Below are 115343 nucleotides of genomic sequence, written 5' to 3'. Positions count from 1 at the left end.
CTGGTGCAGCTCAAACCGGGAGCCTACCAGCGCCAAAAACAGTTTGAAGATAATGGCGATGAGGAAAAACGAGCTGATGATTAAGTTAATGGAGATGGATACGTTTTTAAAGTTGAGGAACAGGCCGATGGCGGTAATGCCCCACAAGGCAAAAATGAAAACAAGCTGTGATGTGGTGAACGTTGTTGAGGCCGAGCTTTTAGGGTCGCGCTTAAGGAGCTCAAAAACGGATGCCTTAACATATTTTTGCCCGGTAAGCTTGTGGCTTAGCCAGGTGATCTCCAAATCGGATGCTACGATGACTTCGGGTTCCATGTCATACGTAAACCTTACAAAATCAAGGAAAAGTTCATTGCCGGGGTCGGCCATAACGGTAACCACTTTATTGTTTTCGATGCGGAGGGGGAGGCCCAGCTGATCGTTGGCAAATTTAAGGTCAACCTGGTCGAGGATTTTCTGGTCGAAGGCTTCCTGGCGGATCTCGGCAAAGTGGTAGCCTGCGTTGCCCAAGGCGCGTTCATAGTTTTTGCGGGAAACATAGCCGAAGTTAAGGGCTATTTTGAGGTATGACATACCCGATCTTTCCGAAAAAGCATGGATCTTTTCCTGGTCGGCCGGCGAAATAAATCCGTGGGCAACCAAAATTTCAGGAACAGAAATACTCAATGTATCCATATTAGGTGTTTTATAACCTCACCCCCGCCCTCTCCAAAGGAGAGGGAGCTCTTTTTTTTTAAGCCTTCTCCTTTGGAGAGGGCAGGCGGTTTGTCATTGTATTTATGATGATGCCTTAGCCTCACCTAAATCCTCTCCAAGGAGAGGACTTTAACTTCATTTTTCTTAAAACCCTCTCCTTTGGAGAGGGCAGGGTGAGGTACTAATCGTTAAACAGATCCTGCGATTTTTGAACTTTTGACCGCACATACAGGAACGAAAGCAGGATCAGGATCAGGATGCCCAGCAAAATGTACAGGTTATAGCTGTCCCAGAAACGGGTAAGGCCGCTCTTGGTATCGATGTATTCCAGGTTTTCGCTGGATTTGTTGATGTTGAACAGGTATTTGTTGGAGTTAACATCAGAGATACAAACGTTGCTTGACAGGGTTGAAAGCTGCTCGGTAATGGATTTGGATACCGCCAAAAAAGCTTCAGAAACATGCGTGCCGGTAGCGGTAAGCACCAGGGTAGCATTGTTGCTTACCCCGTAAAAAATTTGCGCCAGGCCGTTTGATACCGTATCCGAAAGCGCGTAAACCGGTTTATTATTATCGGTGTTGTACAGCCTGAAGTTCCTGTCGAACTGGATAGGGGCATCGCGAAACTCCTTAAGTATTTTATCATCTTTTGACAGCAGGGCTATGATATTGTATTGTTTGAAGTCAGTTGGTTTCAAATCTTTCGAGTAAACAAACTCGGGGAAGTTGTTGGCGTTGATGTTATTGTTAAGCTCATAAATGATCTCGCCCATAGCGCCGGCGGCATATTTGGCGTATTCCTCGCTTACTACAATTTTGGTTGTGCCGTTGTTAAAAGCCTCGGGATACTGGTAAAAGCTCAGGTCGCTGGTGATGAAAGGGTTTTTTGACTCGAGGTATGATTTGTCAACGTCAACCTCGGCAAAAAAGTTGGTAAAGCTGTTGCGGCAGTTGCCATTGGTAGGATAAAACCTGAATTCGGCCTCCAGCGTGTTGTATTTATGGTGCTGGTAACGGTTAATTGTGATAGAGCTGTTCAGCTTGCCCGATGCATCCAGCTTTTCGCTGCTGATAAGCAAACCGTTAAGGTATATGTTGAAGAAACCACGGTCGCCGGGGGCAAGGCCGCTGTAATTGGCAATAAAACGGATCTCCACTTCTTTAGGGGTGAAGCTGAAATCACTGTTTTTAAAGCTGTAAGCGCTCTTCAACGAGCCAATACCCGACAGGAAGTCGCTCACGCCGCCAATTTGCTTTAAAGATAGTTTTGAACGGTTTTCGTCGATAGTTTTAAAGAAAGTGTTCTCGGCCTTGTTGATCAGCAGGTAATCGCCATAGGTTGAGTTGAGGATGTTCATGTTACCCAGGGCGGTGATGGCCTTTTCATAGCCGGTATCATCGCCGCCGGTAACAAACAGCACCTCTTTAGGCGATTGCTCCTGCGTTACGGTTTTAACCGGCACAAACCGGCCTTTTACATCAACCATGTGCACAATGGTATCAGTGAGCAGGCTTACTGATTTATGCAGGTAGAATAAACCCTGCGCGTTTTGCGGGGTAACTTTTACCAATGCGCGCGCATCGGCAGGTAATTTATCAATGGCGCCTACCCTGATGTAGTTACGAACGCTGTCGGGCAGTTTGCTTTCTTCATAAACTGCAATTGAACGGGTTTGGGTCTTTTTTAACCTTGAATAGGCCCAGGCTACGGCCTTAAGGTCATGCAGGCTTGGGTTTGACGGGTAAACGATAGCTTTTTTAGAGTCGAAGCAGTTGCTGATATTTACGTTATCGAAAAAGTTTTTATTGCTTTTAACCAGCGACAGGTATGAGTAGTTTTTGATCCTTAACCACATCGCCGGGTTATCCAGGTCTTTACACTGGTCGTCGGTGATGGTGAGCAGGGTTTTGATCTGGATCTTGAGGAACTTATCGGGGCTCAGGTCGGCACGGCTCAGGTTAAGGGTGATCTTCTGGATAGAATCGGGGCCCAGGCGGCTGCTGTATGCCGGTTTGTTATTAATAACCAGGTTAATGTACGAATGCGATTTTATCAATGCCTGCGACGGTTCAAAAAATAAAACCAGTTTACTGCCATTCATTTCAATCAAAGGGGTGATCTTGAAGTAAAATGAAATAGCGCCGCTCATGCCGTATACCACATCATCGTCATGGCCGTAGGCTTTAAAGGATGCAATGCTGTTGCCCTGGGCCTGCGAAGCCGTGTTGAATAATAGGATAAAGGCTAATAAGGTAAAAAACTTATTCATTGATATAAATGTTAATTTATTACGTAAAATTCTACTCTGAAATAATTACCGTTGTCATCACTGCGGTAGCTGAGCTCCCCGCCCATTTCCTGGGTCATTAGCTTGGCAATTGATAAACCCAAACCCAGGCGGCTTTCGGTAACACCGTGAGTATCGTTAAGGGTTTTAAGCTTGTTGAACATCATGTCCAGCTCCTGCTGGCCTATGGCTATACCTTCGTCAATGATCTCGAAAACAAAACGCTGGCGCTGCAGGCTGGTTACTACCTTAATGCTGTTATTGGTTTGCGAAAATTTGATGGCGTTTGATAGCAGGTTTTGAAACACCTGGCCGGCAAATACCTTATCAAGCCTTACGTTGAGGGGCAGCTTCAGGATATTATCAATCAGGTGGATGTTTTTCATGAGGGCTGTTTCGTACAGGCCTTTAAAAACATGCATTACTTCAACGTTGATATCAAAGATCTCCATGTTGAATTTCATATCCGGCGATTCGATCTCCTTAACATCCATCAGCTTGTTAAGCATATACTGCATCTTATCAGCCGATTCGGCGATGTAGCCCACAAATTCTTTCTGGTCGCTGCTGAGCCTGAAATCTTCCTCCCTGATCATGTTGTTGCTCATTATAATAGAGCCGATGAGGTTTTTAAGATCGTGCCCGGCAATATTGATAAAGCTGTTCTTCTGGCTGTCGAGCTTGCGGAGCTGCTCATACTGATGATCGATGAGGTTATTTTTTTCGTTGATATCCTTGTTTTGCTGTTTAAGCTGCTCGTTTGATTTTTCGATCATGATCTGCGCGCGTACTTCACGCTGGATCACCTTATAACGCGCCCCGGGTATTAAGCAGGAGATGCCCGAGATGATAAAAAAGATCTGCCCGCCGTTACTTAAAACCAGGTCGAGGTTGTATTCGCTTAGCAGGTTAAAGAAAATGGCCAGTAACAATAGTGCCATTAAGGTTTGGATGATGGAGTTTAAAGGCTCCCAAAAAACCTGCAGGTTAAAAAATAGCAGGGTGGTAGCAAACAGCATAAAATAAATGGTCAGGAACTGAATGTTTACCAGGTTGCATAATATAGCTGCCGTTACCGAAAGCATAAAGAAACTGATGTGCAATAATATGCGGTAACTAAATTGTTTATGCTGAAAATAGCTGAACAGGCCGTATATAATAAGGATAGTTATAATGCGGATAATAAAAAACTGCAGCCAGTAGTTTGTCGCGTAAATAAAATCAACAATACTAAAAAGAGGGTACAGGAATATAATTGTCCAGATTATATTATTGGTTTGGTACCATGCTTTTTTGGAGGTCTCTCTAATTAATTCTTCGTTGGTAATTTGAACAAACATTATTTGTTATCTTGAATTGTAATTAAAAATTAAGGCCGCTGTTTAAATTAACTCCGTTTAATATTGATAGACAAAAATATTCGTTATACGATAATTTAAACAGGTTTGTTGTTACTGTTGCCAACAGTAATAATTGCCGTTGCAAAAAGCCGTCCAATTCCCCGGTAAGTTCGGAAGGTCGCTTTTAAACCGGGCCAAAGTTTAAGCAAGGGCATCAGTATTTTATGGCTTGCGCAAATCCGGAACGAAAGCTCGGCGGCCCAAACGCCATTAAAAAAATCCGATTTTCTGCTGTTCAAAAAGCTGGGCTTTAAAAGTATTAGGCTGCCCGTGGCTTTCACTTCTTTTGGCCCCAAAGCAATAGCGCGGCTATTTACCTATACAACTAAGGTTGCTAAGCGATGCAATACTTATGAATTGAAGCTGGTGACAGATTATCATTATGGCAGGTTAGGCGACAATAATTATCTCACAGAAACACCGCAAACAATTGATTTGTGGCTAAAATTAACTAAAAGGTATAAAAACGCAGATTATAGTAACCTGTTTTTTGAGAATTATAAGGAACTGCCCCATATTAACCCCAAACTGTGGAAAGTTGCCGCGTATAATATTGTTACGCTTATCCGTAGATTGATAAACAACAAACCCTGATCGTAAGTGCATTAAATTATATCAGCATCTATGAGCTAAGCAGGTTGGTAAAGGCTGGCCGATAACCATATCATCTGCAATTTTCACTTTTACGAGCCTTTCTTTTTTATTCACCGGGGCGCAAGCCGGATAGGTGACCAGGTTTCAACCATCGGGGTATCATTTCCATACAATGCGGAAAATTTTCCTGCACTTAATCCAAAAGCAAAAAAACACCCCCGGCGAAAGCAATTACCGGAGTTACCCGCGCGATGACAACAAACATTTATAAATGATAAACTGCAAATTGTAAAAACGGGCCCCGAAATATGATGTGCTCATCATTTGCGGTACGTAAGGCGTTTAAAACAAATATGCCGATGCAGATAGTCGCTGCCGTTATAATAAGTCTGTACGCAAGGGTTTAAAAGAGCTTGATATCACTGGCATGCTTTGGGATTTTAACGGTAGTTTTTCGCTGTTTAATGGCAAGCCGGCGATGGAAAATTTACCCTTGTGTAGGAAAGACGCAATTAGCGCTGTACAGTGAAATTTTAAAACATAATGTTACAATTTTAGTTACCTTTGCTGATTAATATACCTGTTTTATGGAATTTTTTGTAGAAAAGCGCAGAGAAGTAATGGTGCACATTGAAAAGTTCATGTTAGAAAAAATACATGAATATTTAAAGCCCATTGATACTATCTGGCAGCCATCTGATTTTTTGCCCGATTCTTCAAGAGAGTCGTTTTTTAGCGAGATTAAAGAACTACAGGAAAGTGCCGCAGGGTTATCTTATGACCTGATTGCCGTTTTAATTGGCGATACCATTACCGAAGAGGCTTTGCCAACTTATGAATCGTGGTTAACCATGGTGCAGGGTGTATCGGATGATGAAGAAGGAGGCTGGATGCGTTGGACACGCCATTGGACAGGCGAAGAAAACCGTCACGGCGATTTGCTTAACAAATACCTATACCTGTCGGGCCGCGTTAATATGCGCATGATGGAGATCTCCACCCAATACCTGATAGCCGATGGTTTTGACATCGGTACCGGTCATGATCCTTACCGTAACTTTATATATACCTCTTTCCAGGAGCTGGCAACCAATGTATCGCACCGTCGTGTAGCCTCACAGGCCAAGAAATACGGCGATCCGCTGCTTTCAAAAATGTGCGGTGTTATCGCATCTGATGAAGCCCGCCATGCTAAAGCTTATAAGTACTTTATCGAAAAAATATTTGAGGTAGATCCAAGTGAGGCTATGGTAGCTTTTGAGGATATGATGCGTAAAAAGATTGTAATGCCTGCCCACTTCCTGCGCGAGGTTGGTTTAAAGGTTGGTCAAACTTTTGGCCACTTTACCGATGCCGCACAGCGTTTGGGGATCTATACAGCTATCGACTATGTGGATATCCTGAAAGAGCTTTTGACCGACTGGCACATCGAAAGTATCACAGGTTTGGACGAAGCGGGCGAAAAGGCCCGCGATTACGTGGTAAACCTTCCGGCCCGCTTACTGCGTGTAGCCGAGCGCATGAAAAACCCAATGCTGGAGTATAAGTTTACCTGGATTAACGGGTAGTTTTTTAAGCTTAAAGCTAAAGGCCGAAGGCTTAAAGCTTTTCTTGCAACCGGGTTTTAGTTTAGTGCTTCTTTTTCAGAGCTTTGTGCTTTAAGCTTTTTGCTTTTAGCTCTTTCCTATAGCTTTCTGCTTTAAGCCTTCGGCTTTCAGCTTATTAATGGCTTTTAGCTTTAGCTATCCCGCTCTATTTTATACCCCGGTTTTTTATATCCATCGGCAACGTAGTTTTCGGGGATCTGGATGTGGCTTCCATCGCGTACAGCTGTAAAATGCGGCGACATGATCTCCATGCCGGCTTCGTTAAACTTATCCTGTATATTCTGATATAGCGCTGAGTAGATCACGGCCATTTTGCCGGGCTGATCGGTATAAGCGTTTATCTGGTAGCTTACATTAAAATCATTTAAAGCGGTTTGCAGTACAAACGGTTTTGGGTTGGCAAGAATGCCTTCTGTTGCTTCAGCCGCGCTGATGAGCAGGTTATGAATGGTTTCCCAGGGGGCATCGTAACCAATAGTAACACTGGTATTCAGTATCAAACCCAAAGTTTTTGACGATGAAGTATAGTTAACCGTAGCACCGCTTAAAATGGTAGCGTTGGGCACGGTTACATCTTCGTTTTTAATGGTGCGCACACGGGTAACCAGCAGGTTTTTCTCAATTACATCGCCCATAATTTCGCCAACTTTTATGCGGTCGCCAATTTTAAAGGGGCGCATATAGGTAAGCACAATGCCCGATACCATATTGGCAATAGCCGAGGAGGAACCTAACGAAAACAATACGCCTATAAACACGGTAACCCCCTGGAACACTTTAGACTGCGACCCCGGCAAATATGGAAATATCACCACAAACATAAACGCGTACATCAGTACCCGGATGATATTGTAAGTTGGGATGGCCCATTCAGGGTAAAAGCCTTTTAAAGCTATGGCCCCGTTTGCTATTTCGGTAGCTATAAATTTTACCAGTTTTACAATGTACCGGGTAACCAGGTAAATAACTGTTATGGTAAGCAGGTTGGGTATAAAACGGACAATGGCCAGCAGGATACTTTTCAACGGGTTAACCACAAAGCCGATCAGCTGTGTGGCGATAGGCTGCGAGGAAGGGAAAATATAAAACAATACCGGTAAGGCCAGGTAAACCAGCAACAGGATAATGAACAGGCGCGCAATATTTATCAGTCCACTGATAAACGGAAGTAGCCGCGAGGCATAGGCTATTGGAGCTCCTTTTTCTGCCAGCTTTTTAACACGGTTTTCCCATCCCCGTATAATTTTAAGTTTTATCCACCTAAAACCTTTATTAACAATCCAGATCAGCACAATAAGTAGTATAATAACCGCGACTGCCTCAAGTACGTTTGTAATTAGTTGTTTAGGGCTGTTGCTTTCAAAAACGTTGCCGAGCTTATTTTTTAATATAGACAGATAGCTTGCTGCCAGCTGCGGCCGGTTCAGTTCGGAGTAAGAGGCATCGGTATTATTAACCCCCATGATCATCTGGCCGTTGTAAGTTATTACCGATATGGACGTATCGTTTTTAAGCGTTAACGAATCCGGGTTAAAATCTATTCGGCTCATCAGGGCCTTAATGCGTTGGGTAACAATCCCGGCGCGCTCTTTAGGATCAAACAATCCCTGCGGGGCATAAAATTTAAACAGGGTATCCCGGTTAATGATTACCGGTTCGCCGTTTTTTTCAGGGAGTTTTTGTGCCCGTGTGGTAAATGCAGCAAACAGAAAAAGGATGAGCAGGCTATAAATTTTAGGCATAGGGATGTTTTTCTGTTAAAGCTAAAAATTATTTGGCTCATTTCAATTTGCTTAGCGTTATGCCCACTATCCTTCCTGCACCAGATCCGTACCCAAATTACCTGCAATATTGCTAAATAGGTCGTTCAATATCGATTCCACAGTGAGCGAATTTACATCATCAACATAATGTTCATTCCGGGTAATCCAAAGTTCGTTACCGTTAATCGCGATGCTGAACAGTGCGCCTTCGTAAACAGCAGGTAATGAAATTTCAATTGTTCCATCTTTTCGTTCTACTGTGAAGTTTAAATCGCTTTGTCGCTGCCGGTGAAACATGGGGTTAAGTTTTTCATGCAGTAACTGGTATAACTGGTTGATGTCGGTATTGGTATGGAGGGTGATGATTTTCATAATTTGGTATATTAGCGATGTATTAAATAGTACAAAGTTGAAGGAAGGATTGTTTGGAACCGACTTTCCTCTGATTATAAAAAACAATATGTCATTGCGAACGAAGCGTGGCAATCTCGTAGCTATGCTCAGCTGCTTTGCATATCGTAGAGGCATAACGACGAGATTGCCACGTCGCCCGGACGCTCTTTTGCCCGTGCTGCTCCTCGCAATGATATAACTTTTAATGGTTGGATTATGCATGTGCCAATCTACCATGTCATTGCGAGCGAAGCGCGGCAATCTCGTAGCTATGCTCAGCTGCTTTGCATATCGTAGAGGCATAACGACGAGATTGCCACGTCGCCCGGACGCTCTTTTGCCCGTGCTGCTCCTCGCAATGACATAACTTTTAATGGTTGGATTATGCATGTGCCAATCCGCCATGTCATCGCGAAGCGCGGCAATCTCGTAGCTATACTCAGCGACTTTGCATATCGTAGAGGCATAACGACGAGATTGCCACGTCGGCCGGACGCTCTTTTGCCCGTGCTGCTCCTCCGCAATGACATAACTTTTAATGGTTGGATTATGCATGTGCCAATCTGCCTCCCCGCAATGAGGTGGATGTTTAAAAATGGTGTAGTTTAATATTAATTCTTTTAGATTAGCGCCAAACCTTATCTAATGAAAATACACCAATACTTCGTTTATATTTTAACAAACAAAGCTAACACAGTGTTGTACGTAGGAGTATCGAGTGATTTACATAACAGGATATTAGAGCATAAGAAAAAGATCTATAAAGGTTATACGGCAAAATATGCGTGCGATAAATTGGTATACTTTGAACAATTTCAATGGATAGACGATGCCATAGCCAGAGAAAAACAATTGAAAGCAGGATCAAGACAAAAGAAAATTGATTTGATAGTGGCAACTAATCCATCGTGGGGAGATTTAAGTGTAGACTGGTATGATTGATCTGCATAGCCACAATGCATTGGTTACAAGATTGCCGCGCTTCGCCAATAACATATTTTAAAACGTTACACAAAACATCACCATATATGAACTACAAATTATTAGGCCGCTCGGGCCTTAAAGTTTCTGAATTATGCCTGGGCACTATGGGCTTCGGTACCGAAGGCGGGTGGGGCGCCGAAAAAGATGCCAGCTTTGCCATTATGGATGCCTTTGCCAATGCAGGCGGCAATTTTATTGATACCGCCAATGTTTATAAACTGGGTACCAGCGAGAAGATCATTGGCGAATACCTGGGTAATCATGACCGCGATTATTTTGTGCTGGCTACCAAGTACACCCTAAAAGATAATACTACCAATCCCAATGCATCGGGCAATAACCGCAAAAACATGATGCGGAGCGTGGAAGAAAGCCTTAAACGCCTCAAAACTGATTTTATTGACGTGCTGTACCTGCACATCTGGGATAATATTACACCTATTGATGAGGTGCTGCGCGGGTTAGACGACTTGATAAAACAGGGCAAAGTAACCTATGCCGCTATCAGTGATACGCCCGCATGGGTAGTATCAAAAGGGAATACCCTTGCCGGGCTGATGGGCTGGAGCCAGTTCATCGCTTTACAGGTGGAGTACAGCCTGCTGGCCCGGACTGCCGAGCGGGAGCTGATACCGATGGCAAAACATTACGGCATGACGGTTACCCCATGGGCCCCGTTGGCAGGTGGTGCTTTAACCGGTAAATACCTGCGCGGCGAACAGGGACGTGTAAAACCGGAAAGTAACCGCCGTAACGACAGGGCTAAAACTATTACTGAAGTGGTTGTTGGCATCGCCGCTGAATTAGGGGTATCCGAAAGTACTGTTGCCCTGCAATGGATGATGGACAGGGATTTTAGTTGCATCCCTATTGTGGGCGCTACCAAAATTGACCAGTTAAATGATAACCTCAAGGCCATCGATACCAAATTAACTCCCGAACATTTCAAAAAGCTCAATGAAGTTAGCGCTATTGAATTAGGTTTCCCCGGCGACTTTTTCAATGAGGATGCCGTGAAAATGAACAGTTTCGGTGGGTTTTATGACAGGGTTGAAAAAAGATAATTATCTCCTGCATTATATAAAAATTGTCATTTCGACTGAGCAAGGGCTGGTTTGAGCACTCGGGCAAAGGAGAAATCTCCTATGGTGTACAACGTTGCTACTTATCTACAGCATGGCGTAGGAGATTTCTCCTCACCAGCCCCGCGCTTTCCCCAACGGGTTCGTCGAAATGACAATTGGGTATTTATTATTCCTCCTAAAACCGCTTCAGATAATTTTTACTAATCAGCTCGCCATACATGATCCCGCTGTGCTGGTCCATAGCAAACCACGGTGAATCATATTTTAGCACCTGGATATTTTGGGCCGGCATAAAACTCTGCGCCAGTAAAAATTGCTTTTGATGAGCGGCATTTTCTACAACATCGAGCACAATAAAACAATGCCCGGGCGAGCCTCCACGGATGAACACATCACCTGGTTTTACATCATTGGGGTTAGCTACAGTTTTTAATTCTTTTTGCAGGGACAGGGTGCCCGCATAACTGAACACCAGGTTCATGTAATTTAAAAATGCCGGGTACGAATAATCGGGTTTGGCTTTCAATACCCAATGGTCGTTTTTGTAGCGATAGCCCTTGGCATAATGTGCATAGTCGCATTTAAAACCGCTGGTAAAGTTGAAGGAAATTTCGTTGTATTTTTTTTGCTGATAAAGGTATTCGGCACGGAGGCGCATCACCGCATCGGCACATTGCTGTAAGTCCTGGTTGCCTATGCTCATGTCAATAACCGCAGCGGTGTAAACATCGGTACGGGCAATATCGCCTCTATAAGTTTTGGTTGGTGTGCCCGCCGGCTTTAAAGGTAAAGCCTGCAGCCATGCCCCGAAACTGTCGGGCGACGCTGCTATACGCTGATAGCCTGCCGGTACCGCGAATCTTTTAATCACGTTATCCGGAGGAGCAATATTAATATTCAGAAATAGGAGCAGGCAGGTGATCAGGATTTTCATAACGTTTTGGCTTTTTTTAGCTGTTCATAAGGGTTATAAGGTACGGGGATGCCGTCTGCCAGTTTAAATGCCGAAAAATGCAGGTGGGTAGGCGAACGTTTTTTGTAGGCGTTATAGCCGCTGCGGCCTACTTCGGCTATTTTTTGGCCTTGCGTAACGTAGTCACCCGGTTTTACGAAAATCTGGTTATTGTGCGCATAGTACGTAAAAATATGAGTTGCCGGATAATAGATCCAGATAAATTTGCCTCCCCGCATATTGCTGTTCGGTTCCCATTGATTGGTACAGGCTATTACCCAGCCATCATCTACACTAACTACCTCAACAGGCTTACTGGTACGGTCATCGATACAATCCTGGTTTTTATCATTAATAAAAATATCGTGAGCAGGATGGGCGCCATGTTTATTGCCGTCAAGGTAACGGTAACCCTTATCAAAGTAACCATTACCATGGGTACCACCAATGGCGCTGCTTTTATAGCCCTTTAAGGGGAATACCCATTGCGTTTTTGGAATAATCCGCTCAGCACGGATCATTTCCAGTATGTTAATTCGTTTTAACAGGGTTTCAAATTGCTTTTGAGCTTCCGGTTTTTTGACACCACCGTTTAAAACCAGGTTATTAAAATCATTGAATTTGGTAAACGCAGAAGTGTCGGCCTGAGCTAAAGCCCCGATGCTTATCAACAGAAAAGAAAAAAACAGGACAAGTTTTTGCATAAGGTTTGTGGTCAGTAAGTAGTTTCAAGATTTCAAACGCGTCATTGCGAGGAACGAAGCAATCCCCGATTAGCAGATCCGCTCTGTATAGTTCACGATTATTAATATCTATAATTTGTTTTTTATAGGTATTAATGAGCTCCCTTCGCTCGGTTGTCTTCGTGTCTTATAATGACGTGATTGTAAGTTATTGATTATTAAGTATATTTTTTTTCGATCAGTTGTGTAACAAGGGCGTTGCCTGCGGCCCGGGCTTTCCGTTGCAAGTCCTCGCTTTTCCTGCCCGCAACTTCTCTACACGCTGCGGGCTTTACACTGCAATCCCTAACGCGGCCCACGCGCAACACCGCTAAAATATATTTTACATGTCATTAGGTTTTTTTCAGGGCTTCCCTGATGGTTACTCGCAATGACGATTCTTAATTTTATGCTTTTGATATTAACTAATAAGTCGCCAAAATATTATCCTATCCGGATATCATATTTGTTAAGCAATCCTGGTAAGCCATGAAGCGAGAACTTTGCTTTTTTGATGACGTTATCATCCGGGTCGATGATGAAGTTATAGGATGTGCTCAGGTCGGCGTTTTTAAGGATGGTACGACTGAAGAAAGCGTTTTTAAGGTTACAGTTAATGAATTTACAATCGCTCAGGTCGGCCTCGGTCAGGTCGGTTTCCATCATGGAACAATCGGTGTAGGTAGCCTTCTTGTTCTTCTTTTTATAAAACACGGCATTGTCTAAAATACAATCCTCAAAATGCACTTCGAATAAAAAATCATTGGCCCTACCAAAATTTACGCCGCTTGTTTTGCAGTGCTTAAAGCGGATATTTTGCAGAGCAGTATTGCCTAATTCGGCAAGGAGCAGGTTGCAGGTATCAAACAGGCAGTCGACAAAAGTAATGCCCGTGAGATGGGCATGGGCAAGGTCACAGTTGATGAATTTGCAGTTTTCGTAAGTGGTGCCGTTGAGCTGGCCGGCGGTTATTTTGGTAAAAGTTTGATCTTCGTGGAGTAGGGATTGCATGGGGGCAAATGTAAAAGGTTAAAGGGAATAGGATGGTTTCCGGTCTCTTTAAATTAAAGAAAGATGATCAACCGCCATGCTTACCGGATTTGCATGGCGTACAAGATTTCTGTTTCAACCTCACGCGCAACCTTGCTCCGCTCAATCGATAAATCATTATTTTGTTAATTACAACCCTTTATAATTTCCATTCCGCGGTGATATCGGGATCCTGTGCCAGGATAATATCGCACAGGGCTAACAGGCAGCTTCGGTTAGGTTCATCTTTGGTGAGGTGGAATTGATCGATTGGGGTGAGCTGCACAAATACAACAACCAATATTAACTGTAATGAAAAACTTATTCAAGCAAGTTATAATCTATCTTAACAGACACATAGATTTCCAAGAATTAGATTATGAAATTAAAAATCTAAACTGTCGTCTATTCGCCTTTCTTTCCCAACAGTCTTTTCACTATCTAATTCAGATACAATACCTTTTATCGTTTCTTCAACCTTATAAAAAGCGCGCTTTGCCAAAGTATGCAATTCTATTAAGAGCGTATAATCATCTTCATCACTACCATCAAAATATACCCTATCTACCGTATCGCCATATTCATTTAGAATAGTTATATCGACCAAATCCACCCCATTGCCATTATCCCAATTATCTACGGTGATTGCACCTTTTTGCAATTCTAACTTATATTCATTATCTCGACTTGTTTTTGACCATATAGCTTGCTTGGCAGATGTCTTTTTTATAAGTTTTTCTATTAACAATTTAAATTCATCAGTCATGTCTTTCAAATTTTAATTTGTTTTCAAATTCAGTTAATACCGTTGCGAGTTGTTCGAGATTCTGGTTAACCTTAGAAAAATTAACACCTGTCTTTTTCTTCAAAAGCGAATCATTGATGTTATTTATATCAATACTTATATCAGTTATATGCTGATTGTATGCCCCACTATTGGTATAATCTTGCAAATCACCATTGTATTTAACTTGAATCAGAATTTGTTTTAGGTCTTTCATTCTTAAAAGCGCCAATTCGCTTTTATCATGTAGTATTGATGTTTGAATTTCTTGAATAATCTTTAAGGAGCGAGCTATTTCCGATATCGATAATACCTGATTTATTCTCACCAGTGAACTATCTACAGCTAATCTCGTCTTTTCACTTGTTTCTTTTATGCTTTGAATTTGCAAATAGGCTAAACATAATCCATATAAAGATCCAAATGTACCGTACAAGGTAAAAAAGTTTACAATGTTTTTAAGTTCGTCTTTAAGATTATAATAAATAATATAAACTATAACTGATCCAATTATAAGAACTGAAGACGCTATAACTCTATTTTTACTAAAATTCATTCAGATATTTATGTTCTCTGGCTAATTAAGTTATCCCCTTATTTTCAATGAATAAAATAATACAACGATAAGAAATTTAATCTTCAAATGAGCAAACAATAAATACTAAATAATTCATGTAAATAAACCTCCCTTTGACATTCGCCTACCCAACCTTCCCCTGCAAAATTCCTATCTTTGCGGCAACATAAATTATCATCTATGCTTAAAGGATTTTTTAATGTTCCAGCACCGGTAAATGAGCCCGTTTTAAATTACGGTCCGCGGAGTTTGGAGCGTGTGGCGCTTAAGGCAGCTTTAGAAGCCGGTCGTGCCCAACAATTAGATATACCTATGTACATTGGCGGCAAGGAAGTACGTACCAACACCAAGTTGGAAATCCGTCCGCCGCATGATCATAAACATTTACTGGCAACCTTCAGCGAAGGTGATGCAAGCCATGTCACAGCCGCTATTGACGCTGCCCTTGCAGCCAAAGCCGACTGGGAAAACCTGGCCTGGGAACAACGTGCTGCCATATTCCTGAAAGCTGCCGAACTGATTGCCGGCCCATACCGTGCCGAAATCAACGCAGCCACCATGCTTGGTCAGTCAAAGAACGCTTACCAGGCCGAGATCGATTCGGCTTGTGAGTTGATCGACTTCCTGCGTTTCAACGTGGAGTACATGACCGAGATCTACAAACAACAGCCGCCGGTATCAGGCAAAGGTGTTTGGAACCGTGTAGAGCAACGCCCGCTTGAAGGATTTGTGTTCGCGCTTACGCCATTCAACTTTACGGCTATTGCCGGGAACCTGCCTGCATCTGCAGCCATGATGGGCAATGTAGTAGTTTGGAAACCTGCTTATACGCAAATCTACGCTGCTAACGTGATCATGAAGATCTTTAAAGAAGCCGGCGTACCTGATGGCGTTATCAACCTGATTTATGTGGATGGCCCTGTTGCAGGCGAAGTGATCTTTAACCACCCTGATTTCGCAGGGATCCACTTCACCGGTTCAACCAAAGTATTCCAGAACATCTGGCAAACCATTGGCACCAACATCCACAAATACAAAACATATCCGCGCATTGTAGGCGAAACCGGTGGTAAAGATTTTGTACTTGCCCACCCGAGTGCCAATGCCGATGTAGTAAGTACTGCCCTTGTTCGCGGCGCTTTTGAATACCAGGGACAAAAATGTTCGGCTGCTTCAAGGGCTTATATCCCGGCTTCATTGTGGCCTGCGGTAAAAGCAAACATGCAGCGCGACATTACTTCATTTAAAATTGGCCCGGTGGAGGATTTTGAAAACTTCATCAATGCCGTGATCACCGAAGTATCGTTTGATAAACTGGCCAAATATATCGACGCTGCCAAAACCGACGAGGGTGTTGAAATTGTTGCCGGTGGTAACTACGATAAAAGCAAAGGCTGGTTCATTGAGCCAACCGTATTAAAAGTTGAAGACCCATATTACGTAACCATGTGCGAGGAGCTTTTTGGCCCGGTACTAACCGTATATGTTTACGAAGATGATAAATTTGATGAGATCCTTGAGGTTGTAGATAAAACTTCCATCTACGCGCTTACAGGCTCAATCATCTCGCAGGACAGGTATGCTATTGAAAAAGCTACCACCCGTTTACGCAACGCGGCAGGTAACTTCTACATTAATGATAAACCTACAGGCGCGGTAGTTGGTCAGCAGCCATTTGGCGGCGCAAGAGGGTCGGGCACTAATGATAAAGCCGGTTCAATGATTAACTTGCTTCGCTGGGTATCGCCACGCACCATCAAAGAAACCTTTGATCCGCCAAAGGATTACAGGTATCCGTTTTTGGCTAAGGAAGTGTAGTTGAGAAGAGAGTCAAGAAACCAAGATTCAAGAGACAAGAAGAAGCTGGTTTAAGAATCTTTAGGTCATAGCTTAGAAATAAAAAGAGTCGAAGATCGGAAATGTTAAAACCCGATTTTTCGACTCTTTCTTGTTTTCTTATAAGTTGTTGAATCTTCTAATCTTGATTCCTGACTCTTGACCTCTTGCTTCTATTCTCACTTGAACTTAAACACAGCATCCATATTTTCATTGCTGGATGTGCTTACTTTCATATCGTTGATAAGCCCTGTGCTGAGGCTGTAAACCCAGCCGTGTACCGCGAGCTCCTGCCCATTTTTCCAGGCATTTTGTACTATGGATGTTTTACAAAGGTTGTTCACGTTTTCTATCACATTCAGTTCAACCAGGCGGTTACTGCGTTCCGTTTCGTTCTCAATGGCATCAAGCTCATCGGCATGTAACCGGTAAACATCTTTAATGTGGCGCAGCCAGTTATCAATCAGGCCGAATTGGTTGTTACTCATAGCGGCATTAACTCCACCACAACCGTAATGACCGGTCACTATTACGTGTTTTACTTTCAATACGTTCACGGCATAGTCAAGTACGCTCAGCATATTCATATCCGAGTGTATAACCATGTTGGCGATGTTGCGGTGCACAAAGATCTCGCCCGGGGCGGTATTGGTGATCTGGTTGGCAGGTACGCGGCTGTCCGCGCAGCCTATCCAAAGGATAGGGGGCTTTTGCCCGTTAGCCAGCTTATCAAAATATTGAGGGTCTTCGGCTAAAGCACCTTCAATAAATTTTTTGTTCCCTTCCAGTAAGCCTTCATAGGTGATATGACTGGTATCATGAATTTGAGCGCACATATATTTTTGAGATTGATGTTTTAAGATGCGGTTTGACGTTTTCTGCCCGATGCAAACATACGGCTAAGTTTATGCAAAGCAAGCGGCGAAACGTCATAATACATAATGGTGAGCAAAATAACAGGGATAAAATAAAAAATGGCAAATTCATACAGGTTAAAAAAGTATCCGCCTGCCAGTGCACCAAACAGGTAAAAGCCAAGCACTGTAAACCTGATCAATATTTTATTACCTGCCGTTTCGGTATTTTCTGTGCGGGGATGAAACCATTCGGCCACCTCACTGCCCAGATCAGTAAATAAACCGGTTAAATGACTCGATTTGATCAGGCCGCCCGAGATATTGGAAACCAGGCTATTCTGCAATCCCATCGAAAACAGAATAGCGCTGATCACAATTTCGCGCTCCATCTGTGTTTCCCGGTAAAAATTATGCCCGTAAATGGCAACTCCCAGTAAAATAATAGCTTCAATTACCATTGGGGTGGAGTTTGCCCGCCACCTGCTTTTATCATCAAATGAGCGTACAATGAAACTGGATACAAAAGCCCCGGCAAAGAACATCAGCAGCCAAACTAAAAAGATGATCATCTGGCGGTAGTTTTGTTCAATAATGTGTTTGGCAAGGTTAGCCACATGCCCGGTAATATTTGAGGTAAAAGCCAAAAAAGCCAGCATGCCCGCCACATTGGTAACGCCTGCTACAAATGCGGTTGATGAGGCCAGCATCAGGTTTTCTTTAAGGGTGCGTTGTTCTTTTATTGCTTTGAGCATAGATATTTCACGGCAGGGGTTCAGTTACAATTTACAAAACCTTAACCAAGTTTACATAAGCTTGTTTGATGGAAGGGGTAATATTTTAATAAGCCCCCTCTAAATCTCCCCCGGAAGGGGAGACTTTTAATTTTAAACCCTCCCTTCCGGGGAGTGTTTGGGTGGGGTGCACAAAAAAATCCCGGCCACTTCCTAAGAGCCGGGATCAACTTAACAATCAAACCTCCCTACGCCCCTTACAGCGTCGGAAGCACTGATCAAATTATATTTTAGTGTGCAGCTACAGCTTCAACATCAAGCTCGTATACGTAGCCTAAATTATGCGGGCTGCTGCTGCTTACTTTCAGATCTTTAACCAGGCCGCTGCCCAGGTCAATTACCCAACCGTGTACTTCAAGGTCATGACGTTCTTTCCACGCGTTTTGGATAATGGTGGTTTTACACAGGTTATATACCTGTTCGGTAACGTTAAGCTCAACCAGGCGGTTAACTTTGGTGGTCTCGTCGGTTATACGGTCAAGTTCATGACTATGTAAACGGTACACATCCTTAATATGGCGCAGCCAGTTATCAATTAAGCCAAATTGTTTGCTGCTCATAGCGGCGGCAACACCGCCGCAACCATAGTGCCCGGCAACAATAACATGTTTTACTTTTAGTACGTTAACGGCATAGTCAAGCACGCTCAGCATGTTCATGTCCGAGTGTACGCATACGTTGGCAATATTACGGTGCACAAACACTTCGCCGGGTTTGGTTCCGGTTACTTCGTTAGCCGGTACACGACTGTCTGAGCAGCCTATCCACAGCACTTCAGGACTCTGACCTTTGGCCAGGTTCTTAAAGTACTCACCATCCTCGGCAAGTTTACGCTCAACCCAGGCGGCGTTGTTTTTAATTAAAGTACTGTAACTGCTTGACTGGGCCAGTTTAATATTGTTTGTATCTATTACGGCTTTGCCGTTTGTTTTTTCTTGTGTTGACATTGTTTTTCGATTTTTTAGTTAGGGTTATAAACCAGTTCTTTTAAAGGAGGTACATCGTACTTGTCCTTTACTTCGTTCAGTTGCACAATAATGCCCTTGGTATAGGCATTGTGCTTGTAATTATGGATGATCTCCAGCACATCCGGATCGATGTACCTTGAGTTCGATCCGTCGATCACCACTTCGGCGCCTTGCGGTAAACTGGTAAGCGTTACCTGTATGGCAGCCTTGTTCAGGAAGGATACTTCCTCGGCCAGCTTAATCCTGATAACTTTTTTGCTGCCGTTCTTTTCCAGATGATAGAAATAAGGGTTACGCAGGTTGGTACGCAGAATATAAAAGATCCCTACCAGCATGCCTATGCCCACACCAATAAGCAGATCGGTCATAACAACGGCCACAATGGTAACTACGAAAGGGATAAACTGGCTCAAGCCCTGGTGCCACATGTGCTTGAAGAGGCTTATACGAGCCAGTTTATACCCAGTCATCAGCAGGATCGCTGCCAAACACGACAGCGGGATATGGTTAATTAAAGACGGTATCGCCAGTAAAGCAACCAATAACAATATACCATGCAGTATGGCGCTCACTTTAGTGCGGGCACCGGCATTTACGTTTGCCGACGAACGCACAATTACCGCCGTCATGGGTAAGCCGCCAAGCATACCGCTTACTATATTGCCCGCACCTTGAGCAAGCAGTTCGCGGTTGGTTGGCGAGATACGTTTGATTGGATCTATTTTATCTACAGCCTCCAGGCTCAGCAGCGTTTCTAAACTGGCAACCACCGCAATGGTGAAGGCCGTTATCCAAACCTGCTTGTTGCCTATCTGGCTAAAATCAGCTGATTTAAACAGCGCGAAAAATTCGGCACTGCTGTTTACCAGCGGTATGCGTACAAACTGCTTATCAAGCAAGGCAAGGCCTGTTCCGGAAAACGCGAGGCTTAGCCCGATACCGGCCAGTACCACCAATAAAGGAGCCGGAACTATAGCCAGCTTTTTGAACTTAGGCCAGTAGATCATAAAAGCCAGGGATACCACGCTGATGATCACCGCGCCATAGTTTATCCGGGCGAAAGCCCGTGTTATGCCTGAAAAAGTATTGTGTTCATCAATTTGGCGAAAGCCCTCATCGCCCTCAAAATCGGCATCATAGCCAACCGCGTGCGGAAACTGCTTCATGATCAAAATAATACCTATCGCTGCCAGCATCCCCTCAATAACCGATGACGGGAAGTAATTGGCAATGGTGCCGGCTTTAACAATTCCAAGTATGATCTGGAAAACACCCGCCAGTACCAGGGCCATTAAAAAGGTTTCGTAAGCGCCAAGCGTAGTAATGGCATTAAGTACAATTACTGTTAAACCGGCTGCAGGACCGGCCACACTCAGTTGCGAGCCGCTAAGCGTACCTACTACTATGCCGCCAATAATGCCTGTTAATACGCCCGCGAAGAGCGGCGCGCCTGATGCCAGCGCTATACCTAAACACAGCGGCAAAGCCACCAGGAATACAACGACACTTGAAGGAATATCCCTTTTTAAATTTTTGGGCAGAAAATATTTTTTTAGGTTGAGATTGCCCATAGCAGCCTCACCTTGCTTGATTTGCATAAGAATGAAAGATTGAGTAAAACTTTAAAATGAATTAAATAGCATTGCTATCCGGATAGGGAAGTATCCGGTTAATCATTTTAAACGTTGGGCGGCGGCGTGGGGACCACAGGGTGATATACCTGCTTATATAAGGCGTTTTCCTGGTTATGGAGAACTTTGGTTTCGACAATAAATGTGATGAAGTTTATGGTATGAAGGTCATACTCATCGAAGATTTTTTTCTCCTTCACAAGGTCTTTTTCGGGGCTGTCTTTTTCAGTTTTGCTTTCCTGCTCCAGCTGAAGGATCACCGCACTTACCGTTTTATTATCAAGATATAAAAAAACAGGTGCAAGCGAAATGCCCATCTTTATTACAAAGACGGTCATGAACAGCGCCACTACCCATATTTTATTGTTCCTGATCTTCATCAACACAAATATATAAAAATCCGTTATTAAACCACCAGAATAAGTAAGCAAAAGCTATTCTTACAATATAATTACTATTTTTAGACAATTACTAACAACCTGAATTGTGGATAAAAAGCTTGATCTGTTAAGGCTAAAACGTCATGAAGCCATGCAGGGCGGAGGCCCGGTACGTATTGAAAGTCAGCATAAAAAAGGAAAATTAACGGCACGTGAACGTTTGCATTTTTTATTGGATGAAGGCTCTTTCCAGGAGATAGGGATGCTGGTTACCCACCGCTCCATTGATTTTGGTATGGAGAAAGAAAAATATCCCGGCGACGGTGTTGTTACAGGTTATGGCACCATAAACGGTCGGCTCACCTACGTATTTTCCCAGGATTTTACAGTGTTTGGCGGCTCGCTTTCCGAAACCCATGCCGAAAAGATCTGCAAGATCATGGATCTCGCCCTAAAGAACGGGGCTCCTCTTATTGGCCTTAATGATTCGGGCGGTGCGCGCATCCAGGAAGGTGTGGTATCCCTTGGTGGTTATGCCGATATTTTTTACCGCAATACCATGGCATCCGGCGTTATTCCGCAAATCTCGGCCATTATGGGGCCATGTGCAGGCGGTGCTGTTTACTCACCAGCCATTACCGATTTTATTTTAATGGTTGAGCATACCTCATACATGTTTGTTACAGGGCCTAACGTAGTAAAAACGGTTACGCATGAAGTGGTAACCTCCGAAGAACTGGGCGGCGCTAACACCCATGCCAGCAAATCGGGCGTTACTCATTTCGCCTGTGCCAATGAAATAGCCGCCATTCAGCATATTAAAAGCCTGCTGAGCTATATGCCTCAAAATTGTGAGGATAAAGCTCCTGCCGCTCCCTACGAAAACGGGGACGAGCTTAGGCCCGAGCTCAATACCATCCTGCCATCCATTGCCTCACAACCCTACGATATCCGCGAGGTTATTGATCATATCATCGATAAAGCTTCGTTTTTGGAAGTGCATAAAGATTTTGCCGAAAACATTGTAGTGGGTTTCGCGCGCCTGGCTGGCCGCAGTATTGGCATAGTCGCCAATCAGCCCGCTTTTTTGGCCGGGGTTCTGGATATCCATTCATCAACCAAGGCCGCCCGTTTTGTGCGCTTTTGCGATTCCTTCAACATTCCGCTGCTGGTGTTTGAAGATGTTCCCGGCTTTTTGCCCGGCACCGACCAGGAATGGAATGCCATTATCACCAACGGGGCCAAACTGCTGTACGCATTTTGCGAAGCTACCGTTCCGCGTGTTACTGTAATTACGCGCAAGGCTTATGGAGGCGCTTATGATGTGATGAACTCCAAACATATTGGTGCCGATATGAACTTCGCCTGGCCATCGGCCGAAATTGCGGTAATGGGTGCCAAAGGGGCCGCCGAAATCATTTTTAAACGGGAGATCACGAAGGCTGAAGACCATGAAGCCAAGTGGCTGGAGATGGAACAACTGTACTCGGATACCTTTGCCAATCCCTACCGCGCTGCCGAACGCGGATTTATCGACGAAGTAATTGAACCCGCCGAAACGCGAATTAAATTGATCCAGGCTTTTAAAATGCTGGAAAATAAAGTAGTAAACAACCCAAGGAAGAAACACGGGAATATTCCTTTGTAGGTTAAAGGCGAAAGGTAAAAGGCCAAAGGTTTGCACGTCCGTTTTTTCCGGCGCAAGTATTGTAGAGCTGCCAGTGCAGGGATTACTTGTGCCTTTTAGCCTATCCGGTGTCATTAAAAGCTTTGCGTTTGGCGAATTTGAAAAAAACCTTTTACCTTTCGCCTTTTACCTTTCGCCTCAAAAAAAAATGAAAAACATTTCTATTGAACAAATCCGTCCGGAGCTTACCTGGCGGTTAAGGCAACGTATCTTATATCCCGAAAGCAAGCTTTATGAAATGGAGATGGAAGAGGATAACCACGGCTATCACTTTGCTGCTTTTAAAGATAATCATATCATAGCGGTAGTATCCCTCTTTAATAAAGGCACCGAATGGCAGTTTCGCAAATTTGCTGTTGATGAAACAGTTCAAAAAATGGGCATCGGTAAAGCAATGCTGGAGCATATAACCGATTTTGCCCTTACTAATGGAGGCGCGTTATTATGGTGCAATGCCAGGGTATCGGCCATTGGTTTTTATTTAAAACATGGCTTCACACATACCGGCAAGCTTTTTTCAAAAAACGGCTTCGACTACGAGATCCTCGAAAAACAACTTATTCCTTCTCCAGGCCAGCAATAACAAGAGTGGTAAGCTATCGAGCGCACAACTGTTTTAAGCTTTGTGCATTTTGCTTTCCGCTTTATAATTACTCTTTCATCAAATCAACAATAATAGCTTTGGCAAAATCATTCGGTTGCTTTTGGTTTGAGATCTTAGCCACCTCAAGTGCGGCGTCAATATCTCCCTGCGCTTCATAAACCACCGCAAGGTTGTAAGCAGCTCTGCTGGCCAGTTTTAGGTCGGGCCCGTCAATAAGCGGGTTTAGTACCTTGAAAGCCTGATCAAATTTTCCGGCTTTGATCAGTTCTACCGAGTTGCTTAGCTGGTCGCCATTGGTATACAGGGGCCTGTCATGATAATCGGTGTACGGCAGGTAATCCTTTAGGGCATCCAATGCCGAATTACGGATAGCATCAAATAAAGGACCGCCATGGGCAAGTAAGCTGGATGCATTACCATAAGGATTATTGTCATTTATTTCAGCCTCGCCGTTTAGCTTTTTAAAGTAGATGCCATTGGCTTCATAAAGAGTAAAGCTGGTTTTAACCACCGATACCCGGTAAACCGACGGTACGCCGTTATAATAATCCTGCTGCAATTTGGTTTCGCCTTTAAAATCCTCAAACGCGAGCACATAAGAAGCGTTGTATTTTTTTGCCAGAAATTTCACCGAATCGGTATTGGCGGTAAAGTTAACCGAATCAACCAGTTGTACAACTTTTACACCGGGCAGCGCATGCAGCTGTACCGCTGCATGGTTTATAGCGGTGTAAGCGGCGGCTTTAAATGTAGTCAATACGCGTTTATTGCGGTTACGGGTTGAATCGGGTATGTAGTGGTTAATGACCACGATGGTTGTTTTTGCCCTGTTAAAATTCAGCTTCGGCGCGTAATCAACCGGAACATTTACATATTGAGGTACGCTGCATGCTGCTAAAAAACATGCTGTAAATAAGATACAAGTTAGCCTGAATAGTTTCACCTTATTAAAAATTAAATATCGCGGAAAGGTATAACATAAGCATGAATGCTTTATGAAATAACCGGTCATTTTTGTATCAAAACAAAACAACGCTTTTATTGTGACTAAATATTTTCAAAAACGTTTAATATTGATTTTATATAATTGATTTACTGCTTATATGCGGCTTAATTTTAGTGCAATGTCATGAGCTTTATTATATTTGCTGTATTACTACATTTAGATTGAAAACATTAATTCAATATGGCCAAAAAGAAATCTGACGCCCCACAGCATACGTCCGTTGTAAACGAAACTTCACTCGCTTTTTTTGAAAAATATATCAACAACCCCTCACCTACAGGTTTTGAATGGAAAGGCCAGGAGCTTTGGCTGGAATACCTGAAGCCCTATATTGACACCCATTATGTTGATAATTACGGCACCGCGGTTGGTATCATCAATCCAAAAGCCGATTACAAAGTGGTTATTGAAGCTCATGCCGATGAAATTTCATGGTTTGTGAACTATATCACTAACGATGGCTTGATATATGTTATCCGCAATGGCGGTTCCGATCATCAGATAGCGCCTTCAAAACGTGTAAATATCCATACCGATAATGGCGTGGTTAAAGCTGTTTTCGGTTGGCCTGCTATCCACACGCGCCTGGGCGGTGATAAAGAAGAAGCGCCTACTCTTAAAAATATCTTTTTAGATTGCGGCTGCACCTCAAAAGAAGAAGTTGAAAAACTGGGCATTCATGTAGGTTGTGTTATCACTTACGAGGATGAATTTATGGTGCTTAACGACCGCTATTATGTTGGCCGCGCGCTTGATAACCGTGCAGGCGGCTTCATGATTGCCGAGGTAGCGCGTTTACTTAAAGAAAACAATGTAAAACTTCCTTTCGGTTTATATATAGTTAACGCAGTGCAGGAGGAGATAGGTTTACGTGGCGCCGAAATGATAGCGCATAAAATTAAACCCAATGTGGCTATTGTTACTGATGTTACGCATGATACCCAAACGCCAATGATCAACAAAATTACCCAGGGCGACTTAGCCTGCGGTAAAGGCCCTGTTGTATCATATGCTCCGGCAGTACAAAACAACCTGAATAAGCTGCTTATTGAAAGTGCTCAAAAAGCGGGCATACCGTTCCAGCGTCAGGCATCATCACGGTCAACAGGGACCGATACCGATGCCTTTGCTTACTCAAATGATGGCGTGCCATCGGCATTAATCTCATTACCTTTACGTTATATGCATACCACCGTCGAGATGATCCATAAAGAAGATGTTGATAACGTAATCCGTTTGATATACGAGTCGCTGCTGAATATCCAGGCCGGCCAGGACTTTAGGTACATCAAATAACAAAAAGTACAATTTGTAAAACAATAAGGGCAAAAATCCATTCCTTATTAACATTAATTATAAAATAGCTTTTAACAAATACCCCCGATACTATCTATGAAACCAACCTTACTGATATTGGCCGCAGGGATGGCCAGCCGTTATGGCAGTATGAAACAAGTTGACGGCTTTGGCCCCAACGGCGAAACAATTATTGATTACTCAATATATGATGCTATAAAAGCGGGCTTTGGCAAGGTGAGTTTTATTATACGCGAAGAGTTTGCCGAAAACTTCAAGGCGATTTTTGAGCCTAAGCTTGCCGGCCGCATTGAAACAGACTATGTATATCAAAGCTTTGATCTTAAGCCATTTGGTATTGATAAAGAGATTGAACGTGCCAAACCATGGGGAACAGCCCATGCCGTGTTAGCGGCCCGCAACCAGATCAACGAGCCTTTTTGTGTGATCAATGCTGATGACTTTTACGGCTATGATTCATTTGAAAAAATGGCTAAATTTTTAACCACCGACGTTAAAGACGATCAGTATTCAATAATCGGATACCAGATTGACCGTACATTATCTGACTATGGCTCGGTATCGCGTGGTGTTTGCAGCGTTGATGATAATGGTAACATGGTTGAAATTAACGAACGTACTGAAGTTTATTTTAAAGAGGACGGCAGCGTAGCTTATAAAGACGCAACCGGCGAACATCCGCTTGATAATGAAACACGTGTATCGATGAATTTCTGGGGATTTACACCGGCTATTTTCAAGCAAAGTGAGGATATGTTCAGGGAGTTTGTTGCTGCTAACGAAAACAACCCGAAATCGGAGTTCTTTATTCCCCTGGTTGCCGATAAACTGATCAAAAATGGTACAGCCTCTTTTAAGGTGATCCCAACCGGTGCAAAATGGTTTGGAGTTACTTACAAGGAAGATAAACCAATAGTGCAAAAATGTATCTCCGACCTGGTAACAGGTGGCGTTTACCCCGAAAAACTTTGGGACTAATTAATATTTGCTCCTTCAAACAAAAAGCTCCCGTTCCAACCGAACGGGAGCTTTCTGTTTGATATGGCTTCCTAAATTAGTCCTGGTAAATAAAGAATGTTTTTTGATCACCGTCTTCATAAACGTGCAGGGTTTTCTTAACCACCTGGTTATTGGTTTTAACTTCCATAATGTAATCACCATCTTCAAGGTTGGTTAAAACATAACCCCTTTCAACATCGGTTTTGGTTGATACAACGTCCTTCAGCAAAAGTTCATTTTGTTTGCTGTAAACGCGTACGAATGAACGGCCGTTTTCTGATTTTGCGAGCGTTAACTTAACACCGCGGTCGTGGTCAAGGGCTTTAAAGGTAACAACCTCTTTAGCTTTAGGAGTTACATCGGCGGCTTTAGCTGCTGTAGTAGCAAATACACCTGCGCTTAATAAGAAGAATAGTGCTGATAATTTTATTGAAGTTTTCATGATTTTGAGCTTTTAAGTATGTTAAATATTTTGTGTTTGTTATTTTCAATGATCAAATGAACAACATTAATTTTAAGTGCTAAAAAGTGTTATACCAGCACCGAAAAGATATAGACCAATACCCAAAAGCATTCGGCAAACACCAAAAACGCACTAATTATCAGTATTTTACAAGTTGGTCGAAAATTAAAGGGTGTTGATCGGGCAGGAAAGCGGGTTGGTCGTTTTCGGGGATGAAATAGAAAAATCCATGCAACGTTTTCAAAATCTACATTTAACAAAACCAACCTAACCAAACAACGTTGCCTTTAAGTACCTTTATCTATTCCGGGTACCCCACAGGCATGAATTTAGAAATTGCAGGTAATGTACAGGGCTTTAAACAACAGGATGGTATTTTAACAATTAAAACCGCCGAAGCCGAAGCAAGGGTTTATATCTATAGCCCTACAATTATCAGGGTAAGCATCAGTAAAAATTTCAACCCGGATGATCCTTCCTTTGCGGTAATCAGGCAGCCACTGGCCGATTTCGATTTTGATGAGTCATCGGCCAATATTGATATTACTACACCAGCCTTGAAGCTCAGTATTCAGAAATCGCCTTTAAGGTTCAACTTTTTCACGGCTGCAGGTAGCTTGCTGAGTGAAGATGACGCCCGCTTTGGTACAAACTGGCAGGGCGAACGGGTGACCTGTTATCGCCGGTTGTTTGAGGGTGAACGGTTTATTGGCCTGGGCGAAAAAACCGGTAACCTCGACAGGCGTAGCGCGGCCTACGTAAACTGGAATACCGATGCGCCAAACCACACGCCCGAATCCGATCCGCTGTATAAAACCTTTCCGTTTTTTATAGGATTACACAGCGGGTTAACTTACGGTTTGTTTCTTGACAATACCCATAAAAGCTACTTCGACTTTGGTGCATCCACAGATGAGGAAACAAGCTGGTTCGGGGCAGATGGCGGCGATTTGAATTACTACTTTTTCGGGGCACAAGGTGTTGCGAAAATAATTGAAGATTATACCTGGCTTACCGGCAGGATGGAAATGCCGCCGCTTTGGAGCCTGGGCTATCAGCAATGCCGATGGAGTTATATGAGCGCCGATGAAGTATTGAACATCGCCCAAACCTTCCGCAAAAAACAGATCCCTGCCGATGTAATGTACTGCGATATCGACTATATGGACGATTTCAAGATCTTCACCTGGAACAAAAAAACTTTCCCTAAACCCAAGCAAATGCTCGATAAACTAAAGGCGATGGACTTTAGGCTGGTTACCATTGTTGATCCGGGAATTAAGGTAGAAGAAGGTTATAAGGAATACGATGAGGGTATTGAGCAGGATTATTTTGCCAAATATCCCGACGGCGAAAATTATACCGGCTATGTGTGGCCGGGCCGCTGTCACTTTCCGGATTTTTTCAGGGGAGAGGTACGCGAATGGTGGGGAGCAGCCTTCACCGCTCTTACCCAACCCGGCGTTGAAGGTTTCTGGAATGATATGAACGAGCCTGCCGCCTGGGGGCAAAATATCCCCTGGATAGTAAAATTTGGAGATAAGTTTATGCCGGAAGTGCGTAATGCCTATGGCATGCAAATGGCCCGCGCCACTTATGATGGCACAAGAAAGATCATGGGAAACAAACGACCGTTTGTACTTACCCGGGCCGCCTATTCGGGCACGCAGCGCTATTCGGCCGTGTGGACGGGCGACAACACCGGCACCGATGCCCATATGCTTTTAGGACAACGACTGGTAAATAGTTTGGGCATTACAGGTATGAGTTTTATCGGGGTGGATATCGGCGGCTTCAGCGGCAATCCTACGCCTGAGCTCATGGTACGTTGGAACTCCCTGGGTGCATATACCCCAATGTTCCGCAATCATGCCATACAAGGTAGTAAAATGCGCGAACCATGGGAATGGGGTAAAAATAATGAACAGATCATTAAGAAGGACATTGAACAACGGTACAAACTCCTGCCCTACCTGTACAGCAGCTTTTATCAATCAACCCAAACCGGCCTGCCGGTAAGCCGTACATTAGCTATTGAGCACAGTTTTGACGGGAATGTTTTTGATGAGCGCTTTCAAAATGAATTTATGTTTGGCGACGCGATGCTGGTTGCTCCTGTTGAAAGCACTAAACTAACCGAAGATGTTTACCTGCCCCGAGGCTCGTGGTATAGGTTAAGCAGCGATAAGTTTTATGAGGGAGAACAGATTGTTAATGTTCAGGCGCCATTAACCGATCTGCCGGTATTTATAAAAGCAGGCGGCATTATCCCTATGCAAAGTGTTGTACAAAGCACCAATGAAAAAGGCGACGGTATATTGCAGGTACACGTATGGAACGGCAGGGAAGCAAATAGTTTTATTTATTATGAAGACGATGGCGTATCATATGATTATGAGCAGGGTGTTTATTATAAACGTGTTATCAGTTTCAATCCCATAGAAAAGAGCCTCAGTTTATCATCAGTTGAAGGCTCATCTAAATCGAGGTTTATGCAGCTGAAATTTGTTTTGCATGGTTTTGATGGGGTTAAGCTTCAGGAAGAAATAATAGAGAATAAAAGCGGAGAGATTGAAGTGAAATTATAATTGTTGTTTCATTTCTTTGAGTAGTGATCGAACCAGTCTCATGGTTTGTAATACGCGGCGGGAGGGGGGACTCAGACGCTCTAAACAGGCTCCAGCGGAGTCTCCTAATTGTAGGCGACACATTGGCTAACCTTTTGCCCTTACTCATCGTTCAAAATGGGTATGAACAACATTATAGCATTCTGCTCCTAAATATTTTCAAAATTTCTTTAATTAATTGATAATAAGTTAACTTTGCGCGGAATTAAAATCCTAAACATGAAACACAAGTACAAAATTATAGTATTGCTGCTTGCCGGTATTACTGCCATTTACACTTCGTGCCATAAGCTTAACATGGCGCCTACCAATCAAAGTACAGTAAGTAAAAAAGAAGCGAGTGTGCAAATTGCGCAAAGCCTTGTTGGCATTTTTAACCCCGAAAACGGCGGGTTTGATTTTAAGAGTGGTTTAAGTATGCCAACCGATCTATCCCTGAACAAAAAAGGTAAGATCAAAGTACAATCTGTTGACCCTCAGCCACAGTGCGGCGCCAAAATGGATACTACGATAGCATTTAATTTAGATCAAAGCGATACCTCAAAAATAGATATCTGGGCTAAGGTTAAATATGAGCTTACCTGTACCAATGGAGTACCTTCAGGGGTTACCGCTAATGATAGTTTAAATATGACTATGGCAGGCAGCGGTTTTACAATGGTTTTAAAAATGGGTGAAAACCTGATACTCAGAAGCCTTAATCCGGGTGTTGAACACGCCCAATACTCTTTTGATGGCCCTGTGAATTATTATGCCAGGGTTAACTACACCAAACCTACAACAGACCAGCCAAATGTTGAAGGCACGTTTAACTACAATTTTAAATCAATTGTTGTTGATCCAACAAAAGACCCCGATTTTATTTTAAGCGGAAGTGCTGCCTTTTCGAGTAAAGGAAGTATCGGAAAAAATGTCTGGAACTATAAAGGGACGATAACGTTTTTAGGGGGGCACAAAGCTAAGATCACTATCGACGGCACTGTTTATACTGCCGATCTGATGACAGGCGAAGTTAATTAAATTCTTTTTAAATATATGTAGAGCCCTGCTCCCTAACCGGAGGCAGGGCTTTTTGTATGCTATGGTTTTTCAAAACGGCATGCTTTTTATCACCTGTGTATTTGATAAAAAAAACGGGGAATATTTTCCACGTATTTTTCCCCGAAGCGGGGAAAGCAGGTAGTGGGTGTGTTTTGTTGTTCCGTTGCTATCAGTAGTATAAATCTTTAACTGTTTTATAAAAAAGGAAAATGAGCCTAAAATATGCATCACGGGCATTTTTTGGCGAATTTTTTTACCTGTGGTATGTTTATTGCCAAATGAGGCAAAGAGATCTAAACTTTATCTGATACGTTTATGAAACTAAATCTACGCGGTGTATTACCTTTATTAGCAGGTGTGGCTGTTCTTTTTTCGGCCTGTACAAAAACAGGAATTAATGTAAAATCCGATCCATCAACTGTAAAAGCCAGCGATAATGTAGCCAGTTCGGCAATTGCAGATAACCTGGCAAAATCATTGGCCGGTTCATTTGGAGGGGCCAGCCTTAACGACGGTGTTACCCCCTCAACCAATGCCTCATCAAAGCTTAAAGTACAGAGTACATATAGTTGCGGTTTTTATATTGATACCAGCCTGAACCGTGTATTTAATCAAGGTGATACTTTAAAAGCAACCAAAACAGGCGGTACCAAATATTATTTTATTTGTGACGGCAACAAAACTGTTGGTTACGATTCGGTTGATTCATTAAACACGGTAGGCAGTGGCCCGGGTTATTCATTCGTTTACAATATTGTGCAGAAATATAAGGTTAGGGGCCTTAACACCAATAACTCAAACTTCTCGCTTGATGGTCCGATGAAAGCCTATGTTGATAACGAATACACTAAATACAAAACGTTTAGCAGGGTGCATAATACCTATGTGTTTACTAACCTGTATGTACATGGCAACGATAAGTTTGATATCACCAGCGGTACAGCTACTTTCCGTTCGGAAGGAAAAACAAACGGCGGGGGCTGGGATTACAGCGGCACTATCGTTTTCCTGGGCAACCACAAGGCAAAGCTGACTTTCCTTAATAAAATTTTCTTAATTGATTTACTAACCGGTAAATCAACGCCTGCATAATCACGATCTTTCAATCAATCAATTATGCCCTGTGCCGGTTTTCGGTACGGGGCTTTTTTGTGCCTGAAACAATAACTTATTATATTGCCGTCCCATCCTGTTGCTCCCCCTTTAGGGCGCCGGGGGATCAATCATGAAACGCCTCTTATCAAACCTAACTTTTCAGGTACTTATTGCCATTGCCCTTGGGGTAGTGGCCGGCTTATACGTTAAAGGCTTTGCCCCGACTGCCGAACTGATTAGCAAGAAGTTCATCAGTCTCATCACCATGCTGATTGCGCCTATCATCTTTTTAACCATTGTGCTGGGCATTGCCGGCATGAACGATATGAAAAAAGTGGGCAGGGTAGGCGGTAAAGCTTTGTTGTATTTCGAGATCGTAACCACGTTCGCGCTTGTCATCGGCGTTACCGTAGCCAATATTATTAAACCCGGTGCCGGTTTTGAAAACCATGCTGCAAAAATGGATACCGGCAAATTAGCCGTATACGAAAAAGCCGCCGCCGAAATGCACTGGGGCGACTTCCTGGCCCACATAGTACCTTCAAACATCTTCAAAGCTTTTGTTGAAGGCGATATTTTGCAGATCCTGTTTTTTGCGATACTGTTTGGTTTTGGGTTAAGCCGGATGGGTAAAAGTGGCGAAGCGGTTATTCAGCTATTTGATAAGCTTTCGAAAGTGTTTTTTAATATCATGAAGATAGTGATGAAGGTGGCGCCGATAGGGGCTTTTGCAGGGATGGCCTTTACGGTGAGCAAATATGGCATCCAAACACTAAAACCATTGGCCCTGTTGATGGGCTCGGTTTACCTGACCATGTTCCTGTTCATATTTGTGGTATTGAATATTATTTGTCGGCTGTTTAAGTTCAGCCTTTGGGAATATCTGAAATACATCAGGCAAGAGATCCTGATAGTGCTTGGTACATCCTCATCCGAATCGGCATTACCGGCCATGATGGAGAAAATGGAAAAGTTTGGCTGTTCCAAATCGGTGGTGGGTCTGGTGATCCCCACGGGGTACTCTTTTAATTTGGATGGCACTACCATTTATCTTTCCATGTGCGTGATATTTTTGGCGCAGGTGTTTAATATTCCGCTTTCGCTGGGGCAGGAGCTAACCATAATCGGGATCCTGATGATCACCTCCAAAGGTGCGGCGGGCGTAACCGGCAGCGGTTTTATTGTATTGACCAGTACGCTTACAGCCATCAAAATAATACCGGTAGAAGGTTTGGCGATATTAATAGGGGTTGACAGGTTTATGTCGGAAGCACGGGCCATTACCAATGTGATAGGGAACGGTGTTGCTACTATTGTGATTGCGAAGAGTGAGGGGGAGTTTGTTGAACAGCCGGCTGAAAGGGGAGTTAATGAATAAATCGGATATATATATATTATTAACAATTTTCAAAGCACTGGTATTGTTAACTGGTTTGACATTTACTGCGATCAATTTTATCCCGGGTATTTCTGGCGATAAAGTGAAACTTAAAAAAGCCGGGATTATATTTCTTGCTACGTTTTTGGTGTTCGTTTTAATTACAGCGGTTGAATTTGCAATTGCATTCAATTAGTAATTGGCCACGTTATGGATGGCAGTGTAATGATTTCGGATTTTGTCTGAACCGGGATTTATAGGATTTTTTTGATTTACGGTTTTTTTGTCTGGACCCGAATCTACCAGAATGAAAAGCAAATTCAATAAATTGCTAAAATTCGTTTAATTCGAGTTCAGACAAATAGCCTGGGCCGCAGGCAACGCCCTAATTTAGTTGGCAGTAGATAGTTTTCAGTTGACAGTTTTATTCAACGGGAACTTTATAATCATAAAAAATTTAAAACACATAAACACCCTATAACCACATCCAATCCCCTTAAAAGTCACTTTTATGTTAACATATAAATTTAGATTACAATAGGGTTTGACATTCGGGCAAAAACTTTAGCTTTGCCGTACTAAAACGAAAAAACCAATGAGTGTACTCGTAAATAAAGATTCAAAAGTTATTGTACAAGGTTTCACCGGTAAAGAAGGGTCATACCATGCCGAGCAAATGATTGCTTATGGTACTCAGTTAGTTGGTGGTGTTACACCAGGTAAAGGTGGTCAAACCCATTTAGACAGGCCGGTTTTTAACACGGTTAAAGATGCCGTTGTTGCAACCGGTGCCGATGTATCCATCATTTTTGTGCCTCCTGCTTTTGGTGCAGATGCTATTATGGAAGCTGCTGAAGCCGGCATTAAGGTTATTGTTTGTATTACCGAAGGGATCCCTACAAAGGATATGATCGCAGTAAAAGAATATCTTACAGATAAGGATGCACGCCTGATTGGTCCTAACTGCCCCGGTATCATCACTGCTGATGAGAGCAAAATTGGTATCATGCCGGGCTTTATCTTCAAAAAAGGTAACGTTGGCGTGGTTTCAAAATCAGGTACTTTAACTTATGAAGCGGTTGACCAGGTGGTTAAAGCCGGTTTGGGTATCACTACTGCTATCGGTATTGGTGGTGACCCAATTATTGGTACACCAACCAAAGAAGCTGTTGAATTATTAATGAACGATCCGGAAACTCATGGTATCATCATGATTGGTGAAATTGGCGGAAACATGGAAGCTGATGCTGCCCGCTGGATCAAAGCAAACGGTACTAAACCGGTTGTCGGTTTCATTGCTGGTCAAACAGCGCCTCCGGGCCGCCGTATGGGCCACGCAGGTGCTATCGTAGGTGGTGCTGATGATACTGCTGCTGCTAAAATGAAGATCATGGCCGAGTGCGGTATCCGTGTGGTTGAGTCGCCGGCCGAAATTGGCGCTGCCATGGCAGAAGAACTGGCTAAGTTAGCGTAAAGCTTAAGGCGTAAAGCCGAAAGCGAAAGGCTTTTTAATATTGAAGATCCCGGTCATGTTTGGCCGGGATTTTTTAGTTTTAAAAATAATTTGGAGTACTTTTTCCGTATCTATGTATATGGTCAAAAATCTGCTTAAATCCGCTTTTGCCCTCTTGTTGGCTACGGTAAGTTACACCTCCACTGCCCAACCCTACAAGCCCGCAACGTTTACTGATCCCGACAGGTTAAAAAAAATCCGGGCTACTTTCCCGGTAATCGATCAGCTTTATAAAAAATATGCTGAAGATAATCACTGGCCGGGATTGGTGTATGGCATTGTGGTTGATGGTAAGCTGGTACATACCGGTGGCTTAGGATATACCGATATTGATGCCAGGATCAAGGCTGATTCATCGTCGGATTTTCGGATCGCCTCCATGACCAAAAGCCTTACCGCTATGGCTATCCTAAAACTCAGGGATGAGGGCAAGCTAAAACTGGATGATCCGGCTTATATTTATATCCCCGAGATGAAGGGGTTGAAATATTTGACCAAAGATGCTGTCCCGGTAACCGTAAGACACCTGCTTACGCATACAGCAGGTTACCCGGAAGATAACCCATGGGGCGACAGGCAACTTGCAGTTAGCGATGAAGAACTCATGGCGTTATACAAAAAAGGTGTTTCATTTTCCAATGATCCCGGTCAGGGCTATGAGTACAGCAACCTTGGTTTTGCTACGCTGGGATATATCATCAAAAAAGTATCGGGCAAAACTTACGAGCAATACATCACAGAAAATATCCTTAAACCGTTAGGTATGATACATACCTATTGGGAATATGCCAAAGTGCCCAAAGATAAACTGGCGCATGGCTACCGCTGGCTTGATGGTAAATGGGTTGAACAGCCTCTGCTGCATGACGGGGCTTACGGTGCGATGGGCGGCCTGATCACCACTATTGAGGATTTTAGCAAATACATAGCTGTGCATATGGATGCCTGGCCTCCGCGCGATGATGCCGAAACCCTGCCAGTAAAACGTAGTTCTATCCGGGAAATGCAGTACCCCTGGGATGTGAATTATTTAACTGTAAATGCCAAAACAACCACGGGCAGACCATGCCCCAATGTCAGTGCCTATGCCTACGGTTTGCGTTGGGCAAAGGATTGTGATAACCGCGTATACATTGGTCATACAGGGGGCTTACCGGGTTTCGGCAGTCAGTGGAATATCTTGCCGGAGTACGGTGTGGGCGTTGTTTCATTTGCCAACCTGACCTATGCCCGTGCTGGTTATCCCAATAACCAGGCTCTGGATACTTTACTGGCTCTTTCGGGTATAAAATCACGGCAATTGCCGGCATCAGCCATATTAGAGCAACGTAAAAATGATCTGCTTAAAGTTATTGCTGATTGGAGCAAGGCTAAAGAAAGCGGCATTTTTGCTGATAACTTTTTTATGGATTATTTCCCCGATAAACTTCAAGCAGCCGCAACTGAAGCTTTTGCAAAAACAGGCAGAATAATAAGCGCCGGTGATATTGTTGCCGAGAACCAGTTGCGCGGTTATTTTATAATCAAATGTGAAACTGGAAATATCAAAGTGAGTTTTACACTTACACCCGAAAACCCGCCATTGGTACAGGAGTTTCATTTTGATGTGGTGCAATAAGCAATTGTTAAAATCACGTTTTCTGCTTCTTTAACCTTGCGCTCGTTTGCAACGAGCACTTAATATGATTTGGCGATTGCATCGCTCGTGCGTTATAAACGCGAGCCCAGGTTACACACTCGTTGCAAACGAGCGAGATCAGGATAAAATTTTGATACCGGTCAGTTACTTATCAAAAAGGGCAATTTTCGATTTGAAAATTGCCCTTTTTTCATTCCATTTTGAGGCCGACCTACGTCTTAGCGAAATTGATTTATGATACAGCCTCTTTTTTGTTTAAGGTCGTTATGGTATATTTATGGATAAATGAAGCAACCCAAGGTATACACTTTTAAAAATAATAAGCTTACAGCTGAGGTGATTATTATGGCCGTTAATGTTGCTTTAATTATTTTCATTGTTATCAAAGTTTACCAGCATCCATTAATTGCGCTGTTTTTAGCACTTTTGCCGGCAACGTTTCTTTACTTCCAGGTTTATGTTGTTAGGGTGATAAATCAGTTTAATGAATATGATCGAGGGAAACAGTTAATTATAAGTGACGGCAGAGAAGTGGCCACTTTAATATATCAGGATCAAACCCTTGTATTAAACAGGGCTGATCTTGTTAGGGTTGAGCTGTATGAGCAAAAGGATATGGGTAAGTTTGGGAAGTATGATTATATGGTGATTTATACCATTGATGATAAAAAGATACTCATTACCAAATTTACAGTGCCTTCGCTATTATATGATAAGATAATAGAAACGTTTTTAAGCAAAGTACCCCGGGTTTATTTTAAGAAGCAGTTTAATTATATAGACCAGCAAAAATTCCCGCAGGCAGGTCTTTTTTGAACTTGCATCTGTTTATAACGTGAGTTTATTATGAATACCAGTTAAAAAAACATGTCATTGCGAGGAGGAACGACGAAGCAATCGCATGCTATACAGAGCGGCTATGCCTCCGTGCGGTTGCCACGCTTCGCTCGCAATGACATTTTTATTATACATCTTTTAAAAGCAATCACGTTTTCTGCTTTTTCTTCTTAGCAGCTGGGAACAGCACATTGTTTAGGATCAGTCTGTAGCCGGGAGAATTGGGGTGTAGTTTCAAATCTGTCGGCGGATCATTTACAGCATGCTGGTAATCTTCAGGGTCGTGGCCGCCGTAAAAGGTCCATTGGCCTTTGCCGTATTCGCCGTGAATGTAACGGGCTTCATTGGCGGTTTTCATTTCGCCCATGATGGTAACGCCCGGTTTGAGCATACTTTTGTTGTAGGCCGTGGTAAGGCCCATAAAGCCTTTTATTACTTTGTCATGATCCTGCGTAAGCATGCTCGGCACAACATCCCATTTGGCCGAAAAATCAAACAACGTAAAGAAATCCCGGGTACGATCAACCTGGCGGGTGGTGGTAACGTCGATATTGCTGAAGGAATGCGAAATGGGGTTCATATCCAGCGTAAAATTCTGAAAGGCGAACGTTTGACTAAAATCGAGTTTGGATTGCGCGTCCTGGTCGGCAGCATCACCGTCGAACATACGTTCGCAGATATCTGTATTAGCAGCCGATAGTGCAATGTCAAAAGTATCGGTACCTGAGCACATGGCAAACAGGAAGCCGCCGCCTGCGCAAAAATCTCGGATGTTTTGGGCTACGGCCAGCTTCATTTTTGATACCTTGCTAAAGCCCAGTTTATGGGCCATGGCCTCCTGGATCTTGATGTCATCGGTATACCATTGCGCATAACGGAAGGCGCCATAAAACTTACTGTATTGTCCCGTAAAATCCTCATGGTGCAGGTGCAGCCAATCATACTTGGGCAGTTCACCATGGATCACCTCTTCGTCGTAAACTACGTCGTACGGAATTTCGGCATATTTTAAAACCAAGGTAACTGCATCATCCCAGGGCAGCTTGTTTTTGGGGGAGTAAACCGCCATGCGGGGGGCTTTCTCCAGTTTAACCAGGTCCATATTTACCGATGGATCGCTTACTTCGGTAATAATTTCGGTGGCTTTGGCATCGGCAATAACTTCGTAGCTTACCCCGCGGATCTTGCACTCTTCCTCAACTTTTTGCCCGTACTTCATCATGAAACTGCCACCACGATAGTTGAGCAGCCAGTCGACTTCTTCGCCGTTTTTGAGTACCCAGAAAGCTATCCCGTACGATTTCAGATGGTCCTTTTGCTCATCATCCATAGGGATTAAGATAGAAGCGGCCTTTGACGTTAAAGGTAAAAGGTAAAAGGCGAAAGGTAAAAGGAACTTTAGCTTTATAAGTAAAAGACGAAATGTAAGAGGTGAAAAGTTATTGCCTGATGAATTATTCACGATCCTTGTTGATTTGTTTACTGCCGGGTTATCAAATGTAACGAATAAAGGGCTAATGTATTTTAACCATTTTTAACACATAGGGGCTTCTGGCTTTATGCATGTTGTTTTAGTTTTATGGCGTGTTAAATCCCGGCCTTAAATGAGTTTATCTGTTATTGTCAGAAATATTTTCCTTGTCGGTGTTTTATTAATATCCTGTTTGGCCGCGCACGCGCAGAACGGAAGTTCGGGTATGCGCCTCAATCGTGATGCGTTGATTAAAAAGCTTACAGAAGCCGACAGCAGTCTTGTTTTTAAGCAGGACACAGATATCAGCCTGCTACCAAATTTTGTCGCCACAGATGCCAATGGAAGCCGGGCCCAACTAATTGGCAAGCCCGATGAGCTGGCAATAGTTAAATGGACTTACGTTTTTACCGCCGACGAAAAAGTGAACCTCGCCGAACTGCAAAAACTGGCCTGGTTTGCCAATACTTTGGGTGATCAGGAAGGACTCGACTGGTTTTTTGCCCAACTGGCCGAATTGGGTAAAGATTATAAAAAGCCGCTTTCGGAAATTAAAATGTTTGATTCAAAAAGAAAAGGCGAGATTAGTTATTCGCCAAAACAAAGATTACTTACCATGACTTTTACACCCTGGTAATTAATAAATATTCAAACCTTTCACCTTTAACCTTTCGCCTTTAACCTTTTTCTTTAATCCTCAATTTTATTACCTTTGCCAACTGTTTTCTAAAAAACAAAAACATGAGCAAAGCAATAATCAAAACCGAAAAAGGCGACATGACCGTAGAGTTTTACGATCAGGATGCCCCTAATACCGTTGCTAACTTTAAAAAATTAGCAAAATCAAACTTTTATGATAACGTGATATTTCACCGTGTTATCCCTAATTTTATGATTCAGGGCGGCGATCCAACCGGTACCGGTGCTGGTGGCCCAGGCTACAAAATTGATTGCGAGCTTACCGGCAACAACCAATACCATGACCGTGGTGTGCTTTCAATGGCACATGCAGGCCGCAACACTGGTGGCTCACAGTTTTTCATTTGCCACAACCGCACAAACACTGCCCACCTTGACCGTAACCATACCGTTTTTGGTAAAGTGATTGAAAATGTTGACGTTGTTGACGCTATTCGCCAGGGAGATAAAATTTTAGGAATCGAAGTTATAGAGGATTAAGTGAATAGTTGATAGGGCGGGTGATTTACCTGTTATTACGTAAATCATTCGCCTCATCAATCCTACTAACAAAAAATATATGAATTTACAGGGAATTGTATCGGTATCAGGAAAACCGGGTTTATGGAAAGCTTTGGCACAAAATAAAACCGGCTATGTGCTGGAAAGTTTAGATGCACAGAAAACAAAACTGATAGCCAACCTTTCTACAGCCAAATTAGCTGCTTTAAGTGAGATCACCATTTTTGGTGTTGAGGATGATATCAGGTTAACTGATGTGCTTGAGCGCATGAAGTCAGCATCAAACATACCTGACGTTAAAGCCGACGGTAAAGCGTTGCGTACCTTCTTTTATGAAGTAGCGCCAGATCATGATGAAGAAAAAGTTTACTCATCAGACATTAAAAAGGTAATATCCTGGTTCCAGATATTAAAGCCCCTTCCAATTTTTGAAGAGGCCGATCCAACCCAGGCACCCGCCCCGGTTGCAGAAGAACCGGTTGCCGAAGCAGTAACTGCTGAACCGGAAGCCGAGCCAACAACTTCAAAAGCAAAAGCTAAAAAAGCAACAAAAAAAGCCGAATAATCGGCTTTTTTTGTTTTAAGCAATCTCTTCTTTATTCAGTATCGGTATAAGCGTCACCCCCTATAAATATCATGGTATTTGTCGGATGCGCAGGTGAACCCGAAGCACCTAAGGCAAATGATTTTTTGATCACCTTGCTGCCATAATTCAGTTCGATGGTGTTGCCGTAAATTTTGTAGGTGCCGCCTTTGCCTCCGGTTTTTTTCCAGGCGCTGGCAGCAGGTGTCATGATTCCGCCGTTTGATCCTTCAGTAAAATGAGTATCATCAATAAAATTGATCTTTTTGATTACCAGGGCATTTGTGCCGTTGCCATAATCGCCGCCGCTTACTTTTTCATATCCTTTTTTTAGCTTAATACTGCCTGTATACGGATAGGCCGGGAACCAATTGCCTTCACCCAACTTATAATCATAGGTTTTTCCTTCGTTATTAGTAAGATAAAAGGTTGCGCCCGTTTTTTTCCAGGTTCCCCAGGCTTTAGGGCGGCTGCTTTTAGCGGCTGTTACATCCAGCGTTTCAATTGGCTCATCACCAACGTCAAAGTATTCGCCGTTTTTAAATAATACTACGGGTTCAAAGGCAATGGCAGCAGGATAGCCACTTACAGCCCTGAAATACCATCCTTCAACGGCAGGAGCAGCCTTTGCTGGTTTGTGACAGGCGCCTCCGCTTTTTGCATTAGCGGTGGCGCTTAAATGTAATGTGAAGCTTGAAATAGCAAGGCAAATGGCCAGGTGTTTAACTTTCATATCATTTAGTGTTTTGGTTAACTTGTATTAATTAACTCAAACATAAATGATTGGTTTGCAGGAATCTGATTAAGCTTTTGTTAAAAGCTATACATCCATCGCATCATAAACAATTACCTTTTCCCAAAGGTGGCTGCAATTTTTGATAAACTCCAGGTGGATAGGGTGGGTTTGATAAGTGGCTTGTCCGGCCAGATCGCTGAAAAACATCAGTTCGGACACCGCCCAGGAGTTATCTACTACGTCGCGTTTTTCGGTACTGGCTACGATACCTACGCGAAGTTTGCGTACGGTTTCAATTTTGGCAAGGGTTTTAACTCCGGCTACCAATTTATCACGGTCTTCTGTTGATCCCGGATTTTTAAGCCAGAAAAACACATGGTGAACTATTGGCCATTCTTCTTTTTGTTCTTTCAGCGATATTGCCGATGCTGTAACTGTACCTGCAGCCAGTGCTACTGTTGTGGTTATGAATTTTCTTCGGGTTGATTTCATGACAGGTTAAATAATCGCGTTTAAGGTAGTAAGAATTATTAAAGAAAACTATATCCTTGTGGATACCAAACGCCCCGATAAACGGATGGAGTCATAATATTTGGTAAAACATGTCCCGATTCTAAAGTGGATATGTCAATGTCTTCAATATATCTTTTTACCGGAGGAATCTGTTTGCCTATAAATATATCATTTTGGAGTATAAATAGGGCATCTTCATAATTAACGGCAGTTAAGCCACACCCTACAGCAATCCCTGGTGGTAGGTCGCCGTCAACAACGTTAATATCAAATTCAAACCAATATCTTGTAAGTCTTATCATTATTGTTTATTAAAAAGGTATATCAAAATACGTCTAAAACATAAAGCAACCCAATAATAGGTACCACATTAGAGAATATTAAGAGGCCAATATTTTGATCATTATTTTCTCTTTTTACATAACGCGAAAGGAATACAAAGAAGCCGATGTAGTAAATAAAGGGGAGAAGGAAAATTGTAAAGAGGAGCTTTCCCGCCGAGCTCATAAGCTGGCCCCAGCCCAATATAATTGGCCATACTACCATCCCGACGATTTCAAGAAAGGTGATAACGGATAGTATTTTTAAGGTTTGGGCTTTGCTCATTTTAAGGTAATTGTTTACCTTAAAAATAAGAAAACTGAGGGGTTTTATGAAATATGAAGAAGCAGCCTACAAACACTCGGGCTGCTTACACCCTTCTTCCGAAAATTCGGGTTCAAAAGTGCTGTGGCTGATATCCAGATGTTCCAAACGGTGGCGAAGGTCATGCTTGATATTATCAAAATCGGCCATGGCTTCAGGCTTGATCACCAGGTGGGCAGTAAGTGCGTTTTCGGTGGTGCTGAGCGCCCAAACATGCATGTGGTGTACATCAACCACGCCTTTGGCTTTTTTAAGTTCGGCTTTGATCTTGTCAAGTTCCATTTCGGCAGGTACGCCGTCCATTTCCAAACGCAGGCTGGCTGTAAGCAAGCTCCAGGTGCCGCGTAATATCACGAAACCTATTATCAGGCTCACTGCGCTGTCAATCCAGTACAGTTTGGTAAAGTATATGATAATACCGGATATCACCACACCAAAGGATACTATGGCATCAACAGCCATGTGCAGGTAAGCGCCTTTAATATTGAGGTCGGTATCTTTATCTTTAACAAACAGCCACGCTGTAAAAGCGTTAATGCCAATGCCTATAAAAGCAACCCAGGCCATGGTGCCGCCCGATACTATTTCGGGGTTCATGAAGCGCGTAATAGCCTCATAAATAATAAAACCAACGGCTGCAAATAATATTACCGCGTTAAAAAAAGATACGATGATAGTCGACCGCTTATAGCCGTAGGTATACTTACTATTAGCGCTTACTTTGGTAAGCTTAAAGGCAAGCAGGGCCAGCGCGAGCGAGGCTACATCGCTCAGGTTATGGCCGGCGTCGGTTAACAGGGACAAAGAGTGGGTAACAAAACCTGTAATAGCCTCAACCACCACAAACACCGAGTTAAGCACGATGCCCCAAATAAAAGCCGAATTTAAATGATCAAGCTTAGGGGCATGGTCGTGATGATGGTGCCCGTGCGAATGTGAGTGTGAATGATCGTGACCTGCTGACATTTAACAAAGGTAGGGAAAAACCTTGATTCGCATGATTTTAGGATTTCCTGAAATAAGCATTTGCTGTAACATCGTTGTGGTCATAATCCCGCTCCGTATCTGTTTATTTGATCAATCATCAGGGCAATCCTTAAATCCTAAAAATCATGGTTCGGATTATTCGTGATGATAAGGCTCACCCTTCATAATAGTGTATGCCCTGTACAGTTGCTCCACAAAAAACAGGCGTACCATCTGGTGTGAAAATGTCATGCGCGAAAGAGAGATCTTGTCGTTAGCCCGCTGGTAAACGGAGGTATCAAAGCCATAAGGCCCGCCTATGATGAATATTAAGTTGGCAGATGTGGTAACTTCTTTTTTATTGATATAAGCCGCAAACTGGCTTGATGTAAATTCCATTCCTTTTTCATCCATCAGAATCACAAAATCAAGCGGGGTGATTTTCTTGAGGATCAACTCGGCTTCTTTGGCCTTTTGCTGCTCGGTGCTCAGCGCTTTGGTGTTCTTCAACTCGGGGATTTCGGCAAGCTCCAGTTTGGTGTAATGTTTTAGCCGTTTTACATATTTATCAATGCCTTCCTTTAAATAGGCATCCTCTGTTTTTCCAACGGTAAGGAACGTGATCTTCATATCTGAAACAAATAAACGTTTATTTAAAATATATGTGTTTATTTTGGTTGAATTTATCTGCAAATGGAACAAAAAATTATAAACGATTATACGCAAAGAGCAAGCCTCGCCGCTACAGAAGCGGCCAAATATAAAAAGCTTGCCAATACCTATTCGCTGCTGAGGCTCGGCATATTTGCTATGGTGGCTGTAACTATAGCCTTTGCCATTCACTTCGACAATTTTAGCATCATCGCCATTGCCTTTGTACTGCTGGTTTTTGCCTTTGCCTGGCTGGTAGCGCGCCAAAGCGCTTTTGAAAAGCAGAAACAGTATTATGACGACCTGCAACAGGTAAATGAAAACGAGATAGGCAGTATCCAAACCCATGGCAATATCTACAACGATGGCGCACGCTACGCTAACGACAAACACTTTTACACTTCCGATTTGGATATTTACGGCAATGCCTCCTTATACCAACTCATCAACCGCACCGCCACCACGCCGGGTAATAATAAACTGGCGGGTTGGCTCAATGCCCCGGCAAGCAAGCAAACCGTATCACAACGACAGGAAGCCGTTAAAGAAATAGCCGCTAAGAACAGCTGGAAGCTCGATCTGCAAACACGGCTCATTTTCGCCATAAAACAGGACGTGAACCAGCTTAAAAACCTTTTCAAATACCTGCACATTCCGCTCGATATGCCAGGCGAAAAATGGCTTGCCGCTTATACCAAAATAGCGCCTTACTTGTTTACGGCGTTGCTGGTAGTCGCTTATTTTTATTCGCCGGCGAAGCTTGCGGCCATCGTGATTGGCTTGTTTAATATGGGTGTGGTATTTTCTAAAGCGGCCTATATTCGTAAGGCCGACCTCATTGCCGGTAAAATAGGCGATACTTTAGCCAATTACGCCGGTGTATTTAAGTGCATTGAAGATCAGCAATGGCAGACCGGTTATAGCAACACCCTGGCGCAACAGCTAAAAACAGACAAGACATCGGCCAAAATAAAAGAACTGGGGGAGCTGATCAATAAGCTTAATTATCATCTTAACCTATTAATCGGCTTTGTGCTCAACCTGTTTTTCTTGTGGGATATCCGCCAGATCATCGCCATTGAAAACTGGAAACGTCAAAACCAGGACAGCCTTGAAGCCGCTTTTGATGGCATTGCTGAATTTGAATCGCTGTTAAGCCTGGCCGGTTTGGCCGTAAACTATCCGGATTGGAGTTTCCCTGTTATTGACGACAGGCCGGGCTATACCCTCACTGCCAATGCTATCGCCCATCCGCTTATTGACGCCACCAAACGTATCGAAAATGATTACGAACTGGATAACACCTTTAAGGTTGATATCATCACCGGATCAAACATGGCCGGTAAGAGCACCTTTTTGCGTACCGTGGGCATTAATACCGTGCTGGCCTTAAGCGGTGCACCGGTTTGTGCCCAAAGTATGCAGGTATCGGTGATCACCATGATCAGTTATATGCGCATCAAAGATTCGCTCAATGAAAGCACCTCAACCTTTAAGGCCGAGCTCGACCGCCTGCAGATGCTGCTGGCCGCGGTTGAAAATGAGCCTAAAGTGTTTTTCCTGATTGATGAAATGCTGCGCGGTACCAATTCGGTTGATAAATACCTCGGCTCAAAAGCGGTTATCGAGCAGCTCATCCACAAAAATGCGGTGGGTATGGTAGCCACTCACGATTTACAGATAGCCCATCTCGAAACCAAATATCCTGATTACGTACGTAATTTTTATTTTGATATCCAGGTAGTGAACGGCGAAATGCTGTTTGATTACAAGATCAAGCACGGTGAATGCAAAACTTTTAACGCCTCGCTATTGCTTAAACAGATAGGGATTGAGGTGGACGCAGAATAGAACCGGGATTTTGTCTGAACTCGAATTAAACGAATTTTAAGAATTTATCGAATTTTAAAATTCTGTCAATTCAATGAATTCAACAAATTCGAGTTCAGACAATCCTGGTTCAGAAAAAGAGCCGGAAGCATTTACGCTCCCGGCTCTTTAATTTTTTCTTATATCCTGACTCTAACAGTCTTGACTCTTAAAGATTATCGGCCTCCTGTAGGTGAACCGCCGGCACCCTGGTCGCCTTGTTTCATGTCATCATTGTTGATGCCTTTTTTCTGCTGTTGCGGGTTGCTGAAGCTTAATTTACCGAAGCTGTAGCTAAACGTTACACCAAACGAACGGAATGGGAACGCAAATTTGCTGCTTTGCGTAAATGTTGGTGTTTTTATGTCGGTATTAAAGTTTTTGTAAGTATTGAATGGCTCAATGGCATTAATACCCAATGCAAGTTTCTTTTGCATAAACTGTTTTTTAAAGCCAAAGCCCATAATGCTGAACGATGGATTTGAGCCCTGAATGGTGCGGCGTGCCGAATTTTCAACAGCAAATGCCTCAGCTATAAAGTTGTTTGGCAGTGTAAGCTGAGCACTTAAAAATGCGTTGTACTGCACATAAGTATTGGTTTGTGTTTGTTGATGCGTAAACTGGTCGATAGCGGTTGGTTTGTAAGTGTAAGCGTTGATTTGTCCGCGTATGGTCAGGATCTTGAATGGGGTTACCGAACCAAAAAAGCTTGCGCCATATGAGTTATTTACACCAATGTTTTGATAGGTAGTTAAAGTAGCGTTCTGATCACCATTAGGTGGCAGGTTTTCAACTATACCTTCAATTAGGCCTGATGTATGCTTATAATAAGCCGACAGGTTGATCACAGACGATTTTATGAATGTGTTATAACCCAATTCAACTGTTTGCGATATTTCGGGCGCTAAGTCGGGGTTACCAACTGTTTGCGCTGTAATATTGCTCCTGTTAACAAAGGGGTTCAAAAACTGTAAGCTTGGGCGTGTTATACGCTTGCTATATGATAATTTGATAGTTTGAGTAGGTGTAAGCGCCTTTTGAAAAGTTAAGCTTGGTATAAACGTATTATAGTTTTGATCAAAAGGGCTAAGATTTTGAGCACTATTGATTGGCTCGCCGTGAATATCCGTATTTTCAAGCCTCGCACCTGTCATGATGGAGTAGCCTTTAGGCAGAGAGAAAGTTAATACGGTATAACCGGCCCAAACTGTCTGATTATAATTATACCTGTTTGAGTTTGGATCGCTGAATACAAAACCGCCGTTTCCGTCCGGTACAAAATAATCCGAAATACTTTTTATCCTCCTGATGATGTTTTTGCCGCCGGCTTCCAGCTTAAGCAGTTTGCTTACAGGTAAAGTATAGTCGGCTTGTATGGTATACTCGTTGTTTTTACCGTTAATATTGTTTTGAAGGGAATCAAACACCGCCGAATACAAGTTAGTATAATCGGTAACAATTTTGCTATGGCTCCATTGTGCAGACAGGTCCAATTCATGACCTTCTTTTTTAAATTTGTGCGTGTAATCAATGTTCCAGTCAAAGCCACCAAAACTATTGTGACCGCGACCATCAGAAGTGTAAGACTGATCTTTGGTGTGATCAAAATAATAGGTTTGATTTGTGGTTGACAGCGAATGCGGATCAAAACCACCCTGATTTAAACGGATAGAAGTACGTAAGTTGTTGTACGCGTTAAAATCATAGCCAGCCGAAACAGAACCTATTACGCCGTGACGTTTAACGCGGCTGGTTCCGGTAGATGTTTGCTCATAGTGTTTGGTAGGGTCGTTATAATTAAAGTTCTGATCGCTTGAGGTAAGCGAGGTTTGAGGCCACGTTGCGTTACCACCGGCGTTTGCCGATAAGCTAAACCTGTTGTGGTTATAGTTGATATTGGCGTTGCCGTTGTTTTGACGTGTACCAACACCACCGCTGATTGAACCGCTGATACCCGAAACATTTTTTTGCTTGGTAATGATGTTCAAGATACCGGCCGAACCTTCTGCATCATATTTGGCAGATGGTGAAGTTACCACCTCGATACTCTTGATCTGGTCGGCGGGGATGGTTTTCAATACATCCGATAAGCTGGCAGATGTAGCACCGGATGGCTTGCCATTGATCAATACGCGTACGTTTTGGTCACCACGAATAGATACGTTACCGTTAAGGTCGACAGCAACCAAAGGCACTTTCTGTAACACATCGGTAGCGTTACCGCCTACCGATGTAAGATCCTTTTCGGCGTTATAAACTATCTTATCGATCTTGTTTTCGATTAATGCGGCCTGGCCAACTACGGAAACTTCTTTAAGCGCGTGTGAGCTTGGGGCCAACAGTACCTGACCAAGCTTGGCATCTGGTTTTGATGGGGTAGTGGTTACCTGGTCAATATATTTAGTTGGGTAACCTATAAAGGAGATAGCCAGCTTATATACGCCCGGCTTTATATTGTCCAATTTAAAGTTACCTTTTTCATCGGTTACAACACCGGTAATTGGCGATTTGCCCCCGCTGCGATATAAACCAACCGAGGCGTAGTCCATTGGTTTTTTGGTTAGCGAATCAATGATAGTGCCTGATATTCTGCCTGTTGTTGTAGGTCCGCCGCCGCCCACACCAAACTGGGCCTGAGCCGATAACGCGAAGCAGAATAATGCAATAAGTATGTAAAAACGTTTCATTTAGTATTATTTTGGTAATTGGAGGCGAAAATACTTTAAATGTTACATGCTGAATTTTTATTTTTTTACAAATAGTGCATTTGTAATGTATAAGTTACACTATTATGATGTAACCGGGGATTTTACAATGGGGGGATTAAAAGGGGGATTTGCGGCGAGGTGACAATGATATAAACCATGTCAATTACGAGTGATAAAACTTAGGGGAGATTAATGACAACACCAGGGAAGATTTACAAAGTTTTAAAACTTCGTAAATCTGGATTCAACGCTGTTTTTTAGGAAAAGCGCAAGTCAGCCCGGACCGGGGAAACTTGCGCCAATAGATGATTCAATACCAATTATCAGATTTTACTCTGTCGTTACCCTCAAATTCAAGGTATCGGCTTGCATAGCGGTAAAAATACCGAGGCCGTTAACAACATTGGTTGGGGTATTTACCAGGTTTTGTGAGCTGCCCCGGGTATTGCTGGTTAATATATTAATGTATTCGTCGTTTACCCTTAGCAATATTACTTTATAAGCCCCGTAGTATTTGAAAGTGGTTTGCGTTATGCTGTAAGTAGAGGCTCTTTCGGTATTGATCTCGAAGCTTGGGTTCCTGTTGTTCCTTACAGCTATGATCTCAAAAGGGTTACTATCGGTGTTTTTGAAAAGCAGCAAATGCTGCAACGAATCGGGGTTGGTCCAGGTAATGGTAGCGCGCACCTTATCGTTATAAGCCTGATCGAGCGTATTAGGCTCATGGAATACACTGTCGGTTAATTTAAATCCAACTGGTTTGCCCGGCATCACTGTTGATGCGCTCACAACCACATTGTTATAGGTAAACTGCATGGAATAAGTTTTACCGGCAGTTACGAACCAGGCATCGCTGTAAGTGTAAGTTCCGTTTGTTCCTTCGGTAAGTTTTACGGTCTGCGTACCATTGCTTACATTAATTGTCAGCCCGGTAATGGCCGATCCATAAGTAGCAGTATCCGTCAGGTCTTTTTGCTGATAAACTTTTACTGAAAGCGGTTGGCCGGCAACCAGGTATGCTTCAACAACAGGTTTGTTCACTGCATCAGTATCAGAAGAGTTTTTTTTGCAGGCCGATGCCATCATCAGGTAGCCGGCTATCAGTGCAAAAAATCGTATGTATGTTTTTATTTCCATCTTAAGCTTAATGTAACGTTAGGGGTAAAGCCGAGGTAGTTAACGTCGGTGGTAATAACCTGGTTGTTCTGCATTTGGTATTCGCGGTACCAGGTGTTAGTATGATTGTAAACGTTAAACAGCGACAAGCCTATGGAGCCTATTTTATGCCCGTCTATCTTCAGCAGGTCATATGACACCGACATGTCCAGCCGGTGATAAGCCGGTAAACGTTCGGCATTTTTATCGCTTATGTTGAGGTAAGTGATGCTGTTGCCGTCAACCGTTTTAATGGTGTAGCTGGATAAGGGGGCAGTATAAGGATGCCCGGTGCTGAACAGGAAAGTAGCAGCAAAATTCCAGCGCTGGTAATGGTACATGTTAATGGATTTAAACTCATGGCGCACATCTTGGTCGGCAGCGTAATAATCGGTTCCAAAAGCTAAGAATTTATTCTGGGCCTGGGCAAGGGTATAGCTGATCCAGCCGGTATAACGCCCCATCTTTTTCTGTACCAAAAACTCAATGCCTTTAGCACGACCGGTTCCCCGGTAAAAATCTTCCGTCACGCTTTGTGTTTGATTTTGGTTAGCCTCTATCCTGAAACCGCCGCCGGCAGGCTGTGTTTGCCTTACAGTGTACTGGGTTAAGCCGCTAAGTGTTTTGTAGTATCCCTCAACGCTGAACAAAAGCTCGTCCGTTTCGTAGCTGGTGCCTAAAATGTAATGCCTTGACATACCCACCGGGATATTACTGTTGTTGGATAATACCCAGAAATTGCGGTTACCGGCTAAAATATCCTCGCGGATCACCTGGTTTTCAAACTGGTAAAACTGCCCGGTAGCGCCTTTTATGGTAAATTTATCGGTAAGGCTATAACTTGCCGACAGCCGGGGCTCAAAGTACGGTTTGGATGTAGGGCCGAAATAACTGGCCCGTAAACCAGGCTGTATATGAAATTTATTGTTTGGGTCGATAGCCAGCTCGGTGTAGAAACCCGCTAACATGGCATTGTTATGCTGATTGATGAGTTTGCTTGTATCGTTTTGGGTATACTCGTAATCTATTTTTTTGTAGGATGCAAAACCGCCGAAGAGCAGCTTATATTTGTTACTAACTGTCCATTCCCACTCAGATTTATAGCTTACATCCTTCAGGTTGTTGGTTTCGAGCGTGCCATTGCTCAGCGTATGTGAGATACCGTTGGTATCGATTTGTGAAAAGCCCGAAGTACTGCGGTTCCTGTCGTTGAAATAGGATGAGTAGGTGATGTAGTTGTTGGAGTATAGTTTCTTATTCCATTGCCTGAACCATTTGATACTGCTGCCCAGGTTACCGTATTTGGTATAATCGGTTATGTTGATACCGCTGCTGCCCGACGACAGGAACGATGGCAGGCCCAGTTCCCTGCTGTTATCGGTTTTATCGGTGCCTGTGTACAAAGTCCATGATACCTTATCTTTTTGACTGATGCTGTATGTGTATTTGGCATCAAAATCATAAAAGTAGGAGCTTGGGGTAATCTGGTTGGCAAAACCGCCGCCACCAAAGCCTCCCCGGCCACCACCACCCGGGCCGCCCCCCTGCGTGGTTGACGTTTGGTTAAACTGGTTAAAGATCTTGTTGTAAAACGGCCCCTGGTATGAGCGCCTTACCGCTAACAGCAAGGTCGATTTATCAGAAAGCGGCGTTTCCAGGTAACCGCTGGCGCTCAGCAAACTCAGATCGGTACCAATATTAGTTTCGTTCTTGTTACCCTCCTTGCCGTTGAGTTCGGTAACGCTCGAAAGCCTGCCGCCATATTTGGCCGTAAAGCCGCCTTTATATAATTGCACATCCTTAATGGCACTGGCATTGAAAGCACTGAAAAAGCCATACAGGTGATCAACCTGGTAAATGGTAAAACCATCCAGTACAACCAAATTCTGGTCGGGGGTACCGCCACGTACATAAGCACCTGATGACGATTCGTTGGTACCGCTTACACCGGGCATCAGCTGAAATGCCCGCAGTACGTCCTTATCGCCCATGGTTGGTAGCTTATCCAAATTGGCCGGCGAAAGCTGTAACACGCCAACCTGCCTGCTGTCGGTATTCATGACGCCGCTTTTTTTACCGGTAATGGTAACCTCATTTAAACTGTTGAGCGATGAATATAACCCACAGATCAGCGGCGAATTCAGCTTTTCGCTGCTCAGCCTGAAATAGTCGGTTTGATAACCTGTATAGGATACCTCCACTACCGATGTATCTGAAGGCACCCTGAACATGGTAAAATAACCGTCGGCATTGGTCATAACGTTGAGGTCGGTTCCCCTGATCTTTACCGTTGCCGATGGCAGCGACTCGCCTGTTTGCTGATCAATTACCCGACCGTTAATACTCATCAAAAAATGTTTGGGTTTGGCTTTGGGCGCTTCAATTTCTTTAGCCTTTACCGCATTGGCTGCCTGCAATGACAACTTGTTGAGCTTTTGCAGCCGCGCCAGGTCGTCGGTGTTTTGGAGGATGTAGATAGTGCCGGTTGATTCTATCCAGTAATGCAGGTTATTTTCGTTACAAACCTTGGCAATGACATTTTTAAGCGGCTCCTCAAAAAAGTGCTCCACAATGTCCATTTCGTGTAGGGGTTCGCGTTCAAACACGATGCGGACCTTATAGTTCATGGCCAGTGTATCAAAGAGCTCATCAAGCGGGCACGAAAAAAAATGGTTAACTACAATCTTTTTTAGCTTTTGTTGGGTTTGCTGACTATGGGCCACCGTACCGCACAAAATCAGGGAGCTTATTAACATTAGGGAAAATTTCTTCATGTAGGGGTATATTTTCTTCGATGCCGAAAATGCAGCATGTTTTGAAGCACCTCAAATAAAATCGACCATGGGAGGTTTTCTGTAGACCAGATGCCCGGATGTGTGGCAGGGGGATTTTGCTTAGTAGCAGTTGCAGGTTGGAAAAAGAATATTAGTTAGAGGCAATGGCGGGCGGTTGCATATGTTAATTGGAAATTGCCTTTAACCTTGTCTGAAGGCAAAGGCCTCAAAAACAGAACCAAGATGAATAGGAAATACCCTACACCTTCCCGATCATCCTGTTGATTACATCGCGATATCCGTCGCTTAAAGGTATCTCGGTATTGATGAGTTTGATACGGGCACGGCGCATTTGGGATACATGGTCGAGGTTAACGAGGTATGATTTATGCACCCGGAAAAACTGGTCGGGCGGTAATTGCAGCTCAATAGCTTTGAGGCTGATGCGGGATAATACCGGTTTTTGCTGATTGATGAGGTGTACTTTGATATAATCTTTAAGACCCTCAATGTATTCAACCTGGTCAAAGCTGATCTTAACGAGGTTATAATCAGCATGCAAAAAGAAATAGTTTTTAGTGGTTGGCTGCGGCACATAACTGCGGCGAAGCTCATATAGGTCGAGCGCTTTGTGGCAGGCCTTCAAAAAACGGTCTAAGGGTACGGGCTTAACCAGGTAGTCAACCACATCAAGTTCAAAACCTTCAACCGCAAATTTTTCATAAGCGGTTACAAATATCACCATGGGCTTCTGTGTCAAGCTCCTGATGAGTTGTAAACCGTTAATGCCGGGCATGTATATATCGCTGAAAATAAGGTCTATCTGTTCTTTTTGCATGGCTATGATTGCCTCACCCGCGTTACGGCAACGCGCCACTACCTGTATGGTATTTACATGCTTCAGGTTGTCTTCCAGCAAGTCGAGCGCAAGCGGCTCATCGTCAATTATTAAACATCGCATCATTTAAGTTCCAGTTGCAGCATAACTATATAAGCCTGCTCGTTTTTGTTGATATATAGATTGTGTTTGCCGGGGTATAACAGCTCAAGCCGGCGTTTAACATTAGCCAGACCAATACCCGAGGCATTATCTTTACTTTCTTCGGTTGGGTTGTACACGTTTTGTACGCTGAAACGCAGGTTCTTTTCGTCGGTAAAAAGAGTGATGGCTATAGCCGGCGCCTCAATATCGCCCGTGCCATGCTTAAAGGCATTTTCTACAAAGGGGATCAGCAGCATGGGTTCAATACTTTTTTCGGGAGCTTTGATATCCGAGCTGAAGCTGATCTTTACCTGGTCGCGGAAACGGAGTTGTTGCAGCTCGATATAGCTGCGGAGGTAGTCTTCTTTTTGGCACAGCATAACTTTTTCGGCATCGGTTACATAAAGCATATAACGAAGCAATTTAGAAAGCTGGATGAGTGTAGGTTCAACTGCCGAAGGGTTTAAACGTGAAAGCGCTACCGCACTGTTAATCACATTAAAAATAAAATGCGGACTGATCTGCGAACGTAAAAATGCCAGTTCAGAGATCAGCGAAGCATTATCAATATCCTTTTTTTTATTGATGGCTTTAAACTGATCGGCCAGGTAGTGATAAGCAAAGCTGCCGGCGGTAACAGATAATAAGGGGAAAATAACCAGGAACGGCCCCGGAGGGCGACGATGATGCCCCATCCAGGGAAAATGGGGCACAGGGAAATAATGCCGTACTTCCGTTAGTATTACATTGAACACCACAAAGGAGGCAAGCAAGACAAAAAAATAAAGCCAGAAATTATTTTTTAAGATCCTGGGAATGAGGAAAAACGCATTCAGGTAGAATTCGGCCGCGAGCACCAGGTTAAAACTGATAATGTGCCCCAGCGAAAAAACAGGCTGCGGAAAGCCGCGCATATCCGGCCTGGAAATGATGGGCATAAAAATGATCAACGCCCAAAATAACAGGTGGATACAAATTTCGATAATCAGCGCCGGCTTTATCCGTTTAAACATATCATGCTAAGGTAGCCTCATTTTAAAACCGCATTCAATGTAATAGACGATGGGGCAAAATGTGCCGACGAAAGTACGGTATCTGTTGTATGGAAACCTAATTTCAGGTACTGCACAAGGCATATTTAACATCTATTAACATTTGAAGGCAGCTAATTGAAAACAAGCGGTTTCGCTGTATAAAAAAGGTGGCATTTTCCGTTAAATTTGTTTAACAACTAATTACCTATGTCAATAACAAAACCCATCCTCCGAATTTTTGATTATGATAAAGCCATTGAATTTTATATCAACTGGCTTGGCTTTAAAACCGATTGGGAACACAAACCCGAAGGTGTGCCGGTATATATCCAAATTTCCCTGCGCGATGTAGTGCTTTACCTTTCCGAACATCATGGCGATGCCAGTCCGGGCAGCCATATAGCTATTGATGATTTTAACGAGCTAAGAGATTACCACGCCCACCTCATCGCAAAGAAATATAAATACAACCGCCCCGGTTTGGAAGTGCCCGAATGGAATGACCGGGCTATCACCATGACTGTTCATGACCCTTTTGGCAACAGGTTAACCTTTAGCGAAGAATTGAAGGGGTAAGGCTGTTGATCCTTCACATCTTAAAAAAAATGTCATTTCGATAGAGCAGGGGCGGGCTGAGTGGTGCAGCGAAAGAGAAATCTTCTGCATGAGACTCTACAACTATGGCTGTAAATGCAGGGTGTAGAAGATTTCTCCTCACCCCTTGTGCGCAACCCCACCCGCGGTTCGTCGAAATGACACTTTTTGAACTACTTTAGCAGGTAGAAAATAAAAGCCCGAAACTAACTTAATTGGTTTCGGGCTTTTTAGTATCGGATAATCTTTATTAATTATAAAATGTCCATGAAACGCCGAATTTTAGGATGGCATCCTGTTGTGGGTAACGGTTAACCGTGTAATAGCCTTTACTCCAGGCACGCTGGTTGATATAATCATAGGCAACAAACAGGTTGGTACGCTGCAAGGTTGCTTTGAAAAATACGCCAAATATTGGATAGGATGAAAACGTTACATTTGCGCCGTTATAAAACTGGCCCAATCCCGGGGCATATGACGGGGCAACATATTCTGTATTATACCTTCCATTTATACCCATACTGGCATGCAGTACATTAAGCAAAACCCTGTTAACATATAAGCTGCTGTAAACATATACTTCCGGCGTACGAAGCGTATTCTGATAATCGGTTTTTTGGTATACCACGTAATTATCAAAGTGCAGGCTCCGGTAAGTGAAGTTTTTACCCAAACTTACTTTTAACAGGTTGATAGAGTTGTTAAGCTGAGCCGGGCGCACATCGGTACCGCCATCCTGCGCTGAAAAATACAGGTAATTGCTGATCAAAAAGTATTCGGCTTTTAAATCAATTTGCAGGGCGTTGTTAATGTAATTAAACGATGCGCTGGTTGTTTTTTGATTGCTGAAATCATTATGAAAAATATAATGATTGGAGATCCAGTTATTATAAACCAGCGGGGGCGAGCTGTTTTGTGAATAGGCTTCTAAAATGATCTTGCCGGTTTTTTTGCCGCCTGCCAGGGTAAGTTTGGCATCATATAAATAATTGCCAAAGTCGCGGCCCTGGGCAATTTGCCTGAAATCGGCATCAAGGGCTATACGATCGCTGAAACGGTAGCCCAATTTAGCTTTCAGCGTAATGTCCTGGAAAGTATTGTGCTGTACTTTATCCTGATGAATATATTTTGCACCATACTGGTTAAGGGTGGTATCGCTAACATACTGGTTGTACGAATAAAAATCATGCACAAGGCCGAGGTCAAGCTTAAGCTCGTTCTTTACAAATTTTACCGATTTACTTCGCAGATAAAAGCTATACGAAAACTCATTTTGAATATGCGTGACGACTGTTGAATCCCTTGACCGGTTATTGCTGTAATAATAGTCAGGGAATACATTATAGGTATCAACACCGCTTTGCTTGTACAGGTACCTGCTGTTTGATACATGAAGGGTATGTGACACGCGTTGGGTAGGCAGGATCTTTGAATTGTCCTTCCCCTTATTCAAACTATCTATCCGGCCTAAATAATAAAACTGCTTAATGTAAAGGCCCTTATCGTTCCAGTTTTCATAACTATACGGTAAACGTACCGCTGCCCTGTCTTTTGAAAAGGCGTTGTTTACATTGGTACTGGTAAATACCGAATCGTTGAGAATGCTGCCGGTTTCGGGGGCCTTAAGATTGTTGAACAAAAGGTTGGCCAGCAGGTTATACCGTTTGCTTTTTGATTCGTACCAGGTAAAAATAGAAGCATTCAAATCGCTCACGTTTTGGCCAAGCACATTGTTAAAATTGTAGAAACCCCTTGATCCGTTGAAATTAAGGTTAAAACCGATGTTCCAGTTGGGCTTTATGTTTTGGGTATGAACGATATTAAACAGTTGGATGGCCGAACCACCAAAGGCATTATATAATGTAAGCTTGGTATAAGGTACACGCGTGTTATAATAATTAATATCCTGGGGCTTTAAAGCGTAAATATCAAGCGCATGCAAGCCCAGGTCAAAGCCTATGGTCCTGCTGGGCTCAAAAAGCAGAGGCCGTTGTGACAAACCAATATTACCTAAATGAATTCGGGGACTGCGCGGATCAATAAGCGGGCTATAGATCTCGAAATTCGTAATGCCCGTATCAATCGGAAACAGCTGTGTGCTGTCATTCAGCAAACGCTCGTTGGTAACGCGGATAAATTTGGAGCTAAAAACTACCGAATCCTTTTTGTTTTCTTCCTTTCGCCTTAAACTGTCCAGCAGCTGATCGTCGGTCATTTGTTTTTCCTGCCGGCGCGCGGTATCACGGGTAGGCAGGTTACGCGGGTTAGTGCGGTTGCCATACTGCGCAAAAGCGGCTTGTACCGACAGGCACATCAGCAATAAAAAAATATATTTGAGCTTTTGGCGCATTAATTACCGGCTATCAGTTCTTTAAGTATCAGGGTCATTTTGGGTTCGGCTTCCTGCGCAATAGCAATAATCTCCTCCAATGTTATGGGCTTAAGCACTTCCGGGAAGCCTTCATCTGTTAATACCGAAATAGCAAACGTCGGGATCCCCATGTGGTTAGCAACAATAACCTCGGGTACGGTGCTCATGCCAACGGCATCGCCGCCAATGATACGCAGGTATTTGTATTCGGCACGGGTTTCCAGGTTAGGGCCGGTTACGGCTACATATACCCCTTTATGGCAGGTGATGTTATTTTTCTGAGCGATGGCTAAACCCTTTTCGATCATATCATGACGGTAAGGTTCGCTCATATCAGGGAACCGTGGTCCAAGCTCTTCATAATTGCGGCCAACCAGCGGGTTTTGAGGCTGTAGGTTAATATGATCTTCAATGATCATCAGGTCGCCCTTTTTAAAATCGGGGTTAAGCGAGCCGCTGGCGTTTGATACGTACAGCGTTTTGATGCCCAGGTATTTCATCACCCTAACCGGGAAGGTGATCTGCTGCATATTGTAGCCTTCGTAATAATGCAAACGGCCCTGCATGGCCACAACTTTAACACCTGCAAGGGTACCAAAAATCAGCTTGCCCGAATGGAACTCTAATGTTGAGATAGGGAAATCAGGAATGTTGGAATACATGAGTTGTTTTTCAACTTCAATTTCTTTTACCAGGCCGCCAAGGCCGGTACCTAAAATTATACCCACTTCGGGTTCAAAATCGCCTATCCGGTTTTTGATATACCGGGCGGTGCCTTCAATATTGTCTAACATATGTTTGTACTAATTCGTCAAATTGTTGTTGCCCGTTATTTAAAAAACTAATGCCTATGGGCAGCACCAAAATGGGCAGTTTTTTAACCATCGCAAGCAGCTCCTGTTCCCCTAAACGCTGTGCATCCTTTTCTGTTGTGATGATCACTTTTTTTTGTGATGCACAGGCCGAAAATTCATCGGCAAGTTTACTGATATTTTTTAAGCTAAAACGGTGATGGTCGGGATAATTATGATGAACAACCAGGGGTGTTTGCTTTTTCAGATGCGACAATAACGGTTTTGGATTAGCTATTCCCGTAAGCAGGAAAACCGTGGTTTGATCGTCGATGGCATTTGTAACCGGGACCCCATAGATAGTTTGGGCCGGCAGATAGTTTATGGTGGTAAAAAATAGCGACTGGTGCGGATATGGTTTGACCCGTTTAATCACACGGCCTTGTTCCAAGTCGCTAAGTGAAGCCGGACATTTACTGATGATGATGACATTCGCCCTTTTACGCCCGCCGAATGGTTCGCGCAGGTTACCCGCCGGGAGCAGGAAATGAGGTTCGTTAACACGGCTGTAATCAAAAAGCAAAATGCTCATGCCCGGTTCAAGCGCGCGGTGCTGGTACGCATCATCCAAAATAATAACATCATGATCGTCTTTTAACTGCTCAACGCCATCAACCCGCTTTTCGCAAACGGCCACATCAAGATCCGGGAATTTATGTTTGAACTGCGCAGGTTCGTCACCGATATCCGAGGCTTTGCTTTCGCCGGATGCCAGCAAAAAACCTTTGGTAATACGACCGTAGCCCCGGCTAAGCGTGGCAATTTTATAATTATCCTTCAACAGCCTGATCAGATATTCGGTCATAGGACTTTTGCCGGCACCGCCAACATCCAGGTTGCCGACTACGATTAGCGGCATGTCAAAACCAGTGCTTTTGAAAATTCCCCGGTCATAACACCAGTTGCGAATAGCCGTAACCAGGCCATAGATCAGCGAAAATGGGATTAAAAGCCAGCGGAGAAATATCATATATAGCCTGTAAAGATATGTATATACGTATATAAATATAAACGTATATACGCAATTTGCTATACGCTGATAATAATTGGGCCAGGATTGAGCTTGTTCTTTTTAATTTGACTTTTTATCAGAGGGACAAGCTTTGATAATTCGGCATGGGTGTTAATTGGAGCTATTAACACGAAAACACTAATGGTGTACTTTTTAAAGTTTTGTTGATGTTGGAGGTTCTTATCAAAAGTCAACAAAGCATCAAAATTTTCCTGAAGCAAAAGTTTGAGCAACTCGCCATTTTTTATCCCGTTCCAGCTTTTATCTGTTACAGTATATACTTCGTGTTCAGGAAAATCAAGCTTTAGTTTTTTAGGTAGATTCTCATCAAGCAACAGCTTCATAAAGTTGTGTGACGTTTTTTGATGTTACAATCCTGCTGGCTATGTCTAAAAGTGCAATGGCCTGCTCTTTTTTTACAGATGGGAAATCATCCAAAAATTCGGCAAGTGATACACCCGCTTCCAGGTGATCAAAAAGTGTATCAATAGGTACGCGTGTTCCTTTAAACACTGGTTGGCCTCCCAAAATATCCTGATCTATATTAATCACTTCCTGGATTTCCATGGTTTGAAAATTATTGTTTTATAAGAGAGCCGGGTTTTACCCGCCATTTATTAATAGCTCTACGTGCTTTATTAAATAAGGCTATTTGTTCTTCAGAAAAAGTAGGAGCGTTTAATAAAACAATTCTACCTCTTTTAGCTCATCTTTACCAAGATCTTTCGCATGAACTTGCATACTCAAATTTACAAAATTTATTTAATTAGTATTTCAAGTGATGACAACGTTAGTCTATCACCCCAAACTGCTTTAAATGATGTGTAAAATGCTTTCCGTGCCATATGATCCACTCGTAATAATCCATAGGGCCAAAAGCGCCGTGGATCACTTTAAAATCGGGGGTGTTGAAATACCTGTCGAATGTGTCAAGCTCTTTCATTAGCTGATTAATAGCTGTTTCCAAATTGGGGTAGATTAAGGTATCAGCCAATTCTTCCAAAAAAATATTATGGGGTATTTCTGCATCGGTATAAACGGCGGCGTGTTTACGTGCAGCTGTATTGTCATCCGGGCCATCCCAGGCTGGTATTTTTACACCGTTGGTATACTGAACCTGGTCAATAAGGTGTTCGATCATTTGCTGCGGTTTCATTTTGCCCCAAAGCGGCGCTGCTTCGGGCTGAAGATTAAGCATTAAGCGGTACAGCACCTTGCGGTTGGTAATATCAACAAACTGGTTCATAGGCTAACGGATGTTTTAGCAAATATAAACGAGTGATTGCCTGTTATATTAAAATTTGTATTTTCATTTTTTAGATCGCCATTACATGAAACATAAACTTACCTTACTGTTGTTGACATTGTTAGCAGCACCGGCATTTGCACAAACCGACAGTAAACTCAGCGCTAAATTAAATGAAGCTATCAAAGGTTTTCAGGGCCAGGTTGGCATCTATGTACATAATTTGAAAAACGGCAAAACGGCGGAGATCAATGCAGATACGCTGTTCCCTACAGCCAGTATGATCAAAGTGAGCATTCAATGCGGGGTGATGGATAAGATAGAAAAAGGTGAGCTGAAGTATAATCAAAAGTTAGTTTACCGCGATTCATTGCTTTATGCAGGTGAGGATTTGCTGGGCTCGTTCAAAGATAAAGACACTGTACAATTGAGTAAAGTGGCTATGCTCATGATCACCATGAGCGATAATACCGCAAGTTTGTGGCTGCAAAAGCTGGTGGGCGGCGAATATATCAACAACTGGCTCAATCAAAATGACTTTAAGATAATGCGGGTGAATTCACGTGTGCCGGGCAGGGAAGCTATCCGCAGGATCTATGGTTGGGGAGTAAGTACCCCGCGCGAAATGTGCCGCCTGTTCGCCATGATCCGCGAAGGGAAGGCGGTAAGCCCGGCAGCCAGCGAGCGGATGTACCGTAACATGGGCCGCATTTACTGGGATGAGCACGCGTTGTCGCAAATTCCGCCTTATGTACATACCATTTCCAAACAGGGGGCGGTTGATGAATCAAGGTCGGAAACTGTGTTGGTAAATGCCCCGCATGGAGATTATGTGTTTTCGATCATTACTAATCATAACAAGGATACCAGTTGGACACCCGACAATGAAGCCGGATTGCTGATCAAAAAGTATCGGCCCTGCTTTGGCATTATTTTGAACCTGGAGATAAATGGCAACCTGCACAAGGAGTTGACAAGTTTATGTTGAATGAGTAAATAATTACAAGGCATTGCTGCTTCTCATAGCGTAAAGTCTTGAGAGAAAGCTGATAGATAGATAGATGCAGGCCTCTATTGTGAATATACTGTTAAATTAAGGTGAAAAAAATATGAGATTTATATAAATGGATGTTATATGGTGCAAAAGAATTAAATTGTAACAAAGCCCATGAAATTATTAAAAATCATGTTTATATTTACAATTCAATTACGGGTATCCAAACCCGGATTTGTGATAAGGTTTAGGTTTAAAGCCCCATGCAGCGAGTGCTATGGGGCTTTTATTTTAGGGTATCATACTCAAAAAACTTAAAAACTAAACTTCGTAAGTCTGCGCATTTGCACTGCTAACTGCCACTGTGCACTGCCGGCTTCCCTCATGGCGCTTCACTAAACTCTTCATCCACACTTTCGCGTAAATCATACAGTAACCATTGCTTACCGGCAATTGATCGTGTTTTTGACTGCAGTAGTTTAATGAAATCGTTAACGCCTACAGGTTCATTGCCGTTTCCGTGTATGAGCACAATACTGCCATTTTGGGGTTGTTGGCCTTTAGCCAGCCATGCATCGGTACCAACCGGGATCAAGCCGAAACCGGTAATCCGGTATACCAGTTGCTGATCAGATACCAGGCCGGGAAACCTGAAAAATACGGATGGTAATAGCCCATTACGCAGCATGGCCTGTTCTGTTTCCAGTACTTCATAACTAATATCTGTTCCTGGTTCAAGTAAAAAGTTTTCTTTAAGCGGGGCTTTCAGGCTAACCCGGTGATTGAAGGAATGATTGATCCAGGTGATGTAGATCTCACGGTTGGCCTGCATTTGTTTTAGCCAGGCAAGGTCCTGCGGGTGCTGGCGCATCCAGATGCCGGTTATGGAAAGCGCTATTGGTACAGGGCGCTCTACCTTTTTAAATTCAGTGAAAATATCAGTAAAAATGCGTTTATCCAACGGGCGGTGCGATGGGCATAGGTCGGCAGTAAGGCTGATGCCTGTTTGTTTGGGGATGCCGCTTTCGATGCCTGCGTCCTGAATGTTGACAGATTGTTTTTCGGCTTTACTGAGCGCCTTTTGATAAGGCGTACTTTTAAAAAACTCACGCGCCTGTTCCATCGTCATGGGTTTGATCTGGTAAAAGCTGCTTTCGTTTATTTTGGTTTCCAGTGTTTGCGGGTTCACCATCAACAGGTAATTGCGCCCCTCATTATCAAAGCGGCGAAGGATCATCCAGTCTTGCGGATAGTTGTGCGCCCAGCCATAGTAAACCTTGTAGTTCCCGATTTTACGGTAGATGGTTTGCGCTGATGTTTGCTCAATAAAAATGGTAGAAGTGCAAAATAGCGCGAATATTAAATTAGTGAATGTTTTGTTCATGAGGTTTTGCATCCCAGTTTTTGCCGGCAACAAAGGTACTGACAACTAATATCAGCATAAAAATGATAATAAAAGTCAGTACATAATGATCGAAATGCAAGCGTTCTGAAGGCAGTGGCCCCGGTTGTTGTCGGTCAAGCGCAGAAAGGGGAGGATAAACTGTCCATCCATCCCCGGTATGAGTTGTATGCTGTTAAAAAAACAGAACTGTTTTGTAAATATTAAAAGTTGAAATCATTAAAGACAAATTGCTTATTATCAGGATAATATTTATGTGTTGCTTTTTAAAACGACTGGTTAATGACCGGATCAAATAAACGATAGCTGTAAGCAATAGAAACGGAAATAAAGTAAAATCTATCCAGTTGAATGGAAGTGTGAAATAGGTGTCATGCAGCGCTATGTCGAAACTTGAATTTCCCCAAAAAATACCCAGCAAAAAGCGTATACCAAATGCAATAAATAAATACAGTATTATCAATACGATCAGCTCGGTGATAAATTGTTTAGGCTTCATGGTTTAAAGTTAAATATATCTGCCAACTTATCTAAATGATCTATAACTTTGAAGTATGACCCGTCTATCTGTCAACATCAACAAAATAGCCACCCTTCGTAATTCGCGGGGCGGCAATAATCCCGACCTGATCCAGGTTGCTAAAGACTGTGAACGTTTTGGCGCGCAGGGAATCACGGTGCACCCCCGGCCCGATGAGCGCCACATCCGTTATAACGATGTGTTTGAGCTTAAGAAAATTGTTACTACCGAGTTTAATATTGAAGGTAATTGCCAGGAACAAAAATTTATCGACCTGGTGCTGGCCAATAAGCCCGAGCAGGTTACCCTGGTACCTGATGTATTAGGGCAGATCACTTCAAATCATGGCTGGGATACCATCACCAACTATCATTATTTAAAAGATATGATATCGGTATTTAAAGAAGCCGGCATCCGGGTATCTATTTTTGTTGATCCAATACCTGCAATGGTTGAGGGCGCCGCCAAAACCGGTACCGACCGTGTAGAACTTTATACCGAAGGCTATGCTACTCATTTTCCGCAGGGGAAAGAACTTGCTATTGCTCCTTATATCGAGGCAGCAAAAGCGGCTCAGCAGGCTGGTCTGGGTCTTAACGCAGGGCACGATCTGGATTTACATAACCTGAAATATTTTGCAGAAAATATACCCGGTCTGCTCGAAGTAAGCATTGGTCACGCCCTGGTAAGCGATGCCTTGTACTATGGTTTGGAAAACACCATCCAAATGTACCTGAGGCAATTATCGCTAACGGATAATGCTTAAACTGCCCGATAATAAGCCACAGCCCGAGCTTAGGTTAATGATATAATAATAGCTGCCCGCAGGTAATGGTTTGCCATTATAGGTGCCGTTAAACGGGTGGCTATATCCTATGGAGTTAAAAACGTTTTTGCCATACCGGTTAAATATTTTTACGGTGGCCGCCGGATAATTCTCCATGCCAGCTATCTGCCAGTAATCATTGATACCATCGTTATTGGGGGTAATTACATTGGCGATATTAAGGTTTGAAAGGCCCACGCTTACATCAACCTTTGTGCGGGTGCTTTCACAAGCGTTGCTAAAACGGCTTATATAATAGCTTCGGTTGGCGGTAACGTCCACTTTAAATTTGCCATTAGGCTCTTCATCAAGCGGAGTAGTACTGGTTTCACTATCATAGAGCCTGTAGGTTGACGTTGCTACGGGGTTTTTTACTGGTATTATTGTTTCGCCCGGGCCGCACAATTGAAAGCTGCTTATCACAGGCGGATCGATGACAAGCTCCTGGTTAAGCAGGGTAATGTGATAGGGCACAGCGCAGCCGTCCGGATCTATGGTTAGCGTATATGTTCCGCCGGGAAGCCCGTCGATATCCAGTGTGTTGCGTATTACATCTCCGGCTTCATTTGTCCACCTTAATGGTGGTGTACCGCCGTTTGTATTGATAAGCTTTAAATTACTGATGCTGCCATTTGCTGCATCGCAGGAAGCATTCACTTTTTGAAGCCCGGAGTCATCAATGCCGGGATTTGAACTGGTTAAGGTGATGAGAATAGATTTGGCAAAACAATTTCCGTTATAGCATTTGGCGTAATAGGTGCCAACGCCAACGCCATCCAGTTTAGGGCCGCCGGACTGTACTAATTGATCCTGGTCATTATACCAGTCGATGCCAATAACATTCTTTAAATTTTGCAGGGTGATTGATCCGTTGTTTTTAAAACAAGTTGGATTAACCTTCACATAATCGGCGGCCGATGTCGAAATCACCGGTTGGGTAAATTCAGATGAGCTGTTATTAAGTGTAGCATTTGCCACCAGTTTTTTATTGTGAAAATCGCCGGTAAACTTCCAATTACCCGTCGCATCTGCAACAACCGTAACCAGGTATTGTACCGGGTTACAAACCTGGCAATCAGTATTGTCATTATAAATATAAATAGCAGCTCCCGGCGATGCCGTTCCTGAAAATTCGGCAGCACTGTTTACAATTATATTAATGTTGGGAATGGCTGTGCCACTTGATATCAGGTATGGTGTTGTATTACATGAGATACTGTTTTTGGCTATAGTAATATTGGTTGACTCGACCGCATAGAAAGCGCCGCCGTCGTTACTAAAGATATTGATATCGTCATCATTATCATCGCCAATAAAAGCATTATTGCATTTAAATAAGTACATACCCGAATTACCCGGTATACTGCTTTGCTTATTACGCATAAAAGTGAAGCTGTTTACAGATATAAACTGAAATTGTGTAGAACAAAAATCATTGTCGGCTACCTGTGTATTACTTCCCTGAAACCGTACAAGTATGGATGCCCCGTTTACGCGGTTATCCTGACCGTTCACATCAAGTGAAAGTGAGTTGTTGATAAACTTATTATCAGTTCCGTTTAAGGCTATCGCGGTAGCAAAATAGTTTCTTTCTTTGGAGGTAGGGCCACCCACTAATGAGTTATCGGCGGTTATATCAAGTGCATACCCTAATTCAACAACATTTGTTCCCGATTCGTCATAACCAATAAAATTTGATTGGATATTGATATTATCATTATTCTTTGAGTCGGTTAGTGAGTTGGTGCCGCAATACACACCGTAGATGTTATCGCAAAAAACATTTCCTTTATCCGGTGCGCCTATGGTAATATTGGTACAATCGTAAGCCGATATAGCGGTGAAAAGCAGGTTGCCGTTAAAGTTTGTGAGTTTGCTGCTGTAACCTTTTATGCATAAGCCATATATTTCCACATTGGTAACTTCGGTCATCAACAGGGCTGCTGTCTTAGTCCCCGGAAAAGTATAGCTTATATCGGGTATGATATAAACCCTGGCGTCACTTCTGCTGAGTTTGGGTGTCGGCTGCGTGCTGCCGTCGATAATTAAATTGGAGGTAACCTCTGGGAGCTGCGTAAAAAGTGTGATGGTCACGCTGCCCGGCAGGTTAAAATTAATAATGTCCTGCTGAATTGTGCCGTTGGCGGCTGCATTAGTAAGGGCCTCACGCAGTGTGCCTGTTCCTGCATCGGCATTACTCATAACGGTAAATACCGTGGCCTCTGCATTTAAACAGGTCAGCAATAAAAATAGCGTAAACAGAAACAACTTGTGTTTCATGGCGGCAACACAATCTGGAATGTTAGTTTATAAATTGATTTGGGCAATAAACTGGTTCGTTAATATTGGTTGATATTGCCTGCCAGTAAGTTACGATTTTTGTTTAATATCCTTTATAAATAATATACCCGCCGCAAAAGGGAGCGGCAGGTTATTCATGATGTTGTTAAAAAATTACCTGATCAAGGTAAGGTTGCCCGATAGCAGCTTACAAGGAGTATTGAGGTTAATGATATAGTAATACACTCCCGAAGGCAGCAGCCAGCCATTAAACTGCCCTGAAAATGGTGTGGCGTATTCTTTTGACTCGAACACCCTTTTTCCGTAACGGTTAAAGATCTGAACTAAGGTGCCGGGGAATTTTTCAAGGCCTTCTATCTTCCAGTAATCATTTATACCATCGCCGTTGGGGGTTATGGTATTGGAGAATTTTACGTCGACCAATACAACTTCGATATGTGTTTTGGTGCGCGGGCTTTCGCATGATCCTATGCTGTATGAGATATAATAATCACTGGTTTCGGTTATTAATACTTCAAAATTGCCGGTATTACTGGTTTGAAGCGGCGTTGTTGATGTAGCATCGGCATATAAATTATACATGCCTGTAGTTTTGTTTAAAACAGACAGGCCCACCTTTCCGGGCAGGCAGATCCTTTGGTCGTTTAATACCGGTGCGTCTGGGATAAATTTTTGGTTGCCAACCTCCTTGCTGTATGGTAACGGAATTGCACAGGTAGTGTTATCAGTAACTGTCAATGAATAAGTGCCTTTGCCCACATTTATTAAATCTTTATCGTTCCCCACGGTATTGCCGGTGGCGTCGGTCCAGACAAATTTATATGGAGGCACACCGCCGGAAACAGCAATGCCTGTAATGCTGCCCAATAGCTGGTCGCACTCATCGGGCTTGGCTACCGGGGCATTATTTGCCGAAAATTGTAGCAAAGGGGTTGCCTGTATTACCCAGGTACCCAATACAGAAGCACATCCATTTTTATCGGTTACATGAAGCGTATATGAACCGGGGGGGGCGTTTGGAACATCGGTACCGTAACTTACCGTTGTACCGGCTGCATCAACCCATTGATAAGAACTTGGCTTTATAGTTCCCTCAAAATCAATATGCAGGCTGCCATTGTTGAGCCCGCAGGTTGTGGGAACGTTAATAAGGTTCTTGATTGTAAATACTTCCGGAGCCAAACGGCCAACCGGAAAATATTTATCATTACTACAATGCGTAATAGAATTTATCGCACTTAGCCGGTATAAGCCATCAGCAAGATTAAAAATGTCGAGGTTTGCAGGATTGGTAGGGATGGGGTTACCTTGTGGGTCGTACCATTGAAATTTATCGGCGTTTGGTGCTGAAACCCCGGTTATAGCACCATTATTTTCACCGCATTTCGCGGGGGTTACAACACCACCATAAAAAATTACCGAATTTGTTTCTGAAATAGGTATCGGCGGGGTAGAATAAGGACTGCACTCACTTTGATCTGTCAGTACGAGGGTATAGGTACCGCCTTTAACTCCTACCAGATCTTTTGAAGTACTAACGGTTTTGCCCGCGGCATCCAGCCATTTATAGGTAAGTGTACCAATACCTGAGGGTATGATTGTAATGTTTTGTATGTTGCCGTCGGCCACTCCGCATTGGGCAGGTTTTACCGTCATGGTCGAGAGGTCATAATCAGGGCCTGGCTTGGCTTTAATGTTTACAGCCGGGCTTGAGGTTACAGCGCAGCCAGCCTCGTCATAAATGGTTACCGTGTAAGTGCCTTGGGGTAAAGAGGCCGACTTGGTTGTTGCCGCGATATTGCCATTCTTATCTTTCCACGCAAAAGTGATATTACCTGTACCTCCTGTAAAGTTCACATCAAACGGAAATTGTTTCTGACGGCATTCCGGTACCGGCACAATTACATTCTGTATTTTGATCCGCGAATCTTTTACCTCAAAAAGCTGCGTAACTTTCTGGCAGCCGCCAGGGTATTGCGCTGTTAACTGGTAAGTGCCTGGTAAAAGATTTTTTATACTCTGACCATCGCCAACGGATGCAAGACTGCCATTTTGTTCCTTTTTATCCCAATGGTATAACAGGCCGCTCCGGTTTTGCTGTATGGTAATACTACCCTGGTATGCACAAGTGTAATTTTTTATTACAATATCACTTTCCCTGATCACCAATGATGAAAAAGGCGAGGTATTTTTATTAGCATCAGTTGCCGTGGCTATTACAGCCTTACTGATAGTTCCCGAGTAAGACCATTTACCGCTCCCGTCAGACTGTACGGTAGTAATATAGGTTTTACCCTGGCATATCGTTCCGCAATCGTCCGAAAAGAAAAGCTCGATAGCCGAGTTTGGTGTGGCTATTCCAGATACAGCTGTGCTGCCAAAATTAAGCACCTGCACATAGGGGACTGTATAATAGTTGCTAATGGCACTTATACCATAGTCACTGTTACAAAAAATGCTGTTTCGGGTTATCAATGTATGAGCGCTGTTAAGGGCTTCGATGCCGTACTGATTATAACCTATATAATTTTTATCGGTAGCAAGCGGGCCGCCAATGGTACCCGATGAGCTTTCGCCGGCCCTGATGCCCTCGCCATTCCCGAGGTTGGCGGTACCGGTGATATCAGTACCAATTTTGTTGCCGGTGATATTGAATGTGGCCCGTTCAATATAAATGCCGCAATAACGCTGGCCCGATATGATATTTGCATTAATGTTCACAGTGGTGTAATCGGTGGTTACATTAATGCCGTATGCTTTGATAAAGGCGCTTTGCTGAAACAGCAGGATGTTTTTAAAATCTTTTTTCCCGGTATAATCCGTACCTATTTTATTGTTTTGAATGTCAACAACGCTTGGGGTAACATTGAAATTATATCCGCGTATGATATTAATATTAGTAACATTGGCCGATATAACATTGCCCATGTTAGCAGCTGTACCACCTATGGTGGCTGTTTTGCTCAGTACCAGGTTAACACCGTTAATATTGCTTGCCGCGGTATAGCCATCATCCAATAAACCTATGATATTGCTTTGAATAAGAATATCGGCAAGCCCGTTATTATAGTAATAAGAGTTGTTAACAATGCCGTTGATGTTGCCGCATATGACGTTGCCTTTACCCGGCGCGCCTATAATAATAGCCGAAGCATCGCCCTGGATCACAATGCCCGAACCCTGTCCGAGGTCAGGATTGGCAAAGCTGGTAATGCGGGCAAAATTGCGGATATATAACCCATAAATCCCGATGCTTTTTGCCGTTGCCCCGCCGCTGTTAATATCACCGTTAATGAAAAGGCAGTTAAAGTAGGCCGGCGAAGTTTCAGGTTCGATGATAACCCTTGCATCAGACACGCCAAAGGCTATACCGGGCTGACTTGTACCATCAATTACTAAATTTGAAGTTACCGCGGGCAATTGGCTTTTTAACCTGATGGTGCGGTCAGATACAAGCGTTCCCGGTAATTTAAACTGGATGATATCAGGCGTTGCAGTGCCATTAGCCGCGGCGTTGGTTAAAGCCTCGCGCAGCGTTCCCGGACCGGTATCGGCATTGCTGGTTACTATAAATGTAGCGCCTGAGGCTACATTGCAAAACAAGATCGATATTAGTAGTACTAAAAGTGATAATTTCTTAACAAACATTGATTTAGGTAATCAGCTGCAAAATACACTTTTTTGCTGTAAGTACACTGTGAATATTATATTGATCAGGTGGTGGTTATACAATAAACAACATCAAAATAGTGAAATGCTGTATGGTTACCTGATGATTGACAAACTGCCTGAGAGCAAATTGCAGCTTTTACCGAGATTTAAAATATAATAGTACACTCCCGAAGGAAGTTTGGTGCCATTATAAGTTCCGTCAAACGGTACGCTATACCCTTTTGATTCAAATACTTTTTGCCCGTACCTGGTAAATATCTGGACTATTGCCTGCGGATAATTTTGAGCATTGTTTATTTTCCAGTAGTCATTTTTACCGTCGCCATTAGGTGTGAACGCGTTTGGGATATCAATAGCAGATAAGCTGATGGTTATTTGCGCCTGGGTTCGTTCGCTTTCGCACTGGCCGCTAACCTTGCTTATATAATAAATGCTATTGGGGTTTGCTTTGATTTTGAAGATGCCATTGGTTTGTTCATCCTGGTATTGAGTGCTTGTTTGCGAATCATAAAGACGATAGGTATTCCCGGCAGATGGAGAACTGACGGATAGCAAAGCTTCGCCCGGAGCGCATAATTGCAAGGGGGCAATTACCGGCGCATCTATGCTGCTGTTTTCATTTAAAACAGTATAAATGCGACTTGCCATAACGCCGCAACCACCGGCGTCCTGAACCTGCAGCGTGTAATCCCCGGCACCGACGTCTGTAAGATCTTGCGATGTAACCAAATGCTCACCGGCTACATTAAGCCATAAATAGGTGTAGGGTTGTGTGCCGCCTTTAACCTGAATGTTTTTTATACCCCCCGTATTTAATCCGCATTGATCATCGGTACGGGTTTCTGAGTTTGCCACTATTTGCAGGGGATCAATTTCGTTAACGGTAAAATCATGCGGATAAAGCGTTTCACAGCCGTTTGCATCGGTAAAGTAAACTTTATAAGTGCCGGGTTTAAGGTTTGGGACATTTAACCCCGTACCTGCAGGTTGCCCTTCGGCGTCAATCCAGCGTGCTGTTTTAACAAGGTTATCTGTAGGTATTACGGTAATTGAGCCGTTGTTTTCACCTGTGCAACTGTTGTTAATATTAGCGTTATAATTTGGATAGACGGTTGCAGGAGTAGCATCAATAGTGTATTCCGGACTTTTCTCGCTACAGCTAAAATCATTGCTTGCAATCAGCTGATAAGTACCAGGTCCAACATCCCTAAGATCGCTTGAATTACTTGCAATTTGGTTGTTGATTTTATTTATCCACTGATAATGGGTTGCGTTTGGCGCGGTTATGCCGGTAATTGAACCGGTTGGTCCATTACAGCCTGCATTTGATTTATGGATGTTTGTTAAATCAATCGTTATTGTTTTTGACTTTAGCGTTATAGGGGCAGTTGTTATCGTGCCGCAGCCGGGGCCGGTAATTTTTAAGGTATACGTTTCTTCTGGTACCTCGTTGAGGTCTAGATTATGACCAACGACCTGATTTTGGCTATTAGTCCATGTGTAGGTATAAATATCAGTTGGCTGGGTAAAGGAGGTGACCCTGATATTAGTTATTGAACCGTTACTTCCATTGCAATCGGGTGTGTGCTTATTTATTTGACTGTCATCTACATTGGCCGACAAAGAGGGTTGCGTATATTCGGACGTGGTTCCGTTTATGGTTGCGGTAGCTAAAACCGAGCCGGTTAAATGGGTGTTGTAAACCCATTTTCCGTTATTATCGGCAATCGTTGATGCAAAATATGTTTTGGGAGAACAAGTGCCACAGTCATCTGCATAAAATAATTCGATAGATGAGTGTGGAGTTGCGGTACCGCCAATGCTGTTATTGGTAACATTAGTGATGCTTGCCTGCGGCAGCGGACTGTACAGGCTATAGCTGTAAATGGGGTAAAAATCTTTGGCGCAAAAAAAACTGTTTTTGTTAAAAGACACCTTAAGAGTTTCTGTTAATTGTAATGGTTTACAATATCCAACTACATTGGCATCTTTAGGGTCGGTAGTGCCTATTTGCACATCACCCTGATAGTAAAAAACAGCTATTCCTGCACCCGGTATATTTAGCTTATGAGTGAGCGTTTTATCTATACCAATATAGTTTCTTAATATGGTGAGTTTACCGATACAATTAGAGGCAAATAAAGGTCCCTGGAAACCCGCTAGCTCGTTATCCGCTATAGTAATAGTGTTTTTTCCGGCAGGACTTCCACTTCCTATGTTAAGCCCAATACATGAGGGTATAATATCGTTAACCAGGTAATTTACACCGACCTTGTTATTCCTGATCAGAAAATTAGCAGGCGGTGAATCATCGTAGGAGTTCCACTGATAAATGGTCAAACCATTGGCAAATAAATTACCTTCGCCAGTCGTGCCACCAATGTCTATTTGTCCGGCAAGAAAGAAAAAATAAGCGCCTTGGTTATATTGTAAATTGGGTGATGTGGTAATTCCGTCAATTTCAATGTCGCAGATATTATCTTTTAAAGAGATGTTTTCACAGGTTTGACTTTTATGGTCAAAGTTAGTAGCTATCGGGAAATAAAATCCAACGATAATATTACCTTTTCCTGCCTGGCCAATTTGTATATTTTTACTGTTTTCTATATTGATACCTTGCCAGAAATAGTTGGTTTGCGTAATTGTATAGGTCGCGCACTTAATATATAAGCCAAGTACAGCTACATCAGTTTGATCATGAATGAACAAGCCCGAGACCTCCTGTGTATAATCGGCCGTTTGAAAAAGTGCAACTTTAGCGTCACTTATGCCAAATTTATCACCCGGTTGTGTGCTGCCGTCAATAATTAGGTTTGATGAAACATCCGGCAATTGGGTTAACATTGTTATCGTCCTTCCCGCCTCGCTCAAATCCGGTAAATTAAAATAAATATAATCCTTCTCCGCACTGCCATTGGCTGCCGCCAGGGTGAGTGCCTCGCGCAAGGTCCCAGGTCCCGAATCAGCATTACTGGTTACCGTGAAAACAGCCGAAAAGCTTTTAAAGCTGATAAAAAGAAAAATCGTGATAAAAAGTAAAACTCGCCTGCCCGTCATGTTTAGGTATTCAAGAGCCAAATTACATTTTTTTCCTGTAAATGCATTGTCAATATCATATTAGCTAATTGTTACTCATGTTGCAAAATCGTACCTTTGCGGTAAATTTAAGAGGGACGATTAATTCATGAAGTTGAATACAACCTATCAGGAGCAGTTTCAGTCGAGGCACATTGCTCCAAGCGCGGCCGACACGGCCAAAATGTTAAAAACCATCGGTGTAAGTACGCTTGATGAATTAATAGAGCAAACCATACCGCAAAAGATCAGGCTTGCCAAACCGCTTAACCTGCCCGCGGCAAAAAGCGAGTTCGATTACCTGAACACCTTAAAGCAAACGGCTTCAAAAAACAAAGTTTTCAAGTCATTCATCGGCAAAGGTTACTATGATGTGATTGTACCGGGCGTTATTCAGCGCAATATTCTTGAAAACCCCGGATGGTACACGCAGTACACCCCATACCAGGCCGAAATTGCACAGGGCCGCCTGCAGGCTTTGTTAAACTTCCAAACCATGGTTATTGACCTTACCGGTATGGAAATTGCCAATGCTTCATTGCTTGATGAAGGTACTGCCGCTGCCGAGGCTATGTTTATGCAATATACCTTGCGTAAAAACAACAGCGCCAACGTTTTCTTCGTTTCCGAAGAAGTGTTCCCGCAAACTATTGATATCTTAAAAACCCGTTCAGAGCCTTATGGCATTGAACTGAGAATAGGCGACCACCGTACCGTTGAATTAACCGACGATATGTTTGGCGCTATTGTACAATATCCTGCCGGCAATGGCGCGGTTTATAACTACGCCGATTTTGCTGCAAAAGGTCATGAAAAAGGTATTAAGCTTACCGTTGTTGCCGATATCATGAGTCTTGCGCTATTAACCCCTCCGGGCGAGTGGGGTGCCGATATCGTTGTTGGTTCATCGCAACGTTTTGGTGTACCGATGGGTTTTGGCGGCCCGCATGCTGCTTTCTTCGCTACTAAAGAAGAGTATAAACGTTCTATCCCGGGCCGCATCATCGGCGTTACTATCGACAGCGCCAATAATTATGCCCTGCGCATGGCCCTGCAAACCCGCGAGCAGCACATTCGCCGCGATAAAGCTACATCAAATATCTGCACCGCACAGGCACTGTTAGCTATTATGGCTGGTATGTATGCCGTATATCATGGTCCGGATGGTATTAAGCTTATAGCAGAGCGCATTCACGGCTTAGCAATATTATTAGCCAAAACCTTAGGGCAGCTTGGCTATGAGCAATTGAACGATGCTTACTTTGATACTGTTAAGTTTGATGTGGGGAACCTTGTTGGTCCTATCCATTCGGAAGCATTAAATAACGAAATGAACCTTAACTACGAAGGTTCAATAGTAACTATAGCAATTGATGAAACCACTTCGGTTGAGGATATCAAAACCATGGTAAGGTTCTTTGCCAAAGTTAAGGGTAAAACATTTAACGATGTTGATTTCGATGGCGTTAATGCAAGCCTTGAAACGGTTATTCCTACAGAACTTCAGCGTACTTCTGCATATTTAACGCACAGTCTGTTCAATACCCACCGGTCTGAACATGAAATGTTGCGTTATATCAAATCATTGGAGGCGAAAGATCTTTCGCTTTGCCACTCTATGATAGCTTTAGGCTCTTGTACCATGAAACTGAACGCTACCACCGAAATGGTACCTGTTACCTGGGCCGAGTTCAGTAAAATTCATCCATTTGCCCCAACCGACCAGGTTGGCGGTTATATGCAGCTGTTTGATGAGATCAACAATTGGCTAAGCGAAATCACCGGTTTTGCAGCCATGAGCCTGCAGCCAAATGCCGGTGCGCAAGGCGAATATGCCGGTTTAATGGTAATCCGCGCTTATCACAATGACAGGGGCGATAGCCACCGTAATATTGCTCTGATCCCTTCATCGGCACACGGTACCAACCCTGCATCTGCAGCTATGGCCGGTATGAAGATAGTGGTGGTTAAGTGCGATGATAACGGAAACATTGATGTTGCCGACATGCGCGCCAAAGCTGAGCAATACAAAAACGAGCTTTCATGCCTGATGGTTACTTACCCATCAACTCACGGCGTATTTGAAGAAAGCATCATTGAAATTTGCGAAATTATTCATGAAAACGGCGGCCAGGTTTATATGGACGGTGCTAACATGAACGCGCAGGTAGGTTTAACAAGTCCGGCCAATATCGGTGCCGACGTTTGTCACCTCAACCTGCATAAAACATTCTGTATCCCTCACGGTGGCGGTGGCCCCGGCATGGGCCCGATCGGTGTTGCAAAACATTTGGTTCCTTATTTGCCGGGTCATGCTGTGGTTGATATCGACAGAGGTAAATCAATCCATGCTGTTTCTGCAGCGCCATGGGGTTCTGCATCTATCCTCATCATATCACATGCTTACATTGCCATGATGGGTGCCGAAGGCTTGACTAACGCTACCCGTTATGCTATCCTGAATGCCAACTACATTAAAGCCAGGTTACAGGAACATTACCCTGTACTATATGCTGGTGCTAATGGCCGTTGCGCGCATGAAATGATCCTGGATTGCCGCTCATTTAAATCGGCAGGTATCGAGGTTACGGATATTGCTAAACGTTTAATGGATTATGGTTTCCATGCACCAACCGTATCATTCCCGGTTGCGGGTACGGTAATGGTTGAGCCGACTGAATCAGAGCCTAAGCATGAGCTCGACCGTTTTTGCGATGCCATGATCTCTATTCGTCATGAAATTGCCGATGTGGTTGACGGCCTGGCCGACAAAATAAACAATCCTTTAAAAAATGCGCCACATACTGTAGCTGTAATTACCGGCAACGAATGGGAGCACCCTTATACCCGTCAAAAAGCGGCATTCCCGCTGCCTTATGTTGCTGCCAACAAATTCTGGCCTTCGGTGGGCAGAGTTAATGACACTTATGGCGACAGAACGCTGATCTGCTCATGCCCCCCGCTGGAAGAGTATGAGTTTGAAGAAAGCGTGATTGAATAGCTTTTAAATCAACCCTCCCCTAAACAAGGAGGGTTTTTATTTTTCACACAAATATATATTATGAGTTCAGCTAATCACGAAGGTAATTCAAAAGTCTCTCCCTTCAAAGGAGATTTAGAGGGGCTTATCGCTCAAACACCACAGCCCCCTTATTATGCCGTAATATTCACATCGGTACGTACCGGTGTAGAGGAAGGCTATGGCGATATGGCTGTTGAAATGGTTGAACTCGCGCGGCAGCAGGAAGGTTTTCTGGGCGTTGAATCGGCGCGTAACAATGTTGGAATAACGGTGTCTTATTGGCAGTCGGTAGAAGCTATTAAGAACTGGAAAGCTAATGCCCGGCACCTGTTTGCCCAGCAGCAGGGGCGCGATAAATGGTACCTGAATTATAAAGTACGCATTTGCCGGGTGGAGCATGACTACGCCTTTTAAATTCAATGGCTAATTCCTGTTCCGTGTTTTTTTGAACTTTATTTAATTGGCCAGATTAAATAAAATATTCACGTTGCGGAGCCGTTTTAATGTATTGTTTTTTATAATTTACAACTATAAGGAATATAACCTTTTGAATTGTGGTCTCGTATAAAACAACGCGCTTAAATTTTAGATATGAATGTTAACAATAAAGCCATAAGTGTATTGCTGGTTGATGATGATGAGATAAATAACTTTATCTCCATAAAACTGATAAAGAAAGCTTTACTTAATACAGAAATTATGGCCTGCCTGAACGGAAAATATGCGATTGAGCAACTTTCTGATATCCAGAGAAAAGACCCTAATAAACTACCCGATTATATTTTGCTTGATATTAATATGCCCATTATGAATGGCTGGGAATTTTTGGATGAGTATAAGCGCCTCAACCTCGATCCCCTGGGCAAAAGCAAGATCTATATTATTTCATCATCTGTTTTCAGCAACGATATTAACAAAGCGCGTTCATATCCGTTGGTTAAAGATTTTATCTCCAAGCCGCTCAACGTTGAAAAGATAAAAGAACTTTTTGAGGTAGCTGCCGAAAATTAAGCCGGTTTAACCTTAAAATGGTCTCCTTCTGTTTCAACGGTTCCGATAGTGAATGATTTAGCATGGTAAAACAGGCATTTCCATCCTTCGGCGGCAGCCTTTTTACCATATTCTTCGCGCAGCATCATAGCCTTGCGGCCGTCCATATCGTATTTGGCTATGAATTTCCTCAACAGTTGCTCTGGTTCGGGAAGCTCATCACCGCCAAAAAATACTTTTTCGCTTTCTATATCAAACCAAAATACCTGATGCGCCGGGCAATGACCACCCGAATGTTCATACCTGATCCCTGGTTTAAACTCACCGCTGCCTTCAACGAAAGTTATCTTAGCTCCGGCCTGTAATGCTTCAAATATTTCAACATGGTATGATGAGCCTTTCCCGCTGATCCCAAACTCCCATTCCTGTTTATTGATCACATGTTCGGCCTGCGGGAAGCTGGGTACTAATTTACCGTTCCGCTCAACTACCAAACCGCCAGAGTGGTCATAATGCAGGTGCGACATCATCACCAGGGTTACGTCATCCGGATCGAAACCCGCATTACGGATGTTTTGGTGCAGCATGAGCTCGTCGCGGGTATCTTTAAAGCCCAGACCGGTATCCAATACAATCAGATCGGTTTTTGTTTTGATGAGGAAGGGGTTAACGTGAATAAACAACGAAGCCGGGCGATCTTTGGGGTTATCGGTTTCGGGATTGAACGGGATAAATTTCTTGGTTGCATCAACCGAATATGAGCCCTCACCTAAAGCAAAAAATTCCATAGTAAACGTAGTATCAGATTTTGAATGTACCTTTGGCTCTTTAACAGAGCATAAGTATATTTACTGTTTCAAGCTGCAAAGATATGAATAAACGTTGGGCGCTAAAGGATAATACAAACCATGATGATGTAATAAAATTAGCCGCCCAACTCAACATTGATACCGTACTAAGCGCTATGCTTGTGCAGCGTGGTATTACCACCTTTGAAGATGCCCGCTATTTTTTTAGGCCCGATCACCGGCACCTGCATGACCCATTCCTGATGAAGGATATGGAAAAGGCCATCCTCCGTATTGAGCAGGCTATGACAACAGGCGAAAAGATCATGATCTACGGTGATTACGATGTGGATGGCACCACAGCTGTCGCGCTAACCTACAGTTTCTTCAGAAAGTTGTATACCAATATTGAATATTATATCCCCGACCGTTATAAAGAAGGATATGGGATATCTACCCAGGGAATTGACTATGCTGCTGAGCACGGTATTACCCTGATCATAGCGCTGGACTGCGGCATTAAATCAGTTGATAAAATTGACTATGCCAATGAAAAAGGCATTGATTTTATCATCTGTGATCACCATTTACCCGGAGCATCTATCCCGAACGCGGTAGCGGTGCTTGACCCCAAACGCGAAGATTGCGAATATCCATATAAGGAATTATCCGGCTGCGGCATTGGCTTCAAGCTGATCCAGGCCTATGCCGAAAAGAATGATATCCCGGTTGAAGAAGTAAACTGCTATCTCGACCTGGTGGTGATCAGCATCTCATGTGATATAGTTCATATCACCGGCGAAAACCGGGTGCTGGCACACTTCGGCCTGCAAAAAATAAATACCGATCCGTGTATAGGCGTTAAAGCTTTAATGGAGATAGCAGGCAAGACAGGGACATATACTATATCAGATGTAGTATTTTCGCTGGGTCCGCGCATTAATGCAGCCGGCAGGATAGACGACGCCAAACATGCGGTTGAATTACTGATAGCTACCGATAAAGACGTTGCCAAAGAAAAAAGCGCCATGATCAATGTGCGTAACACCGAGCGAAAAGGGCACGATCTTAACATTACCGACGAAGCGCTTGGCATGATAGAAAGCGATGAGGTATTGATTGCCCGTAAATCGACCGTGGTGTTTAATGAAGACTGGCACAAAGGTGTTATCGGTATTGTTGCCTCAAGACTAACCGAAAAATATTACCGACCAACCATTGTGCTTACCCGTTCAAACGGGCATGTAGCCGGGTCGGCTCGTTCTGTTTTAGGATATGATTTGTATGAAGCGCTTTGTGGCTGCAAAGACCTGCTGATCCAGTTTGGAGGGCATAAGTATGCGGCCGGCCTTACCATGGCCCCCGAAAACCTTGAAGCTTTTATTGAAAGGTTTGAAGAGGTGGTAAGCTCTACCATAAAACCCGAACAATTGATACAGCAAATACAAATTGACGCCGAATTACGTTTAAGCCAGATAGAACCAAAATTTTTCAGGATCCTGAGCCAATTTGCTCCTTTCGGGCCCGAAAATATGGCGCCGGTTTTCATAAGTAAAAATGTGTATGTTAGTGGTAACGCGGGTTTGGTTGGCGGCTCGCACATTAAAATGAGCGTAATGCAGGAAGGATCGGCAGCATTTGATTGCATAGCCTTTAACCACGGCCAGTACCTGGAACAATTAAGGCCGGGTGTTCCGTTCGAAATGTGCTATTCGATAGAAGAAAATGTTTGGCGCGAAAGAAGAACCATACAGTTGAATGTGAAGGGGATACGATTTGGAGATTAGAGGTTGGTGATTGGAGATTAGTTGGCTTGGTTCATGGTTGATAGATCATGGTTCATAGTCTGAAATTTTAATCAACAGAATCAGCAAAATCAAAATCATCAACGGTTAAATATCAGGGTAATCCATGAGTCCCATAAATCATGGTTCAGACAAAAAATGATACTAAGAGCAGATAATTTAGTTAAGAAATACAAGCAGCGTACCGTTGTTAACGACGTGTCTTTTGATGTGGCACAGGGCGAAATTGTTGGTTTACTTGGGCCTAACGGCGCGGGTAAAACCACATCATTTTATATGATAGTAGGTTTGATAAAACCTAACGAAGGCACTATTCACCTGGATAATGAAAACATAACCCAGGACCCCATGTACCGCCGTGCCCAAAAGGGCATAGGCTACCTGGCGCAGGAAGCATCGGTATTCAGGAAGCTTTCGGTTGAGGATAACATCAAGGCCGTGCTTGAAATGGGCGATATGTCTAAAGAAAAGCAAAAAGATAAGCTGGAAGAACTGATCGATGAGTTTAGCTTGCACAAAGTGCGTAAAAACCGGGGCGACCTGCTATCGGGCGGCGAACGCCGCCGTACAGAAATAGCCCGCGCGCTTGCTGCTGAGCCTAACTTTATTTTGCTTGATGAGCCCTTTGCAGGGGTTGACCCGATTGCGGTAGAGGAGATCCAGGCGATGGTGGCTAAACTGCGTACCCGCAACATCGGTATATTAATAACCGACCACAACGTGCAGGAAACGCTATCGATCACCGACCGCGCATACCTGCTTTTTGAAGGTAAAATATTAGAATCAGGCGTGCCCGAGGTATTGGCTGAGAATGAAATGGTGAGGAAAGTGTATCTTGGGGCAAACTTTGTGCTTAAAAGAAAGGTTTTTCCTCAATAATAACCCTATGACCCTCTTTAACTCCGTATTTACCTGGTTCATGAAAAAGCGTATCCACCAGATAGAGCTTTTTATGAAGTACCCTAATGAAGTGCAGGAAGAATGGTTTGAGCAACTGGTATCGGTTGCCGAAAACACGGAGTGGGGAAAAAAATACCAGTATAAAAGTATCGAAAACCTGAACCAGTTCAAGGAGCGTGTCCCCATACAAAATTACGATACGTTAAAGCCTTACATTGAGCGGATGCTCAAAGGCGAAAAAAATGTACTGTGGCCTTCAGAGATCCGCTGGTTTGCCAAATCATCAGGCACTACCAGCGACAGAAGCAAATTTATCCCGGTAAGTGAGGAAGCATTGGAAGAATGCCACTTTAAAGGTGGTAAAGACCTGCTCACCATTTATTTTAATAATCAGCCTAACGCGCGTATGTTTACGGGGAAAATCCTAACACTTGGAGGCAGTCACCAGATCAGTCAGTTAAGTCCGGATACTTCCTTTGGAGATCTTTCGGCGGTGATCATGAAAAACCTGCCCATGTGGGCCGAATTTCACCGTACACCGCATTTAGACATCGCCCTGCTCGAAAACTTTGAGGAAAAAATTGAGAAGATAGCCCATGCTACCAAGGATGTTAATGTTACCAGTATCAGCGGGGTACCCACCTGGAACCTGGTGCTGTTTAAACGCATCCTGGAGATCACCGGCAAAAATAACCTGCTTGAAATTTGGCCCAACCTGGAAATGTATTTCCATGGCGCGGTGAATTTTACACCTTACCGCGAGCAGTTTAAAAAGCTGATCCCTCACGAGGATATGTATTACCTCGAAAATTATAACGCTTCCGAAGGCTTCTTCGGCATACAAGATACCAAAGAGCCCGGCGATATGCTGCTGATGCTTGATTACGGTGTTTTTTACGAGTTTTTACCGATCGAAAACCTTCACGATGAAAACCCTGAAACGCTTACCCTTGATGAGGTGGAACTGAACAAAAACTACGCGCTCATCATATCAACCAATGCGGGCCTGTGGCGCTACATGATAGGGGATACCATTAAGTTTTCGTCGCTTTCGCCGTTCAGGATCCAGATCACAGGTCGTACCAAACATTTTATCAATGCCTTTGGCGAGGAGGTAATCATTGACAATGCCGAACGTGCATTGGACGAAGCCTGTTCACAAACCGGTGCCGTTATCAGGGAATACACGGCAGCTCCTGTTTATTTTAACGGCAATGAATGCGGTGCCCATGAGTGGATCATTGAGTTTGAAAAGAAGCCGGCCGAGTTTGAACGTTTTGTTGACCTGTTGGATGAAACCCTGCGCCGCATCAATTCAGACTACGATGCCAAGCGTTTTAAAGACCTTGCACTGCGCCGCCCGATAGTACGCCGCGCACCTGATGGTACTTTCTTTAACTGGATGAGAGAAAAAGGAAAATTGGGCGGTCAGCATAAGGTACCACGCCTGGCTAATGACAGGGAATATGTGGACGCTATTTTGAAAATGATGGAGGGGGCTTTTCAGAATCAGGACTTTAAGAATTAAGAAGCAAGAAAAATATAAAGTTGTTATAGCGAGTAGCAGGCCGGAGGCCTGGGGATAGTTACCACTCGGCTGGAGCCGAGCGGTGGCGGAATAATAAAAAAATATATAAAAAAAACACGCTGATGCTCGGCTCCAGCCGAGTATCGACTATCAAGCGGCCTCTGGCGGCCGTAGTCAAAGCCTAAAATCAAACCTAAATCATATCAGAATTCAGAAAAGCCAATACAGATCGCCCGTTTTTCGTAACCCTCACGATAGTTGGCTGGATAGATATTTTCACCCGGTCTGAATATTGCGAAGAGTTTTTAAATAACCTGGAATTTTGCAGAAAAAACAAGGGCTTAAAGGTGTATGCTTATTGTATAATGAGTAGCCATATTCATTTGATTATTGAATGGGAGGAAGCAAAACTTCCGCAAATTATAAGAGACCTCAAAAGTTATACAGCTAAGCGTATTATAGCATTGATAACTAATAGCTATACGGAAAGCAGAAAAGAATGGCTGCTTTATATGTTCAGGTACTTCGCGAACAGCACTCAACAAAACAGCGAATATCAATTTTGGCAAAAAACCATGCATCCTACTGAACTAATAACTGCCAAAGTATTTGATCAGAAGGCAGATTATATCCATAATAACCCGGTTGAAGCGATGATCGTTAACGATCCTGTAGCTTATGTGTATAGTAGCGCTAACCCTGATTCTGTGTTTAAGGTTGACGAGTAGCAGTTAATTGTTTGGGCTGCGGCGGCCGGGAGGCCGCGAAATAGTCGACACTCGGCAGGAGCCGAGCGTCAGCGTGGTGTATGTTGGGGAATAAACAAAAGGCGCCGGCGCTCGACTCCTGCCGAGTGCCAAACTATCAAGCGGCCCTCCCGGCCGCCGTAGCTCAAATCTGGCAAGCCTCCCAAATCTTCACCGCCTCCACGGCCTCTTTCACATCATGTACCCTCAAAATATTGGTACCTTTCGTCAATGCAATAGTATTTAAAGCTGTAGTACCATTCAACGCCTCTTCCGCCGTATTCCCCAGTAAACCGTAGATCATCCTTTTACGGGAGATACCAGTAAGCACCGGTAAACCCAACATATTAAATTCATTCATCCGGCTCATCAGTTCATAGCTATGCTCCGCTTTTTTGGCAAAGCCAAAGCCCGGGTCGAGGATCACGTCATGTACGCCAAGCCGTTTTAATTCGCTGTATTTCGAGAGAAAATAATCAAACACTTCGCGAAATACATCATCATATTCGGTCAGTTGGTTCATGGTTTGCGGTGTGCCTTTCATGTGCATCAAAATATATGGCACTTGCAGGCGGGCAACAGTAGCAAACATGTCACCATCAAGCATGCCGCCTGATATATCATTGATAATATGCGCGCCGCCTTTTACTGCCGCTTCGGCAACCTTTGCCCGAAAAGTATCTATCGACATGATAGCTTCCGGGAATTGGGCAGCAATAGCTTCAACAACAGGCAATAACCTGTCTGTTTCTTCCTGTGTTGAAATATCAACCGCTCCGGGGCGTGATGAATACGCGCCGACGTCCAAAAATGTTGCACCATCAGTCAGCATTTTTTCTGCTTGTTTTAAGGCTTCATCAACGCCGGGTTTGCGGCTATCGGCAAAAAACGAATCGGGGGTTATATTGATAATGCCCATTACTTTTGGTGATGAAAGATCAATCAATCGGCCCCCGGCATTAAGTGTAACTTTTTTACGGAAAAATGTATTTTTAGTCACGGTTAGTTAAGTGTTGCAAAGTTATAATACGGCAAAGTTAACTAACTTTACAGGCGCAGGCTTCAAAACCTTCCAACATTTAAGCTTTACAACGTTACAACAAACAAAACATAGCATCTTTTGACTAATACAGCAGCAGAATACGAAGGCGTAATTAATATATGTAAAGGCCTTTTCATGAAAAAGACCCGCGACTACGGCACCGCATGGCGTATCCTCCGTCCGCAATCCATTACCGATCAGATTTTTATCAAGGCCCAGCGCATCCGCACTTTAGAAGAGAAGAAAATTTCAAAAGTGGGGGATGATATCACCGGCGAATACATCGGCATTGTTAACTATTGTGTGATAGCCATGATGCAGCTGGAATGCGGCCCCGAAATGTCGACCGAGCTTAACCCTGATCATGTGAGCCAGATGTTTGACGAGAAGGTGAATGAAACCAAAGAGCTGATGTTTGCCAAAAATCATGATTACGGCGAAGCATGGCGCGATATGCGCATAAGTTCATTGACAGATCTGATACTGATGAAACTGCTCCGCGTAAAACAGATAGAAGATAATCAGGGCCTTACAGAAGCTTCAGAAGGTGTAAAAGCCAATTACCAGGATATGCTGAACTATGCCGTTTTCGCGCTGATCAAGCTTAATATACATCTGGGCAAATAAAGCTTATGAAAAATACATCATCAAATAGCGCTGTAATATGGATCCCACGCTTATTGGTGGGCTTATTGTTTATATTTTCGGGAGCGATCAAAGCCAATGATCCGCTGGGCTTTTCGTATAAGCTGGTTGAGTATTTTGAGGTTTTTCATATGACTTTCCTCAATGGGCTTGCGCTTACGATGGCTATTGTGTTATGCGCGCTTGAAATGTTGCTGGGTTTCGCTTTACTAATAGGTGCCCGCGCTGTTAAGGTTGCCTGGGGCTTGTTATTGTTGATTATCTTTTTTGGCTTTTTAACTTTTTACTCGGCTTTTTTTAAAGTGGTGCAAACCTGCGGCTGCTTTGGCGATGCCATTCCCTTAACACCATGGCAGTCCTTCAGTAAGGATATGGTTTTGCTTGCTCTGGTGCTGGTATTGTTTGTAAAGCGCAAAGAAATTAAGCCATTATTTAGCGCGAAGGTTGGCGATAAGTGGTTGATATGCGCTGCCGTAGTTTCGGTTGGCTTCGGCGTATACACCTACAACTTTTCGCCGGTCATTGATTTTCTGCCATACAAAATAGGTGCTAGCCTGCCCGACGAAATGAAGATCCCGCCCGGTGCACCTCTTGACGAGTTTGAACTTACCTATCACCTCAAAAACAAAAAGACTGGCGCTACCAGGGTGATGAACGATAAGGAATACCTTAAAAGTAATATCTGGAAGGACGCCAGTTGGGAAGTTGTTGGTGACCCGGAAAACCGCCTGGTGAAAAAGGGATATGAGCCTAAAATTCGTGACCTGGCTATCCAGGATGAACAGCGGAACGACTATACCAAAGAATTACTTTCGAGCCCTTTTTATAGCCTGTTCATTGTAGCCTATGATTTGAGCGAAACAGATAAAGATGCGATCAATCGCTTAAACGCATTGGCCATTAATTTGACTGATAATTATAATATCCGTACCGTACTGCTCACCTCAAATTCCGCAGCCGATGCCAAAGCGTTTGCCAAAGAGCATAAGCTGATCAGCGAAATCTTTTATGCAGATGGTGTTCCGCTGAAATCAATGGTGCGTTCCAATCCGGGCGTTTTGTTAATTAAGAATGGCACCGTTATTAATAAATGGCATTATCATTCGGTGCCTAAATACGAAGACATAGTAAAGGAATACTTACAGAAATAACCAAATGATCCCCTACCTGCTCCGCAAATTAATGTACGGGCTGGCAGTAATGCTGGGGGTGGTGTTTGTTGTTTTTTTCCTGTTCAATATTTTACCTGTCGACCCTGCCCGCATGACCCAGGGACAGCGTGCCGACGTACAATCGCTTCAGGCCGTACGCAAAGAGTTTGGGCTGGATAAACCGGTACCGGTGCAATTTGCCTATTATCTGAATGATCTTTCCCCATTAGGTATCCATCTTAATGCGGCTGACGAGCAACAGCGCTACGGCTATGTAAAACTATTCCCGGTGAGCAAAAGCAAAGTGCTGGCGTTGAAATGGCCTTATTTAAGGCGTTCATACCAAACCCGTAAAGATGTAGCTTCATTATTGATGGAAGTGATCCCGAATACACTGGTGCTTGCCGCGGCTGCCATGATCTTCGCTATTATTATCGGTGTTTTTTTAGGCGTAGTAAGTGCTGTAAACAAAGACACCTGGATTGATAAGCTGGCTATTAGCTTTTCTACATTAGGCATTTCGGCTCCGTCATTTTTTGCCGGGATTATCATTGCGTGGATCTTTGGTTTTGTGCTCAGCAATTACACGCATTTAAACATGTCGGGCAGTTTGTATAGCTATGATCCGTTTAAAGGCGAAGTGATTACACTTAAAAACCTAATATTACCGGTTATCACTTTAGGCTTAAGGCCATTGGCTATCATTGTGCAGCTTACCCGTAACGCCATGCTCGATGTTTTGGGGCAGGATTACATCCGAACTGCCAAAGCGAAAGGATTAAGTAACCGGACGATTATTTATCGTCACGCGCTTAAAAATGCCATGAATCCGGTAATTACCGCCATTGCCAACTGGTTTGCGTCGCTTTTGGCAGGTTCGTTTTTTGTGGAATACATTTTTGGTTATAACGGATTAGGCAAAGCTACTGTTGATGCTTTGGAAATGTCGGATTTTCCGGTGGTGATGGGCTCTATATTGTTTATCGCGTTTATATTTGTGGTGATCAGTATCCTGGTGGATGTTATCTATGTTTGGATTGACCCTCGGGTAAAATTAAGCTGAAGAAATTTTTATGAAATATTTTATTGTGGGCTTTATGGGGTGTGGCAAAACAACCTGGAGCCGCAAACTTGCCGCCAAATGGGGCTACGAATTTATTGATCTTGATCATGTGCTCGAAGCCAAAGCAGGCATGAGCATAGCCGAATATTTTTCCTCATTTGGCGAGGATGCATTCCGTAAACTGGAATCGCAGGTATTGAAAGAAACTGAATATGCCGAAAATACCGTGGTATCAACCGGCGGAGGATTGCCTTGTTTTTTTGATAACATGGATTGGATGAATGCCAACGGTAAAACCCTCTACATAAAACTATCTCCCAAAACCCTGGCCGACAGGTTGGAGAACAGCAAAACCATTCGTCCGGTATTGCAAGGGAAAAAAGGCGATGAACTGGTAGAATTTATCACCGGCAAACTGGCCGAGCGTGAAGGTTTCTACCTGCAGGCAAGCAACATCGTTGAAGGGATAGATATGTCGGTTGAGAAGCTGGAAGAGGCGTTGGGGGTATAATAATATTAATATGTCATTACGAGGGACGAAGCAACCGCATGCTATACAGGGCGGATTTGCTTACGTGCGATTGCCACGCTATCGCTCGCAATGACATCGTTTTATGTATCGTATCTTACCTCAAATAAACCGCATCCTCTTCGCCATCTTCTTCGTCAAGCACTACATCAACATGCTCTTTGATAACGGTTGAAAGGGCTACACCGGCAAAATCCGTAGTGATAGGGAAACTTTTATGATTGCGGTCAACCAATACCGCGGTACGGAGCTTTTTCAGCGGAACATCCAAAAATACACCAAAGCCGTAAGCAAGGGTTTTACCGCTGTTCAGCACATCATCAACCAGTATCACCACTTTATTACTGCATTCTTCTACCTCAAAATCAATATTGGCGCTTAAGCTGCTGCTTTGTTTTTCAAGTTCGATAGTAAGCAGGCGGCTTTTGAAAGGCGCAATGCCATCGAGGATGGTTTTCAGGCGCTCGGCAATGTGGTTGCCACGCGGCAGGATACCGGCTATCAATATTTCATCCTCGTCAAAGTTGTCCTCCAGTATCTGGTAGGCCATCCTGTCGAGCTTTTGCTGGATCTGTTGCTTATTTAATATGAGAAGCTTTTTTTCAGGCATTTTTATCAGCATTATTTGTTGCTCTTTTTAAAAGAGCTTTTATGCGGAATGGTGATAAAACTACATTAGGTTTATTTCCCGCACGTCTCAAATTTATATAAATAAAACTTACTTAGCGTAAGGGAAAAACACAAAGTTTGCGCCTTCGGGAACCACTACAAATACGCACATAAATTGGTACGGATCTTTGTAGCTGTTAACAAAGCGTTCTTTCAGTACAGGCTTTATAACGTCTCGTTCTACAAATTCTTCCAATGTAGAAGCATGAATACTCCATTCCGAGTTTAAATCATGACGATCAAGGATTAATTCGCCTAAACTAAGTTCGTGCTGATGAGCTATGAAAATAGGGTAGGAAGAGAGTCCTTCGTTAATGATCTCTTCGGCTATTTCTTTAATTGAGTCGTTAAAATATTTCAGGTCACGCTCCAAACTTATCAGCGGACTATCAGCCGCCGGTTTGTTGCGTTCATTTCCTTCGTTAAGCAGTTCTTCAGGGTTCATGACCGTTGATTTTTTTGATTACGCTGATTTCGTTGATTTTTTTGGGATTACACCGATTTGTTTTTGTGATCGTACCGATTCTTAAACATCATAGCTATGAACTATCAACAATGAACCATACGCTAAGAAAAACTAATCTCTAACCTCTAACCTCTAATCTCTCAAAACAAGCAACACCACATTCTCCACGTGCTGGGTATGCGGAAACATATCTACCGGCTGAATTTTAACCGTATCATATTTTTCTTTTAGCACCAGCAGGTCACGGGCCTGGGTGGCGGCATTGCAGCTTACATAAACAATTTTAGGAGCTTCAATTTCCATTAAGCGGGCTACTACATCAGGGTGCATGCCTGCACGTGGTGGGTCGGTAATGATCACATCCGGCTTGCCATGCTCAGCTACGAAATCGGCCACCAATACATCTTTCATATCACCCGCATAAAACTTGGTGTTGGTGATATTGTTAATGGCCGAATTTACCTTAGCATCTTCAATAGCAGTTGGTACATACTCAACACCAACAACTTCACGCACGTGACCGGCAACAAAGTTGGCAATGGTGCCGGCGCCGGTGTAAAGGTCATAAACCAATTCATCGCCTTTAAAGCCCGCAAAATCGCGGGTTATTTCATACAGACGAAGTGCCTGTACAGAGTTGGTCTGGTAAAATGACTTAGGCCCTATGCGGAACTTGATGCCATTCATTTCCTCGTGGATATATTCGGGGCCTTTAAAGGCTACAACATCCTGGTCAAAAATAGTATCGTTCTTTTTCTGGTTTACGATATATAACAATGAAGTTATTTCCGGGAAACGGGCGTCAATGTGGCTCATCAGGTTATCAATCTCGCTTTGTTCTGCGTAAGCGAAAACTACAATCACCATGATCTCGCCGGTTGATGAGGTACGTACAACCAAATTGCGGAGCATACCGCTGTGATTACGCAGATCGTAATACGTATAACCCTGTTGAATGGTAAAATCACGGATCTCGTTACGCAGACTGTTGGAGGGCTCAGCCTGCAGATAGCAATGGTTTACGTCCAGGATCTTATCAAACCTGCCCGGAATATGAAAACCCAGAGCATTCATGTTCAGTGTACCATCTTCTTTGTTTTCACCATCGTAAAGCCAGCGTTTGTTGGAGAAGGTAAATTCAAGCTTGTTGCGGTAATATCTGTCGGCCGGCGAAGGCACGATAGGCATGATACCTTCAACGTTGATCTTAGCCAGGCGACTTAAGGCATCTACAACTGACTTTTGTTTAAATTTAAGTTGTGCTTCGTAAGTCATGTGCTGCCATTTGCAGCCGCCGCAGGTGCCGAAGTGCTCGCAAAAAGCTTGTGTGCGGTATTCAGAAGCTTGTTTTAATTCGGTGATCTTGCCTTCGCCGAAGTTTTTCTTACTCCGGTACACTTGTACATCGGCAATGTCGCCGGGTACGGCTTTATCTACGAAAAGAACAAAATCATCTGCCTTGCCTACACCTTTGCCTTCTTCGGCAATATCAATGATCTGTACGTTTTCAAAAAACTTTGGTTTGTTAGCTTTACTCATCAGGCTGCAAAGTTAACCCTATTTATTTAATCCTGAAAATGGGAGAGGAGAGACAAAAGAAAGCCGGTCGCCTTTAAAAGACGTTACGATCTTAAGCAGGATCTCTAAGCAAATAAACTTAGCAGATAGTTAACCATATTATCGTCAACGGTAATATCTTCTATCTCAAATTGCTCATCAATCAGGTCGGAAAGTTCTGTTAGTTCGCGGCTCATAAAATAAAATTTACTATGCTAACATAGTAAATTTTAAACTAAAAACCAAATTGGTATAAGGTTTAATTTATAATCAGCAAAGATTTCTGAAACCTTTGCTGATTAATGTGTATAGTGCTTAATTTTTATCCCAATTTATCTTGCGCGAAAAGTACATCAACACGGCTATAATGATAAACAGCGCGATACTGCCAACCATTAAGGCAAGATCTTCCAGTTGAATGATGACAAAAATAAAGGCATAAAACACCGCTAAAATAAAAGCGAACAGTAACGCCGCCTTCCCGTTTTTGAGCAGGGATGATATAAATATGGATATAAGTGCTATGGTTGATACAGAAGCAATAAGATAAGCCATGTTGTAGCCAACCTGCTCAGAAAACGACAACAGCAACGTGTAGTAAATAACCATAGCCGCACCAATCAGTATGTAATTGAACATATGTATCGGTTGTTTGCGGATAACCTCGGTTAAAAACAAGGAGATAAAGGTAAGCAGGATAATGAATATCGCATACTTACTGGTACGCATGGTTTTCTGGTACTGGTCAACCGGGAGACGAAGTTTTACACCAAAAGTGGCCTCTTCCAGTTTTTTGTCGTTATCCAACGTTTTTTGCTGACCGGTCCACTGTTGCGGGAATGGCCGGTTGTAATACATCATACGCCAGCCGGCGCTAAAGCCGCCGGTATCAACTTTAGAATCATCGGGGAGGAAATTGCCATCAAAGCTCGGGCTGCTCCAGTTGCCATTTACCCGCACATCGGTAGTTTTACCCATTTGTAAAAAGCTTAATCCTTCACTGCCTTTCAGATCAAGCGTGTAATCAAATGGAATTTCATTATTGTTTATTGCTGAAAGGTCAACACCGGCCTGCAAACCATTGCCAAATACGGATTCAAATGAAGGTTCGGCGCTAAGTGTGGGTTGAGTTGTTTTTATAACCGGGTTGCTTTTCAAACCTTTCAGGTCGCTCACACTAAATTCAAACCTGGCTTTGTTTAAAAGAAGCTGGTTTATATTTATACCGAGTGAGGAGAGATCAAGCCTGGCAAAATTACCGCTTACTTTTACCTGCGTATTGTATACCGCCACGTCAAAAATACCCCGGTGCCTAAGCTGTGTTGTAAGGCCTGCCTTAATGTGAAGGTTGTCGGGCAAAATGTACAGGTTTTCTATAAGCGTCTGCTTAGCTGTATCGGTCATATTTATTCCTTTTTTATAAGGGATAACCAATATCGGGCCTTTGATAATCTGGCTGGCCGACCAGCTTTCTGATACCTCTTTGGCCGTTTCACCCTGTCTGACTGCACGTTCGGTTACCAGGTTTTGGACGAAGGCTGATGGAATTAAGAGTAAAAGCGCCAATAGCCCGATAAAGATCAATTTAAATGTTGCCGACTCCCTGAGCCAGCCCAATGTTGTTTGTTTTGGTGATTGTTCCTCTATCATGATTGCTTGGGTATAAAGTACTTTGTATTTCAAAGTTTCTGATTAAAAAGAAAGGCTTTGCTTAAGCCTGTGACAAATATAATGTAAAGTACTTTGTATTTCAAAGTAATTGTCGATTTTTTTAGGATTAGAAACTCTCTTCTTTAATGATATGTACCAGATCACCATTTTTTGATAGTTTTATTGCTGATGAAAAAGACCGATGAATATATGTTGAATAGAATAATGTGGAAAGCTGACAAACATGAGATTTGTACAATGTTAGATGACCATACATCTTTTTTCAACGATCTTTCAGAACCGATTAAATTATACCTGAAATCTAATTTAATAGCAGGTTTGAGCGGGATCCCGGTGCTTTTCTTTACTAAATCTTCAAACCAATGGACATTACTTTGTACGAAACAGGTGATAGGTTGTAGCGGAGAAAATATTTTCAGAATCAATTTTCAGAATATTGCTAAAATAGAGGCCTTTCAAACCAATAGAAACATGAAATAAAAAAGAATGGGATAAGTTATCCGTTTTTGATGATGAGGGCAACTGTCATATTTTATATGTTAGTAACGGATATATTCATAATGTCTTGCACAATATTCTGTTAATGTGCCGCCAATTAGCTACTTAAACCGAAACCGCCGCCTTAACCAGATAGGGCAGGATCTCTTTCTGAAAAGAAACAAAATTTTTCCGCACATCCGAATCACTTACCGAAGTAAATGCAAAGCTAAACACGATGCTTTTACTGCACTTGATCAGGAAGCGTAAGCGCTGTTGGTAAGTTTCGTGCTTGCGGATGCCGGGCAATTGGATAAACGATGCCATGAGCAGTTCTTCCAGTTCGTTAGATAGGTTCTTTAAAAAATCCTGTGAGTTAGTTGACTCTCGGATGAAATCCCAGCCGATAAACTCGTTACAAACAGTATAGGAGAGGCGGCAGGTTTTCATGATGAGGTTATTGAGATAAACCTCTTCATCAATATCATTCCAATTGCTTTGTACCAGGTCGTCAACGCTGGCTTTAATGTAGTCCATCAGCAGTACGTGTAATACGGCCTCTTTGCTATCGAAGTATTTATAGATGGTTGCCTTGGCAATTTTTGCCTTTTTGGCAATCTCGTTAACACTGGTTTTATGGTACCCGAATTTGCGGAAAAGTTCCTGTGCCGCCCGCTTAATACTATCTTTTATTTTATCGGCTTCCATTAATTAGTTACTTGAATTTCAAACTGGGTAACAGCTACCCTATAGGTTCTTAATGCCTTTGTGGCCGGGGCTTTTACCGGTGTGCCATCTTCAAGGCTAAACTTTGAACCGCTGCAGGGATCGGTTACCGTAAAGCCTGTATTGTCAATTGTTACGGCGCATTTTTTTTCGGGCTGATAGCTGCTACACCGGTCGTAGGCCGCATAAGTGCCGTTCACTTTACGGTAAATGATCAATCCGGACACACCATAACCATTAACGGCCACCGCGCCGCCCGCAACGTTAAGGGGGCTCAATGCCGGTGTGCCCAATGCGGCCTGGAAATTAACAGGTACACTCGGTACATTATCGGTTGCTTTTCCGCACGAAAAGCAACCGATAACTACCAATAATATTATAGTGAGTTTCCTCATAACATTTCAGTTTGGAACTGTTTAAGGAAACGTACATCGTTTTCTGAAAACAGGCGCAGGTCGCGGATTACATATTTTAAGTTGGCGATACGCTCCATACCCATACCAAAGGCAAAGCCTGTATATTTTTTACTGTCGATACCGCAGTTTTCCAAAACGTTAGGATCAACCATACCGCAGCCTAAAATTTCCACCCAGCCACTGTGTTTACACATGTTACAACCGGCACCGCCGCAAATGGTACACGAAATATCCATCTCGGCTGATGGCTCGGTGAACGGGAAGTATGACGGACGGAAACGTACCCTTGTACCTTCGCCATAAAGCTCCTGCACAAAGTGGTAAAGGGTTTGTTTCAGATCAGAGAAAGATACATTCTCATCAACATACAAACCTTCAACCTGGTGGAAAAAGCAATGCGCGCGGGCCGAAATAGCCTCGTTACGATAAACCCTGCCCGGCATAATTGCACGGAACGGTGGTTTGCCGGCTTCCATCATCCGTACCTGTACAGATGAGGTGTGGGTACGCAGCGCAATATCATCTTTACCATTATTCTTTTTAATAAAGAAGGTATCCTGCATGTCACGTGCCGGGTGCTCTTCGGGGAAGTTCAGGGCCGAGAAATTATGCCAGTCATCTTCAATTTCCGGGCCTTCGGCAACAACGAAGCCTAAACGTTTAAAAATATCGATGATCTCGTTACGCACCAACGATAACGGGTGGCGTGAGCCAACAGTGAAACCGTCACCGGGTAAAGTAAGATCGATTTCGGATTTTGCAGAGCCCGTATCCGCTGTAACATTTTCCTTCAGCTCGTTATATTTAGCCTCGGCCAGTTGTTTAAACTCGTTAAGTACCTTTCCGAAAGTGCGTTTCTCTTCCGGACTAACGCTTTTAAACTGCTCAAAAAGGTCTTTAATAATACCCTTGGTGCCTAAAAATTTAATACGGAACGCCTCCAGTTCATCAGCATTAGCTGGCGAAAAAGCATTGATCTCGGCGGTATATTGGTCTATCTGAGCTTGCATTATAATGTATTGTTTGTAATTCTTTTTGTTGTTATCTCTGCTCCCTGATTATTGGTGGCTAAGGAGATAGCTGTTATAGATTGATATTTGTGCGTAGGGCAGCAAATATACGACTATTTAAGCACTCCCAGTTCCTTACCCACCTTAGTAAACGCTGCAATAGCTTTATCCAAATGGTGCATATCATGCGCTGCCGAGATCTGTACCCTGATCCTTGCTTTACCTTGCGGTACTACCGGATAGTAAAAGCCTATTACATAAATACCTTCGTCAAGCATTTTTGCAGCAAACTCCTGGGCCAGCTTGGCATCATATAACATAACCGGGACTATAGGATGTACGCCGGGTTTAATATCAAAACCTGCTTCCGTCATTTTTTGACGGAAGTATTGCGTATTGCTTTCCAGTTTATCGCGAAGCTCTGTGGTTTCGCTTAGCATATCCAATACCGCTATTGAGGCACCGGTAATAGCAGGAGCTAAAGTATTCGAAAACAAATACGGGCGTGAACGCTGGCGCAGCATGTCAATGATCTCTTTACGGCCCGATGTAAAACCGCCCGACGCACCACCCAAGGCCTTACCTAATGTACCGGTGATGATATCAATCCTGCCCATAACGTTATGGTGCTCATGCGTACCACGACCGTTTTTGCCCATAAAGCCCGAGCAATGGCTCTCATCGATCATGACCAGCGCGTTGTATTTATCAGCCAGGTCGCAGATCTTATCTAACTGGGCAATGGTGCCGTCCATGCTGAAAGCGCCATCAGTAACGATGATTCGGTGACGCAATTCCTGGGTAGCTTTTAATTTTTCTTCCAAGTCGGCCATATCATCGTGTTTATAACGATAGCGTTGTGCTTTACACAGGCGCACACCGTCAATGATCGAGGCATGGTTCAACTCGTCAGAAATTATGGCATCCTGATCGTTGAACAAAGGTTCAAACACGCCGCCGTTGGCATCAAAAGCTGCCGCATAAAGAATGGTATCTTCAGTGCCTAAAAACTCGGCTATCTTTTTTTCAAGCTCTTTGTGAATATCCTGTGTACCGCAGATAAAACGTACAGATGATAAACCGTAGCCATGGGTATCCATAGCAGCTTTGGCGGCTTCAATCACTTTGGCATTGCCCGATAGACCGAGATAGTTATTGGCGCAAAAGTTAATTACTTCGGCACCACCCTGTACCGTAATATCGGCGCCCTGGGGCGAAGTGATGATCCGTTCCTTTTTGTATAACCCGGCATTTTCAATTTCGGTTAGCTCCTGCTGTAAAACCGGCTTTAGTGTGTTGTACATAGCGTGCGTGTTTTAAAGGGTACAAAATTAAGCATTCGCGGGCATTTGGTTGGGTTTATTAAACCTTAAATAATTATTAACTGAATAATAAAACATTTTTAGGCCATAACACATTACCCATAAGTAACATATGAGAAAATATATACTACTATTAATCACTGCTTTCAGCGTAATAACGGCCTCCGCGCAGCAATCACTTTTAACAGGAAAAATAACCGATAAGGATGGGCAGGCCATTCCATTTGTTTCTATTTATATCCGTAATTCCACCTATGGTACAACTGCCAACGAAAACGGAATTTACCAGTTTAAACTTGCTCCCGGTACCTATAACGTCATATATCGTTATGTTGGATATACTGAAAAGATAGAGCAGGTCACCATAACAGATCAGGATCAGGAACATAATGTACAAATGGCCGATGAAGTATTTGCCACCAACAGAGTAGCCGAAACCTATCGTAAAAACCGGGATGCTGCCGATACCATTATGAAGCAAGTGCTGAAAAAGCGCAAATACTATATTGAGGAGGCCACTTCATACTCCTGTGCTGTTTATATCAAAGGTGTACAAAAATTACTGAGCGTACCTAAATCACTGTTGGGGCAGGAGGTAAGAAAAACCCTCGATCTGGATACAAACGGTAGGGGGATACTTTACCAGTCCGAATCACTATCTGAATATAATTTTCAAAAGCCCAACAAGGTACGCGAGATTACCATTGCCAATCGGATGGCGGGGCAGAATACAGCATTTGGCTACAAAAAAGCGTCCGACCTGCAGGCTAATTTTTATCAGAACGTATTTATCATCAACGGATTGGCTACCCGAGGCTTTGTTTCTCCGGTCGCGTCATATGGTCCCAGGTTTTATAATTACAAGTTGCTGGGAACCTCTGTTGAAAACGGGCATACTATTCATAAGATTCACGTAACCCCTAAACGCGGCCATGGCCAATATTTTCAGGGCGATATTTATATTGTTGACAGCGACTGGCGCATTTACAGCGTTGACCTGTTTATTGAAAATAAAACAAGCAACCTTAACCTGGTTGATACTTTAAAGATCAGGCAGCAATACATCGCTATTACTGATAGTGTGTGGATGCCGGCATCAACCCAGTACAACTTTAAAGGAGCTGTTTTCGGATTTAAATTTGGCGGATATTACGCAGCTGTTTACAACAATTATAAAATCAACCCAACCTTCCCCGATAACTTTTTTACCGGTGAGATCCTTAAAATTGATACCGTAGCCAATAGTAAAAAACCGGGCTATTGGGCCGATGCACGACCAATACCCTTAACTGCTTCTGAAGATCGTGATTACAAAAAAAAGGACGCCTTTGAAGAATATAAAAAGACAGATACTTACCTGGATTCGCTTCAGCATCATAAAAATCATATCAATTATCCGGGCTACCTGATTTTTGGTTACGCGGCCAGCAATAAAAGCAACAGGGACTCATTATACATCTTCCCGTTTATACAAACCTTTTATTACAATACGGTCGAGGGATTCGGCATTAATGCCAAGGTAAGTTATATCCGCACTATTGATGATTTTCATTCGCTTACAGTTACGCCGGCTGTGCGCTATGGCTTCTCTAATAAGATCTTCAGCGCCAATATGGGTATTGATTATAAAAATGATCCTTTTCATAATGAAAAATTTTATGCCGATTTTGGCAGCGATGTGCTTGATCTCAACAACGTGGGCACGCGTTCGTTATATTTCAACACGCTGAGTACGCTGCTTAGCGAAAACAATTACGTTAAATATTACCGTAGCCATTATGGCGATTTTGGCTATCAGCGTGAAGTATTAAACGGCGTGTTTTTAAAAGGAGGTTTGTCGTATTCAAGTCGTTCGCAGCTTTACAATACGTCTTTTAGCAAGATAAAGGATATTAAGGACCGCCAGTTTACATCAAATAACCCATTAGCCCCTCCGGGTACCCCGGCGGATGACCATTCCTTTTTGTTTCCGGATAACCAGGCGCTGGTATTTAACGCGTCGGCCATCTTTACTTTCGATCAGCGGTACGAAACCAGACCCACAGGCAAGTTCAACCTGCCTTCAAAATATCCAATCTTAACTGTAAACTACCGTAAAGGGTTTAAAAATATCATTGGCTCGGATGTAGATTATGATTTTGCCTCAGTCGACCTTTCGCAGGACCATATCCGTGTCGGTCTTTCGGGTTATTCATCATTTAAAGTGTCGGGCGGAGGATTTTTTAATAATAACACCCTGTACTATATGGATTATAACCACTTTTTAGGTAACCAGGGCACCACTTTCGACCCTACCTATGTGGGCAGCTTTCACTTCCTGCCGTTTTATACCTACAGTACCAACGGCGCATTTTTAGAAGCACATTACCAGCATAACTTTGCAGGTTCGTTATTTAACCGGATCCCGCTGTTAAGAAAATTGAAGCTCGAAGAAATCATCGGCGCCAACTACCTTACCACCAAAAATAACCGTAATTACCGCGAGTTTTATGTGGGAGTGCAGCGCCTCATCTTCCGGGTTGACTACGGTATCTCGTACGCCGGCGATAAAAAATACATCCAGGGGTTCAGGATCTTTTATGGGATAAGATAAGGAAAAAGGTTAAAGACGAAAGGTCAAAGGTTTTATGAAAGAAGCAAGCCGCGGAGCCCTTTCATATAAAAGGCAGCAGTTATCTTTCGCCTTTAACCTTTTGCCTTTTACCTTAAAAATTGCAGCTGCCTTTCGCCTTTACCCTTTTGCCTTTTACCCCATTTTGAGCTTTCACCTAAAAATCTTAAATTTGCGCCGCTCATTTAACACTGTTTGCAGCAGTATCAATGATTTTATGGAAATGTATAATACCTTACTATACTATTGTTATTCAACAATAGCTAATGCGGAGCAATTTGCTGCCGATCATTTAAAATTTTGTAAAAGTTTAGGTTTAACCGGGCGCATTATTGTGGCCGATGAAGGGCTTAACGGTACCGTATCAGGCACCGCCGAAGCTTGTAAAACCTATATGGACACCGTACATGCCGACGAGCGTTTTGCCGGTATCGATTTTAAAATTGATGAAGTAGATACGCCTTCGTTTGTGAAAATGCACGTGCGTTATAAATCAGAGATCGTACACTCCGGTCTCCGTGACCCTAATGTCATCGACCCGAAACAAAAAACAGGTAAACACCTGGAGCCAAAAGAGTTTTTGGCGATGAAAGATAGGGAAGATGTGGTTGTTTTGGATGTACGCTCAAATTACGAACACTCATTAGGAAAGTTTAAAAACGCCGTAACGCTTGATATCGATAACTTCCGCGATTTTCCGGATATGATCAATCAGCTTGCCCAGTATAAGGACAAAAAAATCCTGACATACTGCACCGGTGGCATTAAATGCGAAAAAGCATCGGCCTTGTTGTTGCACGAAGGTTTCCCCGAAGTGTACCAGTTGCACGGCGGCATCATTAAATATGGTAAAGAAGCGGGCGGCGAGGATTTTGAAGGCAAATGCTATGTGTTTGATAACCGCCTTTCGGTTGATGTGAACAGCGTTAACCCTGTTGTTATTTCAACCTGCTTCAATTGCGGCAAAACCACACCCAAAATGATCAATTGCGCCAACCCTGAGTGCAACGAACATTTTACCCAGTGCGATGAATGCGGAACCGCTATGGACGGTTGCTGCAGCGAGGCTTGTAAAGAGCATCCGCGTAAACGGGTTTATGATGGTACCGGGTATTATGTAAAAGTACCTCAACCGGTAAATGTGAGTAAAAACAAACTGCAGCCAATAGCATAACAGCTGTGGCACAATTAATTATATAAGGCTTATCCTCAAGGGTAGGCTTTTTTATTTTGTCGGGTACAAACACTACTTTAGCAAATTGAGCCGCTACATCCCATGCGTAAAACCCTGTGTATTATTATCGTTCTTGTTTTTATATCAGTTTGGCCCGCGTGGTCGGTAGATATTAAAAGTGTAGGTGTTCCCTATATTCAAAACTATACCAAGGCAACTTACCAGTTTGGTAACCAAAACTGGTCGGTAACGCGCGATGAGCACGATATCATGTATTTTGGCAATGCCGAAGGCCTGCTCACCTTTGATGGTAAATACTGGCAGCAGTACCACATGCCTAATGGTTTAATTGTACGCTCAGTTAGTGCTGATGGCAAGGGCAGGGTGTATGCCGGCGGATACGGTGAGTTTGGCTACTGGCATAACGATGGTAAGGGCATTTTAAAATACACCTCACTCGTTAACCTGGTACCGAAAAACTTTTTACCGGTAACCGAAGAGATCTGGAAAATATATTGCGATAACAACAGGGTGCTTTTCCAATCATTCGGGGCTATCTATATTTATTCGGCTGGTAAAATTGAAGTGGTAAAAACACATGAGCCGTATTTGTTCCTTTTTAAATGTGGTAGCCGCTTTTTTGTAGAGCAATTAACAAAAGGGCTTTTTGAGCTTAAAGGTTCAAAGACTGAATATATTGAAGGCAGCAATATTTTAGGTGCAAGTGGTGTGTTATCTATTTTGCCATTTCAACAGGGTAAATATCTCATCGGTACGGCAAAAAATGGTTTATTTATCTACGATGGTAAAACAGTTAAGCCATGGGTGAGCCAGGCAAATGATTTTTTAAAAACCTACCAGCTGAATAACGGCGCGGCCATCGCCGATAAGTATTTCGCCTATGGTACCATTCTTAATGGTATTGTGATCGTTGATACTGCCGGTCGTGTAGTGCAGCATATCAATAAAGCCAGCGGTATGCAAAACAATACGGTGTTAAGCCTTTATACCGATGCCAGCCAAAACCTTTGGGCCGGACTGGATAATGGTATCGATAGAATTGAGGTTAACTCGCCTTTGTATTTTTATTTCGACAAAACCGGCAAATTCGGTACGGTTTATTCCAGCATCATTTTTGATAAAAAGATCTATCTCGGCACTAACCAGGGGCTGTTTTACAGCGATTGGCTGCCCGATAATCATAACAGCCCCTTTCAAACATTTGACTTTAAACTGATCCCCGGTTCGCAGGGGCAAGTGTGGGATTTGTCGTTACAGGATAACAGGTTGCTTTGCGGCCATAACGACGGAACCTACCAGGTAAATGGAGCTTCCTTAAAAAAGATCTCGGATGTAACAGGCGGTTGGACCATTAAGAAAATGGCCCCCGATATGCTCATGCAGGGCACTTATACCGGCCTGGTGATCTACCGGAAAGATGCTGCGGGCAATTGGCAATTCAGCCATAAATTAGCGGGTTTCAGTGAACCTTCACGCTATGTTGAACGTGATGCCAAAGGTCAAATTTGGGTAAGCCACGCTTATAAGGGTATTTATAAACTCACTTTAAGCGCCGATCAGCGCACTGTGGTATCACACGTTTATTACGACCAAAAACATGGTTTGCCGGGTAGTTACAACATTAATGTATTTGATCTCGATAACCGCACGGTTTTCTCGTCAGATTTGGGTTTTTATGTGTATGACGATATTACCGACAGGTTTTATAAATATCAGCAGCTTAATAGCAAACTGGGCACATTTGCCACCTCAAGTAAGATCATTAAGGCCATAGGCAAAAAATACTGGTTTATTAACCAGGGTAGGGTAGGCTTGGCCGATATGTCTGTTACCGGGAAGCTAACCATCGATACCAACAGGTTTTCTATCCTGAACGGACAGATGGTACAGCATTATGAAACCATTAACCGTATCAACAACTCAACCTATTTGATAAGTGTTGATGACGGGTTTGTGATATTAAACGATGCAGATGCTCAACTGCCCAATAGGATCAAAATACCTGATGTTTTGATAAGGAGGATAGAGAATGTTACCGATAAGGTATCGTTGATAACTGAAGCAGCAGAACAGAGCAATAACATTGAAATACCTTACGCCGAAAATAACATCCGTATAAGTTATTCTCTGCCTTATTATACCCAGGCTAAAATCAGGTTTCAGTATTATCTGGAAGGCTATTCGCATCAATGGAGCGAGTGGATGCCGCAAAGCCAAAAGGAGTTTACGAATCTTAACCAGGGTACTTATAATTTTAAGGTGAGGGCTAAGATCAATGATCAGTACCAATCCGCCGTTTCAACAATAACTTTTACGGTATTGCCGCCATGGTATGCCGGCAAAATAGCGCTGGTGTTTTATGTATTGCTGGCTGTATTGCTATTTTATGTGATCAGGTATTACTACGGGCTTAAATTGAAAAAACATCAGCAGCAGATTCAACAAAAGCTGCAGAAAGAGAAGGAAGAATTTTTGAAGCAGGAGGCTATAGCCAATGAGCAGCATATCATCAACATAAAGAACGAGCAGTTGCAAGCCGACCTGGCCAGTAAAAGCCGTGAACTGGCAAATTCGGCTATGAACATAGTTTACAAAAATGAGCTGCTGCAAAAGATAAGCGACGAGCTAACTCACCTCAAAGGAGAAGATGGTAAAAAGCTGGCCGACGAACAATTGCGCCGCATCCAGAAAGTGATTGATGAAGGTATGAGCGATGAGCGTGACTGGAACATATTTGAAACCAGTTTTAATGAAGCGCACGAAAATTTCTTTAAAAAATTAAAAGCCGGTCATCCGGACCTTGTACCCAATGACCTTAAATTATGCGCTTACCTGCGCATGAATATGAGCAGTAAGGAGATGGCATCGCTGCTCAATATTTCATTGCGGGGTGTCGAAATTCGTCGTTACAGGCTGCGCAAAAAGCTCAATCTGGAGCATGATAAAAACCTCACCGAGTTTCTCATCGAGCTTTAACACTACATCATTACCTCTCATTGTGCTATTTAGTGGTATTGGGTACTAAGCGGGCTGTGTAGTAGTTGGTTTTATTTTAACTGTCTGTTAAATAGGTGTTTGTGTTTTATAAAAACATTTCGTGTGAAAGTATTCTTATGCTGATGTATTAATGTTGAGTTACATTATTTGCTAAAGGCTGATTATCTGTACAGCTTTGCAAATCAATAAACCAATTATTTTTCGATCCGTATTATTTATTAACCACTATGAAAAGAATATTTACTATTTCAGGGTTGATGTTGTTACTGTTGTTTTGCTATGACGCGGCGTTTGCACAAAACGTTACACTAAAAGGTAAAATAACTGACGGAAAAACAGGCGAGGCTTTAATAGGCGTGTCTGTTTCAGTTAAAGGAACAACTATAGGTACCCAAACAGACGTAAACGGAGCCTTTACCCTCCAGGCACCGGGTAATGCAACTTTATCAATTGCTTATATAGGTTATGCTACACAAGAGGTAGCAGTTAACGGGCAAACAACCATAAACGTAGCCCTGCAGCCAAAGACAAACGAATTGCAGCAGGTAGTTGTTATTGGTTATGGTACGCAGCGAAAGCTTGACGTAACCGGTTCGATAGCTACTGTTAAAGGCGCCGATGTTGCCAAACAAGCTTCACCTAACGCATTGAGCGGTTTACAGGGTAAAGTATCAGGTGTACAAATCACCAACAGCGGTACACCGGGTAAATCACCAGACATTACTATTCGTGGTTTAGGTACTATTTATGGTAATACCAAACCGCTGTTTGTTGTTGACGGTGTTTGGTATGATGATATCAGCTTCCTTAATCCGCAGGATATCGAAAGCTTCAGCATTTTGAAAGACGCGTCAAGTACAGCTATCTACGGTATCCGTGCAGCCAACGGTGTAGTTTTGATAGGTACTAAACGTGGTACAAAAGGTAAACCGGTTATTAATTATAATGGCTATGTAGGTTTGCAGGCTGTTACCAACCAGGTAAAAATGGCAAATGCCAATGAATATGCCACTGCGGTAAATGAGCTTTCGGCATTAAATGGTGGCGATCCGATATTCAGCAATCCTTCATCATACGGTAAAGGAACCGACTGGTATAAACAAATATTGCGCAAGGCATTTACTACAAACCATGAGGCTTCAATAAGTGGTGGTACCGATAAGTATACTTACAACTATTCGTTTGGTTACCTTAACCAGGATGGATTAGCCAAAACCAACAATTATCAGCGTTACACCGTTCACTTGTCAAATGATTTTAAGCCAACTAAAAACTTAAAATTCGGATATACCGCAAGTGGGTTGTCTGACGTATCGCGCGATGTGAATGGCGATATCTTTCACCAGTTATTTGGCGCGGCCCCTACACTACCTGTACGCAAAGCTGATGGCAGTTATGGCGATCCTAACGACTATGGAACCGGCGATGGTAATAACTATAACCCGCAGGCTACTATTGATTTTTTTAATCAGCGCACAAAAAACAAGCGTTTTACTTATAACGCTTATGGCGAAGTTACCTTCCTTAAAAACTTCAAATTTAAGTCGAGCTTTGGCGGCGATATCAGCCAGAATGAAGTACGGGGATATTCTCCTCAATACTTTGCTACCTTAAAACAACAGAGTAATAAAACCAATCTGGACATCAACCATACCGATGTACGTAACTGGATCTGGGAAAACACCCTTACTTATGATGTTAAAATAAAAGATCATAAAATTACAGCCCTGGTGGGTTACAGTGCTCAAAATTACCGAACTAAACAAATAGATGGTAAGGCCGATAATGTTCCGTATGTAAAAAACGGCAGTATCAGGAGTTCATTTCCGGATACCGCCAATATAAATTTCTTTCCAACTCCCGGCAGTCAGGCTCACAATCGCGCATTATCACAATTTGCACGTGTCAATTACTCGTTTAAAGACAGATATTTGTTGAACGCCTCCATTCGTCATGATGGTGCCTCGCAGTTTTATGGCCAGCATACTTATGGTAATTTCCCGTCAATTGGTGCCGGTTGGGTAATTACCAACGAGGATTTTATGAAAAATCAGAAGGTATTCAGTTCATTAAAGGTTCGTGGAAGCTGGGGAAAGATAGGCAACTCTGGTGTGCCTATTAACCCGACAGTACAAGTTATTGCCACCGATCCTTACCTCACTGGCTTATTTGGTAACCCGCTTAAAACTTATCCGGGTGCAAGTATTAACTCCATAGTACCCCCATCGATCGTTTGGGAAAACACCGCGTCGTCAGATTTTGGTATCGAGGGCGGCTTGTTTGATGGCAAACTTACTTTCGAAGGTGATTATTACGATCGTAAAACTGAACATGCTATTTTCGCAATTCCAGTGGCTGGTTCATTAGGTACAAGTAACAGTTCATTGATAGGTAACCAGGCAACTATCCAGAATAAAGGTTGGGAGTTTTCATTAGGATGGAGAGATAATCCGTCAAAGGATTTCACTTATAGTATCAGCGGTAACCTCGGTATTAATACTAATAAGGTCCTTAATGTAATAACCGGCCAAAACCCAATTTATGATGGTGGCGAAGGTATTGCCAACGGCGCATTGGCTACCCGCACCGTGGTTGGCCAGCCGATAGGCCAGTTTTATGGCTACAAAGTAACAGGCATTTTCCAAACAGCAGCGCAGGTTGCAGCTTCAAAACAACCGGGCGCAGCCCCTGGCGATTTCATTTACCAGGATACCAATAACGATGGCATATTGGATAGCCGCGATCGCGTTGCACTGGGTAGCCCGCTGCCAAAATATAACTACGGTATAAACACATCATTCACCTACAAAAACTTCGACCTTGCGTTAGATTTTCAGGGCGTTGCCGGTGTAAGTGTTTATAACGCCAATATCGCTTACCGCTTCGGCAATGAAAACTTTACTCAGGATTTTTATGAACACCGTTGGCATGGAGCAGGTACTTCAAATACCTACCCTTCAGTAAACGTTGGTAAAAATAGTAATGCCGCCCCTAACTCTTTCTATGTTGAAAGCGGTGCATACTTCAGGATGAGGAACGCGCAGCTGGGCTATACCATTCCGGGCGAATTCCTGAAGAAACTGAATATTTCAAAAGTCAGGATCTATGCAAACGCACAAAACGCCATCAACCTGTTTGGTTACAAAGGCTTCTCGCCAGAGATTGGTGGTGCTGTAGGCAGCCGTGGTATTGATGCAAGTGTGTATCCGTTATTTGCTACCTATAATTTTGGTGTTAACGTTACTTTTTAATCAATATAAAGATGAAAAATAGTACAAAATATTCGCGTAAGGTCGTTGCTTTAGGTCTTATCGCTTCAATTATATCGTTTCAAAGCTGTAAAAAAAGCTTCTTAAATGTTGATCCGGCTCAAAATACCGCGGCAACCCAATTTTTCAAAACCCAGGATGATGCTACTAAAGCGGTTAGCGCCATGTATGCTAACCTGCGCGAGTGGAACAACATCGCCTTTGCACCTATTGCTGTAGAGAGCATGGGTTCTGACGATGTAGAAAAAGGCAGCACCGCCAGCGATGCTACCTTCTTTAATGACTATCATAAATTTACCATTACTGCGGGCGATGCCCAACTGGGTGGTTTCTGGAAAGGTCAGTACCAAAACATCAATTTTGCTAACCAGATCTTGACCAACGTGCCAGGTATTACCATGGACGAAACTTTAAAGGCAAGGTATCTGGCCGAAGCTAAGTTTATCAGGGCTTATTCATATTTCAGGCTGGTTAGGGCTTTTGGCGATGTGCCATTACGTTTAAGCCTGCCTAAGGATGCATCAGAATATAACTTACCGCGTACAGCAAAAGCACAGGTTTGGGCTGCTATTGAAACGGATTTGACTGATGCAGCCAATGTGTTGCCGCAAACCTACAGCTCGGCCGATATCGGTCATGCTACTAAAGGCGCCGCTATTGCATTGCATGCAAAAGTTGCCATGTACCTGAAAAAATGGGCTGATGTATTGAGCTACACCAACCAGGTAATGGGTATGGGCTATTCGTTGTTTCCTGATTACGAACAAATGTTCCGTACTAATCATAAAAACAACCAGGAATCGGTATTTGAGATACAGTGCGCTTTGATTCCTAACAACCCGGATGCCTCAAACTCACAATACTCACAAGTGCAGGGTGTACGTGGTGTTACCGGAGGCGGCTGGGGCTTCAACGTGCCAAGTGCAGGTTTAGCTGCTGCTTACGAAACCGGCGACCCACGCCGTGATGCGACTATCATTTTCAGGGGCGAAACTACGCCGGAGGGTGATAAGATCCCGGCCAGCGGAGATAACCCGATGTATAACCAAAAATCATACGTTCCTTTTAGCCTGTATGTATCTGGCTTTAATGAAGGCTGCCAGCAAAACAAGATCGTTTTACGCTATGCTGATGTATTGCTGATGAACGCTGAAGCTAACAATGAGCTTGGTAATTCAGCAGCTGCCTTAATTCCGTTAGAGCAGGTTCGTGCCCGTGCCCGTGGTAGTAATGCAGCTATTTTACCAAAAGTAATTACAACCGATCAGGCAACCCTTCGTAAAGCTATATACCAGGAAAGAAGGGTTGAACTGGCTATGGAATTTGAACGTTATTTCGACGTGATCCGTCAGGGTAGGGGTACCGAAGTTTTTGGCTCACGCGGTTGGAAAGCCGGCAAAAACGAAGTTTGGCCGGTGCCACAAAATGAAATTGACCTGAGCGGTGGCGCATTAACACAAAACCCTGGTTATTAATTAGCCAATAAAATACACACAGTTGATTGATGATGAGGTTGCCTTGTTGGGTTTAACGGGCAACCTCTCTTTTTTTAATGAAAACCCTGTTTTTCATATCCAAATGCAAATAGCTTTATGAAAAAACTATTTATTACTCCGGTATTTATATTGGCTGCCATTTGCGCCTTTGCCCAAAAGCAAACAAAAAAATCAGAAGACGGCATTAAGCCCGTTGGTATTATAAAAAACCTTACCGATAGCGCTTTGCTGGATGTGGTGCAGCGCCAAACGTTTCGTTATTTCTGGGACTTTGGTCACCCGGTGAGCGGTCTGGCCCGTGAGCGCAGCAACACTTCTTTTGATTACGGTAACGAGGTGGTGACTACCGGCGGTTCGGGATTTGGCATCATGTCGCTCATTGTGGCCGATAGCCGCAAATGGATCACCCATGAGCAGGCGGTTGACCGTATGGTTAAGATCGTTAACTTTTTATACAAGGCCGATGCTTTTCACGGCGCTTTCCCGCACTGGTTAAACGGCGAAACCGGTAAAGTGATCCGTTTTGGCCGTAAGGATGATGGTGGTGATATTGTTGAATCAGCTTATCTTTTCCAGGGTTTATTGTGTGCGAGGCAATATTTCAACGGCGATGCGCCCAAAGAACGTCGCATCCGTGATGTGATTAGCTGGATGTGGGGTGAAATGGAATGGAACTGGTACACCCGCGATGGCCGCGACTACCTTTACTGGCACTGGAGCCCCAACAATGGCTGGGCCATGAATTTCCCGATCCACGGTTTTAACGAATGTTTGATCACTTACGTGCTTGCCGCATCTGCCGAACGTTACCCCGTTAGTGCCAATGTTTACCATAATGGTTGGGCGCAAAGCGATTTCTTTAAAAATGGAAAAACTTTTTACGGTTTTAAATTGCCGCTTGGTTTTGATTACGGCGGTCCGCTATTCTTCTCGCAATATTCTTTCCTCGGCCTTAATCCTAAGGGATTAAAGGACGAGTATGCCGACTACTGGGAACAAAATAAAAATCATACTTTGATCAATCATGCTTACTGCGTTGATAATCCTAAAAAATTTAAAGGCTATGGTGAAAATTGCTGGGGCTTAACTGCCAGTGATAACTTTGAGGGGTACAATGCACATTCGCCAACTAACGACCTCGGCGTAATTACGCCTACGGCCGCGTTATCCGCATTCCCATATACCCCGGAATATTCGATGAAAGCGTTGCGTCATTTTTATTATGACCTGGGCGATAAGATCTGGGGCGAGTATGGCTTTACCGATGCCTTCAGCGAGTCGCATAACTGGTACGCCAACTCCTATTTAGCCATCGATCAGGGCCCGATCATTGTGATGATTGAAAACTACCGGACCGGTTTGCTCTGGAAACTTTTCATGAGCTGCCCCGAGGTTCAGGGTGGTTTGAAAAAACTGGGTTTTGAAAGCCCTGCTATCGTGAAAAATTAATTCGGCATAAAAAATAAACAAAAGGCCGTTAAAGAGGTTAAATTTGTTTTAAAGCAACGGCGGTAATTACGTCGGTTGCAAAACAAAGAAGCATTTTAACCCATGATCAAAACAATACGAATTACAGGAATGCTAAGCTTACTCTTAGCATTCTCTTTTTTAGCCAAGTCCCAAAATTTGACCTCGTTTGACAGGGGCAGCTTTATTTTTAAAGTAGACACACTACCATACCGAATTTTATTTCCAAAGCATTTTAATCCGGGTCAAAAGTACCCTTTATTGTTTGTATTACACGGTTCGGGCGAACGGGGAAACAATAATGAGTCGCAACTGGCTTATGGGGCACAACGGTTCTTACAGGACAGCTGCAGGGAGTTATACGAGTCTATCGTTGTTTTTCCGCAATGCCCGGCAAAAAGTTACTGGAGCAATGTAAAGCAGGTTACGGATTCGGCAACCAATAAGCGCAAATTTATTTTCCAGGAAAATGCGCCGCCAACAATGGCGATGATCATGCTGATGGGACTGGTTGACCAGTTTTTAGATAAGCCATTTGTTGATAAGCACAAAGTTTATGTGGGAGGCCTTAGCATGGGTGGTATGGGGACATTTGAAATCATTGGCCGCGAACCTAATGTATTTGCAGCAGCCTTTGCCATTTGCGGCGGCGATAATACGCTGAACGCGAAGAAATACGCTAAAAAAGTTCCGCTCTGGATCTTTCACGGTAATAATGACCCGGTAGTACCTGCCGATCACTCGCAGGTAATGGTTGATGCTATTAAAGAGGCGGGAGGCAAGCCGCGGTTTACGCTATATCCAGGTGTAGGACACAACAGCTGGGATAATGCGTTCAACGAGCCTGATCTGTTGCATTGGTTGTTTTCGCATAGTAAGTAGGAGACGGGTAATACAAAAAACATGTCATTGCGAGGAGGAACGACGAAGCAATCGCATGCTATACAGGGCGGTCACGCTTCCGTGCGGTTGCCACGCTACGCTCTCAATGACATGAATTTTTAGCTTGATTGGAAAAGCTATTAACCTATTCTTCTCCCTCTGATTTTTTAGGAAGATTTTTGGCGTTAAAACGTGGCTTGAATCCCAATTTAGGTGCAGGAGTTTCTTTAGCCGGCGACTGAGGTTCTTTAGTTGGAGTATCCTCTTTTTTATCTTCTGCGGATGCTTCGGCTTCAGGAACTGTCGGCTTCATTGCAGCTGCATTAAAGCGTGGTTTAAAGCCAAGCTTTGGTGCGGGAGGTTCAGAACCCGGTTTTACTTCTTCAATCGTTGGTTGCGGAATCTCGGCTGATGGTTTTGCCTCTTCAACGGGTTGTTCGGATTCAGCCTGTTTAGGTTTCATCATAGCCGCGTTGAAGCGTGGCTTGAATCCCACTTTAGGGGCAGGTGCTTCGGTTACCGGCGTTTGAGGCTCTTCAGGCAGAGCATCCTCTTTTTTCTCTTCAGCAGGCGCTTCATTTTCTACCGGTTTAGGTTTTACCATACCGGCATTAAAGCGTGGTTTAAAGCCCATTTTAGGTGCCGGTGCATCCGCAGGTGGAGTTGTCGGAGTTTCTTCCTTTTTGTCTTCTGCCTGTGTTTCTGTTTCAGCTGGTTTCGGTTTTACCATGGCAGCATTGAAACGTGGTTTAAAGCCAGGTTTGGCAGTTGGTGCAGGTGTTTCTGTAGCAGGATCCGAAGCCTCTGCCTGTTGTTCTTTCTCGTTTTCGGGTGATGCTTCGCTTGCAGCCGGTTTAGCTTTTGCCATGGCGGGATTAAAGCGAGGTTTGAACGCTGGTTTGGGGGCAGTTTCAGGGGATGAAGGTTCTGACGTTGGGGGCTCAACTGCCTGTTGTTTAAATTCTTCAGCAGGAGCTGCAGGTTTTGGTGCAGCCGGACGGAACTTCGGCGTAAAGCCAACTTTGGCCGGCGTAGCGGGTTCTGTTAAACTTTCGGTTATGGTTTGTTCGGCCAGCGGGTTTTTGATATGTGCTTTTTCGGTTTTAACTTCAAGCGGAACCGGGAACCGCCGCCTTAGTTTATTAAACCAGTATTTTTTGGTATGGTCGAAGCTTTTTTCGCCCATCTGTTCAAAGTGATCTTTAAATTCAGAAAACAAAGCAGGTTCGCCCTGTTGCAGGGCGGCAAGATCAATTCTTTTCTTCTTTAAAAATTCTTCAAAAACCATTTTGTTTAGATATGAGATGTTAGATAGGAGATTTGAGATAATTGAAGGTTTAGAGCCTTGTCTCATATCTCACGTCTCATATCTCAAATCTTATAATGTTACATCTACACCCAGCTTGTTAAAACGGATGCCTTTTTCGGTTTGGCCCCAGTCTTCACGTTCCTCATCGGTAGCGTTTAATAACTGTGGAAACCATTCCAGCGGAAAAGCCTGCGGCTTGCCACCATCAGTTTCCACAAAAAGAAGGCCGTTAGCAAAGGTAACCTTTACTTTTTTTTCTCCTTTACGTGTGTTGAATAGTGGCATGATGTTTCTTCTTTATGTCATTGCGAGGAGGAACGACGAAGCAATCGCATGCTGTACAGAGCGATGATGCTTCTGTGCGATTGCCACGCCATCGCTCGCAATGACATGGTGTTTATTGTTTGAGTGGAACTAAATCCGAAATCGAAATTCCGGAATCCGATACCAGGATTACTCCGCCATGTTATGGTAAACAGCCTGCACGTCGTCGTCTTCTTCCAAACGGTCAATCAGTTTCATAATTTCAGGAACCTGATCTTCGCTAACAGCGTGGAATGATTGCGGGATACGCTCCAGCTTGGCCGATTTTACTTCGATACCCATCTCTTCTAACGCTTTTTGCATTTTACCAAAATCTTCAAAAGCTGTGTGGATTACTGCAATATCGTTGCCATTTTCGTCGGCTTCAACAAATATTTCTTCCAAACCTGCGTCTATCAGTTCAAATTCAAGCTCTTCCAGGTCGCGGTCGCCCGGCTCAAAGGTGAAAACCGATTTGCGGGTGAAGATAAAATCAAGCGAGCCGGTTTTTCCTAATGAGCCACCGTATTTGGTAAAATAGCTGCGTACGTTGGCAACGGTACGGTTAGTGTTATCGGTAGCGGTTTCAACCAACACTGCAACACCGTAAGGTGCGTAACCTTCGTAAACAAGCTCTTCATAATCTTTTTCGTCGCGGCTGCTGGCGCGTTTAATGGCGGCTTCAACACGGTCTTTAGGCATGTTTACAGCCTTGGCGTTTTGTACCGCGGTACGTAAGCGTGAGTTGGTGTTAACATCGCCGCCGCCGGCTTTTACAGCCATTACAATTTCCTTACCTAAACGGGTAAACTGCACTGCCATTTTGGCCCAGCGCTTAAACTTTCTTTCTTTGCGGAATTCAAATGCTCTTCCCATGTTTTTTTAGTTCATTGTTCATGGTTGATAGTGATAGATCAACCTTGTTGTATTACAAAGCTTTGCCTTATAAAGACAAGGCGGTAAATATAATATTTGTTTATATAACGACGGATAAAAACCTTTAACCTTTATCCTTTCGCCTTTAACCTTAAATTATCGTTTTCAAATTGGTCAACATGTCGGCCACCATTTTTGGTAGGTCATATTCCAGTTTCCAGCCCCAGTCGTTTTGCGCGTAACTGTCGTCTATTGACTTTGGCCAGCTATCGGCGATGGCTTGTCGCGGGTCGTTATTACTGTAACTGATCTCAAATTTAGGGATCAGTTTTTTGATCTCTGCTGCCAGTTGTTCGGGCGTGAAGCTAATGCCAGCCAGGTTATATGATGAGCGGATGCTGATCTGTTCGGCAGGTGCATCCATCAAACTGATGGTAGCTCTGATGGCATCATCCATATACATCATGGGCAGGGCGGTACCTTCGGCCAGAAAGCTTTCATAGCTGCCGGTTTTTAATGCCTGGTGAAATATATGTACGGCATAATCGGTAGTGCCGCCGCCTGGGTTTGCTTTCCAGCCTATCAGGCCCGGGTAACGGATACTGCGTACATCAAGGCCGTATTTATTAAAATAATATTCGCACCAGCGCTCGCCGGCCAATTTACTAAAACCATAAACCGTGTTAGGATCCATTACACAATACTGCGGCGTATTATGCTGCGGCGAATGCGGACCGAAAACCGCTATTGAGCTTGGCCAAAAAACTTTACTTACCTTAAACTCAACTGCAAAATCAAGCACATGCAGCAAACCGGTCATATTCAGGTCCCAGGCCATTTTGGGTTTTTGCTCGCCTACTGCCGAAAGAATGGCAGCTAACAGGTAAACTTGTGTGGGGCGGTGCTTATCAAATATATGGTGCAGGTTGTCTTTATCAAGTACATTGATCAATTCAAATGGTCCGCTGCTTCCGCGCATGGCATAGGTAGGGCTGTTAATATCCGAAGCTATAACCGTTTCGGCCCCATGTATATTTCTCAAAGCCATTACCAGTTCGGTACCGATCTGGCCGTTGGCGCCTATCACTAAGATCTTTTCGCTCATGCAATATTGAGTTTACCGCGCAAAGGTAGGAAATTGGTTTATTAAGTGAGTGGAAGTGAGTCCGAAAGTCAGATGTCCGTAAGTCTGGAAGTCCAAGCCAATTTTAATCTTTCGGACTTACGGACATCAGACTTCAGACTTTTTCCGCGTTAGGGATAGTAGCGGATACCGGCCAATGTCATTAAGTTAAGGATTATATTGCTCTTTTGTAATTAGTTAAGGTTTTGTATTTACCAGACCTACGTTTGAGTTTTTTCACTCTTGGTAGTTTTCTGTTCGGCCTTATTGGTTCAATATATTGAGCAAAGAGGTTTTGTAATTGTATTAGTATTTTTTCAGGGTCTTTAAAAAGTAAAAGGCCTATGACTCTGTTCTTCATAATGCCAATGGCGGTATTTTTATTTATTTGATAGTCGTATTTGCGCTTGGAAACTTCATGATCGATTTTCTCCTGGGCTGGTTTGCTAATGATTTCCTGTAAGTTGGATAAGAAAACTGTTGCATGGAAATCCTGTAGAATTGTTTCAACTTTTTGTCCGCTGAAGGCTTCTAATTGCAACTGGTTCTTGAAGGAGCTGAACCTTGTTTCGATTCCCCAGCGCATAAAATAAAGTGCTTTAAATTCTTTATAAGGATATTGTTGTTGGTCAAATAGATTGGTAGCCAGCACTTCAATCGTTCCATCATCTAAAACAATGCGGATCAACCGTATCTTAATAGTTCCCTTTACTTTTACAATAAAACCCTGCTCTCTAAGCTCCCTCCGAATGGGTTTACTTGCTTTAATCATGCTGATCGCATCATTTACCCCGCTTTTTACAAATGCTGTTACCTCAGTACTGAACCCTACAGGGCAGCGCATTAAGAAGGGCTGTGGTGTTTCTTTGTTTTGATGATGAAACATGCTGATAAAGCCAGGATATGCACGATCGTAGATCAATAACATATCCGGCCCATAAGAAGGTATCCAGCTCAGAGCAATCTTTTGCTCAGAACAGCTGATGGGGTACATTCCCGCCTTTATAGTGATTTTATTCAAAACATCAAAGGCACACAGAACGCGGCCTAAAGTTACTGTACCCCGCTGATTTCCATGCGTTCCAAAATGTTCTGTTACTTCCTTCCTGTCGATCAGGTACGCTGTAGAACCATCTACCGCAATCACCCTAAATCCATTCCATCGTTTAATGTCAGCTTTATAATGAGTATAGAAACTATCGACTAACGTACTGTTTAAACAGCTGAAAAAGAAACTACTAATCTTTGAGCGCTGTTGACTGAAAGCAGACTTGGTGGCTTTCAGTTCCTGAAAACCCATATGATCGAAGAATGTCGATAACTCTATATCATAACTTCTTTTAAAAAAATTAAGCAGCATACATACTACCAGTTCAAAATGAAGCTTACGCCTTCTACTAAAGGCATTGCAAGAGTTGGTGAATAGCTGTCTTAACTCGCTATTTTGAGATGAAAGGGCAATAAAATTCCGTAAATCTGAAATGATCTTTAAGTTTGCTGACATACCACAGTTTTTTGATTCGTAACCATAAAGAACCGGATTTTATCCGGTTCTGAACTGTGGTGTTTCCTTAACTTAATGACATTGGGATACCGGCC

Annotated in this window: 97 protein-coding genes (1 of these 97 running past the window's edge); 41 read left to right on the top strand and 56 right to left on the bottom strand. The window is 43.3% G+C overall.

The annotated features are described in order from the left end of the window. The 3 genes from BLP33_RS24945 to BLP33_RS24935 all read right to left on the bottom strand — a co-directional run. On the bottom strand, positions 1–675 hold the 5' portion of the coding sequence (locus tag BLP33_RS24945; RefSeq protein ID WP_090534290.1) for a glycosyltransferase family 2 protein. It extends 1179 nt beyond the left edge of the window; the window shows 675 of its 1854 coding nt (coding positions 1–675); it begins with the start codon at positions 673–675; its stop codon lies off the left edge, out of view. Between the two features lie 202 nt (positions 676–877). Beyond that, positions 878–2965 (bottom strand): cellulose biosynthesis cyclic di-GMP-binding regulatory protein BcsB, encoded by a 2088-nt coding sequence (locus BLP33_RS24940; protein ID WP_090534288.1) that lies wholly within the window; start codon positions 2963–2965, stop codon positions 878–880. Positions 2966–2976: 11 nt separating this feature from the next. Then, positions 2977–4323: a sensor histidine kinase gene (locus BLP33_RS24935; RefSeq protein WP_090534286.1), complete on the bottom strand. Its 1347-nt coding sequence runs from the start codon at positions 4321–4323 to the stop codon at positions 2977–2979. A gap of 213 nt (positions 4324–4536) precedes the next feature. Here BLP33_RS24935 and BLP33_RS27585 point away from each other — a divergent pair, with 213 nt between their 5' ends. Both BLP33_RS27585 and BLP33_RS24920 read left to right on the top strand, forming a co-directional pair. Continuing rightward, positions 4537–4977: a cellulase family glycosylhydrolase gene (locus tag BLP33_RS27585; protein WP_371328332.1), complete on the top strand. Its 441-nt coding sequence runs from the start codon at positions 4537–4539 to the stop codon at positions 4975–4977. Positions 4978–5564: 587 nt separating this feature from the next. After that, positions 5565–6545: an acyl-ACP desaturase gene (locus tag BLP33_RS24920; protein WP_090534280.1), complete on the top strand. Its 981-nt coding sequence runs from the start codon at positions 5565–5567 to the stop codon at positions 6543–6545. A 170-nt stretch (positions 6546–6715) separates the two neighbouring features. Here BLP33_RS24920 and BLP33_RS24915 read toward each other — a convergent pair whose 3' ends face one another. Both BLP33_RS24915 and BLP33_RS24910 read right to left on the bottom strand, forming a co-directional pair. Continuing rightward, positions 6716–8326 carry a mechanosensitive ion channel family protein gene (locus BLP33_RS24915; RefSeq protein WP_090534278.1) on the bottom strand — a complete coding sequence of 537 codons (1611 nt, stop codon included), beginning with the start codon at positions 8324–8326 and terminating at the stop codon, positions 6716–6718. Positions 8327–8392: 66 nt separating this feature from the next. Continuing rightward, positions 8393–8719: a hypothetical protein gene (locus BLP33_RS24910; RefSeq protein ID WP_090534276.1), complete on the bottom strand. Its 327-nt coding sequence runs from the start codon at positions 8717–8719 to the stop codon at positions 8393–8395. A gap of 666 nt (positions 8720–9385) precedes the next feature. Between BLP33_RS24910 and BLP33_RS24905 the strand changes: the two genes are divergently transcribed. After that, complete coding sequence (locus BLP33_RS24905) at positions 9386–9682, top strand: GIY-YIG nuclease family protein (protein ID WP_175490110.1); 297 nt, start codon at positions 9386–9388, stop codon at positions 9680–9682. 86 nt (positions 9683–9768) lie between these two features. Then, positions 9769–10788, top strand: a complete 1020-nt coding sequence (locus BLP33_RS24900) for an aldo/keto reductase (protein ID WP_090534274.1) — start codon at positions 9769–9771, stop codon at positions 10786–10788. Positions 10789–10984: 196 nt separating this feature from the next. On the opposite strand, the gene BLP33_RS24895 is transcribed toward BLP33_RS24900, so the two are convergent. The 6 genes from BLP33_RS24895 to BLP33_RS24875 all read right to left on the bottom strand — a co-directional run bounded on the left by BLP33_RS24895 (position 10985) and on the right by BLP33_RS24875 (position 14852). Then, positions 10985–11743, bottom strand: coding sequence for a DUF4846 domain-containing protein (locus BLP33_RS24895; RefSeq protein WP_090534272.1), 759 nt, complete (start codon positions 11741–11743; stop codon positions 10985–10987). Then, entirely contained in the window at positions 11740–12465 is a 726-nt protein-coding gene (locus tag BLP33_RS24890; RefSeq protein WP_090534269.1) for a M23 family metallopeptidase, read from the bottom strand. The genes BLP33_RS24895 and BLP33_RS24890 overlap by 4 nt, the downstream gene beginning before the upstream one ends. A 462-nt stretch (positions 12466–12927) precedes the next feature. After that, positions 12928–13494 carry a pentapeptide repeat-containing protein gene (locus BLP33_RS24885; protein WP_090534267.1) on the bottom strand — a complete coding sequence of 189 codons (567 nt, stop codon included), beginning with the start codon at positions 13492–13494 and terminating at the stop codon, positions 12928–12930. A gap of 178 nt (positions 13495–13672) precedes the next feature. Further along, the gene (locus tag BLP33_RS27240; protein WP_175490109.1) at positions 13673–13813 is read right to left on the bottom strand and encodes a hypothetical protein; all 141 of its coding nucleotides are present in this window, start codon (positions 13811–13813) and stop codon (positions 13673–13675) included. A gap of 84 nt (positions 13814–13897) precedes the next feature. Next, positions 13898–14278 (bottom strand): hypothetical protein, encoded by a 381-nt coding sequence (locus BLP33_RS24880; protein WP_090534265.1) that lies wholly within the window; start codon positions 14276–14278, stop codon positions 13898–13900. Further along, the gene (locus BLP33_RS24875; protein ID WP_090534263.1) at positions 14271–14852 is read right to left on the bottom strand and encodes a hypothetical protein; all 582 of its coding nucleotides are present in this window, start codon (positions 14850–14852) and stop codon (positions 14271–14273) included. The genes BLP33_RS24880 and BLP33_RS24875 overlap by 8 nt, the downstream gene beginning before the upstream one ends. 201 nt (positions 14853–15053) lie before the next feature. On the opposite strand from BLP33_RS24875, the gene pruA reads away from it, so the two are divergent. Continuing rightward, a complete protein-coding gene (gene pruA / locus BLP33_RS24870; RefSeq protein WP_090534261.1) occupies positions 15054–16691 on the top strand; it encodes an L-glutamate gamma-semialdehyde dehydrogenase in 1638 nt (545 codons plus the stop codon). Between the two features lie 197 nt (positions 16692–16888). Here pruA and can (BLP33_RS24865) read toward each other — a convergent pair whose 3' ends face one another. From can (BLP33_RS24865) to BLP33_RS24845, 5 genes are all read right to left on the bottom strand, one after another. After that, on the bottom strand, positions 16889–17545 hold the full coding sequence (can, locus tag BLP33_RS24865; protein ID WP_090534259.1) for a carbonate dehydratase: 657 nt from the start codon (positions 17543–17545) through the stop codon (positions 16889–16891). 20 nt (positions 17546–17565) lie between these two features. After that, a complete protein-coding gene (locus tag BLP33_RS24860) occupies positions 17566–18318 on the bottom strand; it encodes a YoaK family protein (RefSeq protein WP_090534257.1) in 753 nt (250 codons plus the stop codon). 269 nt (positions 18319–18587) lie between these two features. Further along, a complete protein-coding gene (gene can, locus BLP33_RS24855; RefSeq protein WP_090534255.1) occupies positions 18588–19304 on the bottom strand; it encodes a carbonate dehydratase in 717 nt (238 codons plus the stop codon). 14 nt (positions 19305–19318) lie between these two features. Next, positions 19319–20923, bottom strand: a complete 1605-nt coding sequence (locus tag BLP33_RS24850) for a SulP family inorganic anion transporter (RefSeq protein ID WP_371328330.1) — start codon at positions 20921–20923, stop codon at positions 19319–19321. Positions 20924–21003: 80 nt separating this feature from the next. Beyond that, positions 21004–21336, bottom strand: a complete 333-nt coding sequence (locus BLP33_RS24845; RefSeq protein WP_090534253.1) for a hypothetical protein — start codon at positions 21334–21336, stop codon at positions 21004–21006. Between the two features lie 151 nt (positions 21337–21487). On the opposite strand from BLP33_RS24845, the gene BLP33_RS24840 reads away from it, so the two are divergent. Further along, positions 21488–22984 carry an acyl-CoA carboxylase subunit beta gene (locus BLP33_RS24840; protein WP_090534317.1) on the top strand — a complete coding sequence of 499 codons (1497 nt, stop codon included), beginning with the start codon at positions 21488–21490 and terminating at the stop codon, positions 22982–22984. A gap of 187 nt (positions 22985–23171) precedes the next feature. Next, on the top strand, positions 23172–23606 hold the full coding sequence (locus BLP33_RS24835; protein ID WP_090534315.1) for a GNAT family N-acetyltransferase: 435 nt from the start codon (positions 23172–23174) through the stop codon (positions 23604–23606). A 67-nt stretch (positions 23607–23673) separates the two neighbouring features. Here BLP33_RS24835 and BLP33_RS24830 read toward each other — a convergent pair whose 3' ends face one another. Continuing rightward, a complete protein-coding gene (locus tag BLP33_RS24830) occupies positions 23674–24570 on the bottom strand; it encodes a DUF6340 family protein (RefSeq protein WP_139160068.1) in 897 nt (298 codons plus the stop codon). Positions 24571–24813: 243 nt separating this feature from the next. Between BLP33_RS24830 and BLP33_RS24825 the strand changes: the two genes are divergently transcribed. Together BLP33_RS24825 and BLP33_RS24820 are read left to right on the top strand one after the other, a co-directional pair. Then, complete coding sequence (locus tag BLP33_RS24825; RefSeq protein WP_090534250.1) at positions 24814–25929, top strand: M42 family metallopeptidase; 1116 nt, start codon at positions 24814–24816, stop codon at positions 25927–25929. Positions 25930–26025: 96 nt separating this feature from the next. Beyond that, positions 26026–26928 carry a nucleotidyltransferase family protein gene (locus BLP33_RS24820; RefSeq protein WP_090534248.1) on the top strand — a complete coding sequence of 301 codons (903 nt, stop codon included), beginning with the start codon at positions 26026–26028 and terminating at the stop codon, positions 26926–26928. A 76-nt stretch (positions 26929–27004) separates the two neighbouring features. Here BLP33_RS24820 and BLP33_RS24815 read toward each other — a convergent pair whose 3' ends face one another. After that, positions 27005–27391: a hypothetical protein gene (locus BLP33_RS24815; protein WP_090534246.1), complete on the bottom strand. Its 387-nt coding sequence runs from the start codon at positions 27389–27391 to the stop codon at positions 27005–27007. 344 nt (positions 27392–27735) lie between these two features. Between BLP33_RS24815 and BLP33_RS24810 the strand changes: the two genes are divergently transcribed. From BLP33_RS24810 to BLP33_RS24770, 7 genes are all read left to right on the top strand, one after another. After that, positions 27736–30000: a glycoside hydrolase family 31 protein gene (locus BLP33_RS24810; protein ID WP_090534244.1), complete on the top strand. Its 2265-nt coding sequence runs from the start codon at positions 27736–27738 to the stop codon at positions 29998–30000. Between the two features lie 258 nt (positions 30001–30258). Then, positions 30259–31059: a hypothetical protein gene (locus BLP33_RS24805; RefSeq protein WP_090534242.1), complete on the top strand. Its 801-nt coding sequence runs from the start codon at positions 30259–30261 to the stop codon at positions 31057–31059. A gap of 336 nt (positions 31060–31395) precedes the next feature. Next, a complete protein-coding gene (locus tag BLP33_RS24800; RefSeq protein WP_090534241.1) occupies positions 31396–32172 on the top strand; it encodes a hypothetical protein in 777 nt (258 codons plus the stop codon). A 133-nt stretch (positions 32173–32305) separates the two neighbouring features. After that, positions 32306–33553, top strand: a complete 1248-nt coding sequence (dctA, locus tag BLP33_RS24795) for a C4-dicarboxylate transporter DctA (protein ID WP_090534239.1) — start codon at positions 32306–32308, stop codon at positions 33551–33553. A 595-nt stretch (positions 33554–34148) separates the two neighbouring features. Continuing rightward, entirely contained in the window at positions 34149–35027 is an 879-nt protein-coding gene (gene sucD, locus BLP33_RS24785) for a succinate--CoA ligase subunit alpha (protein WP_090534235.1), read from the top strand. A 118-nt stretch (positions 35028–35145) separates the two neighbouring features. Further along, positions 35146–36684: a serine hydrolase domain-containing protein gene (locus BLP33_RS24780; protein ID WP_217633226.1), complete on the top strand. Its 1539-nt coding sequence runs from the start codon at positions 35146–35148 to the stop codon at positions 36682–36684. A 306-nt stretch (positions 36685–36990) separates the two neighbouring features. Continuing rightward, on the top strand, positions 36991–37521 hold the full coding sequence (locus BLP33_RS24770; RefSeq protein ID WP_090534230.1) for a PH domain-containing protein: 531 nt from the start codon (positions 36991–36993) through the stop codon (positions 37519–37521). Between the two features lie 169 nt (positions 37522–37690). Here BLP33_RS24770 and BLP33_RS24765 read toward each other — a convergent pair whose 3' ends face one another. Beyond that, on the bottom strand, positions 37691–38872 hold the full coding sequence (locus tag BLP33_RS24765; protein WP_112652713.1) for an asparagine synthetase B: 1182 nt from the start codon (positions 38870–38872) through the stop codon (positions 37691–37693). A gap of 274 nt (positions 38873–39146) precedes the next feature. On the opposite strand from BLP33_RS24765, the gene BLP33_RS24760 reads away from it, so the two are divergent. From BLP33_RS24760 to BLP33_RS24750, 3 genes are all read left to right on the top strand, one after another. Further along, the gene (locus tag BLP33_RS24760; protein ID WP_139160067.1) at positions 39147–39650 is read left to right on the top strand and encodes a hypothetical protein; all 504 of its coding nucleotides are present in this window, start codon (positions 39147–39149) and stop codon (positions 39648–39650) included. A gap of 104 nt (positions 39651–39754) precedes the next feature. After that, the gene (locus BLP33_RS24755) at positions 39755–40192 is read left to right on the top strand and encodes a peptidylprolyl isomerase (RefSeq protein ID WP_090534226.1); all 438 of its coding nucleotides are present in this window, start codon (positions 39755–39757) and stop codon (positions 40190–40192) included. 79 nt (positions 40193–40271) lie between these two features. Continuing rightward, positions 40272–40778, top strand: coding sequence for a DUF5606 family protein (locus BLP33_RS24750; RefSeq protein ID WP_090534224.1), 507 nt, complete (start codon positions 40272–40274; stop codon positions 40776–40778). Positions 40779–40809: 31 nt separating this feature from the next. Here BLP33_RS24750 and BLP33_RS24745 read toward each other — a convergent pair whose 3' ends face one another. From BLP33_RS24745 to rlmH, 6 genes are all read right to left on the bottom strand, one after another. Next, the gene (locus tag BLP33_RS24745; RefSeq protein ID WP_090534222.1) at positions 40810–41529 is read right to left on the bottom strand and encodes a hypothetical protein; all 720 of its coding nucleotides are present in this window, start codon (positions 41527–41529) and stop codon (positions 40810–40812) included. Positions 41530–41616: 87 nt separating this feature from the next. Continuing rightward, positions 41617–42024, bottom strand: coding sequence for a Dabb family protein (locus tag BLP33_RS24740; protein WP_090534220.1), 408 nt, complete (start codon positions 42022–42024; stop codon positions 41617–41619). Positions 42025–42062: 38 nt separating this feature from the next. Next, on the bottom strand, positions 42063–42347 hold the full coding sequence (locus BLP33_RS24735; RefSeq protein ID WP_090534218.1) for a hypothetical protein: 285 nt from the start codon (positions 42345–42347) through the stop codon (positions 42063–42065). A 22-nt stretch (positions 42348–42369) separates the two neighbouring features. Further along, a complete protein-coding gene (locus tag BLP33_RS24730) occupies positions 42370–42651 on the bottom strand; it encodes a hypothetical protein (protein ID WP_090534217.1) in 282 nt (93 codons plus the stop codon). 66 nt (positions 42652–42717) lie between these two features. Beyond that, on the bottom strand, positions 42718–43656 hold the full coding sequence (locus BLP33_RS24725) for a cation diffusion facilitator family transporter (protein ID WP_090534215.1): 939 nt from the start codon (positions 43654–43656) through the stop codon (positions 42718–42720). A gap of 156 nt (positions 43657–43812) precedes the next feature. Next, positions 43813–44286 (bottom strand): 23S rRNA (pseudouridine(1915)-N(3))-methyltransferase RlmH, encoded by a 474-nt coding sequence (gene rlmH / locus BLP33_RS24720; RefSeq protein ID WP_090534309.1) that lies wholly within the window; start codon positions 44284–44286, stop codon positions 43813–43815. Positions 44287–44349: 63 nt separating this feature from the next. Between rlmH and BLP33_RS24715 the strand changes: the two genes are divergently transcribed. After that, the gene (locus tag BLP33_RS24715; RefSeq protein WP_090534213.1) at positions 44350–46158 is read left to right on the top strand and encodes a MutS-related protein; all 1809 of its coding nucleotides are present in this window, start codon (positions 44350–44352) and stop codon (positions 46156–46158) included. 194 nt (positions 46159–46352) lie between these two features. Here the strand turns inward: BLP33_RS24715 and BLP33_RS24710 are convergent, their stop codons facing one another. From BLP33_RS24710 to BLP33_RS24690, 5 genes are all read right to left on the bottom strand, one after another. Continuing rightward, positions 46353–48863: a TonB-dependent receptor gene (locus BLP33_RS24710; protein ID WP_090534211.1), complete on the bottom strand. Its 2511-nt coding sequence runs from the start codon at positions 48861–48863 to the stop codon at positions 46353–46355. Positions 48864–49214: 351 nt separating this feature from the next. Further along, positions 49215–50021 (bottom strand): DUF4249 domain-containing protein, encoded by an 807-nt coding sequence (locus tag BLP33_RS24705; RefSeq protein ID WP_090534209.1) that lies wholly within the window; start codon positions 50019–50021, stop codon positions 49215–49217. Beyond that, positions 50012–52813, bottom strand: coding sequence for a TonB-dependent receptor (locus BLP33_RS24700; protein WP_090534207.1), 2802 nt, complete (start codon positions 52811–52813; stop codon positions 50012–50014). Before BLP33_RS24700 ends, BLP33_RS24705 begins: the two co-directional genes overlap by 10 nt. A gap of 259 nt (positions 52814–53072) precedes the next feature. Beyond that, positions 53073–53774 carry a LytR/AlgR family response regulator transcription factor gene (locus BLP33_RS24695; RefSeq protein ID WP_090534205.1) on the bottom strand — a complete coding sequence of 234 codons (702 nt, stop codon included), beginning with the start codon at positions 53772–53774 and terminating at the stop codon, positions 53073–53075. Next, entirely contained in the window at positions 53774–54808 is a 1035-nt protein-coding gene (locus BLP33_RS24690) for a sensor histidine kinase (RefSeq protein WP_090534204.1), read from the bottom strand. The genes BLP33_RS24695 and BLP33_RS24690 overlap by 1 nt, the downstream gene beginning before the upstream one ends. Before the next feature lie 228 nt (positions 54809–55036). On the opposite strand from BLP33_RS24690, the gene BLP33_RS24685 reads away from it, so the two are divergent. Further along, positions 55037–55405: a glyoxalase superfamily protein gene (locus BLP33_RS24685; protein ID WP_090534202.1), complete on the top strand. Its 369-nt coding sequence runs from the start codon at positions 55037–55039 to the stop codon at positions 55403–55405. A gap of 268 nt (positions 55406–55673) precedes the next feature. Here BLP33_RS24685 and BLP33_RS24680 read toward each other — a convergent pair whose 3' ends face one another. The 6 genes from BLP33_RS24680 to BLP33_RS24655 all read right to left on the bottom strand — a co-directional run bounded on the left by BLP33_RS24680 (position 55674) and on the right by BLP33_RS24655 (position 60903). Next, complete coding sequence (locus BLP33_RS24680) at positions 55674–57773, bottom strand: putative porin (RefSeq protein WP_254780266.1); 2100 nt, start codon at positions 57771–57773, stop codon at positions 55674–55676. Next, positions 57773–58588, bottom strand: a complete 816-nt coding sequence (locus BLP33_RS24675; protein ID WP_090534201.1) for a purine-nucleoside phosphorylase — start codon at positions 58586–58588, stop codon at positions 57773–57775. The genes BLP33_RS24680 and BLP33_RS24675 overlap by 1 nt, the downstream gene beginning before the upstream one ends. Next, on the bottom strand, positions 58572–59615 hold the full coding sequence (gene lpxK / locus BLP33_RS24670; RefSeq protein WP_090534199.1) for a tetraacyldisaccharide 4'-kinase: 1044 nt from the start codon (positions 59613–59615) through the stop codon (positions 58572–58574). Before lpxK ends, BLP33_RS24675 begins: the two co-directional genes overlap by 17 nt. A 59-nt stretch (positions 59616–59674) precedes the next feature. Further along, positions 59675–60001 carry a DUF5615 family PIN-like protein gene (locus tag BLP33_RS24665; RefSeq protein WP_090534197.1) on the bottom strand — a complete coding sequence of 109 codons (327 nt, stop codon included), beginning with the start codon at positions 59999–60001 and terminating at the stop codon, positions 59675–59677. Further along, entirely contained in the window at positions 59985–60224 is a 240-nt protein-coding gene (locus tag BLP33_RS24660; RefSeq protein WP_090534195.1) for a DUF433 domain-containing protein, read from the bottom strand. Before BLP33_RS24660 ends, BLP33_RS24665 begins: the two co-directional genes overlap by 17 nt. Before the next feature lie 223 nt (positions 60225–60447). Further along, the gene (locus BLP33_RS24655) at positions 60448–60903 is read right to left on the bottom strand and encodes a hypothetical protein (protein WP_090534193.1); all 456 of its coding nucleotides are present in this window, start codon (positions 60901–60903) and stop codon (positions 60448–60450) included. Between the two features lie 85 nt (positions 60904–60988). On the opposite strand from BLP33_RS24655, the gene BLP33_RS24650 reads away from it, so the two are divergent. Next, complete coding sequence (locus BLP33_RS24650; RefSeq protein WP_254780264.1) at positions 60989–61891, top strand: serine hydrolase; 903 nt, start codon at positions 60989–60991, stop codon at positions 61889–61891. A 388-nt stretch (positions 61892–62279) separates the two neighbouring features. On the opposite strand, the gene BLP33_RS24645 is transcribed toward BLP33_RS24650, so the two are convergent. Next, on the bottom strand, positions 62280–63281 hold the full coding sequence (locus tag BLP33_RS24645) for a polysaccharide deacetylase family protein (RefSeq protein ID WP_090534305.1): 1002 nt from the start codon (positions 63279–63281) through the stop codon (positions 62280–62282). Between the two features lie 193 nt (positions 63282–63474). Beyond that, a complete protein-coding gene (locus BLP33_RS24640; RefSeq protein ID WP_090534191.1) occupies positions 63475–63798 on the bottom strand; it encodes a hypothetical protein in 324 nt (107 codons plus the stop codon). A gap of 55 nt (positions 63799–63853) precedes the next feature. Between BLP33_RS24640 and BLP33_RS24635 the strand changes: the two genes are divergently transcribed. Next, complete coding sequence (locus tag BLP33_RS24635) at positions 63854–64585, top strand: pyridoxine 5'-phosphate synthase (protein WP_090534189.1); 732 nt, start codon at positions 63854–63856, stop codon at positions 64583–64585. On the opposite strand, the gene BLP33_RS24630 is transcribed toward BLP33_RS24635, so the two are convergent. From BLP33_RS24630 to BLP33_RS24620, 3 genes are all read right to left on the bottom strand, one after another. Beyond that, entirely contained in the window at positions 64568–66925 is a 2358-nt protein-coding gene (locus tag BLP33_RS24630) for a gliding motility-associated C-terminal domain-containing protein (RefSeq protein WP_090534187.1), read from the bottom strand. The genes BLP33_RS24635 and BLP33_RS24630 overlap by 18 nt on opposite strands. 174 nt (positions 66926–67099) lie before the next feature. After that, positions 67100–70594, bottom strand: coding sequence for a T9SS type B sorting domain-containing protein (locus BLP33_RS24625; RefSeq protein WP_090534185.1), 3495 nt, complete (start codon positions 70592–70594; stop codon positions 67100–67102). A 117-nt stretch (positions 70595–70711) separates the two neighbouring features. Continuing rightward, complete coding sequence (locus BLP33_RS24620) at positions 70712–73675, bottom strand: gliding motility-associated C-terminal domain-containing protein (protein WP_090534183.1); 2964 nt, start codon at positions 73673–73675, stop codon at positions 70712–70714. Between the two features lie 127 nt (positions 73676–73802). Between BLP33_RS24620 and gcvP the strand changes: the two genes are divergently transcribed. The 3 genes from gcvP to BLP33_RS24605 all read left to right on the top strand — a co-directional run bounded on the left by gcvP (position 73803) and on the right by BLP33_RS24605 (position 77726). After that, positions 73803–76694, top strand: coding sequence for an aminomethyl-transferring glycine dehydrogenase (gcvP, locus tag BLP33_RS24615; protein WP_090534181.1), 2892 nt, complete (start codon positions 73803–73805; stop codon positions 76692–76694). Between the two features lie 60 nt (positions 76695–76754). Next, positions 76755–77129 (top strand): antibiotic biosynthesis monooxygenase family protein, encoded by a 375-nt coding sequence (locus BLP33_RS24610; RefSeq protein ID WP_139160066.1) that lies wholly within the window; start codon positions 76755–76757, stop codon positions 77127–77129. A gap of 177 nt (positions 77130–77306) precedes the next feature. Further along, positions 77307–77726 (top strand): response regulator, encoded by a 420-nt coding sequence (locus tag BLP33_RS24605; RefSeq protein WP_090534180.1) that lies wholly within the window; start codon positions 77307–77309, stop codon positions 77724–77726. On the opposite strand, the gene BLP33_RS24600 is transcribed toward BLP33_RS24605, so the two are convergent. Continuing rightward, entirely contained in the window at positions 77723–78493 is a 771-nt protein-coding gene (locus BLP33_RS24600; protein WP_090534178.1) for an MBL fold metallo-hydrolase, read from the bottom strand. The two genes, BLP33_RS24605 and BLP33_RS24600, sit on opposite strands and share 4 nt — an antisense overlap. 83 nt (positions 78494–78576) lie before the next feature. Between BLP33_RS24600 and recJ the strand changes: the two genes are divergently transcribed. From recJ to BLP33_RS27750, 4 genes are all read left to right on the top strand, one after another. Continuing rightward, the gene (gene recJ / locus BLP33_RS24595; RefSeq protein ID WP_090534176.1) at positions 78577–80280 is read left to right on the top strand and encodes a single-stranded-DNA-specific exonuclease RecJ; all 1704 of its coding nucleotides are present in this window, start codon (positions 78577–78579) and stop codon (positions 80278–80280) included. Positions 80281–80436: 156 nt separating this feature from the next. Continuing rightward, positions 80437–81177 (top strand): LPS export ABC transporter ATP-binding protein, encoded by a 741-nt coding sequence (gene lptB / locus BLP33_RS24590; protein WP_090534174.1) that lies wholly within the window; start codon positions 80437–80439, stop codon positions 81175–81177. A gap of 7 nt (positions 81178–81184) precedes the next feature. Continuing rightward, positions 81185–82726: a GH3 auxin-responsive promoter family protein gene (locus BLP33_RS24585; protein WP_090534172.1), complete on the top strand. Its 1542-nt coding sequence runs from the start codon at positions 81185–81187 to the stop codon at positions 82724–82726. A gap of 197 nt (positions 82727–82923) precedes the next feature. Beyond that, positions 82924–83454 (top strand): REP-associated tyrosine transposase, encoded by a 531-nt coding sequence (locus BLP33_RS27750; RefSeq protein WP_371328331.1) that lies wholly within the window; start codon positions 82924–82926, stop codon positions 83452–83454. A 163-nt stretch (positions 83455–83617) separates the two neighbouring features. On the opposite strand, the gene folP is transcribed toward BLP33_RS27750, so the two are convergent. Beyond that, complete coding sequence (folP, locus tag BLP33_RS24575) at positions 83618–84472, bottom strand: dihydropteroate synthase (protein WP_090534169.1); 855 nt, start codon at positions 84470–84472, stop codon at positions 83618–83620. 177 nt (positions 84473–84649) lie between these two features. Here folP and BLP33_RS24570 point away from each other — a divergent pair, with 177 nt between their 5' ends. From BLP33_RS24570 to BLP33_RS24555, 4 genes are read left to right on the top strand one after another with little or no spacing between them, the layout of a single operon-like run. After that, the gene (locus tag BLP33_RS24570) at positions 84650–85141 is read left to right on the top strand and encodes a DUF1599 domain-containing protein (protein ID WP_090534301.1); all 492 of its coding nucleotides are present in this window, start codon (positions 84650–84652) and stop codon (positions 85139–85141) included. Positions 85142–85146: 5 nt separating this feature from the next. After that, positions 85147–86310: a BT_3928 family protein gene (locus BLP33_RS24565; protein ID WP_090534167.1), complete on the top strand. Its 1164-nt coding sequence runs from the start codon at positions 85147–85149 to the stop codon at positions 86308–86310. A 4-nt stretch (positions 86311–86314) separates the two neighbouring features. After that, positions 86315–87373, top strand: a complete 1059-nt coding sequence (locus BLP33_RS24560; RefSeq protein WP_090534165.1) for an ABC transporter permease — start codon at positions 86315–86317, stop codon at positions 87371–87373. Positions 87374–87383: 10 nt separating this feature from the next. Further along, positions 87384–87884 carry a shikimate kinase gene (locus BLP33_RS24555; RefSeq protein ID WP_090534163.1) on the top strand — a complete coding sequence of 167 codons (501 nt, stop codon included), beginning with the start codon at positions 87384–87386 and terminating at the stop codon, positions 87882–87884. Between the two features lie 115 nt (positions 87885–87999). Here BLP33_RS24555 and BLP33_RS24550 read toward each other — a convergent pair whose 3' ends face one another. The 8 genes from BLP33_RS24550 to kbl form a co-directional block, all read right to left on the bottom strand. Next, entirely contained in the window at positions 88000–88512 is a 513-nt protein-coding gene (locus tag BLP33_RS24550) for a phosphoribosyltransferase family protein (protein ID WP_090534299.1), read from the bottom strand. Between the two features lie 108 nt (positions 88513–88620). Further along, on the bottom strand, positions 88621–89016 hold the full coding sequence (locus BLP33_RS24545; protein ID WP_090534162.1) for a hypothetical protein: 396 nt from the start codon (positions 89014–89016) through the stop codon (positions 88621–88623). A gap of 153 nt (positions 89017–89169) precedes the next feature. Then, entirely contained in the window at positions 89170–90576 is a 1407-nt protein-coding gene (gene rlmD / locus BLP33_RS24540; protein WP_090534160.1) for a 23S rRNA (uracil(1939)-C(5))-methyltransferase RlmD, read from the bottom strand. 333 nt (positions 90577–90909) lie between these two features. Next, entirely contained in the window at positions 90910–92277 is a 1368-nt protein-coding gene (gene creD, locus BLP33_RS24535) for a cell envelope integrity protein CreD (RefSeq protein WP_254780260.1), read from the bottom strand. 591 nt (positions 92278–92868) lie between these two features. Next, positions 92869–93450, bottom strand: a complete 582-nt coding sequence (locus BLP33_RS24525; RefSeq protein ID WP_090534155.1) for a TetR/AcrR family transcriptional regulator — start codon at positions 93448–93450, stop codon at positions 92869–92871. Beyond that, entirely contained in the window at positions 93450–93863 is a 414-nt protein-coding gene (locus BLP33_RS24520; RefSeq protein WP_090534154.1) for a Rieske (2Fe-2S) protein, read from the bottom strand. Before BLP33_RS24520 ends, BLP33_RS24525 begins: the two co-directional genes overlap by 1 nt. Then, entirely contained in the window at positions 93860–94894 is a 1035-nt protein-coding gene (pheS, locus tag BLP33_RS24515; RefSeq protein ID WP_175490108.1) for a phenylalanine--tRNA ligase subunit alpha, read from the bottom strand. The genes BLP33_RS24520 and pheS overlap by 4 nt, the downstream gene beginning before the upstream one ends. A 113-nt stretch (positions 94895–95007) precedes the next feature. Next, positions 95008–96198 (bottom strand): glycine C-acetyltransferase, encoded by a 1191-nt coding sequence (kbl, locus tag BLP33_RS24510; RefSeq protein WP_090534150.1) that lies wholly within the window; start codon positions 96196–96198, stop codon positions 95008–95010. A gap of 130 nt (positions 96199–96328) precedes the next feature. Between kbl and BLP33_RS24505 the strand changes: the two genes are divergently transcribed. From BLP33_RS24505 to BLP33_RS24475, 7 genes are all read left to right on the top strand, one after another. Continuing rightward, positions 96329–98809, top strand: coding sequence for a DUF5686 and carboxypeptidase regulatory-like domain-containing protein (locus tag BLP33_RS24505; protein ID WP_090534148.1), 2481 nt, complete (start codon positions 96329–96331; stop codon positions 98807–98809). Between the two features lie 235 nt (positions 98810–99044). Continuing rightward, the gene (locus BLP33_RS24500) at positions 99045–100001 is read left to right on the top strand and encodes an oxygen-dependent tRNA uridine(34) hydroxylase TrhO (protein WP_090534297.1); all 957 of its coding nucleotides are present in this window, start codon (positions 99045–99047) and stop codon (positions 99999–100001) included. Positions 100002–100103: 102 nt separating this feature from the next. Further along, positions 100104–102998, top strand: coding sequence for a triple tyrosine motif-containing protein (locus BLP33_RS24495; protein ID WP_090534146.1), 2895 nt, complete (start codon positions 100104–100106; stop codon positions 102996–102998). A 248-nt stretch (positions 102999–103246) separates the two neighbouring features. Next, the gene (locus BLP33_RS24490; protein ID WP_090534144.1) at positions 103247–106270 is read left to right on the top strand and encodes a SusC/RagA family TonB-linked outer membrane protein; all 3024 of its coding nucleotides are present in this window, start codon (positions 103247–103249) and stop codon (positions 106268–106270) included. An 11-nt stretch (positions 106271–106281) separates the two neighbouring features. Further along, entirely contained in the window at positions 106282–107763 is a 1482-nt protein-coding gene (locus BLP33_RS24485) for a RagB/SusD family nutrient uptake outer membrane protein (protein ID WP_090534142.1), read from the top strand. A 117-nt stretch (positions 107764–107880) separates the two neighbouring features. Beyond that, positions 107881–109233, top strand: coding sequence for a glucoamylase family protein (locus BLP33_RS24480; protein ID WP_090534140.1), 1353 nt, complete (start codon positions 107881–107883; stop codon positions 109231–109233). Between the two features lie 102 nt (positions 109234–109335). Next, entirely contained in the window at positions 109336–110133 is a 798-nt protein-coding gene (locus BLP33_RS24475) for a carboxylesterase family protein (protein ID WP_090534138.1), read from the top strand. Between the two features lie 145 nt (positions 110134–110278). Here BLP33_RS24475 and BLP33_RS24470 read toward each other — a convergent pair whose 3' ends face one another. The 5 genes from BLP33_RS24470 to BLP33_RS24450 form a co-directional block, all read right to left on the bottom strand. Continuing rightward, entirely contained in the window at positions 110279–111421 is a 1143-nt protein-coding gene (locus BLP33_RS24470) for a hypothetical protein (protein ID WP_090534136.1), read from the bottom strand. 90 nt (positions 111422–111511) lie between these two features. Continuing rightward, complete coding sequence (locus BLP33_RS24465) at positions 111512–111727, bottom strand: DUF2442 domain-containing protein (protein ID WP_090534135.1); 216 nt, start codon at positions 111725–111727, stop codon at positions 111512–111514. Between the two features lie 168 nt (positions 111728–111895). After that, entirely contained in the window at positions 111896–112621 is a 726-nt protein-coding gene (locus BLP33_RS24460) for a YebC/PmpR family DNA-binding transcriptional regulator (protein WP_090534133.1), read from the bottom strand. A gap of 151 nt (positions 112622–112772) precedes the next feature. Next, a complete protein-coding gene (locus tag BLP33_RS24455; protein WP_090534131.1) occupies positions 112773–113726 on the bottom strand; it encodes an NAD-dependent epimerase/dehydratase family protein in 954 nt (317 codons plus the stop codon). Positions 113727–113919: 193 nt separating this feature from the next. Then, the gene (locus tag BLP33_RS24450; protein ID WP_139160035.1) at positions 113920–115248 is read right to left on the bottom strand and encodes an IS4 family transposase; all 1329 of its coding nucleotides are present in this window, start codon (positions 115246–115248) and stop codon (positions 113920–113922) included. Positions 115249–115343 lie beyond the last annotated feature (95 nt).

The organism is Mucilaginibacter sp. NFR10 (assembly GCF_900100445.1).
Taxonomy (GTDB): Bacteria; Bacteroidota; Bacteroidia; order Sphingobacteriales; family Sphingobacteriaceae; genus Mucilaginibacter; species Mucilaginibacter rubeus.
Note: the sequence above shows the minus strand (reverse complement) of the source record. Positions and strands in the feature narration are given on the sequence as shown.

What these genes read in the sequence shown, in the direction of transcription:
- BLP33_RS24735 (WP_090534218.1), bottom strand. Translation starts at nt 42,347, where the DNA reads ATGATAAGACTTACAAGATATTGGTTTGAATTTGATATTAACGTTGTT.
- BLP33_RS24490 (WP_090534144.1), top strand. Translation starts at nt 103,247, where the DNA reads ATGAAAAGAATATTTACTATTTCAGGGTTGATGTTGTTACTGTTGTTT.
- BLP33_RS24645 (WP_090534305.1), bottom strand. Translation starts at nt 63,281, where the DNA reads ATGAACAAAACATTCACTAATTTAATATTCGCGCTATTTTGCACTTCT.
- lpxK (WP_090534199.1), bottom strand. Translation starts at nt 59,615, where the DNA reads ATGATATTTCTCCGCTGGCTTTTAATCCCATTTTCGCTGATCTATGGC.
- can (WP_090534255.1), bottom strand. Translation starts at nt 19,304, where the DNA reads ATGTCAACACAAGAAAAAACAAACGGCAAAGCCGTAATAGATACAAAC.
- BLP33_RS24680 (WP_254780266.1), bottom strand. Translation starts at nt 57,773, where the DNA reads ATGCGCCAAAAGCTCAAATATATTTTTTTATTGCTGATGTGCCTGTCG.
- BLP33_RS24825 (WP_090534250.1), top strand. Translation starts at nt 24,814, where the DNA reads ATGGCCAAAAAGAAATCTGACGCCCCACAGCATACGTCCGTTGTAAAC.
- BLP33_RS24685 (WP_090534202.1), top strand. Translation starts at nt 55,037, where the DNA reads ATGTCAATAACAAAACCCATCCTCCGAATTTTTGATTATGATAAAGCC.
- BLP33_RS24620 (WP_090534183.1), bottom strand. Translation starts at nt 73,675, where the DNA reads ATGACGGGCAGGCGAGTTTTACTTTTTATCACGATTTTTCTTTTTATC.
- BLP33_RS24655 (WP_090534193.1), bottom strand. Translation starts at nt 60,903, where the DNA reads ATGAACCAGTTTGTTGATATTACCAACCGCAAGGTGCTGTACCGCTTA.
- BLP33_RS24600 (WP_090534178.1), bottom strand. Translation starts at nt 78,493, where the DNA reads ATGGAATTTTTTGCTTTAGGTGAGGGCTCATATTCGGTTGATGCAACC.
- BLP33_RS24820 (WP_090534248.1), top strand. Translation starts at nt 26,026, where the DNA reads ATGAAACCAACCTTACTGATATTGGCCGCAGGGATGGCCAGCCGTTAT.
- BLP33_RS24665 (WP_090534197.1), bottom strand. Translation starts at nt 60,001, where the DNA reads ATGAAGCTGTTGCTTGATGAGAATCTACCTAAAAAACTAAAGCTTGAT.
- BLP33_RS24910 (WP_090534276.1), bottom strand. Translation starts at nt 8,719, where the DNA reads ATGAAAATCATCACCCTCCATACCAATACCGACATCAACCAGTTATAC.
- BLP33_RS24810 (WP_090534244.1), top strand. Translation starts at nt 27,736, where the DNA reads ATGAATTTAGAAATTGCAGGTAATGTACAGGGCTTTAAACAACAGGAT.
- rlmH (WP_090534309.1), bottom strand. Translation starts at nt 44,286, where the DNA reads ATGAAGATCACGTTCCTTACCGTTGGAAAAACAGAGGATGCCTATTTA.
- BLP33_RS24610 (WP_139160066.1), top strand. Translation starts at nt 76,755, where the DNA reads ATGAGTTCAGCTAATCACGAAGGTAATTCAAAAGTCTCTCCCTTCAAA.
- BLP33_RS24875 (WP_090534263.1), bottom strand. Translation starts at nt 14,852, where the DNA reads ATGAATTTTAGTAAAAATAGAGTTATAGCGTCTTCAGTTCTTATAATT.
- BLP33_RS24800 (WP_090534241.1), top strand. Translation starts at nt 31,396, where the DNA reads ATGAAACTAAATCTACGCGGTGTATTACCTTTATTAGCAGGTGTGGCT.
- BLP33_RS24585 (WP_090534172.1), top strand. Translation starts at nt 81,185, where the DNA reads ATGACCCTCTTTAACTCCGTATTTACCTGGTTCATGAAAAAGCGTATC.
- BLP33_RS24635 (WP_090534189.1), top strand. Translation starts at nt 63,854, where the DNA reads ATGACCCGTCTATCTGTCAACATCAACAAAATAGCCACCCTTCGTAAT.
- BLP33_RS24740 (WP_090534220.1), bottom strand. Translation starts at nt 42,024, where the DNA reads ATGAAATCAACCCGAAGAAAATTCATAACCACAACAGTAGCACTGGCT.
- sucD (WP_090534235.1), top strand. Translation starts at nt 34,149, where the DNA reads ATGAGTGTACTCGTAAATAAAGATTCAAAAGTTATTGTACAAGGTTTC.
- BLP33_RS24900 (WP_090534274.1), top strand. Translation starts at nt 9,769, where the DNA reads ATGAACTACAAATTATTAGGCCGCTCGGGCCTTAAAGTTTCTGAATTA.
- BLP33_RS24755 (WP_090534226.1), top strand. Translation starts at nt 39,755, where the DNA reads ATGAGCAAAGCAATAATCAAAACCGAAAAAGGCGACATGACCGTAGAG.
- gcvP (WP_090534181.1), top strand. Translation starts at nt 73,803, where the DNA reads ATGAAGTTGAATACAACCTATCAGGAGCAGTTTCAGTCGAGGCACATT.
- lptB (WP_090534174.1), top strand. Translation starts at nt 80,437, where the DNA reads ATGATACTAAGAGCAGATAATTTAGTTAAGAAATACAAGCAGCGTACC.
- can (WP_090534259.1), bottom strand. Translation starts at nt 17,545, where the DNA reads ATGTGCGCTCAAATTCATGATACCAGTCATATCACCTATGAAGGCTTA.
- BLP33_RS24690 (WP_090534204.1), bottom strand. Translation starts at nt 54,808, where the DNA reads ATGTTTAAACGGATAAAGCCGGCGCTGATTATCGAAATTTGTATCCAC.
- BLP33_RS24455 (WP_090534131.1), bottom strand. Translation starts at nt 113,726, where the DNA reads ATGAGCGAAAAGATCTTAGTGATAGGCGCCAACGGCCAGATCGGTACC.
- BLP33_RS24500 (WP_090534297.1), top strand. Translation starts at nt 99,045, where the DNA reads ATGGAAATGTATAATACCTTACTATACTATTGTTATTCAACAATAGCT.
- BLP33_RS24675 (WP_090534201.1), bottom strand. Translation starts at nt 58,588, where the DNA reads ATGTTAGACAATATTGAAGGCACCGCCCGGTATATCAAAAACCGGATA.
- BLP33_RS24505 (WP_090534148.1), top strand. Translation starts at nt 96,329, where the DNA reads ATGAGAAAATATATACTACTATTAATCACTGCTTTCAGCGTAATAACG.
- BLP33_RS24710 (WP_090534211.1), bottom strand. Translation starts at nt 48,863, where the DNA reads ATGAAACGTTTTTACATACTTATTGCATTATTCTGCTTCGCGTTATCG.
- BLP33_RS24835 (WP_090534315.1), top strand. Translation starts at nt 23,172, where the DNA reads ATGAAAAACATTTCTATTGAACAAATCCGTCCGGAGCTTACCTGGCGG.
- BLP33_RS24745 (WP_090534222.1), bottom strand. Translation starts at nt 41,529, where the DNA reads ATGAAAGTTAAACACCTGGCCATTTGCCTTGCTATTTCAAGCTTCACA.
- BLP33_RS24470 (WP_090534136.1), bottom strand. Translation starts at nt 111,421, where the DNA reads ATGGTTTTTGAAGAATTTTTAAAGAAGAAAAGAATTGATCTTGCCGCC.
- BLP33_RS24715 (WP_090534213.1), top strand. Translation starts at nt 44,350, where the DNA reads ATGGAACAAAAAATTATAAACGATTATACGCAAAGAGCAAGCCTCGCC.
- BLP33_RS24935 (WP_090534286.1), bottom strand. Translation starts at nt 4,323, where the DNA reads ATGTTTGTTCAAATTACCAACGAAGAATTAATTAGAGAGACCTCCAAA.
- BLP33_RS24640 (WP_090534191.1), bottom strand. Translation starts at nt 63,798, where the DNA reads ATGAAGCCTAAACAATTTATCACCGAGCTGATCGTATTGATAATACTG.
- BLP33_RS24805 (WP_090534242.1), top strand. Translation starts at nt 30,259, where the DNA reads ATGAAACACAAGTACAAAATTATAGTATTGCTGCTTGCCGGTATTACT.
- BLP33_RS24895 (WP_090534272.1), bottom strand. Translation starts at nt 11,743, where the DNA reads ATGAAAATCCTGATCACCTGCCTGCTCCTATTTCTGAATATTAATATT.
- BLP33_RS24495 (WP_090534146.1), top strand. Translation starts at nt 100,104, where the DNA reads ATGCGTAAAACCCTGTGTATTATTATCGTTCTTGTTTTTATATCAGTT.
- BLP33_RS24480 (WP_090534140.1), top strand. Translation starts at nt 107,881, where the DNA reads ATGAAAAAACTATTTATTACTCCGGTATTTATATTGGCTGCCATTTGC.
- BLP33_RS24545 (WP_090534162.1), bottom strand. Translation starts at nt 89,016, where the DNA reads ATGAACCCTGAAGAACTGCTTAACGAAGGAAATGAACGCAACAAACCG.
- BLP33_RS24660 (WP_090534195.1), bottom strand. Translation starts at nt 60,224, where the DNA reads ATGGAAATCCAGGAAGTGATTAATATAGATCAGGATATTTTGGGAGGC.
- BLP33_RS24760 (WP_139160067.1), top strand. Translation starts at nt 39,147, where the DNA reads ATGAGTTTATCTGTTATTGTCAGAAATATTTTCCTTGTCGGTGTTTTA.
- BLP33_RS24630 (WP_090534187.1), bottom strand. Translation starts at nt 66,925, where the DNA reads ATGAAACACAAGTTGTTTCTGTTTACGCTATTTTTATTGCTGACCTGT.
- BLP33_RS24885 (WP_090534267.1), bottom strand. Translation starts at nt 13,494, where the DNA reads ATGCAATCCCTACTCCACGAAGATCAAACTTTTACCAAAATAACCGCC.
- BLP33_RS24625 (WP_090534185.1), bottom strand. Translation starts at nt 70,594, where the DNA reads ATGTTTGTTAAGAAATTATCACTTTTAGTACTACTAATATCGATCTTG.
- BLP33_RS24750 (WP_090534224.1), top strand. Translation starts at nt 40,272, where the DNA reads ATGAATTTACAGGGAATTGTATCGGTATCAGGAAAACCGGGTTTATGG.
- BLP33_RS24765 (WP_112652713.1), bottom strand. Translation starts at nt 38,872, where the DNA reads ATGGATGATGAGCAAAAGGACCATCTGAAATCGTACGGGATAGCTTTC.
- BLP33_RS24700 (WP_090534207.1), bottom strand. Translation starts at nt 52,813, where the DNA reads ATGAAGAAATTTTCCCTAATGTTAATAAGCTCCCTGATTTTGTGCGGT.
- BLP33_RS24525 (WP_090534155.1), bottom strand. Translation starts at nt 93,450, where the DNA reads ATGGAAGCCGATAAAATAAAAGATAGTATTAAGCGGGCGGCACAGGAA.
- BLP33_RS24770 (WP_090534230.1), top strand. Translation starts at nt 36,991, where the DNA reads ATGAAGCAACCCAAGGTATACACTTTTAAAAATAATAAGCTTACAGCT.
- BLP33_RS24815 (WP_090534246.1), bottom strand. Translation starts at nt 27,391, where the DNA reads ATGAAAACTTCAATAAAATTATCAGCACTATTCTTCTTATTAAGCGCA.
- kbl (WP_090534150.1), bottom strand. Translation starts at nt 96,198, where the DNA reads ATGTACAACACACTAAAGCCGGTTTTACAGCAGGAGCTAACCGAAATT.
- pheS (WP_175490108.1), bottom strand. Translation starts at nt 94,894, where the DNA reads ATGCAAGCTCAGATAGACCAATATACCGCCGAGATCAATGCTTTTTCG.
- dctA (WP_090534239.1), top strand. Translation starts at nt 32,306, where the DNA reads ATGAAACGCCTCTTATCAAACCTAACTTTTCAGGTACTTATTGCCATT.
- BLP33_RS24860 (WP_090534257.1), bottom strand. Translation starts at nt 18,318, where the DNA reads ATGCTCAAAGCAATAAAAGAACAACGCACCCTTAAAGAAAACCTGATG.
- BLP33_RS24475 (WP_090534138.1), top strand. Translation starts at nt 109,336, where the DNA reads ATGATCAAAACAATACGAATTACAGGAATGCTAAGCTTACTCTTAGCA.
- BLP33_RS24890 (WP_090534269.1), bottom strand. Translation starts at nt 12,465, where the DNA reads ATGCAAAAACTTGTCCTGTTTTTTTCTTTTCTGTTGATAAGCATCGGG.
- BLP33_RS24850 (WP_371328330.1), bottom strand. Translation starts at nt 20,923, where the DNA reads ATGCAAATCAAGCAAGGTGAGGCTGCTATGGGCAATCTCAACCTAAAA.
- BLP33_RS24485 (WP_090534142.1), top strand. Translation starts at nt 106,282, where the DNA reads ATGAAAAATAGTACAAAATATTCGCGTAAGGTCGTTGCTTTAGGTCTT.
- BLP33_RS24880 (WP_090534265.1), bottom strand. Translation starts at nt 14,278, where the DNA reads ATGACTGATGAATTTAAATTGTTAATAGAAAAACTTATAAAAAAGACA.
- BLP33_RS24845 (WP_090534253.1), bottom strand. Translation starts at nt 21,336, where the DNA reads ATGAAGATCAGGAACAATAAAATATGGGTAGTGGCGCTGTTCATGACC.
- BLP33_RS24730 (WP_090534217.1), bottom strand. Translation starts at nt 42,651, where the DNA reads ATGAGCAAAGCCCAAACCTTAAAAATACTATCCGTTATCACCTTTCTT.
- recJ (WP_090534176.1), top strand. Translation starts at nt 78,577, where the DNA reads ATGAATAAACGTTGGGCGCTAAAGGATAATACAAACCATGATGATGTA.
- pruA (WP_090534261.1), top strand. Translation starts at nt 15,054, where the DNA reads ATGCTTAAAGGATTTTTTAATGTTCCAGCACCGGTAAATGAGCCCGTT.
- BLP33_RS24570 (WP_090534301.1), top strand. Translation starts at nt 84,650, where the DNA reads ATGAAAAAGACCCGCGACTACGGCACCGCATGGCGTATCCTCCGTCCG.
- BLP33_RS24780 (WP_217633226.1), top strand. Translation starts at nt 35,146, where the DNA reads ATGGTCAAAAATCTGCTTAAATCCGCTTTTGCCCTCTTGTTGGCTACG.
- BLP33_RS24940 (WP_090534288.1), bottom strand. Translation starts at nt 2,965, where the DNA reads ATGAATAAGTTTTTTACCTTATTAGCCTTTATCCTATTATTCAACACG.
- BLP33_RS24695 (WP_090534205.1), bottom strand. Translation starts at nt 53,774, where the DNA reads ATGCGATGTTTAATAATTGACGATGAGCCGCTTGCGCTCGACTTGCTG.
- rlmD (WP_090534160.1), bottom strand. Translation starts at nt 90,576, where the DNA reads ATGAGTAAAGCTAACAAACCAAAGTTTTTTGAAAACGTACAGATCATT.
- BLP33_RS24905 (WP_175490110.1), top strand. Translation starts at nt 9,386, where the DNA reads ATGAAAATACACCAATACTTCGTTTATATTTTAACAAACAAAGCTAAC.
- BLP33_RS24605 (WP_090534180.1), top strand. Translation starts at nt 77,307, where the DNA reads ATGAATGTTAACAATAAAGCCATAAGTGTATTGCTGGTTGATGATGAT.
- BLP33_RS24560 (WP_090534165.1), top strand. Translation starts at nt 86,315, where the DNA reads ATGATCCCCTACCTGCTCCGCAAATTAATGTACGGGCTGGCAGTAATG.
- BLP33_RS24840 (WP_090534317.1), top strand. Translation starts at nt 21,488, where the DNA reads ATGCAGGGCGGAGGCCCGGTACGTATTGAAAGTCAGCATAAAAAAGGA.
- BLP33_RS24725 (WP_090534215.1), bottom strand. Translation starts at nt 43,656, where the DNA reads ATGTCAGCAGGTCACGATCATTCACACTCACATTCGCACGGGCACCAT.
- BLP33_RS24705 (WP_090534209.1), bottom strand. Translation starts at nt 50,021, where the DNA reads ATGGAAATAAAAACATACATACGATTTTTTGCACTGATAGCCGGCTAC.
- BLP33_RS24460 (WP_090534133.1), bottom strand. Translation starts at nt 112,621, where the DNA reads ATGGGAAGAGCATTTGAATTCCGCAAAGAAAGAAAGTTTAAGCGCTGG.
- BLP33_RS24520 (WP_090534154.1), bottom strand. Translation starts at nt 93,863, where the DNA reads ATGAGGAAACTCACTATAATATTATTGGTAGTTATCGGTTGCTTTTCG.
- BLP33_RS24555 (WP_090534163.1), top strand. Translation starts at nt 87,384, where the DNA reads ATGAAATATTTTATTGTGGGCTTTATGGGGTGTGGCAAAACAACCTGG.
- BLP33_RS24565 (WP_090534167.1), top strand. Translation starts at nt 85,147, where the DNA reads ATGAAAAATACATCATCAAATAGCGCTGTAATATGGATCCCACGCTTA.
- BLP33_RS24465 (WP_090534135.1), bottom strand. Translation starts at nt 111,727, where the DNA reads ATGCCACTATTCAACACACGTAAAGGAGAAAAAAAAGTAAAGGTTACC.
- BLP33_RS24450 (WP_139160035.1), bottom strand. Translation starts at nt 115,248, where the DNA reads ATGTCAGCAAACTTAAAGATCATTTCAGATTTACGGAATTTTATTGCC.
- BLP33_RS24920 (WP_090534280.1), top strand. Translation starts at nt 5,565, where the DNA reads ATGGAATTTTTTGTAGAAAAGCGCAGAGAAGTAATGGTGCACATTGAA.
- BLP33_RS24915 (WP_090534278.1), bottom strand. Translation starts at nt 8,326, where the DNA reads ATGCCTAAAATTTATAGCCTGCTCATCCTTTTTCTGTTTGCTGCATTT.
- BLP33_RS24550 (WP_090534299.1), bottom strand. Translation starts at nt 88,512, where the DNA reads ATGCCTGAAAAAAAGCTTCTCATATTAAATAAGCAACAGATCCAGCAA.
- BLP33_RS24650 (WP_254780264.1), top strand. Translation starts at nt 60,989, where the DNA reads ATGAAACATAAACTTACCTTACTGTTGTTGACATTGTTAGCAGCACCG.